Here is a 107929-nt window from a genome sequence, read left to right as displayed (position 1 = left end):
CACCTCCGCTTCACGCAGCTTGCCGATAATCTCTTCCGGGCGATGCTTCTTGCTCGGCATTCCTCGTCTCCTTCGTCATCCAAATATCATCAATTTTGGACCACTCAGAAGGGGGCAGATCACGGACGTCGAGCCGACATGCTGCCACCAGTGAACAGTCTCATGCAGGTAGGTCGAATAGGCCTGCAATGCATCAGGCGATATCGTTCGCACGTCATACACGCCGTTCTCAATGCCCTCGATCAGTTCGTGATTGCGAGGGCTGAGGCTCAGAACGAAACGCATGGTCTCGTATTTGCCGTGGACGTTCAAAGCAGCATTGAACGCGGGTTCGATGTACATGACGTCACGCGACGGGTCGATCAACGAAGGGTCAAGGCGCGATTCCAGACCTTCTCCCGTTCCGCGCGTCATATCGATTCCTCAGCCGCCGTTGCCCGAGAGCCTCGGACGCTAATTGGACGCCAGCCTTTCGACGTCCAGCATGTATCAGGCGTCGTCAGTGGTGGCCACCACAGCATCATCAACCGTGATAGGCTTGCTTCGACCGGCAGGCGGAGTGCGCGCATAATGCTCCAACATCGCACGCGCGAGCGGTGCCAAACGAACCAGCCGATCTATAACTTGCTCGACTGCCGCAGCGCGCAAACATAGACCTCGCCCCGCGTTTGCGCGGCGCGTATCTTAAAATCGAGCATCGCTTCCAGGCTGATGCGTTGCTCGAGGACGTACGACAAATCCTCACCATCCATCAGGATGGTCTGGATGTGCTTGCCGTGCACGATCCCTCTTATCCCTTCGGCCGAGAAGCCGTTGACCGATACGAACAGGCCGCGACCATGCATCTTGCCGTCGACCTTGTGCGCGAATGTGTAGAGTTGAGCCGTGCTGACGCTCGGATCCTGCCACTTGGCCTCGACGATGTAATTTTCGCCCTCAAACTTGAACGTACCGTCGATCTGCTCGCTTTTGAGCCGGAAGGCATCGCCCATCTTGATCGATTGACGGTTGAAGAGTTCCTGCAGGAAGGTCTCGAACAGGCGGCCACGTCCTTGCGGAGTCATGCCGGTGCCAAACATCTTGGCGAACGCTGTCGTCAGTGCAGATAGATCGGCGGCCTTGGCCTGCTTCTTACCGGCTTCCGCCGATGCCGTGCGGCGGTTCTGCGTCGCGGAGTTGCGCGTATCGACTGCGGTCTTGAGGCGCGCGATCTTGGCCTGAGCGTCCGCCTTGTCGAGCTTGGCCATCTTGTCGAAATAATAGGGATCGAAATAGCTCCAGTTTGCCAACCGGTCGATCATCGTCTGGAATATAGCGTAACCGCGATCGGACCGTGCAGACAGGCGCGAGAAGGTGTCGACCACGATTAGATGTCGCGACAGTTCGGTGTCGAGCGGCGGAAGGATGGACGGCGGGCAATCAACGCTTTGCAGGAATTCGATGATCTTCTTGCGCGGCCAGAAGACTGCAAGGATGCAGTCGTGCATCGCATCGCGAATATCGAGCGGGATCTCAGGGGCTCCGGACATGCGTTGCATATGCGGCGCGCCTGAGAATCAGACAAGCGCGAGCCCCAGCCACGCCGGCACAGAGCGACGCGCTCGCGCAAGGCCGGCGACGCGGGCGCTAAGCGCGGGGCCGGTGAATGTCCGAGATGGGGGCGCATTGCCGACCGGCAGCTTGCGACTAAGGCTGCCTGACCGCTCGTGGGCCTATTCTGTTGAAAAAGTCGACCTCTCGGAACGCTGTGAAATATTAGAACTTTGAATACTTGCGGCGGGCACAAACAATTCAAATGATGCTCGATCCTGATGCCATCCCTGCGCCACTACGCACGAAAATTTCGCTTCCGGAGTTTTTCAACAGAATAGGGCCGGCTGCGGACTGTCAGCTTTTAACCGGGTATGGCGAAAGCGGACGTTGCCGCTATTCTAAAGGCTCAAGTTGACCTGTGTCGATCGCAGGCAGCCCCATCTCAGAGGCACGGCTAGTGCCACTCGGGGTGAATTGACCGTCAGTGGTCGCGCAGCTTCGGTCGCCCGCGCAAAACGCTTTCGGCCGCTCTGCTTGCTCCGTCCTGCGCGCGCGGTAGATGGTCCGCGCTCAGCCGGGGACCGGTGCCGGAGCGGCGGCGCCCATTTCGCGAATGAACCTCGAGGTAATCATATGGGCATCGCCATAGTTCACCTGCGCGGGTGCAATGCCCGCGCCCATTGCCGTTGCCAGGGGCATCATCCGCGAGTTCGTCAGGATCAGCGTGCCGGGCTTACCGGCTGCCGGTGAGGATTTGACGCGGGAGATCCCGACATAGAAAAGTCGGCGCTGCTCCTCGATTTCGGCCAGAGTCTCCGCAGCGGACAAGCCATCCCGCGGCTGCTTGGGGAGTAGGCCTTCGATACAGCCGGCAATGATAGTGACCGGTGCCGACAGGCCTTTGCTCTTATGCAAGCTCATGATTCGCACGTCCTCGATTTCGGAGGGAATCTCGGGCTTGGTGATTGCGTCCGAAAGCCTGGTCAGGAAATCTTCCGGCATCATTCCAGCGTCATTCTCGAGCAGGCTCAGCGACAATGCGCGAAGATCTCGCACGCCATCGTCACCTTCCGGGAATAGGTCGTCGACGACGCCCAAGACTCCAACGTCGGCATGGAGCGTGCCCAGCCGGTCAAGCTCGGCGCGGATGACGCGGAAGCGTTCAACTAGCGCGCCGGTGTGCGCGACCTGCGCCTGCCCGTCGGCGATCGCGCATAGCGCCTGCCAGGGCGAGATAGCTTGGCCATCGGCGTAGCCGCGCAGTCGCCGATAGCCGCGGCACCGCCAGTTGGCGCTGTTCAGACCGACAAGCCAGCGAAGGGCTACGCGGTCTTCGCGGTCGACCAGCAGCTTGAGATAAGCGAAGCGCTCTTGCGCGTTCTGTGCGTTGAGCTCGGCCTCTGCATAATAAGAGCGTACCGGGATGTTACGCGCGTGCAGCGCTTCGTAGATTGGCGTTCCGATCACGCCACGCTGGGCCAGCACGAGGATGTCGCCGGGCGGTATGCCGCCCGCCACCATGCCGGAAATGAGATTGGTAACACCCACGACCTCATCGTCGAGAGTCGCATATTGCAGGATGCGCACATCGCCCCCGCCATTGGCGGCGAGGGGCGTGAGCGCCCGCGGGATCGGCCGGTTGACGTTGCTGGCAATGAGCGCGTTCGCCATGGCGACCACTTGGGTCGGGCACCGACGGCAGTCGTCCAGAGTGAGATCATCGGCACCGGCATTCGTGGCAAGCCACGAGCGAATCCCCTCTGGGTGGGCATGCTTGAAGCTATAGATCGACTGGTCGTCATCACCGACGATGCACACGTCGGCTGCGTCTGACAGCAACGCGATGACGCCTTGTTCGGCCCGGTTGAGATCCTGGAACTCGTCGACGAGGATGTGCCTGAATTCGGAACGTTCCTGCGCGAGCGGATTCGCGTGGAGATAGGAATAGAGCTGCGGGATGACCTCGCCGATCAACATCGCTCGGTGGAAAATCAGCCAACCGTAGAGATCGCGCTCGAAGGCAAGATCATCGGGGTGCTGAACATAGCCCGGTTCGTCCTGCTGGAGCCGCGCCCACGCCGCTTCGAATGCCTTGATCTTCTTGCGCAGCTCGCGGACGCCGCCATGCGCATCTGCGAGATCGGCTTCCAGAGGCTTCAGTTCGAAATCATTGAGTGGCCGCGGAATGCGCCCAGTGGCGCCGAGCACGTGGTTGCGCATGAGGATGCGCAAGGCGAGACTATGGATCGTGACGCCGTTTAGCGCCTCGCAGCCCGGCACGCCCATGCCGACGAGCTCGCGGTGAAGATCCTCGGCGGCAACTCGAGTGAAGGTGACGGCAAGAATCGAAGCGGGCTCGACACCCTCTTCAAGCAGCCGCGCGACACGCCGCTTCATGGCAAAGGACTTACCGGTGCCAGGGCCGGCGATAACGCGAACGCGGGCATTGGCGCTTGCGGCGATGCCAAAGGCAGGCGACTGCGGATCGAGGGCGTCTGACCAAGCCATTCCATACTCCCATCATTCATTAGGGCTTGGCTAACATGATGCTGTGGCCTGCACGATGGGCTAAGTGAAGTATTCCTGTCCCGATGGCTGTTTGACAGTCACCGCGGGCACTAGGCTTGTGCGTGCTGGAGACGTTCCGGCCGAAGAACGGCCAGATTACGTGTCAGTGAGTAGACGAAAATGGCGATCATACACGACTACGCCGAGGAAAGTACCGACATTGAAGTAGCGGATCTGCCCGTCGAAGCATTGCTTTGCGTTGGGCGCATCATCCGAGCAGTGGCCGAGATCGAAAACATTGTAACGATGTATTTGTCGACGCTGGCGAAGCTTTCGGATGGTCACGCCGTCATCCTATTCGGTCGGGAGGGGTACGCAAAAAAGGTCGAATTGGCGCGGAAGTTTGCCTCTGCGCACGGGCAGGAAAAGCTCGACGAGTTCAAACTGCACCTTGAGAACGACGCCATAAAGAATGTCATAGAGATGCGAAATGTGCTTGCGCACGGGTCGTATCTTGGGCGCACGGGGGATGGCCGCTGGGCGTTCCAAACGGTTCGGCAGTTGGAGTTGCGATCGACTGAGGTTGTTGTTGAAGCAATAAGTTTTGGCGACCAGGACTTCGAGCACTGCGCGGCCACTTCTGAGGAGTTGGTGGAGATCCTGGAAACCGAATTGCGCGTGAAAGGCGCGCGACAGCAAAGACGAAGCGGCGCGTTGGGCCGGCACACGAAAGCGCGGACGCCTCGAAAGGTAAAGCCCTCGGTGCCCTTGGCCTAGCCGGTCGCCGGTCGGCGGCAGCTTTCAAAAGGACCTCGACCCAAGTCGAGAGATCAGCAGCGCGCAAGCATGCGGCTTCCACGCAGAATTCCGGCAGGCGCACGCCGGGCTTGATTTCGCCAGCGCAGCTGGCGCGAATGGCGGACAATCAGCGGCACTCAGAACCATTGGCCGCTTTTGCAGGTCAATTTAGCGGCCCGGAACGACTGCTTATAGGGCGGGCTTCCGTGCGAGTCGGCCGTCGACGTCCTCTACCGCGCTAACCGCCATTCCGGGCGCCCCACGCAGCCTGCGGGTGACAATGTCATCTAGCGCGTCCGAAATCCGCCGGCCGCCCACGCTGACTGCCCTTACGTGCCCACGATGATGTTCCACCACGCCGCGCTCAAGGCCGTCCCACCCAGCCTAGCGAACCACGCTGAGTTACCCCAGTGTTACCCCAGGCTTTGCTCCACCAAAGGGCGGAGCGGCTAAGTACCTCTGCGGAATCAGCAATTTGGCGCGCCCGGTTGGATTCGAACCAACGACCACAGGCTTAGAAGGCATGTGCTCTATCCAGCTGAGCTACGGGCGCGCGCCGGCCCGCGTTAGCGCGGATTGCGCGGGCGGGAAACCGCGATCATAGTCCGCCGCGCGAGCAGGGGGACGGGCGATGAGCGACGAAGCGGCACCGGTGCGGATCGATGCGGGCCAGGTCGCTGGCGGGCATTTTCGCTATTATGATTTCGTGATGGCGGCGTTCTGCGTCGTGCTGGTGCTGTCGAACGTGGTCGGCGCGGCGAAGGTGGCGACGCTGGGCGGACTGACCTTCGGCGCGGGCATCTTGTTCTTTCCGCTTTCCTATGTGCTCGGCGACGTGCTGACCGAGATTTACGGCTATGCCCGCGCGCGCCGCGTGATCTGGGCCGGGTTCGGCGCCACCGTGTTCGCCGCGGTAATGTGCTGGGTGATCGTAATCATGCCGCCCGCCGACGGCTGGACGGGGCAGGAGGTCTATGAGGCCGCGTTCGGTCAGGTATGGCGGATCGTCGGCGCCTCGGTCATCGCCTTCTGGGCGGGCGAGTTCGTCAACAGCTACGTCCTCGCCCGGATGAAGATCTGGACCGGCGGCAGGCATTTGTGGAGCCGCACGATCGGCTCGACCGTCTTCGGGCAGGGGATAGACAGCCTGATCTTCTATCCGCTCGCTTTTCTCGGCGTATGGACCACGCAGCAGGTGCTGACGGTGATGCTCACCAACTGGGGACTCAAGGTGCTGTGGGAAGTCGTGCTGACGCCGGTGACCTATGCCGTGGTCGGCTTCCTCAAGCGCCGCGAGGGCGTCGACGTGTTCGACCAGAACACCAACTTCACCCCGTTCCGCACCCGGGTCTAAGTGGAGGAGAGCGCGCTTCAGACGGCCAAGCTATGGCTGATGGGCGGCACCGGGCTCGCCAAGGATGCGCTGCATGTCCATATCGGGCTGATCGTCTATCTCGGCAGCGCGCTCGTCATGCGCTGGCCGCTGCGCAGCTGGAAGCCGTGGCTGGCGGCGCTCGGCGCGGCGGTGCTGGGCGAGGCGTGGGACGTTTATGACCGCTGGGCGATCGGCTGGCGGGCGGCCCCGATGGGGCATTGGCACGACGTCTGGAACACGATGCTGTGGCCGAGCGCGATGCTGTTGCTCGCGCGCTACTCGGGACTGTTCGCGCGCAGATAGCCGGTCAGGCCACCGCTTCGAGCAGCCCTTCGAACAGCCGCCGCCCGTCGTCGCCGCCATGCGCGGCTTCGATCTTGCGTTCGGGATGCGGCATCATGCCGAGCACGTTGCCCGCTGCGTTCATCACGCCGGCGATCTGGCGCGCGCTGCCATTGACGTTGCCGGCATAGCGGAAGGCGACGCGGCCCTCGCCCTCGAGCCGGTCGAGCGTCTGCGCATCGGCGAAATAATTGCCGTCGTGATGCGCCACGGGGATCGTGATGCTCTCACCTGCCTCATAGCGGTTGGTGAAGATCGACTGGCTGTTGTCGACGGTCAGTTCGACATCGCGGCACACGAAATCGAGCGCTTCGTTGCGCATCAGCGCGCCGGGCAGCAGGCCGGTCTCGGTCAGGATCTGGAAGCCGTTGCAGATGCCGATCACCGGCGTGCCGCGCTCAGCGGCCGCGACGATCGCCTTGACCACCGGCGAGCGCGCCGCGATCGCGCCGCAGCGCAGATAATCGCCATAGGAGAAGCCGCCCGGCACCGCGATCAGGCCGAGGCCTTGCGGAAGCTCGCTCTCGCCATGCCACACCATTTGCGGCTTGCTGCCCGTCACATTCTCGATCGCCACCGCGAGGTCGCGGTCGCAGTTGGAGCCGGGGAAGACGATGACCGCGGACTTCATTGCCGTTCGACCCGGTAATTCTCGATCACCGTGTTCGCGAGCAGCTTCTGGCACATCGCGTCGATATCGGCATCGCTGGTGCCGTCGGCCACGTCGAGCTCGATCAGCTTGCCGACGCGAACCTCGCCCACGCCCGAAAAGCCGAGCGACCCCAGCGCATGCTCGATCGCCTTGCCCTGCGGGTCGAGCACGCCGTTCTTGAGGGTGACGACGATGCGCAGCTTCATGGATAGTCCTCCGGAGATGCCGCGCCCTATGGCCCCGGCGGAGGCGCATCGCAAGACTTCATAGCCCGTTTACCCTCTCGTGCGACGCTACGCAGTCCGAGTCGCGCCAGCGGGGGCGTGCGGGGCGGGAGTGCGTATCATGGGGCTTTTGGCAATCAGCCTGTTCGTATTGATGGTGGCGTTCGGCCGCGGCTATTTCGGCTGGACCGATCCGCACGGCTGGACGACGATTTCGCTGATCTGCGCGTTCATCTTCGGCATCATCGCGGGGATGAAAGCCAAGGGTTAGAAATACCGCGCGAAACCGAAGCGCACGCGCACGCGGTCCATCGCGAAATAGGGGATGGACGAGTCGTTGAGCGTGTAGGCGACGCTAACTTCGGGCGAGAACCCCATCCATGCGAACTTGCGGTTCCCCAGCGTCGCGCGCGCGGTGTAGCGCATGTCCTGCCGCGCATCCCATGAGAAGATCGGCAGCGGCGCATCGAAGGTCGCGCGCGACACGGTGCCGCTGACAGCGGCATTGAACCCCATCGGCAATTCGCCGCCGACGCCGACGCTCGCACCATATTCCTTGCTCGAATAGGCTTGCGCCGCGAGCAGATCGCGGCGCCCGAACACGCCGACCGAGGCGACGATGCTGCGCGAGAGCGCGCGTTCGTAGCTGGCATAGGCGCCGAGCTGCCAGCCGTCATAATTGCTGTCGAACAGCGCCTGGGTGCGGCGCGCGTCGAGCTGCATGCCGACACGCTGGCGGTCGCCGATGCCGAGTTGCAAGCCCGCCTTGGCGCCGGCCTGGCGGCTGGCGAGGGTGCCGGCATACCAGCGCTGCGCGCCGAGCGCCTGCACCGTGACACGCAGATCGTCGGATAGGCGGACTTCGCCGCCGGCGGCCAGCTGCACCTGATAATCGTCGTAGAGCGAACCGACATAGTTGGTGCCGGTTGTGTCGAGATCGGCGATCATCGCCAGCCCTTCGCCCACCGGCAGCCGCATGCCGGCCGAAACGCTCGCCGTCTGGCCGATGCCCGACGTCGCCTTGGCCCGCTCGTCGAGCGTCATGTCGAGCGGGATGATCCCGCCCCACAGGATCGTGATGCTGTCGGCCGAGGTCGCGCCGTTGATGTTGCTGTCGGGCGCGAAGCCGACATTGACGTCGACTCGCCACATCCGGTTGGCGCGGATGATGTCGCGCACGGTGCGGATCGTGCGCGCGATCTCGGACGGCAGCTCGGCATCCTGCTGCGCCATTTTGAACTGGCGGTCGGCGCTTTGCGGCCGGCCGAGCGCCAGCATCGAGCGGCCGAGCTCGAGCCGGACGCGAGTCTGGTTGGGGTCGTCGGACAGGATCGCCTGATATTGCGCGATCGCGGTCTTGTGGTCGCCGGTCGCGGCCGCGACCATGCCGGTCAGATAGCGCGTCTCGAACCGGTATTGCGGCAGCGTGGCGAGCGCGGCGAGCATCGGCCGCGCCTCGTCATAGCGTTTCGCCTGGATCAGCAGCTGGACTTCGCCGAGCAGCTCGTCGGGGGTCAGCTTGGCCTTGCACGTCGCCGCGACGCACTGGTCGAGGATAAGCTGTGCCTGGGCCGTGCCCGGCGCCAGCAGCGCCGTGCCGAGGGCTAACGCTGCGAGCCGCATTACTTCTTTCCGGTGAAGGTGCCGAGGATGTCGATCCGCTCGTCGGGCGTGCCGCCGACGATGCGGAAGCCGCCGCCGATTTCCTCGGCCGCCGGGCCGAAGAAGGCGCCGTCGATGCTCGACCCCGCAATGTTGATCGTGAAGTCGCTCATTCCCGGACGCGTGAAGCGCGCGCTGGTGAACTGACCGGCAAAGCCGCCCTTGTTGACCAGATCGATCAGCGAGGTCGCCGATGCGAAGAAGCGCGACCCGGCCGGCATCACCGACGCCCAGCTCGTATAGGCGTCGAAGGTCGGCGCGGTGACGGTGCCGGTGAAATCGGTCTTCACCGACAGATCGGCGAAGTTGATCACGCTGCTCTGGCTGCCGACGATCCATTGCAGGAAGGTCGGATAGCCCGCGACATTGTCGATCTCGGGATTGAACACCATCGTCGCCAGCATGTCGCCGCTGAAGGTCGCCGTGCCGGTGCGCGGCACCGCGCTGTTGCCGGTGCGCTCGCCGAACGCGAAGGCGGCGCGGTCGAACGAATAGAGCTGCTGCAGATAGGCCGGCTGAGTCGGATCGGGGCGGAGCTGGGTCGCGCTGATCCGGTTCACGACATAGCCGCCATAGGTGACATATTTCGTGGTCGTGCCGGGCTTCTGATAGAAGAAGGTGCGGCCTTCATAGGTGTAGAGATTGTCTCCGGCCTGATAGGTCTCGCCGGTCGGCGAATAGGCGCCCGGTGCGTAAGGGCTGCCGGCGCCGAGGACGTTGCCGGTGCTCGCGCCAGTCTGGAGATACTGGATCTGCCGCGACGGCGAACCGGCGCCCATCGTCGCGTCGATATCGGGCACGCCGGCCTGCGGCTCGCGGGTGCCACCATGGTCGGTGCGGTGCACCGGGTCCTGGAAGCGGAAGGCAGGCGCGCTGACGATGCCCTTGGGCCGGTTGATCGTCATGTCGAAGATCGCGTCGCGCGGATTGTAGGTGATCGAGATGCCGCTGTCGCGCGCGGTGTTGGCGTCGCCGGCGTAGAGCTGGCCGTACTGGCTGCGCGTCTGCCGCGAATCGGTCCAATATTCATAATGCTGGACCGCGCCGATGCCCTCATAGGTCTTGACCTCGGTCGGGTTGACGAAGCTGTGCACCGCGGTCGGCGTCGGTGTGGGTGCGGCCGCCGGCGGCGCGCTGCCGCCGACCGATTGCGGTGCGGTGCTGCCACCACAGGCTGCGAGCGTCGTCGCCGCCGAAAGCATCAACCAAACTCGCATCGAAACCCCCTGAACGCGTCAATTGCGCACAAGGGGTATCGGTTGATGGTTAAGAAGCGCTTTAAGCCCGGCGGTTTTTGCGACGAAAAGCGGGGAAGCTCCGCGCTTTACTTTCCGCGGCGCTTGCGGTGCGATTCAAGGTCGAGAACCGCCGAATCCGCGCCCTCGGGCAGCAGGCCCAGCCGCCGTGCGACTTCCTGATAGGCCTCGACCTCGCCGCCAAGGTCGCGGCGGAAGCGGTCCTTGTCGAGCTTTTCGCCCGAGACCATGTCCCACAAACGGCAGCCATCCGGGCTGATCTCGTCGGCCAGGATGATGCGGGCGTAGTCATTGTCCCAGATGCGGCCGAACTCGAGCTTGAAGTCGACCAGCCGGATGCCGATCCCGGCGAACAGCCCCGACATGAAGTCGTTCACGCGGATCGCCATGTCGGCCATGTCGTGGAGCTCTTCCTGGCTCGCCCAGCCGAAGCACAGGATATGTTCGTCGGTGACCATCGGATCGCCGAGCGCGTCGTCCTTGAAATAATATTCGACGATCGTGCGCGGGAGCTGAGTCCCCTCCTCGATGCCGAGCTTCTTGGCGAGGCTGCCGGCGACGACGTTGCGCACCACTACCTCGATCGGGACGATCTCGACCTGGCGGATCAGCTGCTCGCGCATGTTGAGGCGGCGGATGAAATGCGTCGGGATGCCGATATTGCCGAGCAGCGTGAAGATATGCTCGCTGATGCGGTTGTTGAGCACGCCCTTGCCGTTGATCGTGCCCTTCTTCTGGGCATTGAACGCGGTGGCGTCGTCCTTGAAATACTGGATCAGCGTGCCGGGTTCGGGACCCTCGTAGAGGATCTTGGCCTTGCCCTCGTAGATCTGGCGGCGGCGTGCCATGGCGCGTGTCCTTCAGAAACGATGCGCCCCGGCGGCACGGTCGCGCGACGCCGGGGCTTTCGAGCGGGCCTATATCGAAAGGCGCTTGCGCGCGCAATCAGTCGCTGGCCGGCGTTGCTGCCGCTTTGGCAGGACGAAAGCGCGGCCGGATGCGGCGCCAGGCCAGCAAGCCGAGCAGCAGGATCAGTGCGGGCGGACCGAGCAAGGCGAGCGCGCCGAGCACGAAGGCGAGCGTTGCCTGCGCCGAGCTCGACAGCAGGTCGAGCGCGCTGGCGAACGGCGCGCCGGCATCGAAGCCGCGGATCGCCCGGCCCGACCGATAGTCGAACACCATCGGCGTGTTGGCGAGCGATTCGCGCTGTGCGCTGGTCCCACTCTGCACCGCCTCGACCCGCCCGGCGAGTTCGGCGCGCTGGCGCTGGAGTTCGGCGCGTTCGCTCGCCGGCAGGTTGGTGCGCGCGAGCTCCTTGTCGATCCGCGCCAGCTCCTCCTGCACCCGCGCACGCTCGGCGGCGAGGCGCTGGATCTCGGCGCCGGCATCGGTGCCGGTGATCTCGGCATCGGTCAGCGTGCCTTCTGCCTTTTCGATCGCGGCGATGCCCTGCTTGCCGAAGGCCCGGGCGATGGCCGGATCGAGCTTGAACGCCAGCATCGCCTCGACGCGGTTCTCGCCGAGCAGCTGGTAACGCATGCCGGTGATGCGGCAGCGCGCGATGCCGAGCTGCTCGCAGGCGGCGGCATGCGCTTCCTGCGCGGCAGCGATCTGCACGCCGGGCAGACTGAACGCATAGCGGTAGTTGAACGCGACGCCCGGCGCAGCAGTGACGGCGACGCCCCCGGGTGCACTCGCCCGGTCCGACGCCTCCACCATCTGCGGCGATGATTCCGTCTGGCGCTCCTGCGGTGCCTCCGAACATCCGGCTAAAGCGATGGCGAGGACGAAAAGCGCCGAACCCGATTTCCACGTCATTGGCATCCTCCACATGTTTGGCGGTTCGTCGTCAGGAATGCACGACTCACCGCATGATGATACTCCATCACATTTGCATGAATAGCGCAATGCCACTTTTCCGCCATAATTGAATTTGCTCGGAAATCGCGATAATCGAGTAGCTTAACCGCGCTCAGCCGACGCGATCGGCCCGCGCAACGTCCAAAACTGCCCAAGAGCGGCTCAGCGCTGCGCGAGCGCCCATGCGACCGCGACCGAACGCCGCATCGCCGGCCGCGCGGCGGCGAGCCGCGCCTGCGCGACGGGGTCGAAACCGGGCCGTTCGGCTGCCTGAATCATCGTTCCGGCGACCGCTTCGCGCAGCAGCGTTCGCGCACCCGGCCGGCGCGCGGGCAGCCATGACCAGATCATCCCCAATTGCTGCGCCGCCTCGATCCGCACCGGATCGTCGCGCTCGCGCCCGCTCGCCGCAGCGAGCGGCGCGATGGCGAGCGCCTCCGCCTCGCCGAACCGTCGCTGGTCATAGAGGTTCGCCGCCAGATTGAGCCGCGCGCGCTGGAGGCCGTCCGCCTCGCCCGCTTCCTCGCGAATCGCCAGCGCCCGGCGATGCAGCGCTTCGGCCTCGCCCAGCCGCCCGAGCCGTTCGAGATTGACCGCGAGATTGGCGATATGCCGCGCGGTGCCGGCAGCGCCCTCGCCATATTCGGCGACCGCCAGCGCCAGCGCCTCGCGGAACAGCGGCTCGGCCTCGGCGCTGCGGCCGGTGCGGTCGAGACTGGTGCCAAGGCTCGACAGCGCCGCGAGCAGGCCCGCCGCATCCGCCGGCGTCTGCCGGCGCAAGGTCGCCAGCACCTCGCGATAGAGCGGCGTCGCGTCCGCTTCGCGCCCCTGCGCGGCAACCGCATGCGCGACATTGTTGAGCGCCGAGGCGATCGCCTGCACGTCCGGCTGGCGCACGCGCAGATAGGCGGCATAGGCGGCACGGAACGCATCCTCGGCCTCGGCATGGCGCCATTGCACCAGCCGCAGCCGGCCGAGCATCTGATTGACCAGCCCGATGCTGTCGGGGTCGTCCGCCGCATGGATGCCGAAATAGTGATGCGCGCGCGGCACCGTCCGCCCCGCCTCGCCGTCGCGCCCGCCGACCTGCTCGGCCAGCGACAGATCGACCAGCGCCGCACCGAGATAGAGATTGATGCAGCGGTCGTCGGCCGGCCGCTGCGCCTCGCACGCATCGGCCCTGGGCCGGACGATCGCGGCGGCGATGACCAGGTCGCGCGCACCGAACGCGGCGAGAAAGCCATCGGGATAGGGCAGCGGCTCCGCCCGTGCCGCAGCCGGGGCAGCGAGCAAGGCCAGCGCGAACGGGAGAAGCAACCGCATCGCGCCTTTGTGGTCAGCCCGGCCGCGCCGGACAACGGTCAAAGCGTGACATGCGAACAAAACACGTCCGGCGCGATTGTCACGAGGGGCCGCGCGTTGCTATCGCCTCGCCATGGCCACCGACCTCACCGATCCCTTCGACCAGATCGTCGACGCTCCGTTCGATAGCGCACTGTCCGAGCGCTATCTCGTCTATGCGATGTCGACGATCACCGCGCGCTCGCTGCCCGACGTCCGCGATGGCCTGAAGCCGGTGCACCGCCGCCTGCTCTGGGCGATGCGGCTGCTGCGGCTCGACCCCTCGCAAGGCTACAAGAAATGCGCGCGCGTCGTCGGCGATGTGATCGGCAAATATCATCCGCATGGCGACCAGTCGGTCTATGATGCGATGGTCCGCCTCGCGCAGACTTTCGCGCTACGCTACCCGCTGGTCGACGGTCAGGGCAATTTCGGTAATATCGACGGCGACAACGCCGCCGCCTACCGCTATACCGAGGCACGGCTGACTCAGGTCGCGATCGACCTGATGGACGGGCTCGACGAGGACGCGACCGACTTCAAGCCGACCTATAATGGCGAGGAGCTCGAACCCGAGCTGTTCCCCGGCCTGTTCCCCAATCTGCTCGCCAATGGCGCGAGCGGCATCGCGGTCGGCATGGCGACCAGCATCCCGCCGCACAACGCCGCCGAGATCATCGACGCCGCGATCCTGCTGATCGACCAGCCCAACGCCGACGACGCGGCGATCCTCGAACGCGTCAAAGGCCCCGATTTTCCGACCGGCGGGATCGTCATCGACAGCCCGGCGGCGATCGCCGAATCCTATGCCACCGGCCGCGGCTCGTTCCGCGTGCGCGCCAAATGGGCGCTGGAGGATCAGGGGCGCGGCACCTGGCAGATCGTCGTCAGCGAAATCCCCTATGGTGTGCAGAAGGGCAAGCTGATCGAGCAGATCGCGGCGCTGGTGACCGAGAAGAAGCTGCCGATCCTCGCCGATGTCCGCGACGAATCCGATGCCGAGATCCGCATCGTGCTCGAACCGCGCGCGCGCACCGTCGATCCGGAGACGCTGATCGAGAGCCTGTTCCGCCTCTCCGATCTCGAAGTGCGCGTGCCGCTCAACCTCAACGTGCTCGACCACACGCGTACCCCCCGCGTGATGAGCCTGCGCACGGCGATCGCGGCCTGGGTCGATCACCAGTTCATCGTGCTGCGGCGGCGCTCGGAGCATCGGCTGGCCAAGATCGCCGACCGGATGGAATTGCTCGAAGGCTATATCATCGCCTTCCTCAATCTCGATCGCGTGATCCAGATCATCCGCACCGAGGACGAGCCCAAGCCGGTGATGATGGCCGAATTCGAGCTCAGCGACCGCCAGGCCGAGGCGATCCTCAACATGCGGCTGCGCGCATTGCGCAAGCTGGAGGAAATGGAGCTGCGCAAGGAGCGCGAGGCGCTGGCGAAGGAAAAGGCCGACCTCGAAGCGCTGCTCTCCAGCGACGGGCGCCAGCGCACGCGGATGAAGCGCGATCTGACGAAGATTCGCGACCGCTACGGCCCCGAGACCGCGCTCGGTGCGCGCCGCACCCTGGTCGCCGAAGCTGCGCCGGCGCGCGAGATTCCGTTGGAGGCGATGATCGAGCGCGAGCCGATCACCGTCATCCTCTCGCAACGCGGCTGGATTCGCGCGATGCGCGGGCATAACGACCTGACCTCGCCGGAAGCGCTCAAGTTCAAGGAAGGCGACGGCCCGTTCCTCGCCTTCCACGCGCAGACCACCGACAAATTGCTGCTCGCGGCGGAAAATGGCCGCTTCTACACGCTGGCGGGCGACAAATTGCCCGGCGGGCGCGGCTTTGGCGAGCCGGTCCGGCTGATGATCGATCTCGACGGCGGCACCGGCATCGTCGCACTGCTGCCGGCGGGCAAGGCCGCGAAACTGCTGGTCGCGGCGAGCGACGGGCGCGGTTTCCTGGTCAAGGCCGAGGACGTGATCGCCGAGACGCGCAAGGGCAAGCAGGTGGTGACGCCACGCCCCGGCGCGCGGCTCAAGCTGGTCAAGCCCGTGAAGCCCGACCATGATTATGTCGCGGCGATCGGCGACAACCGCAAATTGCTGGTCTTCCCGATGAGCGAACTCGCCGAGCTCGCGCGCGGTCAGGGCGTCCAGCTCCAGCGCTATCGCGACGGCGGGCTGAGCGATGCGATCAGCTTCGTCTTTGCCGAGGGCCTCAGCTGGACGATGGGCGGCGAGCAGGGCCGCACCCGCACCGAAACCGACCTGATGCGCTGGCGCGCCGCGCGCGGCGCCGCCGGGCAGCTGCCCCCGACCGGCTTTCCGCGCGACAACAAGTTCTAGCGAACGCGCCTTTTTTCGGCCCGCCTTTAGCGCGCGTTAACCAACCACCGTTAGCGCTGCCAGGCGATGTTGCTGTCAAGGCGAGCCCGAGACAAGACCGACGCGCCGCCGGCCCCCGCCAGCGGCGACTCCTCGCGCATCTTCGGCCCGGGCACCGCGGCACAGGTGCTCAACATGCTGCCGATCCCCGCCGCGGTGGTCGAATGGCAGGGCGGCCGTTTCGTATTCGAGACGGTCAACCGCCCCTTCCGGCTGAGTGGTCTCGGCACGCTCGCCGACCAGTCGCCGCTGATCGCCGGGCTCGGCCCGCAAATCATCGAATTTCTCGAATCGGACGGCACCGAGGCTGAGTTCGACTGGGAGCTGGGCGAAGCGGTCGACTGCCGCCACTTCCGCGTGCGCATGGCGCGGCGCGCGGCGCAGCGGGAGTCGGGCCGCTGCCTGATCACGCTGATCGACCGCACCGCCGAACTTCGCACCCAGCGCAGCCTGCGCCGCGAGATGCTCACCGACAGCCTCACCGGCCTGCCCAACCGGGCGGGATTCGGCGAGCAGCTGGAGGCGCAGGTCGAGCAGGACGGCATGAGCCGCTATGCCGTGCTGGTCATCAACCTCGACCGCTTCAACCGCATCAACGCCTGTCTCGGTGGCCTGTCGGGCGACGAACTGCTGATCTCGGTCGCGCGCCGGATCAAGGGGGCGTTGCGCGCCCATGACATACTTGCGCGCACCGGCGGCGACGAATTCGCGATCCAGCTGACGCTCGACGAGGGGCCGAGCGATGCGCTGCACGTCGCCAAGCGCATCCACAACGCGCTGACCACGCCGTTCCGCCTGTCCGACTTCGAGATTCGCGTCGATTGCTCGATCGGCATTTCGGTCGGCGACGAGACGGTCACCGACGCCGAGGAACTGATCCGCCACGCGCAGTTCGCGATGAAACGCGCCAAGAAGAGCGGCCGCACCGAAGTCTATCAGACGCGCGCCTTCGACCTCGCGCGCCAGCAATTCAGCATCGAGACCGAGCTGCGCCGCGCGATCGACGGCGGCGACCTGACGCTGTGCTTCCAGCCGATCTGCGATCTCGCCACCGGCCGTATCACCTCGTTCGAGGCGTTGACTCGCTGGACCACCGAACATGGCGTGCCGATCTCGCCCGCCGAATTCATCCCCGTCGCCGAGGAATCGGGCCTGATCGTGCCGCTCGGCCGCTGGGCGATGGACTGCGCGGCGCGCACGCTGGCCGCATGGGACCGCGCCGCCGGGGACGATTGCGGCGTCAGCATCGCGGTCAACCTCTCGGCGATCCAGCTCCACCGCGACCAGATCGCACCGATGGTCGAGGCCGCGCTCGCCGCGCATGGCGTCGAGGGTCGGCGAATCACGCTCGAGCTGACTGAAAGCGCGCTCGTCACCGATCCCGACCGCATCGCGCGCACCATGCATGCCCTGAAGGGTCTCGGCACGACGCTGGCGATGGACGATTTCGGCACCGGCTATTCCAACCTCGCCTATCTCCAGAAGCTGCCGATCGACGTGCTCAAGATCGACCGCAGCTTCGTCACCGGCATGCTCGCCGACCGCGACAAGATCGCGATCGTCCGCGCGATCCTCAGCCTGGCGCAGGCGCTCGGCATGCGCACCACGGCGGAGGGGATCGAGACCAACGAACTGGCCCAGACGCTGGCGGCGCTGGGCTGCAGCTACGGCCAGGGCTTCCTCTATGCGCGGCCGCTGCCGGCCGAGGCGGCCTATTCGCTGCTCGCCGACCGCAACGACTGAGCGACCACCGCATCGGCGATCGCGTTCGCACGCGCGGCGTCCGGAAACCCCTCGGCGATCCACTGGTCGCGGACCTGATGCAGCGCCTTCGCCACCTCCGGCCCCTTGCGCAGCCCGCGCGCGATCAGCGCACCACCGTTGACCGCCAGCACCGGCGGTGCCCAGTCCGCCACGGCACGCGCCGCATCCGCCTCCCCCGCCAACAACAGTCGGTCGACCGCACGCTCGGGCGTGATGCGATAGGCGAGCCCATGCGGCCCTTCGGCCAGATCGTCGAGAATCGCGCTCGCCAGCGCCTGCCGCTCGGCATTGGACAGCTTGAGCCGCGCGCCGACCGCCTCGTTGGCCGCAGCGTCACGCGGGAGCAGCGCGGCGAGGCGGCGAACCGGATGCGGCGCGATGCCCGCCGCCGCTTCCGCGTCGGCCAGCGCCGCGAGCCGCTCGACCCCCGCCGCGTCGATCTCCGGTATCACCGGCTTGAGCACCCCGCGCTCGATCATCAGCCCGGTCACGCGCACCGCGTCCTTGGCCACCAGCAATTTTAGCAGTTCGTCGCGGATTCGCTCGCGCGACAGCGCCATCAAATCATTGGCGCGCGCGACGCATGCCGCCAGCCCCGCCGGATCGGGCGTATCGCCGAACCGCGCCAGGAAGCGGAAGAAGCGCAGGATGCGCAGATGATCCTCGGCGATGCGCTGCAACGGATCGCCGATGAAGCGGATGTGTCGCGCGTCGAGATCGGCGAGACCGCCGAAATAATCGAACAGCGCGCCGGTCACAGGATCGGCGTAGAGCGCATTGATCGTGAAGTCGCGCCGCGCGGCATCCGCCTGCCAGTCGTCGGTGAACGCCACCGTCGCCCGCCGCCCGTCGGTGGTCACGTCGTGGCGCAGCGTCGTCACCTCGATCACCGTGCCGCTCGCCACCGCGGTGATCGTGCCGTGCGCGATGCCGGTCGGCACCGCCTTGATTCCGGCAGCTTCGAGCAGGTCGACCACGCGCGCGGGCGGGTGAATGGTGGCGATGTCGAGATCGGTGACCGGCAGGCCGAGCAGCGTATCGCGCACCGCGCCGCCGACGAAGCGCGCCGTGCCCTCGCCGAGCGCGGCGGTCAGCCGGTCGAGCCCCGGCCAGTGCCGCCAATCGGCATCGGGCAGCGTGCCGCGGTTCATTGGGCCGTCCATTTCAGCCGTCGCGACAAATTGACCAGCATCGCCGCGGTCGCACCCCAGATGCGGTGGCCGCTCCAGCCGATCTCGTAATAATGCCGGTCGCGCCCCTGCCATTCGACCGTCGCCTCGATGTGATTGGCGGGATCGAGCACGAAGCCGAGCGGCACCTCGAACACCGCCGCCACCTCGCCCGGCTCTGGGGTGAAGACGAGGTCGGGCGGAATCACCGCGACTACCGGCTGCACCTCGAACCCGGTGATCGTGCGGTAGAGATCGGCTGGTCCCACCACCTCCACAACGGCCGGGTCGAGCCCGATCTCTTCCTGCGCCTCGCGCAACGCCGCGGCGATCGCGCCATGGTCCTCGGGATCGATCCGCCCGCCGGGGAACGCGACTTGCCCGGCATGGCGGCGCATCGAATCGGTGCGGCGCGTCAGGATCAGGCCGGGCTCGGGCCGGTCGGTCACCGCCACCAGCACCGCCGCCGGCATCGGTACGGCATCGCCGTCCGGCAGGTCTCGCGTATCGCTGGCGAGCAGGACCGGCGCCTCGTCATGCGGCGCATCGAGCGCGGCACGCAGGCGGGCGGCAAGGGTCATGCCGGCTCGACCGGGAAGAAAGCGCACCGGCTCCAGATGCCCGCGGGATCGGAGCCGTTGTTCAGCGCCAGCGCGGCAAGTTCGTAATAGACCGGCCGCGCGATCAGCGCCTCCAGCCCGCCGCGAACCGCGAGATAGGGATGCGGACCATCGTCATGCTCCTCGAAGCGGATCGCATGATCCGGCCCGGCCGGGATCAGGTCGCCGGTGTTGAGCCGGAAGGCGATTTCCGTCGCCTCGCCTTCGCCCTCTAGCTTCATCTCGACCGCGACGAACGGCGCATCCTCGACGTCGATGTCGAGCTTCTCGACCGGCGTCACCAGCACATGCCGCCCATCGGGCTCGCGCCGCAGGATCGACGCGAACAGCCGCACCATCGCCGGGCGGCCGATCGGCGAGCCCTGATGGTACCATGTGCCGTCGCGCGCGATGCGCATGTCGCTATGCCCGCAATGCTCGGGATTCCAGCTCGCCACGGGCGGCAGACGCTGCTCGCTGGCCAGCTTCGCGATCTCGGCGAGCGACAGGCTGGCGAGGTCGGGAGGCGGCGGCATCGGCATGGGATGCCGTTAGGCGCAATTGCCGCGCCCGGTAAAGGGTCAGCTGCGCGGCCCGACCACGCCTTTGCCCGCCGGGGCGTTTCCGCGCGCCAGCAACCGGCGCGGCTCGAACGGCCCCGGCAGCCGCCAGCGGCCCGTGGCCGCCGCATCGAAGCCGAACTGCGCATAATATTCCGGGTCACCGATCAGCATCAGCGCACCGCCGCCGCTGACACCGCCGGCATCGGCGATCCCCAGGGCCTTCCACATCAGCGCGCGGCCGATCCCGACATTCTGCCGTTCCGGGGAGACCGCGACCGGCCCGACCATCACCATCGGCACTTGCCCGCCCGCGTCGCCATGCAGCGCGACCGGCCAGCACTGGATGCTGCCGACCAGCTGGCCATCCTCCAGCGCGGCGAAGCTCATCGCCGGCTCGGCCGCCACGCCGTCGCGCACGCGATAGGCGGTGCGGCCATGCCGGTCCGCGCCGAACGCCGCGTCGAGCAGCGACTCGACCGCGTCCGCGGGCACTTGCGCGAGGGGCACCAGATCGAACAACCGCAAAACTCCAGTCCGCCGGGGGATGGACGCCCGGGGCGCGCGCGTTTAGCCCCCGATGGTGCCGAGGCAAAGCTGAATCGGGAGGACGTCCCTTGAAGCTCTATGACGCGCCCTGGGCGCCGAGCCCGCGCCGCGTGCGCATCTTCCTCGCGGAAAAGGGGATCGAGGTCCCGCGCGAGGTGATCGACCTGCGCACCGGCGCGCATCTGACCGACGACTATCTGCGCATCAACCCGCGCGGCGCGGTTCCGGCGCTCGAGCTCGATGACGGCGAGGTGCTATGCGAATCGGCGGCGATCTGCCGTTATTTCGACGCGCTGCACCCCGATCCGCCGCTGTTCGGCGCGACTCCGCTCGAGATCGGCCGGATCGAAAGCTGGACCCGCCGGATCGAGGGCGATGGCTATGCCGCCGCGGTCTATGTGCTGCGCAACACCGCGCCGGCGTTCAAGGACCGCGCGATTCCCGACGCGGCGCTCACCATCACGCAGATACCCGAGCTCGCCGCACGTGGCGCGATCATGTGGGAGGGGTTCACCCAGGCGCTCGACCGGCGGCTGGCCGACCGCGAATGGATCGCGGGCGGCGGCTATAGTTTCGCGGATATCACCGCGCTGGTGACGCTCGATTTCGCGCGCGCGGCGAAGCTCGTGCCGCCGGAGGGGCTGACCCAGCTCGCACGCTGGCATGAAGCGGCAGCGGCGCGGCCCAGCGCCACGGCCTGACAGGCTTTCCGTGGCGCTGCGTTCTGCTATGGGCGCGGCTTCACTCCCGCGGGGTTTTCCGTTGCACGATCTTCTCCAGCTTCAGGTTCGCGATTTCGAGGTCCAGGTCCTTACCGGCGTCTATTCGGAAGAGACTCACCTGCCCCAGCCGCTGCGCATCTCGATCACCGTCGACATGATCCCGCCCGAGCGTTTCGCACCGGACACGCTGCTCAGCGAATCGAAAAGCTATCTCGACCTCAAGCACGCCGCGAGCAGCGCGCTGCCCCAGGGCGTGCATTTCACGCTGATCGAAGGCGTCGCCGACCATATTGCCGAGACGCTGTTCCTCGGCGATCCGCGCGTGCGGCGCGTGCAGGTCGAGATCGTCAAGCTCGCCATCGCCGAGGCCGACGAGAAGATCGGCATCACGATGGTGCGTCACCGGAAGTAGATTACCGGTTGCAGCTTCCCAGCTGCGCCAGCACGAACGCATAGTCCTCGCGCGCGATCGCCGCGGTGGCGGGATCCTGCTCGGCGAGGCTCGACGCGGGCAACGCGCGCGGCAGACCGCAGGCGAGGCGATACCACAATAACGTGTCGCGCGGCGGCGGGGCGGCGGCATCGTCGACGATCTCGCCCAGCGCCACCGCCCAGCGGCGCTGCTCGCCCGGCCGGCGCAGGATCGACAGCGAGATCGGTGCGCCGGTCGCGGTCTGCACGAAAATCTGCGTCTCGCCTTCGCCGGGCAGCGTGCCGGGGACATGGAAGGCGTTGCCCAGCCCCGCCACCGCGGGCGGCGCGGCCGGATCGACCACCTCGCGCACGATCCGCCGGACCAGCGCATCGAGCTCCGGTGTCCAGGTCCGTTGGGCATCGAGCCGCGGCAGCTGGACCATCGCCGGCTGCCCTGCCACCGGCCGGACGAACAGCAGCACACGCTGCTTGTTCAATTTGGGGACACGGCCGCGCGCATCGAGCGGCACGTCGACGACATAGCCGACCCGCGCCGGCATCGGCGCCGCGGCTCGAATCAGCGCCAGCACATCCGCCTCGATATAGAAGCGCGCATGGCCGGGCGCGGCGTTCGCTGCCTCAGGCCCCTTGATTCGCGCGCTGCTGCGAATCCGCGCGTCGAGCACCACCGGCGCCGCCAGGATGAGGTCGGCGACCGAGACATAGGATGGCACGACCACCCCGGTTTCGGCAACGATCTGTGCCTGCGCTGGCATCAACATCGCTGGGGAAATCGCGGCAAATACAACACAAAGCGCCAAGGACGGGCGCGCAACCGGATGATTGAACATGCGCCGCAGGGTATTCGAAGCAGCATGAACCATACAGAAATATTTCTGCCATGCGCCGATTATACGTTTATTGCGTCCGACAAAGCGTTTGCGTCACGCAAGTCGCCGCGATAGGACTCGCCGCCTCTGCCGGATTCTGGGTGTTCCCCCCGCCCGCCCGGTCGAGCCACGCCGATAAAGATGCCAGAGTGCCGGGCAACGGCGCGGCCGAATGAAGGAGTTAAGTTGCTGAATGGCCTACGCAGATCGTGATGTAGGTGGCAGTCGCGTCGTTGCGATCGTTATCGTCGCGGTGATTCTCGCCGTAACGGGTTACGCATTCGTGACCGGTCTCGCTTACCAATATATCAAGAAGCAAGCGGAGAAGATGGACGTCTTCGACATCGAAGAGCCGCCGCCCCCGCCCGAGGAAGTCCCGCCGCCGCCGCCCGACACGCCGGTTCCTCCGCCGCCCACCACCGTGGTCGTGCAGAAGCCGCTCGTGCAGGTCCCGTCGCCGCCGGTGAACATTCCGACCACCACGGTGATCCCGCCGAGCCAGCCGCCTGCGCCTCCTGCGCCTCCCGCGCCGCCGCCGCCGCCGCCGGCCCCGCCCAAGATAGCCAAGAAGCTCACCCCGCGCGGCTCGCCGCAGAGCTGGGTGACCGACGATGACTATCCGCCTGCCGCACTGCGCTCGGGTGATGCGGGCACGACGGGCTTCCGTCTCGACGTCGGACCCGATGGACGCGTGACCGCCTGTTCGGTCACCTCCTCGTCCGGCTCCTCACTGCTCGACCAGACCGCCTGCCGCCTGCTTCAGCGGCGCGCACGGTTCAATCCGGCCGAGGACGAGAACGGGAACAAGATCGCCGCGGTGTTCGCGAGCCGATTCACCTGGAAGATCCCGCAATAACGATCAGCGCCGGTGCCCCGCCCCCGGGGCCGGCAGACCATGACGATTTAGATAGAGGAAAGACCGAAACATGCTCACCACCCTTCTCGCCGCAGCGGCGGCCGCTCCAGCCGGCGAAAACCCCTACGGCCTCGGCCCGGCACTCAAGGAAGGCGGCATCATCGCGCAGTCGACCTTCGCGATCCTGACCCTGTTCCTGTTCTTCTCGCTCTACATCCTGTTCACCAAGCTGTTCGAGCAGCAGAAGATCATCAACCAGGGCAAGCGCGTCCGCGCGACCTTCTGGAATTCGAACAGCCTGCGCGAAGGCGCTGCGAAGCTCGAGAAGAACTCGGCCTATCGCCAGATCGTCGACGACGGCATCGCGGCGCAGGAGCAGTATGCCCTGCTGAAGGATCCGGTCGAGGCGCATGACTGGCTGCACGGTTCGCTCGCACGCTCGGAAGCGTCGATCAACTCGTCGCTCAACGGCGGCCTGGCGTTCCTCGCGACCTGCGGTGCGACCGCGCCGTTCATCGGCCTGTTCGGTACCGTGGTCGGCATCTATCGCGCACTGATCAAGATCGGTGCGGCAGGTCAGGCGTCGATCGACGCGGTCGCCGGTCCGGTCGGTGAGGCGCTCATCATGACCGCGCTCGGCCTCGTCGTCGCCGTGCCGGCCGTGCTCGCCTACAACTTCCTGCAGCGCCGCAACAAGGCGATCGCCGAGCATCTCAGCGCGTTCTCGACCGACGTGCTCGGCTTCCTCGCTTCGGACGGCCGCGTGCGTCCCGAAGTGAAGGGTGCGAAGGCACCGGCCAAGCCGCCGGTGACCGGCACCACGACCGCCGGCCAGACCGGTGGCGTGCCGACCGCGCCGAAGGCCTGAAGATGATTGGCCGGGCGCTCGTCAGGGCGCCCGGCCATCCCACCCCAGACAGGGGTGGAGGATGCTTGAATAGGAATAACCGATGGCGATTAGCACGGGCGGCGGCGGCGCAGACACCCCGCTTTCGGACATCAACACCACGCCCCTCGTGGACGTGATGCTGGTGCTCCTCATCATCTTTCTGATCGCGATTCCCGTCGTGATTCAGACGGTCGACCTGGAGCTGCCCAAGGTACGCTTCGAGCCGACCACGACCAAGCCCGAGAACATCGCGCTCTCGGTCACCGGCGCGGACGGCAAGTGCCAGGTCTATTGGAACACGGCACCGATCGCGAGTCAGGACCTGCTGCAGCGCGGCGCGGACAAGCTCAAGGCGGTGGTCGACCGGCTGGGCACCAACATCACCCCGGACGACATTCCCGAAGTCCATATCCGCGGCGACGTCAACACGCCTTACCGGTGCATCGGCGCTGTCATCTACACGATGCAGACCGCCGGCTTCGTGAAGGTCGGGTTCATCTCCGAGCCGCCCCCCGGCACGGCATCCGCGCAATAAGCCCGCAGTTCAGGAGTAACACATCATGGCAATGAGCGGCGGCAAGGACGATGGCGAGCCGATGATGGAAATGAACACGACGCCGTTGATCGACGTCATGCTCGTTCTCCTCATCATGTTCATCATCACCATTCCGATCCAGTCCCACGCGGTGAAGGTCGATCTTCCCCAGAATGCAAATCCGCAGGCCCCGCCGCCGGTGGAGCCGCAGAAGAACAAGATCACGATCGACCCGGCGGGCCGCATCTATTGGAACGGCAGCCAGGTCAATCAGGTGACGTTGCGCCAGTATCTGGACGCCAGCGTCCAGATCAGCCCGGAACCGGAGCTGCACTTCCAGCCCGATCCGCAGGCACGCTACGAAGTCGTCGACAACGTGCTCGCGACGATCAAGCGGTCGGCGGTGACGAAGCTCGGCTTCGTCGGCAACGAGCAGTATCGCGCCGACTTCTGATCCCGGTCTTTCCAGGCCAGTCTTTTCAGGATTTGCGCGACAAAGGGGCGGCTTCGGCCGCCCCTTTTTTGTTGCCTGAACGCAGCCCGAGCGAGCGCCCACAACTCAAGACATGCACGCGGCGCACTCGGCCGCTGCGTTTTACGATGTCATCAAAGTGCAACATTCGCATTTGCGTGCATGAAACATAAGTGACACTCTGCTGTCATCGAATTGTAATAAACGGGAGAAGATGTCGTGCGTGTCGCTATCGCTTCACTGGTTCTCGCCGCGCCGCTGGCGCTGATCCCGGCGGCGCAGGCCGAGCGCGTCGAGGGACCTTACGCGCATGCGACGATCCAGCGCGGCGACTATGCCGCCGCCGAGCGCAAGCTGCTGGCCGAGGCGCGGGTGTTCCCGAACAAGCCCGAGATCCTGCTCAACCTCGCCGCGATCTACGCCAAGACCGGCCGCGTCAGCGAGGCGCGCGCGCTCTACAACCGCGTGCTCGCGCTCCAGCCGGTGGCGATGGACGTGGTCGATGGCCAGATCGCGCCGTCTCACCTGATCGCAGGGCGCGGCATCCGCCAGCTCGACGCCGCGCAGATGGCGGCGCGTTAAAGCTGGTCTGCGGGCGGCTGGGGCCGCCCGTGCCGCACTGACAACCTCGGTCCTCACAACCTCGGCAGCGTGACCCCGCGCTGCCCCATATATTTGCCGGCCCGGTCGGCATAGCTGACTTCGCAGGGTTCGTTCCCCTTGAGGAACAGGAACTGGCACGCCCCCTCATTGGCATAGATTTTCGCGGGCAGCGGCGTCGTGTTCGAGAATTCGAGCGTCACATGCCCCTCCCATTCGGGTTCGAGCGGCGTGACGTTGACGATGATCCCGCAGCGCGCATAGGTCGATTTGCCCAAGCAGATCACCAGCACATCGCGCGGCACCCGGAAATATTCGACCGTCCGCGCCAGCGCGAAGCTGTTGGGCGGGATGATGCACACGTCGGTCTGCCGGTCGACGAAGCTGTTCGCGGCGAAGTCCTTGGGATCGACCACCGCGCTGTCGATATTGGTGAAGATCTTGAACTCGTCCGACACGCGCGCGTCATAGCCATAGGAGGACAGGCCGTAGCTGATGCACCCCTCGCGCCGCTGCGCTTCGACGAACGGCTCGATCATGCCGTGATTCTGGGCCTGCTCGCGAATCCAGCGGTCGGAAAGAATGCTCATCGCGACGGTCTAGGCGAGGGCTGACCCCAGCCGCAAGTCATGCGCCGATCCCGAGATCGCCCGGCCCGAACGCATGCGGTAGCAGTTCGGACAGGCGATGCGTCTCATACGCCTCGCCCTCCGCCCCGGCGCAATAGACGGTGAGGTCGCGGCCGCCCATCTGTGCCGCCTCGTTGAGCACTTGCCGGCAGCGGCCGCACGGCCGGATCGGGTCGCTGCCCTGCGCCACGCCGCCCGCCATCATCCCGCCGATGATGCCGACCGCCACCACGTCGCGCAGCCGTCCCTCGGCACTGGCGCGCGCCGTCGCCACCGTCTCGGCGCAGAGCGACAGGCCGTAGCTCGCATTCTCGAAATTGGCGCCGGTCACCACGCTGCCATCCGTCAGCAGCAGCGCCGCGCCAACCGCGAAGTTGGAATAGGGCGCATGCGCATTCCGCGCCGCCTCGCGCGCAGCGGCGATCAGCTTGCGGGCGGTCTCGTCGGTTTCGATGCTCATGGCGCCACCACATTCCAGTTGACCGGCCGGTCGATCCCGTCGACGCGGCGCAGGTTGCTGCTCCGCCACATCCGCCACGGCCGCGTGGCATAGTCGGGGGCGAAGAAATTACCCACGCTCCACAGCGGACGCGGGATCGCCTCGCTCACGCGATATTCCGCCTCGAATTCGGGTGAGACGCGCAGCACCACTGGCTTGCCGCTATGCGTCTCGATCGTCGCGGCGAGCTGGCGCACCTCGTCCAGCACGACCTGCCGATCAGGCCGCGCCGGGCAATCATCATGGAAATCGAGGTCGATCGCGGCGGGCAGCGCGTCGGGATCGCGCGGCACCGTCGCGACGAACGCGCCGGCCTGGTCGGCCGCGACCGCGCACAGCGAGAAGACATGGATCGCGCCGCGCCGAATCCCGGCCTCGGCGATCGCCGCCCAATGGCCCGGGAAGCGCGCGTCGCGCGTGGCCGCCGCCGCAGTGGCGCGGGCATAGGCGAAATCGACGTCGCGCGCCTTGACCATCGCCCAGTCGACCGCGCCATTGGCATCCGACACATCGATCCCCTGCACCGCATAGTCGGCGCGCGATGGCGCCCAGCGGCCCGCGAACCACCACACGCCGCCCGCGGCGATGCCGGCGGCGAGCGCCAGCCAAGCGATGGTCCGCACCACCCTCATGCCTTGATGTGCAGCACGCAGATCAGCGTGAACAGCCGCCGCGCCGTGGCGAAATCGATCGCGATCTTGCCCTCCAGCCGCTCCATCAGCAGCCGCGCAGCCTCGTCATGAATGCCGCGCCGCGCCATGTCGATCGTCTCGATCGCTTGCGGGGTCGCGTTGCGGATCGCCTGGAAATAGCTGTCGCAGATCGCGAAATAGTCCTTGATCGGCCGCCGGAAGCGCGCGAGCCCGAGGATCAGCGTTTCGAGATGACTGTCGTCCTCGCGCTTGATCTCCAGCCCGAGCCGCCCCTCCTGCACCGTCAGCGCGATGCGATATGGCCCGGCATAGCCGTCGGGATAGTCGCGAGCAGGTGCGAAGCTGTTCTCTTCGATCAGGTCGAAGATCGCGATTCGCCGTTCCTGCTCGATATCCGCCGAGCGCCAGATGATCGTGCGCTCGTCCAGCGTGACGTCGATGATCCGGGGATCGGCCATGGCGTTGCATTACGGGGCATAGGCTGCGCTCGTCCACATTATAAACAGCGCCGCATGGGTTGAGCGCGAGGGCCGGGAGTGGGACAAGGCGCGCATGGCCACGCTTGCATCGATGAACCCGGTCTCTCTGGCCGCCCCGGCGGACGCCGCCCCACGCCTGCCGCAGAATGTCGAGGCGGAGGCCGCGCTGCTCGGCGCGATGATGATCGACAACCGGCTCGCCGACGACATGGTCGAGGTGATTCAGGACCAGCATTTCTTCGAGCCGGTCCATGGCCGCATCTTCAAGGCGATCAAGACGCTGCGCAAGAGCGACATGCTGGCGACGCCGGTGACGCTCAAGCCGCTGTTCGAGAAGGACGAGGGCATGGCGAGCCTCGGCGGCCCCGCCTATCTCGCCCAGCTCACCGGATCGGGCGCCGGGCTGATCGGCGCGCGCCAGTTCGCGCGGCAGATTTATGACCTCGCGCTGCTGCGCGAGCTCGTCGTGGTCGGCCGCGACATGGTCGAAAAGGCGCTCGACACCAGCGAGGACGTCAATCCGCGCGAACAGATCGACCGCGCGGAAGAGGCGCTGTTCAAGGTCGCAGCGGACGGCGGCACCGCCAACACCGTCAAGTCGTTCAATGAAGCGACCAAGATCGCACTCGAAATGGCCAAGCGCGCGCAGAGCGCGGGCGGCGGCGTCGCGGGCGTCACCACCGGCTTCGATTCGGTCAATGGCCGGATCGGTGGCCTGCATCACAGCGACCTCATCATCCTCGCCGGCCGTCCGGGCATGGGCAAGACCTCGCTCGCCACCAACATCGCCTACAATGCCGCGCGGCGGCTGATGGACGATATCCGGCTCGGCATCAGCCCCAAGGAATCGATCGGCGCCAAGGTCGCCTTCTTCAGCCTCGAAATGTCGGCCGACCAGCTGGCGATGCGTATCCTGTCGGAGCAGTCGAAGATCGCATCCGAAGCGTTGCGCATGGGCAATATCAGCAAGGCCGAGTTCGGCCAGCTCGCCGCCGCCGCCGCCGATCTCGAACAATTGCCGCTCTATATCGACGATACCGCCGGCCTGACGATCAGCGCGCTGCACAGCCGCGTGCGCCGGCTCCAGTCGAAGCAGGATGGCGAACTCGGCCTCGTCGTCGTCGATTATCTCCAGCTGTTGCAGGGCAGCGGCAACAACCGCGACGGCAATCGCGTGCAGGAAATTTCGGAGATCAGCCGCGGCCTCAAGACGCTCGCCAAGGACATCAACGTCCCCGTCATCGCGCTCTCGCAGCTCAGCCGCGCCGTCGAATCGCGCGAAGACAAAAGACCGATGCTGTCGGACCTGCGCGAATCGGGCTCGATCGAGCAGGACGCCGACATGGTGTGGTTCGTGTTCCGCGAGGATTATTATGTCGCCGCGCGCGAACCCAAGCGGCCGCGCGAGGGCGACGATCCCAAGACGTTCGAGGATCATGCGAAATGGGCGCTCGACATGGAGCGCGTGTTCGGTCTCGCCGAACTGATCATCGCCAAGCAGCGTCACGGCGCGACGGGCAAGGTGACGCTCAAGTTCGAGCCCAACATCACCCGCTTCAGCGACTATGCCGGCGACGTGTCCGGCCCTTATGGCGACTGAAAAAGAGGGGGCCGAAGCCCCCTCCTAACCGAATCACCGGTCCTGCTGGCCGCTGTCGTCGTCGCGGTCGCTCGCGCGGTTGCCCTGATCGGCATTCTCGCCGAGCTGGTCGTCATCCTCGCGGCGCTGGTTCTGGTTCTGCTGACCCTGCTGACGCTCCATTTCCTGGTTGCGCTGCTGGTTCTGCTGGCCACCCGGACTGCGGTCCTGCTGTTGGTTTTGCTGGCCCTGCTGGCGCTCCATGCCCTGGTTGCGCTGCTGGTTCTGCTGCTTCCCGGGATTACGGTCCCGATCGCGCTCGTTCATGGCTTCTCTCCTGTCGAAGCCCCGCCCGCTCGCTCAACGGACCTCCCGAATGTTCGATCCTCGGCCCGTCGCATCCAGCGACCCGAACTGCGCCAAACGAAAAAACCCGCCAACTCGTTGAGCTGGCGGGTTTTCGAAGATGGTGGGCGTGGCAAGGATTGAACTTGCGACCCCTGCGATGTCAACACAGAGCCTACTCACCGAATGCACGGATTTCCGCCATTTTCTTCCGTCTAGGTTCTAGAACTAACTCAGAACGAACACAGAATATGAGGCAATTTCACCGGAGTTACACCGGACCATATCTGGACAATGCAGTGATCTTGCAAAGAGTCCGCACGGGTCCAACACCTCAACCGAACATCATTGCGGCCGCCGAGTATGGGGGGCCGTACGCCGCGCGCCGCTCTTGCTCGAAATGTCAGCTTAAGCACTGTCCGCATAAGGCCAGTGGCGATTCCCATCGCGCACTACCAGATGCACAGGTCGAGGGCGGCAAGCTGCCCGGTCGGTCGAGCCTGCCCCGACATAGGCTACGGGGTCGGCCACCTGGGACGCCGCTCCGATCCGGAAGGACGGACTATTCTCAGCAGCAACGATGCGTCCGCTGGACAACACGCTGATTGACTGATGGACGCAGCGGATCGGATGGCCTTTCAAGGTCGCGCCGTGAAGCACGCCGTTGCTCATAACGATGCCCGAATGAACCGTGCATTCCGCATCGGCTTTCCGACCGATCTCGCCGAAAGAATGTGGAGTTGCCCGTCGAGCTGTCTGCTCGCCTTGCAAATATGGTCCTAGCTGCTCTGCATCTTGTGCACGGGCACGAAGAGGACCCGGTCACGTCAGGCATTCTGCCTAGATCGAGCGGATCACTTTTACCTTGCGCCGTGGGCTAATAGTTTCTCAGCAGCGAGTTGCCGAACAACGCAAAGGCAATGCCGTTGTTGCTTCATGTTCATCCGAAAGCGGCAAAGCTACTCTGGGCAGAAGCACCAGACCTGCCGATCTCGGTTACCACAATCGAAATGCAGGAGCTGCGGGTGCGCGCGATATTGTGCCAGGAACATTGATGCTCATTGATTCGGAACGCCGAACGGATGCAGCGGGCGCATTGCAAGGTCTGCCAGCCCGACTCGGCGGTTCGTCTGGATCGGTAGACTGAACGAGTCTTGACGATGACGGGGCCCGATGTCGTGATCTTGGTGCATGGATGTGATCTCAACCTGGTCCAATTTGGCGAAGCCGGAGGCATGGCCATGATCCGGAGCGGAGCCTCCGGTAGCCTCCCAGCTACGGCACGTTGATGAAGGCATGCAGTGCCTCGCGAACAAGTGGATAACAAACTGGCTAGCCAACCAGTTTCTGTGGCGATATATCCGGGCGGACAGACGGCGCGAACGCGACCGCAGGCGAACAAACGCCACTATCGAGAGGAGACACTGATGGCTCGGGCTGCTTCCATTCCTTCGTTGACCGCGATCGCACTGATTCTCGCGGCAGCATCGGCCCACGCACAGGACAGGCCTGGCACGGCACCTCCATCAGGCGGTCAAGCGCCTGGAACCGACGCCGCAGGTCCGGCCGACGGCACGACTGACATTATCGTAACCGCACAGCGCCGCAGCGAGTCCCTACTGCAGGTGCCGGCATCGGTCGGCGTGCTGACCGGCGCTCAGTTGGAAGCCGCCAAGATCACCAGCCTGGCGAGCGTGCAGGACCTCAGCCCCAGCCTGCTGGTCACCCAGTCGTCCAATCCCAGCGCCGGCGTCTTCACGGTCCGCGGAATCGGCACGGCAGTCACCGATCGCGGGTTCGAGCAATCGGTCGGCGTCTACATCGATGGTGTGTTCCGCGGACGCCCCGGCGCCGCGCTGCAAGACCTCCTCGACATCGAACGCGTCGAGATACTGCGGGGACCCCAAAGCACCCTGTTCGGACGCAACAACGCCGCGGGCGCCATCAACATCTCAACGGCCCTACCGGACCTCAACGAGCTCAGGGTCGGAGCTGAGGCTACCTACGGCAATTACGACACAGTGCAGGCGCGACTGTCCGCCAGTATCCCGATCGTCTCCGATACGCTAGCGCTGCGGGTATCGGCCGCCGAGAATTATCGCGACGGTTTCATCAAGGCTCCCAACCTCCCGCGCGGCAACGTCAACGGTCGCGATCGCCAGAGCTTTCGCGCACAGTTGTACTGGACTCCCGGCGACACCACGCGCATTCGCCTGATCGGCGACTATTCGCAGATTAATGACCGCTGCTGTGCATATCAGCAGCTCTTCGTGGCGGATGAGGCTGCGACACCCCCGTTCCAGTTCAACGTGCGTGGAGGTCTGCTCGGATCCACGCCGCCCACGCCGGGAACCCGGGGCACCTCACCCAGCAGCGCCGCCATTACCGGAACTTTCTATCGCCCGTTCGACCGGGTGACGACACAGGATAACCGTTCGGTCGAGAAGGCGACGGACAAGGGAGTTTCGGCACAGATCGACCAGGATGCGGGTGCCTTGACGTTCACGTTGATCGGCGCGACCCGCCGGTTCGAATCCAACATCGACCTCGACGTGGACGGAAGCAACTCCGCGGTAGTCAACCTACAGTCAAAGCCGTCAACGGACATCAAAGAGAACTCCGTCGAACTGCGGGTACAGAACCGGCCGGGCGGCGCAATCGAGTTCATCGCCGGCGCCTATTACTTCGACCAGGTGATAGAGGATCGGAACCTGCTGCTAGCCACGATCAAGCCGATCGCAACGACGATCACCTTCTTCAACTCCATCGGCCGCGGGAAGACAAGGAGTGGTGCCGCATTCGGTCAGATGACCGCCAACATTACCGACCAGCTGCGTGTGACCGGCGGCCTTCGCTACCTCAAGGAAAGCAAAGATACCGTTGTCACAGTGGCACCCGGTACCTTCTCGTTCGCCGGGTCCGACAGCCGCGACGACGATGCGCTGATGGGAACCGGCATCGTCGCATATCAGCCGAGCAGCAACGTGAATCTCTATTTGCGTTACGCGCGGGGCTTCAAGTCGGGCGGGACCAACCTGCTCCTCACGCTGCCGACGACCATCGCCAGCCCTTCAGTCGAACCCGAGACCACCGATGCATATGAGGCAGGCCTGAAGCTGCGGGCGCTCGACGGACGGCTGTCCACGAACCTTGCCGTTTATTCACAGACCGTGCGGGATCAGCAAGTCCAGTCGTTCAACACGGCGACCGCTTCGTTCGTCACGCTGAATGCCGCGAAGGTGCGTTCGCGGGGCTTCGAGGCGGATGTCACGTTCCGTCCGGTCCGGCCGATCACGTTCACCGGCAACGTCAGCTACCTGGATGCCGAGTATCTAAGCTTTCCCGGCGCGCCCGCGCCGGCCGGCGGTACCGGCACGCAGAACCTGACGGGTCGAACGCCCGCCAACGCCCCGCGCTGGACACTGGTTGCAGGCATTGGGCTTGATCAGCCGCTCAACGACGGAGTGCGACTCATCGGCAACGTAAACCTGCGCCATGCGACCGGCTATTATACCGACGTCCAACTTAGCGAAGCCTTCCGAAATCCGACTACCAACGTGCTTAACGCAAGTGTGGAACTTGCCCTCAGCAGCGGTCTTGGCCTTCAGGTCTGGGGCCGGAACCTCACCAAGGAAAACTATTATCTAACGGGCATCGGCACAGCCGGGGGCAATGGCAGTCTGTCGGTATTCGTCAACGAGCCGCGCGTGTATGGCTTGACGCTGCGCTACCGGCACTGATTGGCGGACGGATCCGGACAATGGCTGGAGCGAGAACGACAACGGCACGGCGCCGGCCCAGCCTCGGAGGGTGGTTGGCAGCGCGCGTCATCGTGCCGCTGCTCGTCCGGAAGAGGTCGGGCCGCGAAACGTTCAGGCAACGGATCGCCGCCGACCGCGCCACCGGTCCTGCCCTTCCATCCGCGAAGCTGCAGAAGCGCTACGCCTATGCGGATACCTGGCAGGGCGGCGACAGAAGGTTGCGTTTGGCAACGCGGCAGGGCGGCAGGCGCACCCGCATTCTGTACATTCATGGCGGCGCGTATGTCTTTGATCTGATGGCACTGCAGTGGACGATCATCGCGGGCGTGATCGAGCGAACTGGTGCTGAGGCCGTGCTCCCGATCTATCCGCTGGCTCCCGAAGCCAATGTCACGGCCGGACTGGCCTGCGTAGAACGCGCGTGGTTGGCCCTGGTCGAGGAGGCGGGTGCCGACGATGCGATTATCATGGGCGATTCAGCTGGCGCAGGGCTGGCACTCGCGCTGGTTCACCGGCTGCGGGATACCGGGCTGCCGATGCCGCGCGCGCTCGTTCTGCTGTTCCCGTGGCTCGACGCGACACTGAAGGATCCGTCGCAGCCTGCGCTCGAGCGCCGCGACCCGGTGCTATCGATAGCCCAGTTGCGCGACGCCGGACAGATGTGGGCCGCGACGCAGCCGCCTAGCATACCCTCGGTCAGCCCGTTGTTCGGCGATCAGGCCGGCCTGCCGCCGACCCTGGCCATCGTTGGCACCCGCGATGTGCTGCTGCCGGATGCGCGCCGCCTTGTCGCCATGACGGAAGCCGCAGAACTGATCGAATATCCTGGGATGTTCCACGGCTTTGTGGCGGCCCCAATCGCCGAGGGTCGCGACGCTATGGACCGCATCGCCGCCTTTCTGCAACGGAATCTGGCGCACTCGATGTGACCCGCCCCGGCGGCACTGAAGCGTTCGACGCGCCGGATGGGCTTGCGGGGTACCGCTGGCGCGCGACGCGTCCGCGCGCGAGCCTGTTGCTGCAACACGGCTACGCCGAGCATGCTGGCCGCTATGTCGATCATGCAAACGGACTAATCCCGAACCTGACGTCGCTGGGGATCGAGGTATTCGCGTTCGATCTGGCAGGACATGGGCGGTCCCCGGGACGTCGGGGCGACACGAACGTCTTTCGGATGATCCAGGTTCACATGTCGATGCGTCACGCCATCGCGTCGGCTGCTCGACCGATCTTCCTGCTTGGCCATTCGCTGGGCGGTCTTGTGACCGCAGCGAGTGCAGCAGCCGCACCGGGGGGAATTGCTGGGGTGCTACTGAGCGCTCCGGCGCTCCCCTTTGACGTCCCGACCAGGCAGCGACTCCTCGTCCGGACGATCGCCGCAATCTTGCCGATGGCGGGGGTCACGCCACCTGGCGACGGCGGCGAACTTTCGCGCATCGAGGCCGAAGTGCGCGCCTATCAGGCCGACCCCCTCATATTCCGTCGTAAATTGCCGGCCCGGATCGCCGACAGCGCCGTTCGCGCTGCCGACCGGATGTGGCGCGCCCTACCCGATTGGCGTGCGCCGACACTCGTCGTCCACGGGACCGCCGACTGCGCGACCGACCCGGATGGAAGCCGTCGTCTCACCAACATGATTTCATCAAGCGACAAGGAACTGCTGATGGTTGCCGACGGGCGCCACGAACTTTTGAACGACGTTGCGCGCGACGCGACGCTGGCGCACATGCTTGACTGGCTGGACCGGCGCATCGGCGGGGCAATGGTGGCGTGAAACTATTCGCACCCCCATTCATCTGGACCCCCCGTCAACCAATCGCTGCCAATTGGATCGTTGCGCTGCGCGATCTTCCGCACCGCGATGACGGCCGCAACCGCTGGTTCCTGTTCCGGTACGAGTTCGATCTGGACGAGCTACCACGCTCTGCGCCGACCGACGTAACCGTGGATGGTCGATACATATTGTACGTCAATGGTGCCGAGACAGGCCGCGGTCCGGTGCGATGCAGCCCCCTGGCACAGCGATACGACACGCACGAACTGACGCCCCACCTGCGCCTGGGGCGCAACGTGGTGGCTGTGCTGATCCACACCTACGGCGTCGATACCGCATTCCACGAAGAGGTTCGCGGCCTTTGGCGACCCGTATTCGGCGATGGCGGACTCTGGATGCGTGGTCCGCTGGTGGATACGCGCGCGGATTGGAAATGCATTCAGAGCGATGCCTGGGTACAAGACGTGCCACAGGCAAATCACAGTCTTGGGTTTATCGAGGCATTCGACGCTCGCCGCCTGCCCGAAGGATGGGCCGAGACAGGCTTCGATGACGCGGAATGGGACATGGCGCGGCCCCTCCTGACCGGTGGGGGTGGGCCGGAATCAATTTATCAGGGGACCATCGTCCGCCCCTTTCCGATCCTTGTCCCGCGCGGGATTCCGGCGCTGTGCGAACGACCGGTGCGCGCGCGCGCGCTTCGCTGGGTGGCCGGACAGGAAGCACAGCCGGACCTCCCCATTCACACCCGCCTCTACGACGAACCGCTGGTGCCCGCCGGCCCGGATGTCGCGAAGGACGTCGAAACTCTGCTAGAGGGCGGCGAGGGCGTCGCGGTCATCCGCACTAAACCCGGCATCGATACCGCCTTCACGCTCGACTTTGGGCGCATCCTCTCCGGCTATCCGGCGTTCACCATCGAGGCGTCGGGCGGCGAGATGATCGAGATCGCCTGCTCCGAGCGGCTGCCAGGCGAATGGTTCGGGGAGGTTCAGCAGGACGCCCGAATCGAACGGCGTCCCTTCATCGGCACCGACGCGCATCTCTGCCGGTATATCGCGAGGGCCGGGTTGCAGAGCTTCCAGCGCTTCGAATGGTGCGCGATCCGCTACATGCATGTCGTCGTCCGCGACGCCGTCGATGAGGTGACGCTGCGCTGGCTGGGCGCCGTGGAAACGCACTATCCGGTCGAGGAGCAGGGGCGCTTCTCCTGCTCCGATCCGCTGCTGACTCAGTTGTGGGCGGCCGGCGCCTACACGCTGAAGCAATGCATGCATGACGCATGGGAGGATTGCCCGAGCCGAGAGCAGCGCCAATGGCTGGGTGATGCCACCGTCGAGAACCTCGCCGGTTGGGCAGCCTTCGGCGCATCGGCCGCAGCGCTGAATTCCAAGTATCTGATCCAGGCGGCGGAAAGCCAACGCGCTGACGGACTGACCCAGATGTTCGCCCCTGGCGACCATGGCCACGACGCGCGGACCATCCCCGACTGGACGCTGCAATGGGTGCTGTGTGCAGCCGACCACTGGGAACTGACCGCGGACCTCGATACGATCGAGACGATCTGGCCGGCGATCGAAAAGGCGCTCGACTGGTTCGATCGCGTCGCCGGTCCGTATGGACTGATCGTTGACATGCCATACTGGCACTTCATGGACTGGGCCGGGCTGGGCCGCGATCATCAGGCCCTGGCGCTCAACGCGCAGTATGCCGGCGCGTGCTCTGCAGCCGCCGGACTGGCGGAAGCGCTGGAGAATCACCGCGCCGCCCGCCGCTATCGCGAAAGAGCGACGGCAATCTGCGCGCGTCTGGACACCGAACATTGGGACGCGGCCCGGGGAACCTGGGTCGACATGGTCGATCCGGCCACCGGTGATCGCCTGCCGCGGATTTCGCAGCACGGAGTCGCCGCCTTGGCGCTTTGGGGCAATGCCGATGCATCGCGCCTGGCGACCGCCTTCGACTGGATCACCGATCCCGGTCGAGTGACGCAGACGCCTGCACCGCCAGTCGTTCCAATGGGCACGCCGCTGGACGAGGCGGAGGGGGCCGTGATGGCCAACACCTTTTACAGCCATTTCGTTTCCGCCGCGCTGGCGCGACACGGGCGCGGAGCGACTGCGCTGGCGAACATCCGGAAACGCTTCGGACCGATCATCGAAGCAGGATCGACGACGTTGTGGGAGGCTACGACCCCCTGGGCCAGCCTATGCCATGGCTTTTCGGCGTCGCCGACCTGGTTCCTGTCACGGTACGTGCTGGGCGTCTCGCCGGCAACGCCCGGCTTTGGGCGGATCGCCTTTGCGCCCGACCTATTCGATCTCGACAATGCTGAAGGCGTCGTGCCCACCGGCGCGGATCAGGTCACGGTGTCCCTGACCCGAGTCGCGGATGGATTCCGCGCGGAAATCAGCGGCCGCATCGATGACATCGACGTGGCCGCCGCGCCCGGGTGGAGCGTTCACGACCAGGATCGCCACGATGGTCGCCTCGCGATCCGCTACACACGCTGCGAAGCGGACGGGCGACCATGAAAGTCCAGTTAGATCGGAACGCGCGTCTCAGCGCCCTGCCGTTCGGCCAAAAGTTGGGCTATGCGGCCGGTGGCCTCGTCGATGGTACCGCGCTGCACCCGCTCAACATTTTCCTGCTGTTCTATGTTACCAGCGTCTGCGGCCTGTCAGGGGGGCTTGCCGGGCTGGCCATCGCCGCCGGTCTGGTTGTCGATGCCATCGCCGATCCGCTGATCGGATCTGCCTCCGACCGTCTGCATTCGAGGCTCGGCAGGCGGCTGCCGTTCATGCTGGCCGCGACGCCGCTCGTCGCACTCATGCTCACGTTCATCTTCTCGCTGCCCGATACGCTTGGCACGATGGGGCTTTTCGTCTGGTTCGCGACCCTTTCCATTGGGCTGCGCGTCTCGGTAGCGCTCTTCCTGCTGCCGCACCAAGCGCTGGGTGCCGAATTGAGCGACGACTATCGGGAGCGATCACAGATCATGGCGGTTCGCTGGAGCCTGTTCATGGCCGGCGGGATAGCCGGTGTTGCCCTGGGGTTCGGTGTATTCTTCAGCGGCCCGAAGGGCCTATCTGACCGGGAGGCCTATGCAGGCTTTGCACTGGCGCTCTCCGCCATCGTGATCCTCGGCGGTTCCATCGCTTCGCGTGCGGCATGGTTGACGCGCGCGCGGGAACATGCCCCGCCCATCAATCCGGTAGCAGGCAGGTTCAACGTGTTCGCCGATATGGCCGAGGTGTTCCGTAGCGGATCCTTCCGGGTGCTTTTCACAGGGACCCTGCTCTTCTTCGTTGGGTTTGGGATAAACAGTGTGCTCGGCCTCCACGTAAACACCTTTTTCTGGCGGTTGAGCACGGGTCAGGTGCAGGCCGTGACGATCGCATTATTCCTAGGTCTGTTTCTGGGCGCGCCGCTCGCAGGGCCACTTCTGGCGCGGGGCGAAAAGCGCACCGTCATTCGGGGTGCCATCGCAGCATTGCTGGTGCTGCAGGGCGCCCCAATCCTGTTGCGGCTAGCGGGGCTGCTTCCGCTCGAAGGCGCTGCGCTGGCCATCACCCTGACGGTTATTTCGTTGACGATAGGCGCCCTCATGGGCGTGGCGGGCATCTCGTCGGCCTCCGCGCTCGCCGACGCGGCCGATGAGCACGAACTGCTGTTTGGAAGCCGCCGGGAGGGACTGTATTTCGCCGGCTTCGCATTCGCGAACAAGGCTGCGTCGGCCGCGGGCACACTGCTAGCCGGGCTTGTCCTCCAAGCCGTCGCCTTCCCGATAGGCACCGGTGGGCATGGACCGGCGATCGCGCAGGTGACCGATCACATGTCCATAGTCCTAGCCTTGGCTTACGGCCCTGGGGCGGCAATCGTCTCGCTGGCCGCCGTGGCCATCAATGGACTCTATCGCATCGACCGCGCTCGTCATTCCTCCATCATCGCTCAGCTCGCGGCGCGGAGGACAGGCACCGCGGAACGCATGCCACCAACCAACAAAGGCGAGAGGAGCCCTGGCGCATGACCAGCTCTCAGGCGCTCCTGACACGGCCGTTTGCCACGATCGCCGACCTCCTTTCAGCGCACGCATCGGTACCTCCCTACCGCACCGCGCTGGCTTCGGACCGAGAGGCCATCGACTATCGGTCGCTCGATTTTCCTGATGGGCTGCATAGCCGCAGGGCTTCAACGCGATGGAGTCTCGCAGGGCACGCCTATGGCGATCGTCGCGTCCACCACGATCCGGTCGATCGCCATCTTCCTCGGCATCCTGCAGGCCGAATGCATCGTGGTATCGCGAGACTTCCGCGGAGCATTATTGGCAAGGTGCTGAAGCAGGACCCGCGAACCCGATACCATGCCTCGACCCAGGCTCTGTCGGCTCAAGTTGAAAGGATTTCGAGATGATGCTGTCGGGACGGGTAGCGATCGTCACGGGCGCAGGCGGCGGACTTGGCCGCGCGCATGCACTGTATCTTGCCCGGGAGGGCGCGCGCGTCCTCGTCAACGACCTAGGAAACGGCGCTGCCGCAGTGGCGGCTGAAATAGAAGCACTCGGTGGCGAGGCACTCGCATTTGAGGGATCGGTCACGAGCGAAACCGACATGGCCGAGATGGTGCACGTAGCGCTGATGCGTTGGGACCGCATCGACATTCTCGTCGCCAACGCGGGCATTCTGCGCGATGCCTCGTTCGCAAAGATGTCGATCGAGGATTTCAGGGCAGTCGTCGATGTCCATCTAATCGGATCCGCGATCTGCGCGAAGGCCGTGTGGCCCACAATGCGGGAGCGTGGCTACGGCAGGATCGTCCTCACGACGTCCTCGTCCGGCCTGTTCGGAAACTTTGGCCAATCGAACTACGGCGCGGCCAAGATGGCGCTGGTCGGGCTCATGCAGACGCTCTCCATCGAAGGCATGAAAAATGACATCCGGGTGAACTGCCTCGCCCCGACCGCCGCCACAGCGATGACCGAAGGTCTCCTGCCCGAGCCGGTCAAGGCACTGCTCGTGCCGGAGCGGGTCAGTCCCGGCCTGTTGCCTCTGGTGACCGAATACGCACCAACCCGCGCTATCCTCTGCGCCGGCGCTGGTCACTTTGAACGGGCCTACGTCACCCTGACGAAAGGGCTTTTCATCGGCGGCGGCGATCACGCGGGCGCGCTGGTCGCTGCTGCGTGGGACACGATCAGCGACCGCACGGGCGAAACTGTGCCGTCGGCCGGCGGCGCCCAGGTTCAGCAGGAGGTTGCCGCGGCAATGGACGGCGGCGTCCGGCGCAATCCCAACACTAGCCAACCCCCCATTACCTAAGGAGTAAAGCATGAGCGATGTATCCGGCCTCTATGAGGTCACCGCCACCACACCAATGGGCAACCAAACCATGACCCTCTCGATTGAGGCAGATGGCAATCGTTTCACCGGCCGCAGCAGCGGTCAGATGGGCGCGTCCGAAATCGATGGCACGATTGATGGCGACACGATCAAGTGGAAGCAGCCCATCACCGTTCCGATGCCACTGACGCTGGAATGCAGCGCGACCATCAGTGGCGACTCCATCTCCGGTGCAATCGACACCGGTTCGTTCGGCAGCTTCCCGATTATCGGCAAGCGCGTAGGGTGAGTAAGCGATCCGAGCGCCGCCTGTTGATGCGGCGGTGCTCAGATCCATTAGCCGCACGTCCCCAGCTTGGAGGGCACGTGTCAGGTGTGATCGGCAGAAGCCACGTTAATCTGTGGGGTCGCTAGCAGCAGCCGGTGGCCTCCCCACCACGACGTTCCCCAACGGTGCAGCGCCGTACCACCGAGGCGGGCTGTTCGGCGATGGAAATTCTGCGCGATCAGAGCTCCGATGAGCTGCTCGCGCTCTGCGGTGGCTGCCATTCGTGCGCCGCCTGCGACGTCCATGCAACCCCTCCTGGCTCGATCGCCTTTCGCCAATGAGCGCGGACGAGGACGATTTGCTCCACAGCGCATCCAACAGGGAAGGCAGCTTGCGCCGATCGTGTCAAATCAAGTTCATGGACAAACTCGATGGCGTCCTGTGAGCATCGCCGCAGAGGACTGACACTGCGTCGTGGCGCCGAGCGGCCCATTTTCGTATTCAGCTCTGCCTTGGTGGCCGGCTATAAATGGCGCGAGCCATGCAAGCGACCCGCGCCTGATCACGAGGTTCAGCCCGTCTCGATCACTCGGACACCATGTTCGGTGCAGGCCGCGCGCAGGCTCGGATCGAGCAGTCGATCCATCACAAGGTAGTTTACCATGTCGAGCCGACCGATGCGAACCGGGGCGGGCCGCCCCACCTTCGAAGCATCCGCGACCAGGATGACCTCGCGTGCATTGCGAACGATCGTCTGAGTAACCTGGACCTCGTCGACCGAGAAGTCGAGTAGACTGCCGTCGGAGTCGAGCGCCGAGGCGCCGATCAGGGCATAGTCCACCTTGAACGTCCGGATAAAATCCATGGCCAGGGGACCGACGACCGCGCGATCCCCCCGCCTGACGCGGCCGCCGACCACCACCAACTCAATTGTCTCGTGGCCATCGAGAATGTCGACGATATTGAGGTTGTTGGAGATCACAAGAAGGTCCCGGTGCCCGGTCAGCTGGATGGCGACCGCCTCGGTGGTGGTGCCGATATTTACGAACAGCGATGCGCCATTCGGGATCAAGGCCGCCGCCGCCCTGCCAATCGCGGCCTTCGCGCCAGTGGCCACGGCACGTCGCTCAGTGTAGGATATGTTGTCCACGCCCGACGTGACGATTGCCCCGCCATGAACTCGGGAAAGCATCGACCGACCCGCAAGGGCGTTCAGGTCCTTGCGGATGGTCTGAGGAGTGACCCCCAGCTCCGTGGCGAGTTCCTCCACTGAGACGCTGCCGGTGCCACGCGCCAGCTCCAGGATGCGGGCATGACGCGCCGCAACCACGTCGCCACCGGTGTCATCCATCTCTCGCTCAGCCTTCCTCAAACTCCACGCCCGTCGCCGACCATGCCGGACCAGACCGCGCCCCGCAACGATCGGATAGATACGCGTCGATCGATGCCGCCGCGCCCTTTGGCGCATGCAGGCCGCACTTAGTACGGCGGAAAAGGATGTCCTCGCCGGACTGGGCCCATTCATGATCAGATAGATAGTCCACCTCGCGAGCATAAACCCCGCCCCCGAAGTCCTGACCGAGGTCGGATACGTATTCCGTTTCGCCGAGCAGTAAAGGCGCGCGAGTGCCGTGTGACCGAGTCATCCTTCGCAACAATCCGGCATCGAGGTGAGGGTAGCGCAGGACGAGAGAACGCAGATAGGCGTCAAAATCGCCCTCGGGAATATCGCCGCCGGGCAATGCCACACCCCGCGTCCACGCCGGTCTGGCACCGGGAAAAAAAGGAGCGAGCGCGGCCAGAGCCTGCTCTGCAAGTAGGCGATAAGTGGTAATCTTACCTCCGAAAACACTGAGCATTGGCGCGCCGGGCACGCTTGCTCGGCCCGTGTCCAGATCGAGTACGTAGTCGCGGGTCACTGCCGACGCGTTCGCCGCCTGATCATCGAAAAGAGGACGAATGCCCGCGTACGTCCAGGCAACCTCTTCGCAGCTAGTGTGCCTCTGGAAATAGCGATTTATGGTCTTCAGCAGGTAGTCGATCTCGTCATTGCTGATCTTGGCGCGCCCCGGGGGCTCATCCCAAGCCTCGTCGGTGGTGCCGACCAGCGTGAATTCGCCCTCATAGGGAATGGCGAACACGATGCGGCGATCCGGGTTCTGAAGCATGAACGCATGGTCGCCGTCGTAAAGGCGTGGCACGACGATGTGGCTGCCCTTTACCAAACGGACCCCGCGCCGCGGTGACAGCTGATCCCCGCCCGTCGTCCGGGCTAGTACGTCCGATACCCACGGGCCCCCGGCATTGACCAAAGCACGCGAGGTGATGACCCGAACGCCGTCGGCGTCTTCGATCCTGGCCGTCCAGCTCGAATGATCACGGCTCGCCTCGATCAAGCGGGTTCGCGTCATCACCTGCGCGCCGCGATCCGCGGCGTCGCGAGCATTCAGAACGACCAGGCGGCTGTCATCGACCCAACAGTCGGAATACACATAGGCTCGATCGCCGCGGGACGGCTTCAGCCCCTTCCCTCGTGGGTCATCTCCGAGCCTGATCGTCTCAGTGCCGGGAAGCCTCTTGCGGCCTCCGAGATTGTCGTAGAGCAACAGTCCCAGCCTCACCATCCAAGCTGGCCTCGGGGAGTTCGTCTGGGGCAGCACAAATCGAAGCGGCCAGATGATATGCGGGGCCATGCTCCACAGCACCTCCCTTTCGATCAGCGCCTTACGGACAAGGCGAACCTCCCCATACTCCAGATAGCGCAATCCGCCGTGAATGAGCTTCGTCGAGGCCGACGAGGTGTGGTTCGCAAGATCGTCTTGCTCAACCAAAGCCACGGAAAGACCGCGGCCCGCCGCGTCGCGGGCAATTCCGGCTCCATTTATGCCGCCACCCACGATTAGAAGGTCGACGTCGCACTGCATTCGATTCCGCATGATAGTCTCGCGTTCAAACGCATTCGCGATTAGCAAACCGAAAGCGAAAGCGAAAGTCATTAGGTTCGATTGAAAGCGGTAGCGAGAACTGTTAGCGCTTTGCACTGACAACGGCTTCATCAGCGGGAGAGGGTAATTGGGAGCGCCGAGGCACATTCTCGCCATCGATCAGGGCACAACCTCTACGCGGGCCGTCGTCTTCGATGCGCTGGGCATACCCGTGGCCATGTCACAGAGAGAATTCGCCCAGCATTACCCCCAGTCGGGCTGGGTAGAGCATGATCCGGAAGACATATGGCGCGACGTGCTTGCTACTGCGCGGGAAGCCGTCGGGAAAAGCGGCATTGGTGCGGAGGGGATCGCCGCGATCGGTATTGCAAATCAGCGCGAAACCGCACTGCTGTGGGATCGCACTACCGGCGAGCCGATCTACCGGGCCGTCGTCTGGCAGGATCGACGCACGTCGCAGCTTTGCGCCAAGCTGCGCAGCGAGGGCAATGAGGGTCTCGTGATGAGGCGGACGGGGCTTCTGCTGGAACCATACTTCTCCGCGACCAAGATCGCCTGGATCCTGGACCACGTGCCCGATGCGCGTTCCCGCGCCGCGGATGGAATGCTGGCGTTCGGTACGATCGACAGTTTCCTCCTGTGGCGGCTGACAGGTGGTGAGGTTCATGCGACCGACGTTACCAATGCCTCACGCACCTCGCTTTTCGACATTCACGCAGGTTGTTGGGACCAAGAGCTGTGCGATCTGTTCGGTGTGCCGATGTCGGTGCTTCCCGAAGTCCACGACAACAGCTTCCTCTACGGAAAAACCGCGCCCGGCCTGTTCGATGCGGAAATCCCCATCACGGGCATTGCCGGTGACCAACAGGCCGCGCTGTTCGGCCAGGCGTGTTTCTCGCCGGGAATGGCGAAATCCACTTACGGCACAGGCTGCTTCATGCTTCTCAATACGGGCGAGGAGCCCGTCATTTCGCGGCATCGCTTGCTCACAACCCCGGCATATAGGCTCAACGGGCGCACCACCTACGCTCTGGAAGGCTCGATCTTCGTCGCGGGAGCCGCGATCAAGTGGCTGCGAGACGGCATCGGCGTCATTTCGAACGCGAGCGACACGTGCGACATGGCGACGCAGGTTCCGGACAGCCACAACGTCTACATGGTGCCTGCCTTCGTCGGCCTTGGGGCACCTCACTGGGACGCCGACGCGCGTGGCGCCATATTCGGGCTTTCGTTGGACACGACGCAGGCTCACCTCGCGCGCGCCGCCCTCGAGGCGGTGGGCTATCAGACGAGAGCTCTCGTATTCGCCATGACGGCAGACGGTGGTTCATCCCCTGACACTCTCCGCCTGGACGGCGGAATGGCCGCAAATGAATGGCTATGCCAATTCCTTGCTGACCTCCTCGATGTGGCTGTCGAGCGGCCGGTACATCTGGAGACCACGGCACTTGGCGCCGCCTTCCACGCTGGCCTAGCGGTCGGTCTCTGGTCTGATCTGGATGCGCTGAAATCCATCTGGGCTGCGCGTGATCGCTTCATGCCGTCGATGGACGAAGAGCGGCGTAGCAAGTTGTGGCAGGGGTGGCAGGAAGCCGTCGGCAAGACCCTCACGTCTACCGCGCGAGCCTGAACCTTAGGGGGCAGGAGGCAGCCGCAATGCTCGGGAACATCCCGTCCACCTGTGAGGCGGGACGCGGCACTCGCCAGCACCGGCCGATCCGAAGCATGACTCGTACAGGCGACCTTGTCGAGTGCCGCGATCGGTCACGATAAGCGGGTGCCCCGCCCCGCCATTGCATTAGGCCCCGCCCCACGCGGCCCATCGCGACCGCCATGGTGCTGAGCAATACTACTCACGCGAAATAGAAGGGGGACAGAGATGGCCGACACGATCACAATCAAGGCGCTGGCACAGCAAGGCAATGCGGAGCGTGTATCCGAATGGGTCAATGTCACTCAGGCGATGATCGACAAGTTCGCCGAGGCGACCGGCGATCATCAGTTCATTCACATCGATTCGCAAGCCGCCGCGCTGACGCCATTCGGCGGCACGATCGCTCACGGCTTCCTCATGCTGTCGCTGATGCCCCTCCTCCGCTCGCGGGTTGCCGGGCCAGCGATCGAGGGAGTTAAGATGGCAGTCAACTACGGCGGCAACAGAGTCCGGTTCATGATGCCCGTCCGGTCTGGCAAACGAGTACGTGGCCTATTCAGAACGATCGAACTACTGGAGAAGCATCCCGGCCAGTGGCAGCAGACAGTCGAGTTCACGGTCGAGATCGAAGGCGAGGTCAAGCCGGCGCTGATCGCCGAATGGATCACCCTGATCTTTGTCTAGCGCCAAGGTGGAGTGACCGTGCGGGCGTTCCTCGAACAGAACAGCGGTAGTTACCTCGGCGAGGTCGAGATGGTGCGCGAGGTGTCAAGGAACACCGTCAATATCGACGAACAAAGTCACAATCCCAGCGCCAAATTGATCCGAAAGATCATTCAGAGTGGATCAACCGGCCGGCCTCTACAAAGAATCCTAACATTCGTTTTGCATCTCCGGGCTTCGCCCCGCTCCTGCGTCAGTGTCGGTCGAAGGATTGGATCGCGCTTGCCGTCGCGCGTGGAGCAGGTGCCGCCGCAGGCGCTGCCCATGAGATCACATTCAGCTAGCGGATGACGGGGCCGGCGCCCTGGCCTTCTCGAAGAGCTGGATGACGTACTCGACGCACGCGTCAATTTCGGCATCCTCGCCCTGGACGAGTTCCGCGATAGCTAACCCGCGGAACGTCGCCACGGCGACACGCGACATCACTGCGAGGTTAGCCGGCGGCGCCACGCCCAGTTCCGCATAATTGTCACGTTGCGACGCGAGCGTGTGACGCTCGATCTCCTGCTCCTCCTGACGCAACTTCGCGCTGAGCTCCGGATCGGCACGTGCCGCCAGCAGTATCTCGTTAACAGCGATCGCAGGCTCGCGCCGCATACCGGCCATCACGATGCGGGGCAGTTCCTGGAGATATTTTTCGGTGCCAAGCTTGGCTCGTACCTCGTCAACCTGCCGACGCTCCTCCAGATAGACCGCGTCGCGCACCGCGACCATCAGATCCGCTTTCGTCAGGAAGTGATAACTGATGATCCCGCGACTTACGTCGGCCGCCTCTGCTACGAGCGCGAAGGTGGTCGAGCTATATCCCAACCGGTACAGGCAGCGAATGGTCGCGTCGATGATCCGGCGACGGGTATCTGCACGGCGATCCGCCTGCTTGCGGCGTTGAGGCTTATTCATGGATGCGGGACGGGCGCTCATAACACGCTGTGTATCGCGGTTGTAGATGTAACCATAGCCACGATATTCGATGCATGATCGCACCGTCTTCAGTGCACCTAAACTCAACGAGCGGCAGCGAACGGTATGACTGGAGTCTCGAAGCCCACGGCCCAATGGTTAGCGGTCCCCACCGTGACATACCATGTCACAAGGAGCGCGCAAATCGCAGCGCCTGGAATCGGCGATCCAGTCCAGCGATAGGCCAAGGCGCAGATCGCTCCCAGCCCAGCTAGGATCACACTGAACTGGAGGGTGAGGATGCTGAGCAAGGGCACGGACGAGGTAACAAGGGTGCCTGTTATCGCCATATGCGCGTAGTTGATCGCAGCGAGCAGAACGAAACCTCCGGCCATCACGCAAGCCCAGACCGCGATGTCTCGGGCGACACCAGCACCTCGTCCCAAGTGGCCGGCCAGCGGCTGCGCAAGCAATACGAAGAAAGCGAACCAGACGGTCAGATAAGGGATTGCGATGCCAGCACGTGACGATTCCAATGGCTTGAACGACCACATCCATAGACGCGCGTCGGTACCGAAGGATGTGTAGGTCACTTGAAGCGCGAAATACGCCACGGCAACCGCCAGAACGGCCGCAGCGACCTGGCGAACGAACTGGGGCCCAAGCAGGAGGCTGGCACCTGGACCAAAAAGTCGCAGCGGGAGCGTAAGCACCGCAGTGCCCATCGCCCAGACCAGCAGCTGGTTGTGAACGAGCTGCGGGAACATTGGCCCTGCGCCGACGGCCTGTCCCAAGCTCATCAACGGAATGAATGCCGCCGCCGGAAGCAGCGTATGAAGAACCGTCCGCAGCCACCAGTCGCGATTTCTGCCTGGAGCAGAGGCCGCGTTCGCCACCGCTGCCGCCTTGGCGCCAAGCAGTTCCAGAAACAGCGTAAGAGCGGACATGAGCAGAACGAACATGCCCAGCAGGGTCAGCGCCGTGCCTAGTTCCTTCAACTGCCAGCGCTGGTCCTCCGGGGCAAGCGCATTGGCCTCACCCTCGAGCGTCTGCTGAAACCAATCGACGACGGCAGCGACGCTGTCGCGCTGGTGGTGCTCGTAGGAGTGGATGGACGGCACCATGTACAGCCGCCGCGCGGTTCCTGTCCGAAGGTCTCCGTAGAGCCGTTCCGCCTCGACCGGCCCTGCCGCGCCGAAGGCCGCCTGCAGAGCGGGTGAGCGCCCCACGTCACCACCTCGAGGAACCTGCCACATCAAGGCAGCGAGTTCCTCGTAGCGACCGAACACGATTGCAAGGTTGCGAGGCTGCACCGGCTTGCCGTCATACTTGGGCACGGAGCCCACCAGCATGACGGAACGATAGTCGCTCGGCGCGCGAACGCTGGCAGCCATCGCCGGGCGACCGCCCATCGAGTGTCCGGCCAGGCCGATGTTGCCCCTATCGACGAATGGCAGCGAGCGCAGGTAGCGCAAGGCTGCAGGGCCGCCGTAATCAGCCGCACCGACTATGCCGCCAGAGTATCCATGCCCCGGCATGTCCGGGAGGAGGACCACGAACCCGCGACGCGAAAGCTCGATCGCGAAAGGCGCGATTATCTCGCGACTGTTTATGAATCCGTGGTTGAAGATGACGGCGGGACGACGGCGCGCTGTCGTCGCCGAGCGCGGCACGTAGAGTAGCCCACGCAGATCGAAGCCAGCCCCCGTGTTGATCGCCACATCAGTGACACGCACACCGTCCGCTGACTGTATGCTTCGGGCAAGCAGCGCCCCACCGAGCATTAGCAAAAGGCCCGCAACGAACAGGATCCATTTGCGCGTCATGCCCATCCCGCATCTGTCTAATACGTGCATAAATATGGCGCCGCCGGGCCGACCCTGGAAAGCCGGCCCGACGACGCCGCCACATCAGTATCGATACCGAAGAGTCACACCGTAGGTGCGAGGCTCGTTAGTGTAGGCCGTCAGGCTACCTAGGCCACGAGGCGTGCCGATACCGCCAAGGTAGATGTTCTCTTTAGTCAGGTTCCGTCCCCAGATCTGAAGACCAAAGCCGTTGCTGAAGGCCAGCTCGAGATTGGCGTTGACGAAGTTCGTCACGCCGTTCTTGAAGGCCTCAGTGTGCGGAAGGTCGCTGTAGTAGCTGGTAGCGTGACGGATGTTCACGCCACCCTGGAGCGACACCGTGTCGTTCAGCGGCTGATCGAAGTTCACGCCCCCGGTGATCGTCCAGCGCGGCGCATTGGTAGGCGTCGCCCCTGTAAGATCCTGACGCGGCAGCGGGCTGCCCGCCGCTGGCGGTGCGCCGGGGAAGCTCAGATAGGTTGCGTCCAGATAGTTAATTCCGCTCGAGAGCGTGATGCCCTTGACGGGGCGGAAGGTCAGTTCCGCTTCAACGCCGCGCGACCGGACCTTGGCCGCATTCAGCGTGGAGAACGTGGCCGTGGCGCTGTTATAAGCCTGGACCTGCTGATCGTTGATCGTCTGCGTATAGACGGCGATATTCGCGTTGACCCGACCGTCCGCAAGCCGCAGCTTGGCACCCGCCTCAAAGGCGTCGGTCGTCTCCGGATTGACGACCGGACTGGAGATGGCTGGATTCTGCGAGAAGAGCAGATTGATCGCCGCAGACTTGTAGCCACGTGCGTACCGGAGGTAGAAGTTCGCCGCCGCCGACGGCTGGTATGCGATTACCGCCGTTCCCATCAGCGCGTCGTTTTCGACCCGACGGTCGCCCGGGAAGGTCGCCGTGCCCGGCTGCACCGTGACATGAGCGGTCTTGGTTTCCGTCAAGTAGCGCAGACCACCTGTAACTCGCAACGTGTCCGTGACGTTGTAGGTCGCCTGCCCGAACACGGCGCCGCTCTCGGCGGTACCCACGCCCGTCGAGTTGAAGCGCGGAATAAGCACGCCGTCGAGAATGATCGGCAGATAGTTCACGTCGGTGATCTTCTGATCAAAATAGTACGCTCCAACCACGAACTCGAGCGGACCGCCCGAAGCGTTCTGCAGGCGCACCTCGGCGGAGTTCTCGCTGATCCATGTCGTCGGATATGACATGTAGATCAGACGGGGAGGATCGATGCCGTCGAGGTCTACGCGCACGTCGGACTTGAACCGGCGCATGGCGCCAATCGCGGTAAGGGTCAGGTTACCGAAATCCTGATCCACCTGCAGCGAAACACCCTTGTCCCACGTCTTCTCGTTCGTCAGATTGCCTTGCGTGGTCACGCGATTGAACGGATTGTAGAAGGTTCCCGGAACCGCAGGATTCGATGGCGACACACCGCGCGTACCCGGTCCCGGAGGCGTATATCCAGCAAACTCGCCGGCAGCCACAGCATCCGAGATGAACAACGGCGTGTAGGAGCAGCAGTTGTCGTCAAGCTGCGAGTAGTCGCCGATCAGCCGCACCCGCGTCGTCTCCGTTGGCGTCCAGTACAACTGTACTCTGAAGCTCTGGCGGTCGCGCGAGTTCATCGACCCTTCCGGCAGACGCAGCGCCTTGAGCACGCCGTCACGCTTGCTTTCCGACGCGGCGACGCGGATCGCGAGCTTGTCGGCCACGATCGGGACATTGACCGACAACTTTGCCTCAATCGCATTGTAGTTGCCGTACGTACCCTCAGCGTAGACGGCGAGCTTGGTGGCATCAGGGAGCGTGGTCGCAATGTTGAGCGCACCGGCGGCATTATTGCGGCCGAACAAGGTAGTCTGAGGACCACGCAGTACCTCGACCCGCTCAATGTCTAGAAGATCCTGGAGCGCAGATCCGGGACGACCGCGGAACACGCCATCTATGTAGACGCCAACCGACTGTTCGAAGCCGCGGTCTGTCACCGTTGTGCCTATGCCGCGAACAGTGAAGCTGCCATTGCTTGGATTCGACGTCTGATTCACGATCAAGCTGGGCGAAACTTCCTGCAGGCTCGACAGATTGCTGATGTGAGCCGAGCGCAACTGATCACCGCTGACAACTTCGACCGACGCGGGCACCTTCTGAAGAGTTTCCGAGCGACGCTGAGCCGTGACGATGATCTCACCACTGTCGACGGTCTGCGTTTGCTCCTCTTGGACAGCTCCATCCGTGAGCACAGCATCGTTAGCGTGCGCAGGCAGGCACGCACCTAGGCTGAGCGCGAATACGGAACAGAATGTCGTGAACTTCATCAAGTCCTCCCCTTGTGTGATCATCGCAACCGGACGCTGCTTCTCTATGATCGAATTTTTCTCATATCGCGTCTTATTCGATCATGCAAGCACTTGCTGGACGCTTAGTTAGTAAGATCGACCCTGCGAGAGGCATGCGAGCGCTCCTGCGAGAGGCATGCGAGCGCTATCGGAAGCGCCGCATTGCGTGAAACTGCGGCGGCAGCCCCGGACCTGGATAAGCGACTGCAGCTATTCGATTGGACTTGATCGCTGAGACGGGACCAATTAGTCAGTTTCAATCAAAGAAGTTCAGGTGAGGATGGCAATGGCGGAGACCAACAAGTCGTCGGTGGCAGAGGCTCCGGCAGTAGGCGAGCCTGCGCAGCGGAACCGATACGTTCTGGGCATCCTACTGCTCATCTACATCCTGAACTACCTTGACCGGCAGATCATCAACATCCTGGCCGAACCCATCAAAGCCGACCTGTTGCTATCCGACTGGGAGCTGGGGCTCATCAGCGGCTTGGCATTCGCGCTGTTCTACACCTCGCTGGGCATCCCTCTAGCGAGATGGGCGGACGGACCCCGGAACAATCGAGTGTCGCTGATCTCGCTGTCGCTGCTGGCGTGGAGCGGCATGACCATGGTCTGCGCGGCAACGCAGAACTTCTGGCAAATGATGCTGGCGAGAATCGGCGTCGGCGTCGGCGAGGCGGGCTGCTCGCCGGCTGCACACTCCCTGATTTCGGACGTCGTTCCCGCCGAGCGCCGTGCGACAGCGCTTGGCATATACTCGCTCGGTATTCCCATCGGCAAGATGCTTGGCATGGCGGCCGGCGGATGGATCGCCCAACACTATGGCTGGCGGGCGGCGTTGCTGGTCGTCGGTGCCCCCGGGATTGCTCTGGCATTGCTGACCTGGCTCACGGTCAAGGACCCCCGGCTCGGCCGCGACCGCAAGACCGACTACGGGAAGTCTTCCGGCGGGGATGCTTGGCGCCTTCTCCGGCGAGCGCCGCTATTCTGGTACGCGACGGTCGCCTGCAGCCTTACCTCGTTCGTGAGCCTAGGAAGTGCAGCCTTCCTCGGATCGTTCCTGATCCGGGTTCACGAACTGACGGTGGCGGAGGCGGGGCTGTGGCTCGGCCTGTCAATGGGCGCTGGTGGCATGTTCGGCTCCTGGTTTGGGGGATTTAGCTGTGACCGGCTGGGCCGACGCACGCCGCGCGCCCACATGCTCCTGCCAGGCATCGCGTCGCTAGGGGGTGGGATCCTCATTTTCCTCGCAGTATTCGCGCAGCATACCTCGCTCGCAATCGCCCTTTTGGGGGTCTCAGCAGCGCTCACTTCCTTCTGGTACGGCCCAGTGTTCTCGGCAGTGCAGGGGGTCGCGCCACCTTCAACTCGGGCGACCGCGGCTGCGGTCCACCTCTTCGTCGTCAACGCACTTGGCTTCGGCCTCGGGCCGACCGTTATTGGCGCCCTGAGCGACGGCTTCAACACCGGGGTGCTGGGCGGTACGCCGATGGGTCTCGCGGACGGCCTGCGTTGGGCAATCGCGGTTGCAGCATCATCGACGATCGTCTCGGCCGGCCTCTTTATCAAGGCCTCCACCTTCCTGCCCACTCGGCGCACCAATCCGGAGTTCGCATGAATACGACATCTAGGCTTGAACTGGCCGAAAGTGAGTTCATCACCCTTCCCGATCTCCTGCATGTCCGGGCAACAGAACAGCCGGACAAGCTGGCCTTCATCGACGCCCGTCGCGAGACCAGCTACGAAGCCCTGGACCGACGCATGTCGCGAGTGGCCGGCTCCCTGCAGCGGGATGGCCTGCGAAAGGGCGACCACGTTGCCATCTGCGCCAGCGGTAACAGCATCGAGTATATCGAGGCTTTCTTCGGTGCGCTGCGCCTAGGCGTCGTCGTGGCGCCTCTCGCTCCCTCTGGCACACCCGACTCGCTCCGGGCGCAGATCAAGGACAGCTCTGCTCGCGTGCTTTTCCTCGATGCGGACACCGCCGAGCACCTTGGCGACGCCCTCTTCGAAACCGCGGTAGCCCGCGTGGCGCTTGATGGATCGAGCATAGGCATCCCATTCGAGACGTGGCTCAACGATGCCGACGCGGCAAACCTGCCCGCCATAGTGGCAGAGGATCCTTTTAATCTTATCTACTCTTCCGGGACCACCGGAGCGCCGAAGGGCATCGTGCAGCCTCATGCGATGCGCTGGGGTCACATGCGCCGCGCGATCTATCCGCCCGACGCGGTCACCCTGATTTCGACGCCGCTATACTCGAATACCACGCTGGTATCGCTCATCCCGACGATCGCGAACGGCGGCACGGTCGTGCTGATGAAGAAGTTTGACGCCGCCGAATTCCTCTCGCTATCGGAGCGTCACCGCGCGACGCACGCGATGCTGGTGCCTGTGCAGTACCGCCGCATCCTCGACCATCCGAGCTTCGCGACGCGGGATCTTTCAAGCTACCGCCTGAAGTTCGCCACGTCCGCGCCGTTCGATCCGGCTTTAAAGCGTGAGGTTATCGACCGCTGGCCCGGCGGCCTCATCGAATTCTATGGGATGACCGAGGGTGGCGGCACGTGCGTCCTTCTGGCGCATGCGCACCCCGACAAGCTGCACAGCGTGGGCCAGCCTCTGCCCGACCACGACATCCGCACCATCGACGAGGAGGGCCGCACCACCAAGCCCGGCGTTCCAGGCGAGGTCGTAGGACGATCAGCCGCGATGATGACAGGTTACCATAATCTCCCCGGCAAGACGTCGGAGGCGGAATGGTACAGCCCTGATGGTAAGCGCTTCATCCGGACCGGTGATCTCGGGATGTTCGATCCGGAAGGCTTTCTCGTCCTTATCGGCCGAAAGAAGGACATGATCATCTCCGGCGGCTTCAACATATATCCGGGCGACCTCGAGGCCGTGCTCTTGGCCGATCCCACGGTAGCCGAGGCTGCCGTGGTCGGAATCCCGTCCGCAAGTTGGGGCGAAACGCCCGTTGGCTTCGTAACGCTGCGCGAGGGGGCGGACGCAGACGACACACTGGTCGAGGACATCCGCGCCGCAGCTAACGCAAAACTCGGGAAGACCCAGCGGTTGAGCGACTTGCGCATCGTCCCGGAACTTCCGCGCAGCGCAATCGGAAAGATCCTGAAGCGCGAATTGCGGGACATGTACGTCGCCAGTACCGGCAGCGCCGGCAGAACGTCCATCGAGGAGACGAAATGAGCCACATCTCCGCGCGCGGCGTCCTGCTTTCCAGCGTGCCGCTGCTGCTGCTCACGGCTGCCGCAGCCGGGCAGACCTCGGCTGCTCCAGATGCGCCAGAGCAATCGTCTGAGCGATTATCAGTGCCATCGCTCGAAACCGGCTTCCGCGACCCGCCCAACGCTGCTCGACCGCGGGTATGGTGGCACTGGATGAACGGCAACATCACCAAGGAGGGTATCCGAAAGGACCTCGAATGGATGAAGCGCGCCGGCATCGGCGGCCTGCAGAACTTCGACGCGGCGCTTAACACCCCGCAGGTCGTGGACAAGCGGATCAGCTACATGACGCCGGAATGGAAGGCCGCGTTCAAATATTCCGCGGAATTGGCACAGAAGCTCGATCTCGAGCTGGCGATCGCCGCCTCTCCTGGTTGGAGCGAGACAGGGGGACCCTGGGTTCCCCCGGAAGACGGCATCAAGAAGCTGGTCTGGAGCCAAACCGACGTCCAAGGCGGCCGGATCCGGGTCAAGCTGCCAGCGCCGCCGACCACAACCGGTCCCTACATGGATATTCGGGCGGCATCAAAGATGGCGAGCGGCGGCGATGCGCCACGGCCCGAGTTGTACCGCGACGTTGCGGTCTTTGCCTACCCGCTATCCCCCGATCCCGCTCGCGCGATCGCAACGGTAAGCAACCTGGGCCGCCCGCTCGACGCGGCAGCGCTGTCCGATGGCCGCTTTGGCACTTCGGTAGCGGTGCAGCGAGACGGCCTTGGCGGCGAGGGTACGGTCGAGTTCGACTACGGCGCGCCGGCCACCATCCGCTCCGCGACCGTAGCGCTCGAAGGCACCGGTCGGACGGCGTTCACCCCGATCGACCTGCTTCCCGTGCTGGAGGCGCAGACGTCCGCAGGCAGCTGGACGAAGGTTGCCGAGCTGGCGTTTACGGCCGACATACCCACCACCGCCAGCTTCGCGCCGGTGACCGCCAGCCGGTTCCGCATCCGCTTCCAGCCGGTCAGGGTGCAACTGACCAGTGAGCGTCTTAACGCCTATCCCGGTGCCATCACCTCCACTTATCGACCGCCCGCCCCCCCGTCCCGCACCATCAACCTCGCCGAAGCGAGCCTGTCGACCGCCCCGCGCGTCGACCGCTTCGAAGCGAAGGCCGGGTTCTCAGTGGCGCGGGACTATTATGCACTCGAAGGCGCAGCCCCGGGGAGAGAGCCTGGCGTTCCTAGGGATCGCGTTATCGAGTTGACCGATCGGATGAGGCCGGACGGCTCGCTGGACTGGACGGCACCGGCAGGCCGATGGCGCATCACGCGGCTCGGATGGTCGCTGACCGGCACGCTCAACCACCCTGCGACCGCCGAGGCAACGGGTCTGGAGGTAGACAAGCTGGATGGCGCGGCGGTCACCCGCTATCTCGACACCTATCTGGCGATGTTCCGGGAGACCGTCGGTCCCGATTTATTCGGAGACAAGGGCCTTCGCGCGATCCTTACCGACAGCCTAGAAGCGGGCGCATTCAACTGGACGCCGGAATTCCGGGCCAGGTTCAAGGCGATGCGCGGATATGACCTCGGCCCGTTCCTTCCCGCACTGACCGGGACGATCGTCGGGTCGAGAGCAGAAACCGACTTGTTCCTCTACGACTATCGCCGGACGATCGCCGAACTGCTCACGAGCCAGCATTATGGCACGATCGCACGGATCGCCCGCCGCAATGGCCTGACCGTCTATGGCGAGGCACTCGAGGTGGCGAGGCCGTCGCTGGGTGACGACATGGCGATGCGGAGCCATACCGACGTGCCGATGGCAGCGATGTGGACATACAAGGGCGGCGGCCCGCGCTCGACGTTCCTTGCCGACATGAAGGGTGCCGCATCGGTTGCACATATCTATGGCCAGAATCTGGTCGGCGCGGAGTCGCTGACCTCGGGGATGAACTACTGGGCGCACGCCCCGGGCGATCTTAAGCCAGTGATCGACCTGGAATTTGCCTATGGCGTCAACCGGCCGGTCATCCACACGTCGGTGCATCAGCCTGTTGAGCGCAAGCCCGGCCTGTCGCTGCTCGTCTTCGGCCAGTTCTTCAATCGACACGAGACATGGGCCGAGATGGCGCGTCCCTGGATGGACTATGTGGCGCGGTCGAGCTTTCTACTTCAACGCGGCAGGTATCATGCCGATCTCGCCTACTTCTTCGGCGAGGAGGCACCGCTCACCGCTTTGTATGCGGAGCGGCAGCCAAAGGACGCACCAAAGCGCTACCCTTACGACTTTATAAATGGCGCCGCGCTTCGTGATCAGGTGCATGTCCAGGATGGAGAACTGGTCGCGAGGGGCGGAACGCGGTATCGCGCAATCTATCTTGGCGGCTCCAGCTACCGGCTGACATTGGCAACCCTGCTTCGCCTTGAGGAATTGGTCGCGGCAGGCGCGACGCTGATCGGCATGCCGCCAGTCTCTTCACCAAGCCTTTCCGACGATCCCTCCTCGTGGCGATCGGCACGCGACCGACTTTGGGGAGAAAGGGCTGGGACCATCGATCGGGGCCGGGTCATAGCCTCGAGCGACGCCGAAAATGGTCTCGAGGCGATCGGGCTGCGGCCGGACGTCGAGTTCTTGAACCCTCAGGCAAATGTGCTGTTCCTTCACCGCACGTCCAGGACCGACGACGCCGAGATCTACTTCCTGACCAACCGCCAGGACGCGCGCCTGAACAGCAGGGCCCGCTTCCGCGTCGCCGGCAAGCAGCCCGAGCTTTGGCGGGCGGACACCGGCGCGATCGAGCCACTCAAGCATCGCTCCGACGGCGATTCCACCATCGTGGACCTCGATATGGCACCGAAGGACGCATTCTTCGTGGTGTTCCGCGGCGAGGGTCAGGCTAGGGTAAGCTCGCAATCGGCGGTTCCGGGGCGCGTCCTGCGGCAGCTCCAGACGCCTTGGACAGTGAATTTTGAGCCTGGCCGCGGCGCGCCTACCTCCATGCGGATGCACAGGCTGGCATCGCTCACGCAGAGCCGGGATCCCGGCGTCCGCTACTTTTCCGGCGTGGCGACTTACACCTCCTCGTTCGACCTCCCGGCGAGCTATCGCGCCGGCGACCCGTTGTGGCTGGACATGGGCCAGGTGGGTGAGGTGGCCGAGGTCCGGATCAACGGCCGGCCCGCGGGCATCGCGTGGAAGGCTCCCTATCGCCTCGCAATCGGCGACGCAGTCCGCGCCGGCCGCAACGAGGTGGAGATCCATGTGGCGAACCTCTGGCTCAACCGCCTGATCGGAGACGCGCAACCGGGTGCCAACAAGGTCGGGTTCACTTCACTGCCAACGTTCGGTCCTGACGCTCCGTTGCGGGAATCGGGACTGATGGGGCCGGTAACCGTTCTCGCCCCGGCCAGGTAGCCTCCGGAAGAGTTCAGGGCGCGGACTGGCGATCCAACAGGCCGCGCCCCCTAAGCCACTCCTGCAGCAGCTCGGGCCATTTCGACAGCGCAGGGTCGGCGCCGCCGAGCCCCGACCCGTGGCTGCCACGCTCGAAGAGGTGAAGCTCTGCGGGAACGCCCTGCCGCTTGAGCGCAAGGTAAAAGCGCAAGCTGCCCTCAGACGGTACGAGCTGGTCCGCCGTGGTATGGTAGAGGAACGCCGGTGGCGTCCTCGCGCTCACATCACGCGTCGGGAGATATTGTGTGTAGCGTCGGGGATCGCACGCTGCGGGGGCCTTGCGGCGGGCGAACTCGCAATACTGGGAGTTGCCGTCAGAACTGAGCTGCATGCCTTCGAGCCAGGGATAGCCAAGTATGAGGAAGTCGGGTCGGCTGCTCGCCCTCTCCACCGGGTCGGTGGCCCCGGGCCTTCCGCCCTCCGCAGACGTCGCGATCGTAGCCGCGAGGTGCCCGCCGGCTGAGAACCCCATCATGCCGATCCGGTCGGCGTCCAGACCGAATTCGGCGGCGCGACTGCGCACCAACCTCATCGCCCGAGCACCGTCGATCAGCGGCAGGGGCAAGCGAGCCCTGCCGCCCACACGGTACGTCAGGACGAACGCCGTGACGCCGCGGCTGGCGAACCATGTCGCAGGCTCCGTCCCCTCCAGAGAATGTGCGAGCGCGACGTAGGCACCGCCCGGGGCGATGACCACGGCCGCTCCGTTCTTGTACCGCGAGGGTGGATGTACGACGGTGATCTTCGGCGTCTCGTCGGCGTCATCCGAGGTCGCGCCCGGCGCGCGGCCAGGCCAGAGCCGGAACGTATCGATCTCTGGATCGGGCATGGCGGGCCGACCCGAGGCCCTCGCCGGCCCGTCATTCGCTGGACTTCCCAGCATGGCCAATGCCGCCACCGCGAGCCCGAATAAGCGGAGGTTAGGCCCGCCGCTCATTGCGCAACGATCAGCCGGATGCCGGCGCCTTCGACCATCTTGGCATCCCGATCGCTGATGCCGTCGTCCGTTATCAGCACATCAACTTCGTCGAGTTCGCAAACGACATTCCCCGATGAGCTTACGAACTTGGAGCTGTCGACGAGAATGATCACCTCGTCGGCACGGTCGACGAGCCTGCGCTCGGCCGCAACGAGGATGACGTCAGCCTGCATCAGACCCTGGGATCCGATCGCCGCCGCGCCCATGAAGAGCTTTGGGGCATGGAAGCGCGGCATGCTCTCCTCTCCAGCAGGTGCGAGAATAATGTTCTGCTCGCGGAATACCGACCCAGCTGGAACGAGGATCCGCGTCGTGGCCTGCGGCAGCAACGCTGACACGATATGAAGCGAATTGGTGAGAACCTGCAGCCCAAGCCCGTCGAGATGCGAGCACATCTGAAGCGTGGTCGTGCCGCCATCGATCATTACGCCTTCCCCAGGACGGCAAAGCGCCGCCGCCGCCCGGCCGATCTTTTCCTTCTGCCCCAGCCGCTGTTCTATTGCCTCATCGAACGGCGTGCCGACAAGCGATGGACCGGGGGCCTCCGCGACGGCAGCCTCCGCCTCCCCGATGAGCTTTGCACCGCCGCGCACGCGCTCGATGCGGCCCGTTTCCTCAAGCCGGGCGAGGTCGCGCCGGATGGTGGCCGGGGACGCGGACATGCTGGATTCGAGTGCCCGATACGAGACGAAGCCCCGCTCCCTCATGGCACCCAAAATCAGACGCTCTCGTTCTTCCGCATGCATATTCGTCGCGCTCATCCTTGCACCTTGCGGCGCGTTGTTGATCGATATTGAGCGCCGATCAACCCTTGCGCGGCGATAATCATCCTGCAAGCATGTTGCCTAGACCGATGACTACCGTCGATCCGACGAGCACCGCGATGCCGGTCCACACCTGTGAGCGTGTGCGCGACGATGCGGGTGCCCACTCCTTCAGCGCGAACCCCCACAGGGTCGAGAAAAGGATGATCGACGCCATGTGAAGCGTCCAACTGGAAAAACCGAAGCGACCCATCTGGCTTTCGCCCATCGTGTAGAAGAAGAACTGGAAGTACCAGAGCGTGCCGCCCAGCGCCGCGAGCCCGTAGTTGACCGCAAGCGGCGTTCGACCCGGCGCGGCTGGTGACGCGCCATCAGCGTGCAGCCTCTGACGCCCGACCAGTTCGCCCGCGCTGCGGTTCCTTAGAATCAGAAAGCCGCACCAGATCAGGTTGGTGGTGAGACCACCTGCAAGTACGACGCAAAGTACCGGCAGCCCCTGCCAGAGCGGACTGGTACCAGCCTGCAGTGTCAGCTGACGGATCGGCTCTCCCGCCGCCAGGCCCCAGGCGAAGCATCCTGACATCACACCGGAGAAGACGGCGATCACTACCCCCTTGCGCAGGTCGAACTCGGCCACCGCCTCATCCCGGCCCCCCCCGAGAACCTCGCGCTCCTTCGCGCGGCCGGCGAGCGCCACCAGCACTATCCCGACGAGCGTGATGGCGATACCCGCCAAGGTCACCTGCCCGCTGGTCTGCCGAGCGAGTTCGGCGAGCGTGCCATTGAAGATCGGCGGCCCGAGCGTGCCGATGACCGTGGTCAAACCAAGCGCGATCGCCATTCCGAGGGAAAGACCCAGATAGCGCATTGTCAGCCCGAAGGTGAGTCCACCCAAGCCCCACATCGCGCCCCAGAAGTAGCACCAAAACAGGGTGTCCGACGGCGTACGCGCTAGAACGCCGACGAGATCGCTCGTCTGAATGGACGCGAAGAGCCATGGTGCCACGACCCATGAGAATACCCCCCCCACGATCCAGAAGATCTCCCAGGACCAGCCGCGGATCCGCTTGTAGGGCACGTAGAAACTCGCGGACGCGAGCCCGCCAAGCCAGTGGAAGAACACTCCCAACAACGGGTTGCCCATTATCTGCTCTCCTGCTCGGCATCCCTGAACAGGATGTCCGATGTGATCTTGTCGATGCTGGTCGTGCCGGTGAGCGCCATCGCCACCTTCATTTCGGCCTCGATCAGCTGCAGCATGTGGCTCACGCCCGCCTGCCCTCCGCCTGCGAGGGCGTAGGCCCAAGCGCGACCAAGCAGGACACCCTGTGCGCCGAGCGCAAGCATGCGCACCACGTCCAGGCCGGAGCGAACGCCGCCGTCGGCGAGGATCGTGAGCCGGCCGGCGACCGCATCGGCAATCGGCGGCAGCGCACGCGCGGTCGAGGGCACGCCATCGAGCTGACGGCCGCCGTGGTTGGACACAACAATCCCGTCGGCGCCCAGCTCAGCCGCCTTAAGTCCGTCCTTCGCATCGAGTATGCCCTTGATGATCAGCGGCCCGCTCCATTCCGCACGGATGAAGTCGAGATCCCGCCACGCGACGGTGGGGTCGAAGTTGTTGCGCATCCAGGCGAAGAAGTCCTCGAGACCTGTGTTATCTCCAAGAACCGGGGCGACGTTGCCGAGCTGGTGCGGACGGCCGCGGATGCCTACGTCCCATGCCCAGCCCGGCCTGAGAACACCCTGAGTCGCTCGGCGGATCGCACCTCGCACCCCCGATGCCCCAGCCAGCCCCGACCGGTAGTCGCGGTATCGCGATCCCGGCACCGGCATGTCCACGGTGAACACGAGCGTTGAGCAGCCGACTTCCCGAGCCTTGGCGAGCAGTTCGCGCATAAAGCCGCGGTCGCGGATCATGTAGAGCTGAAACCAGAACGGCCCCACTCCCGCCGCCGCCACCTCGTCGAGCGGGCACGCGGACACGGTGGAGAGGCAGAACGGGACGCCTGCCGAATGCGCAGCGCGCGCCGCCTGCACCTCGCCTCGGCGGGCGTTCATGCCCGCCAAACCGATAGGCGCCAGTATGACCGGCATGGCCAGCTTTTGACCGAAGAGCTCGATAGACAGATCAAGCCGCGACACGTCGTTGAGTACCCGCTGACGCAAAGCGACGCGCTCGAGGTCGGCCACATTGTGGCGCAACGTCACCTCGGCGTAGCTGCCGCCGTCGATGTATTCGAACAGGAACTTAGGCAGCCGTCGTCGGGCCAGCGAGCGATAGTCTAGGACGGACGCGGCTTTCACGCAGCGAGTCCCAATCGTGCGACGTCACGCTGCCATTGTGCCCGATAAGCCTCGAAGTCGCCCTCCAGAGGTTCGATCCGCTCCAACGCAACGTCCGGCTTCAGGTCGGGATCGAGCAGGCGCAGGGCGCCGAAGGAAACATCGTTATGCGCGTTGGCGCGGTAGATCACGTCACCAGGGCGCAGTGCCGCCAGCGAGCGTATAAAGACCTCGGCCTCGGCGAAGCGCCCTTCAACCAGGATACGCTTCTTCGCCCCGATCAGGTCAAGCGACACATCTGCGACGAGAGCGGCATAGATCGAGACTGCCGCGCGCCGTTCCGCCTCATCGACAGGCATGTCGATCCAGCGCCCGCGATGCTGGGGAAACGGCCCAAACCCCGGAGCGAAGCTCGGCAGGACGCGCGCGCCGCTCGCCAGCACCGCAGCGACACCCGCGATCAGAGCGGGCTGGTCCGGCTTGATATCGATGCGGCGAGTGTCAAGCCCCGTCAGGAGTTCGATCTCCCGCCCGCCCATGAACCGCGACGACGGCACCGGCCTTCCGTAGGCGTCGACGTTGACCAGGCAGTCGCGCGCCTCGGAAAGCGTCCCCGGATCCACAATCGATCCGCTCTGGGGGGTACGCATCGCGACGAACCAGGTGCCGGTCGACAGCACCGTAGATTCGCGGTCAGCGATCTCGGCGAAGCCGCGCGCAGCCAGCAGTGCCGCGTTGGAATCGTGCAGGCCGCAATGCACCTGGGTCGACGCGGAAAGGCCCGACCGCTCCTGCCACTCTGGGGTCACGGTACCAAGGACGGAAGCTGCGGGCATGAGGGGCGGGAGCGCCTCGGCCCAGCCGCGCTTGCTGGCCAGACGCGACGGCTCAGCCTTCACCGGGTTCCACAGGTCGGTGTGACATCCCAGACTGGTGACCTCGGATGCCGCCACACCGCTGAGGCGCCAAGCCCAGTATTGCGGCCAGGGCAGGATCTGCGCGCCGTGCGCGAGCACGTCCGGGAACCGCAGGCTCGCCACATGCAGCTGTGCACCGAGGTTCAACCCGTCGGGAAGCGAGGGGGATCCTGTGACCGAGAAAGGATCGCGCTCCGCATCGTAGGTGGCGCGTTCCGCGTCGCCGATCGGCTCCTCGTAGTCGATAGGGGGGGCTGCCAGCTTTCCATCACGCACGATCGCGGCGGCGGCGCCATGACCGACCGGGATTATTGCCTTGATCGGTCCGAGCTTGGTAAAGCCACGCAGAGTGTCCGCCATCCACGCCTCGACGCCCGCCGCGTCGAGCGCGACGTGTCCGGCCGCCTCGGCGCGTTCGTTGGGCCGCGTCTCGCGAGCGACCAGTTCGCCGGACGCCGACCAAAGCGTGAGCTTCGCCATCGTCTTCCCGACGTCCAAGACCACCGTCAACGCTTCAGCCATACCGCCCCCCGCTTTGATCGCTAATAATCGAATTTGATTGATTATTACCAGTACTTTCGATACGAATCGAGCAAATCTTGTCGGATAGGATACCATGGAAGATCTGCTCGCTAAGCCGCGCTCGGGCCCGGACGCCCTGCAATTCGCCGTCCCAACCAGCCGCTGGGACGACGCCGCCACGGTAGGGCTTTCGCCTGAGAGTCTGCTGCTCTATCGTTCGAACCTGCTCGGCTCGGACCTGACGGTCACTAACTTCGGCGGCGGCAACACGTCGGCCAAGATTGACGGCGTTGACCCGCTGACCGGCGAGACCGTTAAAGTGCTGTGGGTGAAGGGCTCCGGCGGTGATATCGGCTCGATGAAGCTCGACGGCTTCGCCACGCTCTACCTCGACAAGTTCCTCGCGATCGAAAAGCTCTATCGCGGCATCGCGTTCGAAGACGAGATGGTCAATTATCTTCCGCATTGCACCTTCAACCTCAACAGTCGCGCGGCGTCGATCGACACGCCGCTGCATGGCCTGCTGCACTTTGCGCATATCGACCACGTCCATCCCGACGCGCTGATCGCGCTGGCCGCAGCGGCCGGTGGCGAACAGGCGACGAACGAGATTTGGGGCGGCAAGGTCGGCTGGCTGCCGTGGAAGCGCCCGGGCTTCGAACTCGGCGTGTGGATCCGCGACTACGTTGCCGCAAACCCCGGCCTGCGCGGCGTGATGCTCGCGGGACATGGCATCATTTGCTGGGCCGAGGACAGCAAGGCGTGCTACGAGAACACAGTGGAGCTGATCGCCGACGCGGCGCGCTATCTGAACGCCAAACTGGCGGGCAAGCCGGCGTTCGGCGGCCAGAAAGTCGCGCCGCTCGAGGCGGAAGCGCGCGCCGCCGCCGCCGCTAGGCTGATGCCGCGCCTGCGCGGCCTTATGCAGGGCGAGCGTGGCAAGCTCGGCCACTTCGACGACAGCGCCGAGACGCTGGAATTCGTCGGCAGTAATGACTTTCCTCGCCTCGCCGCGATCGGCACGTCCTGCCCAGACCACTTCCTTCGCACCAAGATCGCGCCGCTCACGCTCGATCCCGCCACGCTGCAGGACGATGCCTATCTCGCCGAGGCGTTGGAGAGCTACCGCCAAGGCTACGCCGCGTATTACGGCCGTTGCGCCAGCGAGAGCGATCCCAAGATGCGCGACGCAAATCCGGTAGTCGTGCTTGTGCCGGGCGTCGGTCGCATCACCTTTGCCGCCGACAAGACCACCGCGCGCCTCGCCGGCGAGTTTTACGGCAACGCGATCAACGTGATGCGTGGCGCCGAAGTCATCGGTGGCTACGCCGGCCTGCCCGAGCAGGAGGCGTTCGACATCGAATACTGGGCGCTTGAGGAGGCCAAGCTGCAGCGCATGCCCAAGCCCAAGCCGATGGTCGGCAAGATCGCGATCGTCACGGGCGGTGCCGGCGGCATCGGCGCGGCGACGGCAGAGAGGATGCTGGCGGACGGCGCATGCGTCGTGCTGCTCGACCGCTCGCAGGACGTGCTCGACCAGCGCACCAGCGAACTGGTGCGGCGCTACGGCAAGGACGTGGTCCGCTCGGCCGTGTGCGACGTTACGGACGAGGCGCAAATCGCTGCGGCCTTCGCCTATGCCGCCAAGGAATTCGGCGGTCTCGATATCCTGGTCGCCAACGCCGGCATCGCCTCCTCGGCTCCGCTGGAAGAGACCACGGTCGAGCTTTGGCGCAAAAACTACGACGTGCTGGCCGAGGGATACTTCCTCACCAGCAAGGCGGCGTTCCCGCTGATGAAGCAGCAGAAGGCCGGCTCGATCGTATTCATTGGATCGAAGAACGGCATTGCGGCCGCGACCAACGCGTCGGCCTACGCGTCGGCCAAGGCAGCCTCGCTCCATCTCGCCCGCTGTCTGGCGCTCGAAGGCGCGCCGGACGGCATCCGCGTCAACACCGTGAACCCTGACGCGGTAATCCGCGGGTCGCGCATCTGGGACGGCGAATGGCGTCAGGAGCGCGCAGGCGCGCACGGCATCGATGCGGGTTCGGAGCTCGAGGAGCACTACCGCCTGCGTTCCATGCTGAAGCGCGACGTTCTGCCGCAGGACGTAGCTGAGGCGGTGTACTTCCTGGCCTCGGACGCATCGGCCAAGTCGACTGGAAATATGATCAACGTCGATGCAGGAAACGCGCAAGCCTTCACCCGCTAGCGCAAACGGCATGCTTCAGTTCCTCTCGCCAAGGCGAGAGGAATGTGCTTGAAAAAAACTTGGTCGGTCAACCAGCAAATAACATAGGGGATGGAGATGAAGGGTCAGCGGCCGCTCGCGGCAGAACAAATCGGCGAGGGGAACATCCCTCACTTGAAGAACCTTCAGAGCGATTACGACCACCTAGCGGAACAGCTCGACCGCCGCGGCGTCGATGCAGCCGCGGTGCTTAAGAAGGTCTCGGGTTTCACCGTCGCCATTCCAAGCTGGGGCACCGGACGCGGTGGTACGCGGTTCGCCAAGTTCCCGATTGCCGGCGAGCCGACCAATATTCACGAAAAGCTCCAAGACTGCGCTGTGATCCAGCAGCTTTGCGCCATCACGCCCCGCGTCAGCCCCCACTTCCCATGGGATAAGGTCAGCGACTACGTGGCCCTGCGGGAGGAAGCGGACGACCTGGGACTGGGCTTCGATGCGGTGAATTCGAATACCTTCCAGGATCAGCCAGGCCAGGCGCACACCTATGCCAACGGGTCGCTGAGTTCCACCGACGCAGGTGCCCGCGCGCTCGCAGTCGAGCATAACATCGAGTGCATCGAGATTGGCCGGCAGATCGGCAGCCGGGATCTGACTGTCTGGGTCGGCGACGGCACCAACTTCCCCGGCCAGCAGGATCTCGGCAAGCAACTCGACCGCTATCTGGATTCCGCTGCCCAAATCTACTCCGCGCTTCCCGACGGCTGGCGTATGCTGCTCGAGCACAAAATGTTCGAGCCAGCCTTCTACTCGACTGTCATCTCCGACTGGGGCTCCTCGATCCTTGCCGCGCAGGAGCTGGGTCCGAAGGCCAAGTGCTTAGTCGATCTTGGCCATCATGCGCCTAACGTGAACATCGAGCAGATCGTTGCCCGCCTGCACCGCTTCGGGAAGCTGGGCGGCTTCCACTTCAACGACAGCAAGTACGGTGACGACGACCTCGACTCCGGTTCGATCAACCCGCATCAGTTGTTCCTTGTGTTCAACGAGCTGATCGAGGCGGAGCTTGAACCTCGCAACGGGTTCGACCCCGCCTACATGATTGACCAGTCCCACAACGTTACAGACCCCATCGAGAGCATCCTCTCCTCGGCCGAGGCGATCGCGCAATGCTACACGAAGGCGCTGCTCGTCGATCGCGGAGCGCTCCACGAGGCTCAGCGCACAAACGACACGATGATGGCGTTCCAAGTGCTGCGGCGGGCGTATAGCGTCGACGTGGGCCCAATCATCGCGATGGCCCGGGTCAATGCCGGCGGCGCGTATGATCCGATCGGCGCCTACCGCCAATCGGAATGGCGCCTCCGCAAGGCGCAGGAGCGGCGGTCGGTCGGCCTTGGCGCGGGCATCGTCTAGCCTCGGCCGGTAGGCGGCAGGCAGCAGGCTCGCCAGCATCTTCCACATACATACATAGCACGACTGGAGCATCAATGCGCGAGGCAGCGATCGTCGCAACTGCGCGAACGGCCATCGGGAAGGCCTATCGCGGTGCCTTCAACGTTACCGAGGCGCCTGTCCTCGCGGCACATGCGATGAATGCCGCTGTCGAACGGGCGGGCATCGATCCAGCACGGATCGACGACATCTTCTGGGGCGTGGGCAACCAGTGGGGCACGCAGGGCGGCAATGCCGGGCGCATGGCTGTGTTCGCGGCCGGACTGCCCCAGTCCGTCCCAGCGTTCACGCTCGACCGCAAGTGCGGCTCGGGTCTGACGGCAATGGCCCTGGCGGCGCGGTCGATCATGGCCGGCGACATCGACGTGGCCCTCTCCGGAGGCATGGAGTCGATCAGCCTGACCGTGAATAAGGATGCTCCACGCTTCCGGAATGAGTCGGTGTTGGTCAATGAACCCAACGCCAACATGGCGATGATCGAGACCGCCGAGATTGTAGCGGAGCGTTACGGAATCACTCGCGAGGCGCAGGACGAATACGCTGCGCAAAGCCAGCAGCGCGCTGAGGCGGGTTTGGCAAACGGTGCGTTTTTCGAGGAGATCGTGCCGATAACCGTCGAGAAGGCAATCTTCGACAAGGAAGGAAACCGCACCGGCAGCGAAACCGTCGTCGTCAAGCAAGACGAGGGCATCCGACTCGGCACCACCACAGAAGCGCTTTCCGGCCTGAAAACGGTCTGGAAGGGCGGGCAAGTGGTTGAAACGGGACGTTTCATCACGGCCGGCAACGCCAGCCAGCTATCCGATGGCGCCGCCGCGCAGATCGTGATGGACCGGGCAACCGCGGAATCAGAGGGCCGCGACGTCCTCGGCATCTACCGTGGCTTTCAGGCGGCGGGTTGCGGGCCGGAGGAAATGGGGATCGGCCCTGTCTTCGCCATTCCCAAGCTGCTCGAGCGGGCCGGCTTGAAAATCGAGGACATCGGCCTGTGGGAGCTTAACGAGGCGTTCGCGAGCCAGTGTCTCTACTGCCGCGACAAGCTGGGAATTGATCCGGAGCGCTACAACGTTAATGGGGGCGCGATCGCGGTAGGCCACCCCTTCGGCATGACCGGCGCGCGACTGATCGGCCACGCACTGATCGAGGGCCGCAAACGCGGTGCGCGCTACACGGTCGTGTCGATGTGTACAGCGGGCGGCATGGGCGCGGCCGGACTGTTCGAAATAGTCCAATGAGCATCGACGCCGAGACCTTCGCCGCCCTGATCGAGACGATCCGGCGCTTCGTCAGCGACCGGCTCCGCCCGCTCGAGGCCGACGTCGAAGCAGCCGACACCATTCCCGACGCCCTGCTCGAGGAGATGAAGGCTCTCGGCCTGTTCGGCCTGTCGATCGCCGAGGAATACGGTGGGCTGGGACTGACGATGCTGGAGGAGGCAAGGGTCGCGATCGAGATGGGCCGCACCACCCCCGCCTTCCGCTCGAGCTTCGGCACCAATGTCGGCATCGGCAGCCAGGGCCTAGTCATGGCAGGCAGCCCTGAGCAGAAGGCGCAGTGGCTGCCTCGCATCGCCAGCGGAGAGGTCATTACCAGCTTCGCGCTCACAGAGCCCGACGTCGGCAGCGACAGCGGCGCGGTGAAGGCGCGCGCCGTTCGCAACGGCGACGTCTACCACCTATCCGGCACCAAGCGATATATCACCAACGCCGACAAAGCGTCGCTATTCACTGTGATGGCAAGGACGTCGGACGAGCCCGGCGCGCGCGGGGTCTCGGCCTTCCTCGTCCCCCGCGACCTGCCGGGCGTATCGGTCGGCGAGCCGGAGAAGAAGATGGGGCAGCGAGGCGCGAAGGTCGCTGACGTGATCTTCGACGATGTTCCGGTCCCCGCCGCCAACCGGCTCGGCGCGGAAGGTGAGGGCTTCAAAATCGCGATGCGCGTGCTCGATCGCGGCCGGCTGCATATCGGCGCCGTCAGCGTGGGTGTGGCGGAACGGTTGATCGCCGACTGCGTCGCCTATGCCAACGAACGCAAGCAGTTCGGGAAGGCCATCGCCGAGCATCAATTGATTCAGGCAATGCTTGCCGACAGCAAGACCGAGGCGCTCGCCGCGCGCGCGCTGGTGCTCGAAACCGCTGCGGCAAAGGACGCCGGCAAGGACGTCGTGCTCGAATCCGCCGCCGCCAAGCTGTTCGCGACTGAAATGGTCGGCCGTGTCGCCGACCGAGCGGTGCAGATTTTCGGCGGCGCCGGCTACATCGCGGACTATGGCATCGAACGGCTGTACCGCGACGTCCGCCTTTTCCGCATCTATGAGGGCACCAGCCAAATTCAGCAGCTTATCATCGCGCGCGAAACGCTGAAGCGCGGCAGCTGAAGGGGAGGAAATAAGTTTCCGTGTTCGACTGGCAGGACCCGTTCGCGCTCGATGCGCAGCTGACTGATGTGGAGCGAATGGTGCGCGACACCGCGCGCGACTATGCGCAGGAACGCCTGATCCCGCGCGTCACCCGTGCGTTTCTCGACGAGGATTTCGACCGCGAAATCATGTCGGAGATGGGTCAGCTTGGCCTGCTCGGCGCGACGGTCCCCGAGGAATATGGCGGCGCTGGCCTCGGCTATGTCGCTTACGGCCTGGTTGCGCGCGAGGTCGAGCGAGTCCACTCGGGCTATCGCTCGGCAATGAGCGTGCAGTCGAGCCTGGTGATGTATCCGATCCATGCCTATGGCACCGAGGAGCAGAAGCGAAAGTATCTCCCAAAGCTTGCCAGCGGGGAATGGGTCGGGTGTTTTGGCCTGACGGAGCCTGATGCCGGCAGTGACCCCGGCGGCATGCGGACGCGCGCCGAAAAGATCGATAGCGGCTATCGCCTGACCGGCAGCAAGATGTGGATTACCAACTCGCCCATCGCCGATGTCATGGTGGTTTGGGCCAAGAGCGATGCGCATGGCGGCGGGATCAAGGGGTTTGTGCTCGAGCGCGGCATGAAGGGGCTGTCGACCCCCAAGATCGAGGGCAAGCTGTCGCTGCGCGCGTCGGTCACCGGTGAGATCGTGATGGATAGCGTGGAAGTCGGCGAAGACGCGCTGCTTCCCGAGGTACAGGGCCTGAAAGGGCCATTCGGCTGCCTCAACCGCGCGCGCTATGGCATCGCTTGGGGCAGTATGGGCGCGGCCGAAGCCTGTTTCAGTGCGGCGCGCCAATATACGCTCGACCGGCAGCAGTTCGGTGTGCCGCTGGCGTCCAAGCAGTTGGTCCAGCTCAAATTGGCGAACATGGAGACCGAAATCGCGCTCGGCCTTCAGGCAGCGTTGCGGGCGGGACGCATGTTCGACGAGGGCAGCCTGGCGCCGGAGACGATCAGCATCATCAAGCGCAACAATTGCGGCAAGGCGCTGGATATTGCCCGCGTCGCGCGCGACATGCATGGTGGTAACGGCATTTCAGCCGAATTTCACGTCATGCGCCACGCGATCAACCTCGAGACGGTCAATACCTATGAGGGGACGCAAGACGTCCATGGCTTGATCCTGGGCCGCGCGATTACCGGGATCGCGGCGTTCTGAAATCCTACAAGTCGCATTTGAGCAGCCTGCCCAGTTCGCTCCGTGCGCTACCCTGTGCACTACCGGCCCTTGTTGGAACGAGTGACGATCATAGGATGGATGCCTCCCAAGCATCGACGGAATCTTAAGCGCACTTGGATAGCTCAGCGCTTTTAAGGCAGGGCTGCAATGAAGCGGGGCATACCAAGCGAAGTCGATCTTGCCGCAGGCCAGCCCTGGAGCATCTATTCGGTCGCGGCCGACCGCCTGCCGACCTCGCCGGGCCGTGTGTTATTGACCGTCGCCGTTGAGGACATCGTGCGCCGCGTTCGTGCTGCCAGGGCGCCGTCAATGCGTCCGCCGGAGAGCTATGGGCTAGTTGCCGATGCCATCCCGTGGGCCATGGACCGTACCAAGATCGCGTCGGATCTCGCAGACCTGCTCCGCCACCATCACGTGTCGTCGACCGGCCGCCGGGTTGGCGGTGGATCGCCTATGACCCTGACGCGAACGCACTGGGATGGCGACGGTCACCACGACGTTGTCGCCACAGGAGTGATCCATATCGAGGTCAATCCAGGTGGCTGGATCCCGCACTGGGTATTCGTGGAGGCCGCCGAGGTCGAGCTGGTGGCATCTACACTCGAGAGCGTGGCAAGGCCCAATAGCCCATTCATCAATGCCGAATACCAGTGGCCGCTGCGGATCGAACAGATGGCCGACGGCCTGCTGCGCAACGTCAGGGCGATCATCGGCGTCGAGACCGTTATTCCCCCAAGCCAGACGCTCGCGACGAGCGAACTGAACAGTTTGATCTCGCTGCTCGCGACCGAACGCATGTCCCCTGTGCAGCGGGATGCGGTGGTGGATCAGGCGGCAACGTGGTTGGCCGGCATCTTCGCTACGGAGACACAACGCGAAGGGAAAAATAGCTACAGGCAGAAAGCTGTAGCGAAGTTCGGTGAAGCAGTCGCCGGGGGCGTGTTCGACGATGTCTGGAAGGCCGCGACCAGACAGGCCCCGGGCCGCCGTAAAGGAGGTAGGATACCAAGGGCTTCTAAGGCACCGGCATAGCCGATCCGAATCAGACCCAGCTGCGCCCTAGAAGATTCGCCTCTGCGAATCCCAGCTCGATTCGACGATTAGAGACGGCACGATCACCTCGCCTCTCCCGCGCGACTGAGCACGAAGACAATTAATTGCGCCGACTATTAGCCGATTAGAAGACATGGCGAGACCGCTCCCAACAACAAGGGAGTATCTCATGCCACGTAGCGCAACGCTAAAACCCACCCTGCTGACCACGAAGGAAGCAGCCATCTATCTGTCCCTGAAGCCGGGGACTCTCGAGAAAATGCGTCTGTACGACGAGGACGGACCTGCCTTCGTGACGCTTTGCTGCTCGGCTGTCCGATACAGACCCTGCGACCTGGACGCGTACGCCGCGTCGCGCGTCGATCGCTCCATCAGCGCCAGACAGAAGCGCCTCCGCCAGCAGCGTGTCGAGGACTGACAGTACGCTCAGCACGTCGGCATTCCGAGAAACTGATATACCGAAAGGAAAAGTATATGGAAAACATTGACGCGCACCGTGCAGCCACGCACGCGATGCAGGGACCCGCGGAGGGTGGATCCGGCACGCCGTCCCGCAACGCGGAGCCTGCAAAGCTTAGGGACGCCAAGTCGACGAAGCGGCCAAGCTACCCCCGTCACGCCACCGCGGAGCTCATCCGCGAACTCAGCCTCGTCGAGACGCTTCCGCATTTCGCCAATAGCACCTTGGCCGGGCCAAGCGTCGATCCGGCGTTGCTGCTCCGCAAAGTAGAGGTCTACTCCGACTGGATGAGCCGCCATGACGCCCACCCACCGTCCCTCGGAGGCGGGCGTTGGGTCTCGACCAATGCCGTGATGGGCCGCATCGGACATGCCGGGATCAAGCCGACGCCTGAAGTCAGATCTGCCATCGTGGCCCTCGGTCAAAAGCACGGCTTCAGCGCGATCAACGGCCGCCACAATCCGGAATGCCAGATCGACCGAGATCTTGACCAATATGCCGCTGTCATCAGCGCACGCAGGAAGGGCCCCCCGCGGTCTGCCGCAAACACCCAGGCCCCCTGTCGCATCGGTTGTGCCCACGAATTGGGTTGTGCCCCGATCGACATAGACGGTACCGCAATGAAGCGGCTCCGCATGATCATGGCCGAGGAGGAGTCGCCGGGCGACGTCTATTATCCGACGCCCGATGACATGCTCCCTACTGTCAACCAGTACCGCAACCCCGCAGTGCCCCAACTGCTGGCGCTAGGACTCTCAAAGTACGTCGACGGTCTGCCGGCCGATCCACTGGATCCAGCCAAGATCGACATCGCGGCCGTCGCGTACCACTGTCGTGTCAGCGTGGCCGACATTACGCGCTTCTCCGAGCACATGGCGCAGGTGGAGGCTGCACGCGGGGACCGCCCGCTGATCCCGCACCCAGCGATTGCAGAACGCCGTTACACCTATAGGGAATTGGTGGGATACGGCCGCGCGGAACGCCGTGCCGATTGTGGAAAAAACGCCTCCCCGGGCCAGGCGAGCCGCACTTCCGTCAGCGCGCTGAAGCTGTTCCTGGCCACACGACATGCCGGTGGCGACCTCTCGTCCATAGTTCCACACGACCTCGAGGCGCGCGTGCAGCGTGCGATCCTAGACCGACCGGAGGGGGCGGGTTCCGGCTGGATGGCGGAGATGCGGCGTTGGATAGGGTGGAACGCGGAAGTGCGCGCCAGCAAGCCGCTACCACAGCCGTTCGCCACCGCCCTGCGAGTGCTCTGCTTGGAAGCGGGCGCTTCTGCTGTGGATCTCATCAAGGCGACCAGCGTCACTGGAGCGGTGCGTCATTGGCTGGCCGGCGAGACGGCTCCATCGCTTCCGATGGGGCCAGTGCTCGAAAAGATCGATCTGTTCCTAGGAGTCCCGCCGGGAACGCTCGCCGGCGAGCTTTCCGACGAATGGCGGACGCGCCGGTTCGATGCCTCCCTGTTCGAACTCGATGAGGATGGCGGCGATGCCATTAAAATCGGGAAGCGGCGGAGTCGGCACACGCGCCACCTGCCGCTCGCCTTCGGCCAAATGTCCGACGATGAGCGCAGGGCCATTCTGGAAGACCAGCACTGGTCAATCGTCAATCAGGACACCGACTTCGCCAAGCGGCAAGCCGTCCTCTCACGCGATCGCTATCGTCTCAAGAAGAAGCAATGGCCCGATGTTATCAAGACCACTTGGGAGGGGATGATCCCGAAGCAGCGGACATCGGTCCTGCGGCGACCCGGCGAGGTAATCCCCCCGCCGGTAGTAGATGCGAACGGGAAGCGCAACACGATGCGCAAGGACAAGTGGCGCAAGAAAACTATCGAACACCGAGAGGAACTGCTGAGTTCATTGTTTGGTTACTGGACGCGCAAGCGCAAGCTCGCCGAGGACTACGTGGCCGGATTTCAAAGCCGGAAGATCGACTTCACGCCTGAAGCGGGGCTTGGTATCGAGATGGACCGCCTGCATCCCGTGCTTTTCGTCTTTCCGGATCTCATATCCGTTTTCTGCCACTGGCGGGCGCGCAGATCAGGCATGGAAACTCGTGGCTTCGTCAACATTCTGCAGCTAGCGGCGGAATTCGTGCGGCCGGAGACGGGTCCTATCTGGAAGGAGGACATGTCTGAACAACTCATAGAGTTCAAGAAGTGGTGGGACGCCAATCCCCACGACACGCCGGAGGGCCCGGTCGTCTTGGACATCGAGCCATTTCTGAAGAATTGGCAGGTCGCCGTAGAAGCTGCGTACAAAGTGCTGCGAGAGGACCTCTATCGCGTGATCAACGGTAAGCTCCCGAAGTCGCGCGACCCCTTCATGACGGTCGATGAGTTCGTGCAGCACAAGCGCCCGCTGGAGCACTACATGAAAGGCGTGCGCTGCCTCCTCGATTCTAAGCCGCACGTCGCAGTCTCAAGGCACGTGCATAACAGGCGCAAGCTGATGACGCTCATATTGGTCCAGACTGGACTGAGGACCGGTACGATGATGCTGACCATGTCGGGCCGAGATCCCGAATTGCGCGAAGTCGAAGACGAGGATGGCAATGTCTCATGGGAGATCCTGATCAAACCCGAGCGCTTCAAGAACTTCGATTCCCCCTTCTTCGCGGAGGGTCGTCCTTACCAATTCACCTTAGAGGACGAGGATGATCTGTACGATCTTCTAAGAGAGTATCTCACTTACTCCCGCCCCTACCTACTGAAAGGAAAAAAGTCGGATTCCTTGTTCGTCACCCAGTACGGTGACCCCATGGACGAAGAAAACATGCGTCAAGATTATCACACCATCACTCGCCTCTACTTCGTCAAGAACGAGCAGACCGGAACCGGTGCCATCAAGGGTGCTGTTTCACACGGGATGCACGCTGTACGGCATGTGATCGCCACCCATATCATGAAGGTGACGGGGGATCCGCGACTGGCCGCGCACGCCATTCAGGACATGCCGCGGACCGCTGAAAAGCATTATGCGCGGTTCTGGCCATTGGACAAGCTGCGGCATGTAGTCCCAGTGATGAAGCGCGCACGGATGGCGGGACTGAAAAAGCTAGCCGATTGAGGGAGATGATACCCAGCGATTCCCGTTGCGATACGTCAATTTGCAGCGAAACCGCAACCGCAAGATAATTTGCGCAAGTTTAGCGCATTTAAGCATCAGACCGTATGACTGATGAAAATCTAAGTCACTGTTTTCAGGCAATAAAGTCCTCAAGCACGCTGAGATGCCCATGGGGATTACGCACCTGGAACCCAATGTCTAATCTTACTAACGTTGAGAAGTTTGTTATGGGTTATCAATGGTTTAGCTAAATAGCTATCCGCACTGCCCCGCTAGGTTTTGTTCCTTACGCGTATGACAAGTGATCACGGCATTCAAAAACCGATAGCTGGCCCGACGACTGCGGCATGTCTGCTACCAATCTTTAATTGAGAAACCTGACCCTAACTGACGTGACGCGCACGTGCCGAGGCGATCGCGTTGATGAACTCCGTCGACCCAAGCACTTCGGCGATTGCGACCAACGGAGCCCAAATCTCGTCAGCTCGGTCCTCGCCCCGCGAGGCGATCTCCTCGTAGCGATCGGATACAGACGCCGCCCTCGTCATTCCGAGCGCATGCAGCTCGCCCAGCAGCGATGCCAGGTCCAGATCGTATGCACATCGCTGGACGGCGGCAGGAGCGGTCAAGATGCTGATGCAACGAGATCGCAGAATGGGCTCAACTCCCCGGGTGCACGTCAGTACGCGCGGCCCGAAGAAATCGAATGTCTCAACCCGCCCTGAGCCCAGCGCGATCGGCTTTCGTGCGGTCGACGAACGGTAGCCAACCTTGAGGCACTGAGAGAGCTCTCCAAATCCAGAACCGCCAGAACTAAGTCCCTCGACGTCGTCCAGCACCACCAAGCCGCCACACTCCTGCGCAATTCGCACCAAAGCTGCAGCCGACCCTTGCCCCATCGTCACCGCGTTGAAACTCAATGCGGCAATGGCTGACGCGATCTCGCTCTTTCCGCTGCCACGCGGACCCTCAACCAATAGAAGCGGTATGGACGGAAACACCCTGAACATGTGCGTCATGACCACGAATGCGGTAATCACCCACGTGTCAGAAGGTTCCGGCAGCGTGATCCGCGATTCAAACAGGGCCTTAACGTCCATTAAAATGTCGAGCACGGGCCGCGCCACCGGGTCGCGACCTGCGGCACGGTCAGCCACGAAGGCCTGAATGCCGTCGAACGACCAGGTGGCGTGGGCACTGGTCTGCGGTGGCGAAGCGATGCGCGTTCCATCCGCCAGGCAATGGACACGCTGGTGTAAAGCACGCCCGGGTGGGGCCGGTAGCGTCCTTGCCTCCAGCACAGCCCCGTCGCTACGCAAAGTCAGCGTCTCATAGCTACACATGAGCGTCCCTGCTCCGCTCGCCGTCCTTCGCCGCTCGATCGTGAAAGGATAGTACATGAGGCCATCAATAACGCCGCCGTGCAACGACACTGGGGCCGCCGCATAGTCTCCGGAGCCGCGGCCGTAGAGATCGCAGTCCGTTGCAGACGCCAATTGGAAAGGCCGGGCTTCGCTCAGCATCTGCCCAATCCATTCTTCCAGCACCTCGGAGATCGGCCGCGACGGGTCCGTTTCGATCCGAACGCCCTTCGCCACCTCGACCGGCCGCATTGCCGCCTTGGCTACTGCGGCCTGAATGGTGGCTGGAAGCGCGTCGTCCAGCACAATCCTGTCCCAGCCAGCCCAGCGATCCGGCTGCATCCATTCACGCGGAATGCTATCGGGCTGGGACGAGCCAAGGAGAGCGATATCGAGCCGCTTGGCCTCGATAACCGAACGAGCTTGAAGGCAGGCCACCGGGGTGGCGAGTACGGCGAGGGTGGACCCGTCGCCGAAGGCGATAGTGCGGGCCTCGCCCGGACTCCATGCAACCGAATGATCGGGGTTCTGCGTGATGTCGTCGATGGCGAAATAGCCGTACCGACAGCGTCCACCACTAAAGTCCAGCGGATAGGTGAGCACGCCACTGACCTCAATGCCTGCGGCGGTGACGTAGGGCTCCTTCACGCCGAGGCCTGCCTGTTCGACCAAAGCCTTGTCGAGCCCCAGGGCGCTCAGCGCGGCCATCGCCGGAGCATTGCGCGCTAAGTTCGCACGTAGCCGCCGCGCGTTGAACCCCAGGTCTAGGCCGGCCGCGTCGAACGCAGCCGATTTCCACACGCTGCCCGTTTTCGCAGCCGATTTCGCATCAGTCGCCATTAGCCAACGTCCAATTAAGTGTCTGTTGAATCTTATGTTTTTAGAAAAGCGCGCGCGTATCTGTGAAAATGCGAAAATTCTGCAGCGACCTCAGGCATGAAACCGCCCACCGTCAAAGATTAGATGCTGCCGCGAGCCACTGGGATAGGTCACCACGTGGCCAGTGGCCCAGGCTGTGATAGTTCCACGGGCGTAAGCAAGTTCGGTGTTGCAGACGCCCGAACAGTATATGCCGTCCCGGGTGGTCGGCCGGTGCGTGTGGCCGAGCGTAGCCCGGATCCCAAGCCGCTCGAAGAACCGGACATCGCCGGGACGTCCGTCGGCTCCGAGATGACCGTGGATCGAGGCCTCGACGCCGGCCAGTTTGAGGCTTTCGTTGGGGCGGAGGAAGCGCACACCGCGCAAGCCGTCACAGGTAAGCGAGCGGAGCGTATGTTCGAAGAGCCCATCTGCCGGCCGACCCTCTGCGAGCCAACGGTGCAGGCGTAACGACGTCTCGAGGTAAAAGATCGCGTTCCGGTGATCCTCGCGGAAGTCCTGCTCGCGGAGCCACCGGAGCAGAGCCATATCGTGATTACTGCCGACGACCACGCTCCGCGACCAGCTACGTCGCGTGTCAGCGAGAAACGCCGCAGTGGCCGCCAGCTCGGCACGGACATCACCACCACCCGCGATCATCTGCGCGAAGCGCTTGTGATGGTCGCGCGCATCATACGCGCTCCGCGCCTCGAAGTCGCAGACATCATGGAACACCATATTGCGTGGCCGCAGCATGTCGACGAGCGCCTTCGGCGCGTCGGTGCGTGCTCCAATGCCCCAGGTCGACGCGGCAACATGGGGATCGAGATGCGCGTGGTGGACATCGCCAAAGGTGAGTGCCTCCACCCGGCCCCCGGACCTGACCACTCCGTTTGCGATACGCACGTGCAAGTCATGAAAGGCACCATCGCCGTCGAGGTCCGAGAGGAGGTGTCGGCAGTAAACCCCTCCCGAAGCCGAAACTTCGGCGATCACGGCCCCCACCTCCCGCCGATGCGATCGCGTGCCATCGACGGGAAGCGTCATCACCCCGGTTGTCAACTGCGCCTTGAGCCCATCGGCACGGATCCTCGGCAGCGTCTCGAGCTGGATCGCACGGTGTGGCACCAGGGTCCATTTCGCCTTGTTGTTGTGTCGCGCCGCTTCCAGAGGGCGCGAGAGCCGCTGAGGCGGAATGTCGTCGACGACGACGTCTAGGCATTCACCGATCGTGATCCTTTCGTTGACGACCAAGTCGCGATAGTCGGCCATCATATCGTGCTTGGTGGCGACGCTGCCGGTACGGACAACTGCAACAGTCGCGTTAATCGACGACGCATACGCGCGAAGGTTCGTCCAGAATCCTTGATGAACGGGTGCATCCGCGTCGACGGCAGTAATGATAAATCGCGTCGTCCCCGAAGCCGGAACCGGGTAGGTCCGCGTGCTGCGGATCGCGCGCCCCTCGATCCGTCCGCCCTTCGATGCGTAAACACTCTCGAGCTGAACATGCTTCGCCGGCCTGCCGCCGGATTCACTCCGAGGCACACCAAATCTGGTGACAACATCGCCCCGCAGCATCTCCTTCAATGGGGGCGGACGCATCCCGGCGTCCCGCATGGTGTTTCGCTCATGCTGGACCAGGGCCTCGCGTACCCTGATTTGACACAGACCAAGTTGCCGCGCGACGATCGACATCGAGCGATGCTTTCGAAACAGCGCGTGGATGACGGCCTGCTGTTCGGTCACGTACGTATGCCTGGGCGATCCGTCGGTCATCGCTTGATGCCCTGCTCCAGACGCAGGACATCGCGCAGCGCACGGAGCGCTCCGGGATCCGACTTTAGAAAGCCCAGCGGCGTGATGCCCGATCCACCGCTCGGTCGGCGGAGCCACAGCACGGCCTCGGCGCCGAACACCCCTGCCAGCATCCTGCAAATCTCCAGCAGATCGCGCAGCCTACCTTCCTGACCCTTCTCCATCACCGCCCACTGATCGACTAACGGCATCGGCCATGCGTCGGTCCGTCCAAAGAGGATGGCGGCCACCTCCGCGTTCGCCAAACCAAGATCGGCTGCCGCCGTCTCCAACTTGGCAATCACCAACCGAGCGTCGAGCGCACCTCCATCAATCATAATTTCTTACTCCATCCGTTCCCTGCGTTGCTTTGCGACCCCGTCACCTCGGTCGGCGCGGCTAGGACGATGGTGGCCAGGGCAGCGGTGCTCGCACCGGCAGCTTGAGAAGCCCGTCGAAGACCACCATCGAGGCAGTGCAGTCATCCCGGTTGTACGCGAGGATGCGCTTTAGCATCGCCGGATCCCGCGAGCGCACGTACTCCACGAACCAGCTGATGCTCGCGGCACCGCTGGCATCGTCGTCCTGCCATTGAAATCCCAAGTGCCGCGCGATCGGCTTGAGCCCGAGCGAATGGAGCGGCCACACGGTCGACGGCAGCACCGCTCCGAAATAGAGGTCGAGCCCCCGGGGCGGCGTGAATAGCGCATCTACCTCCTCAACCGTGGCAACATCGGGGTAGCGCCGCTGCAGCATGCGGTAAGTCGATCGCTCGAAGCCGCTGTAGGTGGTGATCAGCGCATCAGGATCCGCTGAAAGGAATGCCATGGCGTCCGCGAACGCGGCACGCTCCCGAGACTTGTCAACGGCGAGAAAGTGGACATACCGTTCCTCGGTTTCCGTCCCTCGTCGCAAACGCTCGCATACCCCGTGAAGGTAGACCAAATTGCCGTCGGTCGGATCGGTTTCCAGATCGAGGTGAAGTTCACGTGCGCGCGGCGCGATGTTCAGGGCGCGCACCGCGTAGGCCTCGGTGCCAGGCGTCCCGAGCGCACGCGCACGCTCCACGAACTTCTCGAGACGGGATTCTCCGATCCCGACGATCGCCGGCGCGGCGGGGCCGATGGGAAGCGCGGCGAGTTCGGCCACGGTCGTCGCCGATCCCGCGAGGGTCGTGCGCAGCGATCGGCCTATGCCCGCGACGAGGGTCACATCGTCCGTTTCGACCAGCTCCGACTTGCAAGCTGAATTCCATATGCACAGCCCGCACATCGCGCATGCCGCCGGTACGGTCTGGACAAGTCCTTCCCGGATGTCGCGAGCAAGCCCCGTCAGCCGTGCGACCTCATCGGCGATCGTAGTCTTTCCCCCGCGCATGGGCTTGCGGGTCTCGAACCAGACGGTGGCACCGTTGCCTCCAATTACGAAACATCGTTCACCGTTGCCCCAGCCACCATCCTCAAGCATGCGGGCATAGAACCCGACCTGCGCAGCGTAGGCCGGGCGGGGGTCGACGCCGTTTGGGGCGTAGGGAGAACCCGATTTGATGTCGCCGGCGTGGTACTTGCCGTCTACGAGCATCAGCACGTCCGGCATTCCCACTCGGTCGCCGATCTCCAGGCGGCCCCCGATGATCACAGGCGCCAAGGCCGCGAATGCGGCCAAGGTGGCATCGGGGCGATCTTCCGTCGGCACCTCCCTCAAATCGACCAAGCTATGGCCGATCCGGCCCACGACCTCGTCCTCATGGCGGCTGCCCTCGCGCCAGAGCATCTCGACGAAGCCATTCACGGGGTCGCGCGCTTCAGGATTACCGAGCAGGTCGTTCTGGAATCGACGCTCGCATGTCACTAGGTTCGCAAGACCTGACCCGGTAATGGCCCAGCGCACCGGCTTCGTATCGTTGAGGCGCGTCAGCACTGTCCGGCCTCTCGGAGCAGCAGGTCATGCATCTCCGCCAATCCGTTTGCGCGGCTGAGCAGGAACCCGATGGGCGACTGTCCCAGCCCGACGTTGCGGCGTCGAAGCCATTTGGCAGCGTCATGCCCCATCATAGCGACGGCTCCAGCGCAGACCTCGACCAGCGCGCGGATCCTCTGCGCCTGCACCTCGGTTGGCCACCACATCTCGCAGCGCGACGCGGAGAGGGGCCACACCCCGTGGCGCACGGAGATCAACGTCTCGACTTCCCAGGACTTGAACCCGACGCGTTCCGCCAGTTCGGCGAGCCGGTTGACGAGGCAGATGACCTCCGAGCGGTGGTACTGATCAATCACGCGTTCGCCCCCCCATATCGAGGTTGCCGTAGACCGACCACGGCATCGACCACGGGTCCCGGCCGGTCTCGAATATTATGGACGTACGGTTCTCGCCTTCGTCGATGCGGAGCACCGGCCAGCGGGTTCGCGCGAGCCAGCGATGATCGATCAACGAGTCGATAGGACGACCGATTGCAGCGTTCGCAATCGTCGCCGGAACGGCGTGGTCCAGCAAGACGCGGCCCAGGCCGTGATATGTTTCGATCCTCAGCGCGCCGTCGATGACCGTGAGTTCCATGCCGTCGGACAGGACGCGCATCCCAATCATGTCATCGGACCGCAGGGTCGTGCGAACCACGGTTCCAGCGAGCCGGTGACGCCGCCAGACCTGCGACCGCGAGAACGAGAAGTCGCGCTCGATGCCGTGAGACGTAATACGGGCATCAGTGGCGAGTGGCCGCTCCGGCCAGCCGCGCGGAAGTGCGATGAACCACGCAGCTTCGGCGAAGTCGATGCCCTCCATGCGCGAAACGATCCCCAGCAGCGGCGTCGCGTAGGATACGTTGAGCATGAGATGCTGCCGGAACAGCGCCCGGCGCAGCAGGTTCACCGCCACTGGGAACCTTTCGAGCTGGACGGCGAGATCAGTTCGCGCGCGTTCGTGCGCACCCTCGTCCGGATTCCCGTTCATGCCTCGGCCTCCGGCAGGAGCCAGTCGATCGTAGCAGGACCGGCCAGCGGCAACGTGACGCGGAAGGTCGTGCCGTGCCGACTCGTGTCGCATTCGATCCTGCCATCGCCCTTCCGGACGAGCTCGGCGACGATGCCGGAACCGAGACCGGTCCCGCTCGTGCAGGAGGGGCCAGCGAGTCCGGGTCCGTCGTCGCTTACCACGAGCGTGACGAAGTCCTCGTCCCGGTCCACGTCGATCCACAGGCTGCCACGCCTGCCCGAAAGCGCGTGCCGTATGCCATTATACATTAGTTCGGCCGCGACGAGCAGCAGTCGCCGGGCAGGACCACCGGGCAGCACGGCGCCACGTGCGGTGAGCCGCACGGTCGCGCCATCCAGGCCATCCCGGCCCTTCACGATCCCACTCGTCAGGCGCTGCAGCTCGGCGCCGAAGTCGATGGTCCGCGCCGATCGCGCGGCGAGGACCTCGTGCACCTGACCAAACCCCTCCAGACGTTCGATCGCACGGTCGAACAGGGTGATACGGGGACCAGTTAGACCGGCGCCCTGCGCAAGGCGCATCGCGGCGATGGCACTCGCGATCTCGTTCGCCACCCGATGGTGCATCTCGCTCAACAGCAGCGGCGCCTCGCCAGCGATGGGCCTTGTAGCATCAAGTTCTTCGCGCTCTTTCATGACTAGCTCGATCCCCTTTCAATCCGTACAGCAACCATTTAAGTTGCGTAATGCGAAACTTAAATGGTTGTTGCAGGAGATTGATGGTTAACGACGAGCGTTGTCACACGAGGCGACGGCAAACGACCGACGCTCATGCGACATGGCAGCGCGTTCGCGGCGATCAGCACGCGCGCGGCAGTTTACCGCTAGGATCCACTGATGGTTATGGGCTGGCTGCTCGTCGATGCCGTGACGAAGCGACTGTCGATCGCCCTGCAGAGTGCCAATTGGTTCTACACGTCCCGAATTACCCACTCGTCCTATCGCAAGCATCTGCGGCCTTGCGTCCGCATCCCCTCATTGCGAATACACGTTTCAGGATGGACGAGCACAAGGGGACCGAGACGCGCAAGGCGCGCGCGACGAGCGTGCAATCGGTGACGCGCGCGCTGGACATCATCGATGCAATCGCCGATCGGCCCATGATGTTGCCGGAACTCGCGGCGCGCGTAGGGATCAGCAGACCTCAGTGCTACCGTCTCGCCGCTGCACTAACCGAGCGCGGTCTATTATCGACCTCTGGACGTAGCGGCTATTCACTCGGTCCGCGCATCGGAGAGTTGGCAGCAATCATGGAGCGGAGCGCGACCAAGTAGCGGAACCGGTCTTCCGGCAAATTGACCGCTGGTCAAGTTACACCGGGATAGAACCATCGTAGTGGGCGATCGACGCGCAGCCGCAATGCCGCCCTAACGTGCCGCCCGCCGAACCGGGGCAACTGCCCGTACGATCGTTTACCGACCAGCGTAGCGACAGGCTTCATGCGCTATCCACACATGCATAGAAGCATGGGCGCGCTGCATTTTACGCCCACGATGCAATGCGACAGCAAACGTGATTGGTGGAGCAAGGCACGGCCGATCTCGTCGGCACGATGGTCAGTCGCGCATCGGAATGGGTTACGGTCGGGTAATGCTGCTCTGCAGTCTCACCGGCGTTGGCTCGCACGGCGGTGGTGCAGCGCCCACGGCTGCGAATGCCTGCAATTCTGCTTCTGTACGATCGTAGGAAGGGAAAAACGATGGTCGCTGCAATACTCTTGCTCTCCGACGAGCCGATCCGGGTCACCGATGGGGGCTATCGCCCTGACGGGATAACATCGGTTTGCTGCCACGCGGGTCCAAGCCAGGATCGAAGCGTGCCAAGCGACTTCTTCATCGCCGGCGACGCTTCGCGCCCTATGCTGCAGTTTGGACACGCCTCCATACTGCCGTCGGCAGCCGGGCGGGCGACAGTGCTGCGCCAACCGTTCGGAACTGCAGAACGGCGATCCGCCAGTGTTTCGGCCGTCCCGCTGTCAGAGCCGCGCCTCTGCAACCTATCGCGCAAGGTGGACACGAGGTCGATTTCGGACGATGCGCCACGCGCCGAGGAGCAGAGGGCAGCGCCAGCGGGCGCACAATCGGTCACGCGCGCGCTCGACATCCTGGACGCGATCGCAGAACGGCCGATGCTTCTGCCAGAACTCGCCGATCGCGTCGGTCTCAGCAAACCAACCTGCTATCGGCTGGCCACGGCTCTTTCGGAACGCGGATTGCTCGCCACCACCGGTCGGCGGGGTTACCATCTAGGCCCAAGGCTGGAGGAGCTGGCCATCGCGTGGCAGGAGCAGACTTCCGCCCCGAAAAACCCGTCATCGCGCCCCCACCGTGCGGGTGGCCGATAGCTCAAATCAATGTCCAACCCTTCCCGGCAACGCGCTTCAGCACAGGATGTGTGAATTGCAGCCGCCGCATGTGACGGGGCACGTCGCGATCCGCGGGATGTTCTGCGAGTACACGGCTGACATCACACTCCCCACGTTCCAGTCTCGACAGCTGCGAATACGACACGCCTGTGCAGGTCGCGAGGTCACGTAGGGTAAGACCCTCGGCGCGCCGTCCTGCGCGGAGCGCCGAACCAAGCGCAATTCGCAGCTCATCCCGCCATGTGTCCGGAAAGGCACGTGGCCTGCGTTTGGATCTGCCGACGATCGCTAACTGGGGCCAGTCGAGATCGAACAACCGCATTAGTCCCTCGATCGAGGCCTCGCTTGGCAAAGCTCGAGCGCCCTCGATTCGGCACACGCTCTCTCGCGTGAGACCGAGGGCGATCGCCAAGTCCATCTGCGTCATGCCTTCGCCGCGACGATGGCGACGGACAACTCGGCCAAGATCGTGCCGGAGCCGAACAAAACCTTCAGGCAGCCGCATCCGGCTCATCATGCACTCCACCCAAATGTGACGTTGTTGCATAGAGGAAAACGCAAAATCCTACAAGGCCGGCATGAAGATGCCAGTTGATGCAAGAATGAACCCACAGTGGCTCGCGGCTCGGCTTCCGCCCGAACCGCAGCTTCACCCAAGGAGACAGCACCATGGCTGACGACTTGGCCGACCTCGCGCGGCGGTGGTCGCGTGCGCTTCACCGCGGCCGCGGGATCCGGCTGGAGGCAGCCGACCTCGATCAGCTGGCCGCCATCGGCGTCAACGACATCATCCAAGCGGCTGCGGCCGAGTTTCTAAAGGAGAAGGCCAAATGCCGCGACGGCCAAAGACGCGGGGATTATACGCACGCGGTGACTACTGGCTCGACTGGGACCGGCGGACCGACGGTAGTCTTCGATCCCCCTATCTCACCATATTCTGGTACGACGCAGAGCGAGGACGCACATGCTCTATTAGCACACGCACAGACGATCTCGCAGCCGCGCGCACGACGCTCGACCGGCACTACCTGACGAATTCTGAAGGCGAGCTAATCTGCCCGACCTGCGGACAGCGCCGCAATGTCGCTACCGACATGCTCGTACTGCGAGCCATAACGGACTACCTCGTCTCGAACGAGAATTTGCCGTCGATAAAGTCGGTGCGTCCCCGGCTCAATCACGTCGTGCGCTATATCGCGACACTGGAAACGCCGGATATACGTTGTTCGCGGGTCGACGAGCCGTGGATCGAGCGTTTCCGCGCGTGGATGCGTAGGCAGCCCGTGATCAGCAGCGCAGGCAACACCCGCGATGCCCCCAGAAGTGAAAGCTCGATCGAGAACTCCGTCATCCAGCTTGCCGCCGCGATCAATGCGGCGAAAGAGCGCGGGGACATCTCCCGGCCCCCCGGCTTCAAGCCGATACCAACCAAGGAACTCAACCGCACTCCTCAACGCCGGCTTTCGGTGGCGGAGCTCGCCACCGCATTCCGCTACGCAACCGACCCCCGCTACCCGACCAAACGGTTGGGACTCCACCGCTTCCTCATGCTCTCGGTTGGAACAGCGGCCCGCCCCGACGCGGTTCACGACTTCTCTACCGCAGCCGATCGGCGTCAGTGGCACGAGGAGCGCAGCGTGATCGCGCTGAACCCGTACGGCCGGCGCCAGACGCGCAAGCGACGAGCGATCGTAGTCGCGCCGCCCCAGCTGGCCGAGCGGATATCCGAAACCGAAGGGTTCTTCATTCCCTTCGTCTCGGTCAAATCGGCTTGGGAGACGATGGTAGCCAAGCTCGGCTGGCCCACGGATGGAGAGGGCGGCATGAAGCTCATACGTCGCTCGGTGGCCCAGCTTCTGCGCGACGCTGGGACACCTAGGGCGTGGTCCGCCGAATGGCGCGATCCTGCCCGAAAGGTACCAGCCGAGCAGATCGAGGTTCAGCTCGGGCATCGCGTCATCGACAGCGTAACCGACCTCTACTCCGCGTTCGATCCTGCATATCAGTACGCTGCCACAGCAGCACTCGCAGCCATCATCGACGCCATAATCGATCTGTGCCCGTCAGCTTACATCTCCCTGGCCGAGAGCAAGCACGACGGACAGGCATTTCCAACGGCGCCGGCCGCATCCCATTCAAAGTAGGAGAAGCAGACATGACGATTGTTTACGAGGTCAAAGCATTCAAGTTCGAACACGACCCCGAACTGGAACGTCTTGTGCGGGATCTGACGAGGGCAGGCGTGCTTACGGTGCAAGAGGTCATCGATGCCGCCTACAAAGCTGGATACGACGGGCGCGCTGCGGCGATGGAAATCGGCATTCTCCTGATGGACAAGGAGTTGAAGCCAATCATTCCCACCCAGCGTACATCCGGCACCACGGTGATCGGCCCGGCTGACATTGCTTGACCAAACCATGCTCTCGCCATGGGTGGAATTTTGGGCTTCGGGGATTAGACGTGGTGCGCCGAAGATAGTGCCCGTTACCTTGCATGAAGCGTAGGTGGCCTCGCACTGATCCGCTCGTTCGGTCAGTGGTACGACATACGATCCGCGTAGCATTGTCGAGAATCCATTTACGGCTGGATTTGGGCCGACAGCGGACTGGCGGCTATGCGTTGAGCAGGGTGCAGAAGTCGACATTGGCTCAGCAGAAGCCCCGAAGCGCGAAGATTAAATTATGGATCGGGCAGCCGATGTCGCCGAAAGTCATCTGCTCTTTTGGCGCGGCGCCCCACTTATGCCTGCTGGAAAGTGCCGCAGCCAAAAGATACCTGGGGAGTAGCAAACTCCTAACCGGTCATAGTTTCACGGATCTGCCGGTCGATGTCAGCCAACTCCATCTGGTCGTGCTCGTAGAGCCGTATCTCCGCGGTGCCCGGGATGCGGCATCGGATGAGCAGTGCATGCCGTCGGTTCCCGAGTTCCGTCATTCTCAGTGCCCGCTCCGAGCCGCCGTCCGGCGCCGTGACGTTTTGCCTGATCGCGAACGGGTCGTAGACGGCACCGTCGTCGGGGAGGAACAGTAGCCGCCTCCGCCCGCCCATCTGTGGGCTCACGTCAATCAGGTTGCCGAGCTTGTTGCGCCACACCGCATGGTGCTCGGCCTCGAAGTAGAGGCCTGGCAGGTGCCAGATTGCCCACCCATAGGCGATTGAGCCGCCCCTATCACGGACGCGCCGCGCGACGTTCTCAAAGCAGAAAGACGTCGGCGCGCGCTTGGGCGGGATCGACGCGACGAAGACCGGGTCGGAACTCGAGATCGACGCGCAGAATTCCAGCAGCGCCGGGGTGAGCGACCGCGGCACCGTGTCGGGCGTGCTGGCCGCGCTCAAGCCGCCCGCCTCAGCGATGCGACCGGATGCCAATTTGCTTTTTCTCGCTCGTCCATCGTCACGGGTTCACGCTAGCGTTATCCGGTTGCCGTCGACGTGGCGGAAAGCCTTGGTCCGGCACGTGAGCAGGATAACCTGCATGCGCTGCGCCGCCTCCTGTAGGATCTCGGTCATCGTCTCAAGCCGCGCGTCGTCCGAATAGACCAGGGGATCGTCGAGGATCAGCGAGATCGGCGCCCCGTCCTCGAGCAGCAGATCCGCGAAGGCGAGGCGGGTCAGAATGGCGAGTTGCTCCTGCGTTCCCCTGCTGAGGTCTCCGCAGGATTCGTCCACGCCCGCGCGGGTAACGCCGGTCAGCCCGAGGCCTTCGTCAAACGACAGGCCGCAGCCGGGCAAGAGCCGCTCGACGTAGCGGGCCGCTCGGCGCGTGACTGGGGCAAGGAACGTCCGCGAGGCGCCGTCGGCGGCTTCGCCGAGAGTCCTGCGCAGCAGCTCGAGCGTATCGGCCTCCTGGCGGAGCCGGTCGCGGGCGGCGGTCGCGGCGATCTCCTCCTCTCGCGCCTCGGCGACCTGGCCTGCTGGACCCGCCTTGCCTTCGCGCTGGACCGTCGCCTCGAGTGACGCGATGCGTCCGGTCAGGTCGAGCCGCTCCTGCCCCGCTCTGGTCGCGGCGCGGTCCATATTGTCGAGGCGGCGCTTGATGGCGTCGAGGTCGAAGGCCTTCGCTCCTTCGCGCGCCTGATCGCGCAGGTCGAGCTTTGCCGCACGGTCTCGCTGGAGTTCGAGAGCCGCCGACTCGAGGTCGGCCCGATCTGAGTCGCCGAGCACGGTGAGCAGGTTGGACTTCGCCGCCTCGTCCTCGCGCGTCGCGGCGCTCAGGTCGGCCGTTGCCGCGGCGAGCACGCTCTCCGCCTTCGCTAACGCTGTCCTACCATCGTCGTGCGTGGCCGATGCGGCGACCTCCGCGAGCTTCGCCTTGGTGACTGCGTCCTCCTTCGCATTGAGGTCGTCGTCCGGTGGCTCCGAGATGTCGACCGACTCGCCTACGTCGGCGGCGAACGCACGCAGTGCGTCGGCTCCTGGCGCCAACCCGATAGTCGGGTCGCCGGGACAGGCGGCGGCGATCTGAGCTCGCAGCGTGACGAGTTCACGCTTGGCGGAAGACGCGCGCTCGTCGCGCGCGATTGCGGCGGCGTGGGACGTGACGCCCAGCGCCTCCAGCCTGCCCTTCAGCTCTTCCCGCGCGGCGGCGAGGTCGGCCTCCATCGAGCGGCCGGATCCCTGCGGCGGCCGGACGGTGACGCTGCCCGCGTCCCCGATCTGGAAACGGGTGGCGGTGAGGACATCAACGCTGGTGGCGTCGCTGGGTTGGCCGTCGACGCGCAGCTCGGCCGCGCCCGCAAGCTCCACCTCGACCTTGACGCTGCCTGCCTCGAATCTGGCGAGCGCGGCCAGCTCATTCCGCTCCAGGCGCAAGAGTTCGTCCAGCGTGCCGTCTGGCAGGGCCAGCGCGGACTCGTCTTTAAGCAGGTGTTCGCGAGCCTCGAGCTCGCTCAGCGTCTGGCGGGCGTCGATGGCGCGGCGCGCGCCGGCCGCCGCGGCGAACCTGCGCGCGCGGTCGCGTGCCTCGCTGAGGGCCTTCTCTTTGGCCCGGAGCTCCGTCCGAGCCACATCGAGCGCCGAGCGCTGCAGCCCCTCCCCGGCGGCTGCCGCGTCGACGGCTACCTGAGCCTCGGACTTAGCGGCGCGGGCGGTCTCTACCGTCTGGGCGGCCGTCGCCTTGCGGGTCTCCGCGACGTCGAGGCGTTCGAGCCTTGAGGCGGCCGCCTTCGCGAGTTCCTCCGCCCGTCCGTGCTGCGCCTCGGCGGTCGCGACGCGGAGGGAGGCCGTCTCGGCGAGCTTCTGGTCGGCTTCGAGTCTGCGTCGCTCCTCGACCGTCTCGGGGTCGGCCAGGTCGCGCTCGACGATCCGAAGTCTGGCCCTCGCGTTCTCGAGGTCGCCGAGCGCCTGCTCGTATTCCCGGAAGACCGCTTCGGCCCGCTGGCGGGCGTCGGTCGCCGACGCGAGCCTGGCCTCGGCCGCGGCCAGCTCGCCACGCGACTTGCCGGTCGCTGGAGTGCGCAGGGCGCCGTAGGCGGCTTCGACGTTGCTGCGGATCGCGTCGAAGCGTCGTCCGCCGGTCACCGCCCCCACCTCGGCCTCGAGCACGCCCCGCACGGTGTCGCGGACGATGCGGTTGGGGCTCTCCACCGCGAGTGCGCTCATCTGCTCCACCCAGAGCATCCCGAGCGGACCGCGCGTCTCCGGGTCGCTACCTCGGTTGTTGCCCCGCTCGAAGCCCAGCAGCTCCTGCAGCGCCTCCTCGGCGGCGTCGCTCTCCTTGCGGCTGCCGTTGCCCGTCAGGCGGACGGAGGTGGACTTCATGAACTGCTTCTCGACGGACCACGGCTGCCCGCGCAGGGTGAACTCGACGGCGACGCGCGGCGCCACGTCGTCACCGATCGGAACATAGGAGCGCACGAGCTCGGTCTTCGCGGAATGACGGATGAAGAAGGCCGCGCGTAGTGCCTCCAGCAACGTTGACTTGCCCGTCTCGTTTGGCTCGACGACGACGTTCAACCCATCGGTGAACCCGTCGATGCGCAGCGGCTCGCGGAACTTGCGGAAGTTCGCGAGCTCGAGGGACCTGATGATCATGCAGTTGCCTCCGCGCCGTGGCGCATGACCTCGACATAGAGGCGCTCCAGCGCCGCCGCCGCCATCGGTGCTTCGGACCCGCCGCCTTCGGCGCTCGCCTGGAGTGTGGCGGCCGCGCCCGCGAGCGCGCCCTGCACGTCGATCCGGGCCACGTCCTCCGGGGTCGGTCGGGCGATCAGTCCGCCGGAGTCGATGTCGAGGTGGCGAAGCTCGTGCGCGACCCTGTCTTCCAGTTCGGATACGACCGCCACCCGGTCCGACAGGCTCGCGACGCCCGCGATCTTCAGGTCCAGAAGAACGTCCGCGAGGCGCGCCTGCTCACGCAGTGCGTCCAGCTCCCGTTGCAGGTCGCCGGGTCCTGAGACCTCCCAGCGGCGCGAGAGCCAGCGGTAGCGGCCCGACTGCACTCGTTCCATCGCGGGAATGTCGCCCTGCCGCGCCTCGACGGCGATGCATCCGCCAGGCTCGTCGCGCCCGAAGCGGTCAACCTCCGGCGTTCCGCTGTAGGCCGTGCGGTCGCCGACCGGCAGGTGGCCGTGCCAGTCGCCCAGCGCCAGGTAGTCCAGCCCCGCCGAACGCGCGCGGTCCGGCGGGATCAGGTTGGAGCTCTCGCCGACGGAACCGAACTCGGTGATGGAGCCATGTGCGAGGCCGATGCGGAGCGCGCCCGGCGGCGTCGCCATGTCTACCATCGACGCAGTGGGGTCTGAGGCCGTCTTGCGGTGTTCTAGGGGGGCCGGGAGAAGCCAAGCGCCCTCCTCCATCTCGACGGCTTGCGGGGTGTCCACGATGCGGATCTTGCCGGGTGCGAGGCGTCGCACACGGCTCCAGAGCCCTCCCGGCCGGGCATGGTCGTGGTTGCCCGGCATAAGCCACCAGGTGGCGTCCGCCCGCTCCATGCGAGAGAGCGCCTGAAGGACGACGCGGTCGCCGGGATCGACGTTGTCGAACACGTCGCCCGCGACGACGACGTGCGACGCACCCCGCTCGGCCGCCACGGCTGCGAGCCGGTCGATCGCGTCGAGCCGGGCCTCGGAAAGCGCGGCCGAGACCTCCGTCGGAAACCGCCCGAACGGCTTGCCGAGCTGCCAGTCGGCAGAGTGGATGAACTTCATCTTCGCCACTGCGGACTCCTAGTTTGGATCACGTTGCCTCCGCGACCCTGATCGAACGTTGGCGGCTCATGCTGGCTGCGCCGCTCCGGCGACTCCGGCCGCCGCCGCCTGAGGCCCTTCACCCAGGATGTGCAGCCAGATGGCGTCCACCATGGCGCTCAGCGTCGGGAACTCTGCCCCGTCTGCCTGCGCGGTCGCCATCATCCGGTAGACGACCTCAGGAATTTTCTGCGTGTCCCTCGACGGGGTGATCCCGAAGGGCTCGCACGCTGCGGCAAGGCAGGCCGCGTGCCGCCCGTTCCCGACCTCGTCCCTCAAGGTGCGCTCGAGGTTTACCTCGAAGTGGGCGTAGCAGTCCTCGATCCGGGTGCCGGCCGGCTGCGCCAGTCCATTCGCGCCTGGTCGGCACAGCCTGGCCAGCGCGAGGTCGGTCTGGGGCTTGGCGTTGTTCGTCCCGGCGTCGCAGTCCCACACGACATAGGTGGGGATGCCAAGCGAACGGAATATCACGAGCGGCCGGTCGAGGTTCTCCTTGCCCTCCGCCGACAGCAGCGCGATCCCGGCCGCTTCGAAGCTGCGGCCCATGAGCCGGGCGACGGCAGACAGGGCCGCCTTGTCGCTGCGGCCCTCGACCAGCACCACGCCGTTGGCGAAGAAGCCCTCCGCCAGCTCGGTGCCCAGGATGTGGAGGCGCGGCACCAGGGTCGCGGCCGAGAAGGTGCCCGCCGGATGGCCCCAGCCATTTTCAAGGGACTGCGCCACCTCCGTGAGATTCAGCGCTCTGAGCTCGCACTGCTTGAACTCGGTGTCCTCGCAGTCCGTCCGGCGGACCAGCCGGATCTCGTCCGCCCGGCCCAGCGACACGAACATCGGCGAGTGGCAGGCGAAGGCGACCTGCGTCACGCCTTCCACGCCGGGGAGCGCACCGCCGCTGAGGCTGCGGAGGACCTCCGCGAAGTGCCGTTGTTTGGTCGGATGCTGGTAGAGTTCGGGCTCCTCGATCGCGAGGATCAGGTTGGGCGCCGGCGCGGGTGCGGGTTCGGCCCCGCCGTCCCCTTCGGCAGGTTGCTCGGTCACCTCCCCTGACGACCTCGCGAGATATTGCAGCAGCGTGAAGATGAAGGCGCGCTGTAGGCCGTGGCCCTGCCTGTCCACCGGTCCACCGAAGCCATCGTCGCTGAGCAGGACGTCGGCGACGGGCAGCGGGACGGGGAACTCGGCGACCTCTCGCCACGCGAGGCCGACCGCGGCGTCGCGGTAGAGGCCTTTCAGGTCGACCGTGAGCCGGTCGGCGAGGACGCCGAGCTCCGGCATGTTCTCGGGCGCGACCAGTTCCTGATACCGCTCCGACATCTCCGCCCTGAAGGCCTGCACGTCCGCGCGCTGGAGGATCGCGCCCCGCACGATCAATTCGAGCAGGCGACCGATCGCGCTGCCCTTGCCGTCTGCGGCGTCGGCGGAGGCCTCGCGGACTGCGGGGATGAAGACGAAGGCGGTGTGACGCTGCAACGCGCCCCGGCTGGCGTTCTGGAAGCCGAAGAACTGACCATCGTCGCGCTGGAGCGTGAGCTGCGCGCCGTTCTGCGCCTCCCAGGCCAGCAGGTGCTCGTCGACCTGCGGGGCGCTAGTCGCGTTCGGCAGATCGGCGTAGGCGGCGTTCGATTCCTTCAGCGACCTGTAGGCGGCTCGCTTGGCGGTCGCCGTGGTCTGCGCGCGGATCTCAACGAAGTCGGCGTTCTGGAGGACCGACCCGTAGTAGCGGCCGCTGGACGCGGTGTCGTCGAAAACGCGAGTGACGACGAGCCTTCCGTCGCGCACCCTGCTCTCGAACGTCTCCAACTCCTGCGCGCTGAGATCGCCGAACGTGAGTTCGATCTCAACTGGCTGCGACTGGTCGCGTCCGAAGAAGTCGTCGGCATCGAGATGCCTTGCGGTGGAGTAGAACCGCTCGACCGCCTTCAGGATGCTCGATTTGCCCGCGCCATTGCTGCCGATCAGCGCCGTGTGGGGACCGAACTCGACGGAGACGTCGCGCAGGGAACGGAAGTTGCGTATTCGGGCGTGGACCAGCTGCATCTATCGGAAATTCCCCCTGACCCCTATGATCGTGCATGATGAACATGCTGATCAGCAAGGCAATTGCGGAACGGAGGTTGATCCGGTTCGGCTACAAGGGCGCGGTTCGCACCGTCGAGCCCCACACCTATGGGCGGCAGGCGAACGGCGCCGACGCGCTCTGCGGCTGGCAGCTTTCCGGCGGTAGCGGGCAGGAGTTCCGGCTTTTCAGGTGTGACGAGATCGAAATGCTCCATCTGATGGACGAAAACTTCCACGATGCGCGGCCAGGATACCGGCGCGGGGACTCCCGGTTCGTAGTGACCTACGCTGAGCTCTGACCCGCGCTGGGCGGCTTAGCGGAATAGGATAATAGTCGACCGGGACCGAGCCTGAGCCATTCCCCCGGTCGGCCATCAGCCCGAGCGCTCTAGATCTATCAGGCCGACCGGGACGTAGCGGTGGAGATCCGCGTGACCCCTCTTCAGGGGACATCGCCATTCGCCGACGGGATAGCGCGGATCGTGCCAGCATGTGTCCCCCGCCGAGCGCCGGGGGTAGCTGGGGAATGGAAACGGCTCGACCGTGCCGATCAGCGCCGCCCGCTCCGTCCGGCCACGGGGAGTGAGGTCGACGCGCCACAACGCATAGCAGTCGGCCGGCGCGTCCAGCTTGGTCGTCGTGATGAGGCCGCGACGCTTGAGCGCGTCGTAGGTCGTGCGTGCCCAGCGGCCGAACCGCTGCGTGGTCCCAGCACCTTCGACGATCGATACCAGCACGCGCTGCTGCTCCGTGGTCAGCTTCACACGGCCGCCTGGTTGCCGATGAGGAGCCGGCGGGAGTGTTTTCTTTTACACCCCATACCGCTTATTCCCCCCGCTGGTGATGCAGTAGCGGCCACCTCGCGGTCCGATGCAGACTTGCGAGCCCGAGCATGGGCAGCCTGATCCCTGGAACCCCCCGCCAGACCCACGCCGCCCGCGTGACGCGCCTCGCCGCCTAGGCCCGGCGTGGCTGCGGCTGGACCTGACCGCCTTCCCGGCCACGTAGCCCGCTCCGGCGGCCACGGCCGTCGAGGCGGTGCCTTGCGACATGAGTCCGCGCGCGCCCGACGGCGTGGATGCCTCCACCGCCGCCCCGCCGCCCGGCGCATCCACCAGGAACGAGCTGGACACCCAGCAGTCGCCGCCGGCGCGGCTCAACCGCGCCCAATCGCCCCGGCGCTCGGCGACGGTGACCTGCTCGTCGCGGCTCAGTCCCTCGGATACGGCCGACGATGAGTCCGGTTCGCGACGACAGTTCAGGCTGCGGGCGGCGACATAGGCTGGCGACGATACCGCAGCCTCGGTAGAATTGGCCGGAGTCTCAGTTCGGTCCGACGAGCACTTCCCGATCAGGAAGAGGCCGAGGAGGATGGCGAGCACCACGCCGCAGCCCTGTCCCAGCGCCGAGTTCTGCTGCGCGGGCCTTGCGGTTCCCGCCGGTGCTGCGCCCGGCCGCGCTGACGTCGGCTGGCGAACGGTTCCCCGATCGATCCTGACGGGCTTCCTCAATGCGATACCTCCCCCCGAGGCCGTTGTTCCCCGCCGACCTTTCAGCACAGACTGCCCAAGTGTCCCGGATAGGGTAACAAGTCGCTGAGCGGATTGAAATAAGCGGCCGAACCGATAGTCTGTGATGCGACGCACCTGGAAAGAAGGGAGTCGTCTCAGCGGGGGGATCGCGAAGTTGACGGAAGATGACGTGCGGCCGCGCTGGGTCCGCGACCTGACCCGCTTCCTGCCACTGAAGAGCCAGTTCGTGCTGACCGGCAACGTCCGGGACCTGCAGATCCGCGACGTCGGCGGGGCGGCGGTTGCGGCCCCGCTCTCCGACGTCCTGGCAGCCACGCTCTGCGAGGCCGGCTACGCCGACGTCGCTCGCTACGATCCAGTGGCGGGCTTCAGCGTCCTTCCGCGACCCGACGGGTCTACCGGCGACGCTGACGCGGTCCTGACGCGGCTTGGGCTCACACCTTCTAACGGCCGGGCGCCAGCCGGCACCGATCTCTTTGGCAAGACGCTCGAGTGGCTGGTCGGGCTCGACGGCCCGCCGATCGCGCTGGTCGCCGACTTCGCCTCGCGCCTGATTGTCCGCAACGACGCGCTGTCACCGCAAGAGCAGGCGCTGTTCACAAGCGCGCTCGTCCTCAGCCAGTCCGCCGAGGCGCGACCGACCGGGCCCGGCCGCGCTCCCCGCTACAACTGCGTGGTCTGGATCGCGGAGCGCGAGGGCGACCTCCCCGACTGGCTGACGATCGACAACCCGCGGCTCCGCCACATCCCGGTCGCCCCGCCCGATCGTGCGGCCAGGGGCGCCGTCGCGCCTTCGCTGGTTCGCGGCTTCCCGGGAGCCCGGGAAGCCGGACAGGACGTGGTCGACGCGGCTGTGGCCGACCTGGTCGACGCGACCGAGGGCATGCTCCTGGTCGACCTGAGCGCGGTCGCGCAGCTCGCGCGCACCGAGGGCGTGCCTGTCCGGGACGTCGGCGAGGCGGTCCGGCGCTACAAGGTCGGCGTGACGGAGGACGCCTGGCGCAAGATCGAGCGCGGAAGGATCCGCGACGGCGCGGACATAATCAAGCGGCGCGTCGTCGGGCAGGACCACGCGGTCGTGCACATGCTCGACATCGTGAAGCGCGCCGCCACCGGGATCGGCGGCGGACGCCGCGGAGGGCGCCCACGCGGCATCGCTTTCCTCGCGGGGCCGACCGGCGTCGGCAAGACCGAACTCGCAAAGACCGTGACCGAGCTGCTGTTCGGCGACGAGAGCGCCTACATCCGCTTCGACATGTCGGAGTTCAGCGCCGAGCACGCGGATCAGCGGCTCATCGGCGCCCCGCCGGGCTACGTCGGCTACGACGCGGGCGGCGAACTCACGAACGCGGTGCGCGAGCGCCCGTTCTCCGTCGTCCTCTTCGACGAGATTGAGAAGGCGCATCCCCGCATCCTCGACAAGTTCCTGCAGATCCTCGACGATGGCGTGCTGACGTCCGGTCGCGGCGACAGGGTCTACTTCTCCGAGGCCCTGATCATCTTCACGTCCAACCTCGGCATCTACTCGACCTCGCCGGACGGAGGCCGGAAGGCGAACGTCACGCCCGACCAACCCTTCGAGGAGGTCCGGTCACGCGTCCGCACCGAGATCGGCAACCACTTCAAGCTGGTCCTCAACCGTCCCGAGATTCTCAACCGGTTCGGCGAGAACGTCATCGTCTTCGACTTCATCCGTCCGGCGGTCGCAGAGGAGATCTTCGCGTCGATGGTCCGCTCGGTTCTGGCCGACGCCGAGGCTTCGGGTCACATCGTTTCGTTGTCGGCGGAAGCCTGGGACGCGCTCCGGCACCTGTGCACCGCGGATCTGTCGAACGGCGGTCGCGGCATACGCAATCAGATCGAGGCGCACCTGATCAACCCGCTCGCCCGCGCCCTGTTCGACCGCGAGGCCGACGCGCCCGCGACTGTCCGCAGCGTCGAGACGGGCGCGGTAACGACGCTCGTGTTGGAATGAGCGTGACCACCGTCTTCGTCTCCCGGCTTCACTTTCCGGTCACCGCCCTCGGACCCGGCCGGAGGGTCGGGCTGTGGCTGCAGGGGTGCTCGATACGGTGCCCCGGCTGCATATCTGCGGACACTTGGGAGCCGGCGGTGGGAGCGGTGCCGCTCGAACACTTGCTGGATCGGATGTCGGAGATGGCGGACGGGGCGGAGGGCCTGACGGTGTCGGGCGGCGAGCCCTTCGACCAGCCCGAGGCGCTCGCCGCGGTCCTTGCCCGTTGGCGCGAGCTCTCGACGAAATCGACGCTGGTGTTCACGGGACGGGAGCTGGAGGACGTGGCCGGCTGGACCGCTCGGCACCCCGGCCTGATCGATGCGCTGATCACGGGGCCGTTCCGCTCCGACCTCCCCCAGACTCTCGCGATGCGCGGGAGCGACAACCAGCGGATCCACGCGATGACTGACGCGGGTGCGGGCATGCTGGCCTACGACAGACCGGCCACCGACGCGGACCGGCGGCTCGACGTAGCCTTCGACGAGCTCGGCCACGCCTGGCTGGCCGGCATCCCGGCGCGGGGCGAGATGGGCAGGCTGAGGCGAACGCTCGCAAAGGCGGGGCACCGGGCGGCCACTTCGGACATGGTGGGAGCGCATTCTTGATCAGGTTCTGCCCCAACTGCCGGACCGAACGCGCGCCGAGCGAGACATTCTGCGAGGGCGAGGTCGACGGGGTCCCGTGCGACTGGCCACTGTCGTCGCAGCCACTTCGGCCCGAAGGCTGGCGGCCCGAGCAGGCGGCCCGGACCACTTCCGCCGTGCCGACGGCGCAGCTGTGCGTGAACGGTCATGCGGTGGAAATCGGCGACATAATGTGCGCCGAGTGCGGTGGCGACATCGCCGATGGCGCGGAGGCCGACGCACCGGCTGGAGCGACGACGCGGGCCGATCCCGCTTCGGGCGCAGCGGTGGACGACGCGGATAGCGCTGCGGACGCCGCTTCCGAGACGGTCGTCGCGGGCTGGCGGCTGATCCGGCGCCTACCGACCACGAGCCAGGTGCGCGAACGATACGAGGTCGTGCATGGCGAGGACGGGCGCGAAGCGGTGCTCACGCTCTACGCGAACGGAAGCGAGCCGGACACGGAGGTGTATGACGCGCTTCGCGCGCTCGACCGTGACCACGTGCCCGAGATCTTCGAGACGGGTCGCTGGGAGGAGCGGGCCTACGAGGTCTCCGAGGATTTGCGGGGCGGCACGTTCGCCGACCTCGGACTGCTCGCCGACGACCACGCCACGATGTCGAGCATCCTGCGCGAGGTGGGCGGTGCGCTCGCCGCCTTGGGCGAATGCGGGCTGCGCCACCGAGACCTGCGGCCAGGGGCAATTCTGGTCCGTCGGCGTGAGCCGCTAGATCTGGTGCTCGGCGGGTTCGGCTCGGCCCGCCTGTCGGAATACGACCTCGACGTCGTCTCGCCGCTCGAGATAACGCGCTACACCGCTCCGGAAGCCGTCGCCGGCGGCGTCGCCGCCGCCAGCGACTGGTGGAGCCTGGGCATGCTCATCCTCGAGCAGGTCACGCGCGGCGAGTGTTTCGCCGGCGCGGACGACCAGACCTTCCTCATCTCCGTGCTCACGAACGGTGCACCGATACCGGACGGGCTCGCACCACCGGTGGACACGCTCCTGCGGGGCCTGCTGTCGCTCGACCGCCACGAACGCTGGCAGTGGGGCGAGGTCCAACGCTGGCTCGTCGGCGAGATGCCGGACGCGCCGCCGACGCTCCGGCAGGCCGGGGACCACGAGGGAAGGAGGTCGATCCGGCTTGCCGGCGCCCGCCACGCCAGCCCAGAGCGTTTCGCCCTGGCTGGCGCGGAGGCGGGTGCCTGGGACGAGGCGCGCTCGATGCTTCTCGGTGGTGAGGTCGCCACCTGGCTCGAGGAGGCTGGACAGCATGCCGGCCTCCGAGCCGAGATACGGTCGATCGCGACGCTCGAAGGCGTCTCCGAGGACATGCGACTTGCGCTGGCGCTGAAGGCGCTCAACCCGTCCATGCCGCTCGTCGTGCGCGGCGAGATCGTGACCCCCGGCTGGCTCCTCGACCATCCTGAGGAGGGTCACGCGCTGATCACCGGTCCCGTGCCGGATCGGCTGGAGCGCGAGGACGACGAGGTCTGGCTTGCGCGCCTCAAGCGCCGCGAGGCCCGGGTGCGCGAGCGCGCGCGTCAGCTCGACGTCGAGCTAGACGAGGCGCAGCTGCGTGTGACGGCACTTTCGACGTCCAAGAGCCGTCTGGCCGCCGTCTGGGACGAGCGCCGCCGGATCCTGCCCGACACGGACCATCCCGGCCTCCTAGCCATCGTCGAGCGGCGGGTGACCGAGGAGGAGGACCTGATTCTCCTCCTGAGCGCTGCGTCCACGCAGTTCCGCGCCGCCGATGCGATCGTCGAGGAGGCGGCGGAGGCCGCGCGCCGCGCCGGGGTCGACGCCTTCGATCGGGATGCCGCCCTCGCTTGGACCGCGACGTCCCGTCGCGAACTGCACGCCGAGATCGAGAGGCGCCTCGAGGGCTTCGCCAGATGCGGCCGGGACCGGATCGACGAGTGGGGCGACCAGTTCAGGCTCGAGCGTCGGCTGCCGCTCGCGCGGGCGTTGGCGCTGCTGGCGGTGCCGACGGACGAGTGGCGCCGGCCGCCGCGTCAGGCCTACGTCGCCACGCTGCTCGACTTCTACGCGCGGCGCATCACCGGCGCCATCATGCGCGGCCCCCTGACCAGGCTCATCGTTGGGAAGACGACGGCGCGCGTCGACCTCGCCGAACTCGACAGTCCACGCCGGACCGCCGCCTCGCTGCTCGATCACCTGCTCCTGCGGAACGAGCAGGTCATCGACGTCGATCCGCATGCCTTCGTCGAGGACCCGCGCATAGAGCGACGCCTCCGCACCCTGCACGGACACGCTACGCTCTACCGCCGCGACACCGGTATCGACGGGCTTTACCTCGGCTTCCCGTTCCTGGTGATGCAGGAGGCGAACCGGTCGACGCGCCCGCGGATCGCGCCGGTGCTGCTGTGGCCGATCAGGATCCATCCGGAGACGGGCTCGCGCGGACGGGTGACGCTCGCGTTCGACCGGGATCGCGAGGAGGTCCGCCTCAATCCCGCGTTCGAGACGCTCCTCGGGATCGATGCGGCACGACGGTGGCGCGAGGTGGCGGACGAGGTGCTGGGTCGCTCTTCGGCGACCGCTGCCGAGGTGGTTGAGGCGTTCGGCGAGTTGGCCGATGCGCAGGGGCACTCACTTGTGCCGCTCCCCTCGAAGGATCTGAGGGTTGCGCCTGGCGAGGACCGGATATTCTGCTCCGCCGCGCTCTTCCATCTCGGCTTCATGGGTCAGGCCGTCATGGAGGACCTGCGCCAGTTGAAGGCCATGCCGCCCGCCGGCAGCAGCCTGGAGACCGCGTTCAGGGTGGGCGAGGAGATCCGCCGCGCGGAGGTCCCACACGTTCCCGAGCGAGAGCGCTACTTCACGGCGGACAGCGATCCTTCTCAGGAAACCGCCGTGCTGGAGGCGAGGTCCGGCCGGGGTCTGCTCGTCGAGGGGCCGCCGGGGACGGGCAAGAGCCAGACGATCGTCAACATGGTCGCCGACGCGATCGGGACCGGCCGCAGTCTGCTGGTCGTTTGCCAGAAACAGGCGGCGCTGGAGGTGGTGCACAAGCGTCTCGAGGCCGCGGGCCTCGGCAACCGCATCGTGATGGTGAACGACGTCAACAAGGATCGCGAACCAGTTATCCGCGCGGTCCGCGAGCAGCTGGAAGAGCTGTTCCAGCGCCCGCAGGGCGCATCGGGGTGGCGTCAGCAGCGCGAGCAGACTGCGGCTCGCATCGAGTCACTGGAGCGCGACCTCGACGGCCAGCACCGCGCGCTCCATGCGGTGGACGAACAGACGGGGCTCTCCTACCGTCTAGTGCTCGGCGATCTCGTCGGGCTCGCCCGCGACGGGATAACGCCGGCGCTCCCGTCCTTGCGCCACACCCTGGCCGCGCTCGATCCCGGCAGGCTGGCCGTGCTGCAGGAGGTCTGCGCGCCGACGGCGCGGCTCTGGCTCCCGGCCCGATACGAGGGCAGCCCGCTGTCCGACACACGGGCGTTCGGAACCGACGACGGGAGCGTGGAGACCTTCGGCGACGATCTACGCGCCTTCCACGTCGCGGAGGCGTCGCGGGGCGAGATCCTTGAAAGGACGCCTGACGCACTGGCGATCGAGGATCCCGAACCCTATCGCGCCTGGTCGACGGCGAACGGCAGGACCCTGCTGGAACTCGACGAGGCGCAGCGCGAGCGCCTCGCGCGCTGGCTCGACCGGTTCGCCGGCACGGCGGATCGCCAACCCGGCTCGACGCCCGCGCAGGCGGAGCTCTCGGACCTCGAGCGGGCGATGCTCGCCCTGCCTGCGGACGACGCTCCGACAGATGCCGTCGAGGTCGCGCGGGCGATGGACGACGCGGAATTGGAGGAATGGCTCGCGATCTCGGACCGACTGCTCCGGCACCCGACAGTGCTACAGCGGCTGTCGCCGGGGCGCTGGATGGCGGCCTGGCGGCGTCGCGGCCTCATGAAGCGGGAGGGGCTCGCGGACCGGTCGGCGTTCGGTGCCGCGCTTCACCGCGAGACCGGGTTGCGGCCACTGCGTTCGCGCCTGGTCGCGGTGACCGTGGACGTCGGGGAGCCGGCAGGTCACCTCCCTCCGGTGAGGGTTCCTGAACTGCTCGTGCATGCGCGGGCGGTCCAGGCCGAGTTGGCCGCCGCCGAGGCGCTCGTGGCGCGGCACGAATCCTATCCCGAGCCGCGCATCGCCGTCGCGATGGCGCGCGCCGCCACACGCGGAGCGGTCGAGGATCTGATGGAGGGCATCGACCAGGGTCTCGCGCGCCACGCCGCACGGACGGCCTCGCGTGCCGCGCTCGCCGGCTTGCAGCCCTGGATGCTGGATGCCTGGTCGGAAGCGCGGGAGACCGCCATCGCCGCGAACGCGCCCGGCGTCGCGGCCGTCGCGCCGCTGGTCGATGAGCTGTCCCACGTCGCGGCCTATCAGCGTTTCCGGGCGCGGGTGCCGCAGCTCGGCGAGGACGCGATGGAAGTGTTCGCCCAGCTCGCCAGGATACGCGGTCGGCTGGAGGAGCTGCCGCGGACGGAGCTTGAGCCGACGGTTCGCCGCATCATGGGCGTCGAGGCCCGGCTCGCCTGGAAGTCGCGCATGGAGACGTCGGATCCCACCCTGATGCTCGAGGCGGACGAACTCGAGGCGAAGGCAACTTCGCTCAAGTCGGCGGAGCGGGAGATGCGCGGCCTCAACCGGCGGCTCCTCGTCGATGGACTGGACGCCAGTCGGCTGAGGCCGTTCCGCGAATGGGAGGACATCACCAGGCTGCGCGGCGTGCGCGCGCGCCGGCTGCGCGAGTTCGTCGAGCGCGGGGCAGACCTCGGCCTGATGCGCCTCCGCCCGGTCTGGCTCGTCAACCCCGATGTCGCGAGCCGCCTGCTTCCGCTGCGCAAGGCGCTCTTCGATACGGTCATCTTCGACGAGGCCTCGCAGATGCCGGTCGAGTATGCGCTTCCGACGCTCTACCGCAGCGGCGCGATGATAGTGAGCGGCGACGAGAAGCAGATGCCGCCGACCGCCTTCTTTTCCAGCCGCGTCGAGAGCGACGAGGCGGAGGTGTTCGAGGGGCAGGCGGCCGAGGAGGACGTGCCGGAGGAGGAGCGGGAGGCGGTCGAGGAGACGTGGAACCGGCGCGAGATCAAGGACTGCCCCGACCTCCTCCAGCTGGCGAAGACGGTGCTGCCCTCGACGACCCTTCAGATCCACTACCGGTCCGCCTATCGCGAGCTCATCCAGTTCTCGAACGCCTCGTTCTACGTCAACCGGCTGAGCGTCCCTGCCCGGCATCCGGCCGACGAGGTCCGGCGCAAGCGGCCGGTCGAGATGATCCGCGTCGACGGCACCTACGTCGATCAGACGAACCCAGAGGAGGCGGAGCGCGTGGCGGACGTGCTGCGCGACATCTGGACGGCGGGCGGCGGCAACCCGCCCACGGTCGGCGTGGTGACCTTCAACCGCAAGCAGGCCGATCTGATCGAGGAGGTGCTCGAGGACCGCGCCGAGCGGGATTCCGCATTCCGCACGGCGCTCACCCGCGAACGCGAGCGCGTGGAGGGTGGCGAGGACATGGGCCTGTTCGTCAAGAACGTCGAGAACGTGCAGGGGGACGAGCGCGACGTGATCATCTTCTCGTCGACGTTCGGCCGCAACGCGCAGGGGACGTTCCGCCGCTCGTTCGGCGTGCTGGGCCAGACCGGCGGCGAGCGGCGCCTGAACGTCGCCGTCACACGGGCCCGCCAGAAGGTGGTGCTGGTCACCTCGATGCCGATCCCGCTCATCTCGGACCTGCTCTCGACCCGCCGACAGGCGGCCAGCCCGCGCGACTTCCTCCAGGCCTACTTCGAGTATGCCCGCGCGCTGTCCGACGGCGACCTGGACGCCGCGGAGGCGCTGCTCTCCCGCCTCACGCCGGAACAGCGTCGCCCGCGATATCACGAAGGGAGCGGCGACGGGCTCGAGGCGGCCGTGGCCGACGAGATTCGCTCGCTTGGCTGGGAGCCCGCGTCGGTCGGCGACGACGGTGCGTTCGGTCTCGACTTCGCGATCGAGGATCCGCGCACGGGCCTCTACGGAATCGGGATCGAGTGCGACGCGCCGAGGCATCCGCTGCTCGAGAGGGCGCGCGCGCGCGAGATGTGGCGGCCCGACGTGCTCCGGCGCTCGATACCGGCGATCCACCGGGTGTCTTCGCACCGCTGGTTCCACGAGCCGGAGCAGGAGCGCGAGCGGCTGCGCAGGGCGGTCATATCGGCGATGGGGGTGTTGGCGTGAGCGGTCCGAAGGTCGTGCGCATCGTGACGCGCGAGGAGATCCTGGAGATCTGCCAGGGCCAACTGGCCCGCGTCGACGCGGCGTTGGCGGAGTGGACGCGTATCGGGCGCCGGAACGACTGCATCGACGAGGATGCGCTGGCGGCCGCGAACAGGCGGCGCGAAGCGCTGGCCGCCCTTATCGCGGCGGACCGCTTCATGGACCTGCAGAAGCAGGCTCCTGTCGAGGAGGACTTCCTGCGCGCCGACATGCAGCGACGACTGACGGCGGTCGCGGCCGAGCAGGCCGCCGCGCGCTCGAAGGAGCGTCGCGGCCGCGAGGCCGCGGCAGCTCTGCTTCGCCGTTTGCGGGAGCTTCAGGCTCCGCTTGATCCCGGTGTGGCCACGGCCTTGGAGCGGGGCGACGCCCAGGCGCTCGCCGCCGGCTTCGAGCTTCTCGCCGACGCGGTAGCGGAGAAGGGCAATGACGTTACCCGAGACCTTGCGGCGACCCTCAGGGACGGCTCGCCTGCCTCGACCTTCGCAGACTACCTCGCCGCGCAGCCGGCCGCCCCCGTGGACCCGGCGGTCGAGCGGATCGCCGCGCGGTTGGACGAGCTCGACGTGATCGGAGGAGCGGATACGGCAGGGCCGCGAGCGCGGCTCGAGGAGGCCGCCTCGGCGGCTCCGGCCCGACGGCGGCTTCTGGTCGACGGGTTGGAGGTGGAGACCGGTCGCAGCATCGCCGAGGCGCGCATGCGCGCTTCGCTCCGTGCGGACCTGCTGCTCGTCCGCGCCGAACTAAGGGCGGTCGGTGGAGCCGTTCCGGAAGCCGACATCGTGGCATTCGACGTGGCGGCGCTGGAGACGGCGATCGCCGCGGACCGTGCCGCCATCGATGCGCTACGTGCCTCGCGTGCCGCAGCCGCGCGTCGCGCGGCGGTGCTCGAGGGCCTTGCCGGCCTTGGCTACGAGGTGACCGAGGGGATGTCGACCGGGCTTGCTGACGATGGTCGTCTGGTGCTGCGGAGCGCCGCGCGGCCGGACTACGGCGTCGAGGTCAGCGCGGTCGCGGGTGCCGAGCGCATGCAGATGCGTCCGGTGGCGTTCGAGGCGGGCGGTGTCGGTCCCGACCCCGGGCGGGACAGGGACGCGGAGACGATCTGGTGCGGCGACGTCTCGACCCTTCAGGACGCGCTTGCGTCGGCGGGAGGCGGCCTCGTGATCGAGCGGTCGCTTCCTGTCGGCGCGACGCCGCTCAAGCGCATCGCCGTCGAGCGGAAGGCGGGCGCGATTTCCGCCGCCGACGCCCCGGCCCTGCGGGAGCGGACGCTCCGCTGACCGTCAGCGCGCCGAGCGCCAGCCGGCGGCGGTCGCCCCGGAAGCGCTGCAGAACCACCGCTCCCCTCTGTTTGGGTCGATCCGGACCGCTGGATAGTCCCGTGAACCCGGGAGGTGGTAGATGCGCGCGCCTTTGGAGCTCACGTTGCCCTTCACCAGGCAGGTCGGGTCGGGAGGAACCTGCGGAGCGACGCTCGCGCTCTTCGCGCGCCGGTATGCCTCCGGCCGCTCGAAGCCGAACGCCCAGATGCCGCGCCTCGCCGTTCGGGCGCGCTGCTCCGCATCGACGTATTGGAGTGAGTATTTCCGATAGGCGGTGGCCCACCCCGCATCGACGATTATCTGCCCGAGGTCGGCGCCGTTGATACTGCAGCGTGCGACGATCCGTCCGTATCGATCCGTATCGACGGCGGAGCACTGCACGGTACGCCCCTGAACGCGAGCCCTCAGCCACCGCGCCGCGAGTTGGCCGCAGGCCGTCTTCGACGTTCCGGCGTCGCAACTCTGGGACAGCTCCGGGGCGTCGATCCCGAACAGCCGCACGCGCTCGGTCCCGACATGCAGCGTGTCGCCGTCGACGACGGTCGCCGACCCCGCGAACGACGCCTGCGCGGCTAGCGCGATGATGATCCAGGACAAGTGCGATCCCCCCTCTGGCCGCCAGGGGCCGACGCCGTATAAGTGGCGGAACGGGAACGGAAGTCCAAGGCGTGATGATGGTAACGTCGCGTCAGTTCACGCGCGGGATGGTGCGCACGATGCGCGCGATGGATCGAGCAGCCAAGCAGGCTGAGCGGCAGCGGGTGGCGCGCCAGAACGCGTTGCATCGCGAGGCGATGCTGGATGCGTCCGCGCAGGCGGCCGCGGAATACGAGGAGATCGTCGAGGCGCTCACTGGCGCCCATCGCGTTTCATTCTCGAAGCGTGACTGGCTGACCACGGCGACGGCACCCGACGAGGCGGCGCCCATGCGTCGCGACGACGAGGAACTCGCCGCGCGGTCGCGGCTCGATGCCTACGAGCCAGGCTGGCTGGACAGGGTGCTCAGGCGAGGGGACAAGGTAAGAGGCGGGTTGGCCGATGGTGTCGTCGCCGCGCGGGCGCGCGACGACGGCAATCATTCGGCGGCAGTCGAGGCCGCCGCCGCCCGGACTGCGAAGGCTGCCGCGGCGCGGCGCGTCGTGGCGCGCGAGCCCGACGCCCTGGTCGCCGCCCTCGAGGAGCATAGCGGGCTGGGCCGGCTGCCATTCTCGGTCGAGGGCATCGACACAATGTTCATCGACGGTCGGGTCATCGCCATCGTGGATGGGCTAGACCTCGAGGACATGCCCGAGGAGACTGTGACGCTGCTGAAGTCGGGCAAGGCGTCGTTCAAGACGCTGGCGATGGGCAAGCGGCTCGAGATGCACCGCGACGCCATCTGCTCCGCCGCGCTCCGCGTCGCGATCGAGTTCCTGGCCACGCTGCCGCTCGACGAGATCGAGGTGCTGATGCTGACGGACGTTCTGGACGCGGCCACCGGCCACATCGATGGATCGCCCGTCCTCCACGTCAGGGTTGCGGAGCAGGCGCTAAGGGCGGTGAACCTTGGCCGCACCGATGCGTGCGCCCTAGTCGAGCGGCTCGGCGGCCACATGTCCTGGAGCCGCCGCGACGGCTTCCGGCCGATAAATGCCGCGGCGTTCTGCATCGACCTTAGCCAATAGTTGTGGCCATCAATTCGAACGGATGACCTCGACTGACGAGCCTGGGGCTCTACGCCATGCAGAAAATTTACAAATGGCGGCTTTGGGAGCAGGTTGAGATTAGCTGAACGACCGATACTGTGAAGGGTTTCGGGGCGCCGAAGGCGTACGAAAGCCTCTAATGCAGGAACCCGCGGGCCGCACGCGGTGCATTATGGGGATTTCGGTTTTCCGCTGATCTTGGTGAAGTGAAGCGCGGCTT

91 protein-coding genes, 1 tRNA gene and 1 pseudogene are annotated in these 107929 nt (G+C 65.2%); 47 read left to right on the top strand and 46 right to left on the bottom strand.

Translation table 11 applies throughout. The features are described 5' to 3' along the window. Positions 1 to 75: 75 nt before the first annotated feature. The 3 genes from M9978_RS17875 to M9978_RS17865 all read right to left on the bottom strand — a co-directional run bounded on the left by M9978_RS17875 (position 76) and on the right by M9978_RS17865 (position 4041). Positions 76 to 414, bottom strand: a complete 339-nt coding sequence (locus M9978_RS17875) for a hypothetical protein (RefSeq protein ID WP_254295588.1) — start codon at positions 412 to 414, stop codon at positions 76 to 78. A gap of 203 nt (positions 415 to 617) precedes the next feature. Further along, the gene (locus M9978_RS17870) at positions 618 to 1529 is read right to left on the bottom strand and encodes a restriction endonuclease (RefSeq protein WP_254295586.1); all 912 of its coding nucleotides are present in this window, start codon (positions 1527 to 1529) and stop codon (positions 618 to 620) included. A gap of 574 nt (positions 1530 to 2103) precedes the next feature. Further along, positions 2104 to 4041 carry an ATP-dependent helicase gene (locus M9978_RS17865; protein ID WP_254295584.1) on the bottom strand — a complete coding sequence of 646 codons (1938 nt, stop codon included), beginning with the start codon at positions 4039 to 4041 and terminating at the stop codon, positions 2104 to 2106. A 180-nt stretch (positions 4042 to 4221) separates the two neighbouring features. Between M9978_RS17865 and M9978_RS17860 the strand changes: the two genes are divergently transcribed. Then, a complete protein-coding gene (locus tag M9978_RS17860; RefSeq protein ID WP_254295583.1) occupies positions 4222 to 4818 on the top strand; it encodes a hypothetical protein in 597 nt (198 codons plus the stop codon). Positions 4819 to 5315: 497 nt separating this feature from the next. Here M9978_RS17860 and M9978_RS17855 read toward each other — a convergent pair. Continuing rightward, positions 5316 to 5392: transfer RNA gene (locus M9978_RS17855), tRNA-Arg, on the bottom strand. Between the two features lie 78 nt (positions 5393 to 5470). Between M9978_RS17855 and M9978_RS17850 the strand changes: the two genes are divergently transcribed. Further along, positions 5471 to 6193 (top strand): queuosine precursor transporter, encoded by a 723-nt coding sequence (locus M9978_RS17850; RefSeq protein ID WP_254295580.1) that lies wholly within the window; start codon positions 5471 to 5473, stop codon positions 6191 to 6193. Positions 6194 to 6232: 39 nt separating this feature from the next. Further along, on the top strand, positions 6233 to 6517 hold the full coding sequence (locus tag M9978_RS17845) for a hypothetical protein (RefSeq protein ID WP_254295578.1): 285 nt from the start codon (positions 6233 to 6235) through the stop codon (positions 6515 to 6517). Between the two features lie 4 nt (positions 6518 to 6521). Here the strand turns inward: M9978_RS17845 and purQ are convergent, their stop codons facing one another. Both purQ and purS read right to left on the bottom strand, forming a co-directional pair. Next, a complete protein-coding gene (gene purQ / locus M9978_RS17840) occupies positions 6522 to 7187 on the bottom strand; it encodes a phosphoribosylformylglycinamidine synthase subunit PurQ (RefSeq protein ID WP_254295575.1) in 666 nt (221 codons plus the stop codon). Beyond that, positions 7184 to 7414 carry a phosphoribosylformylglycinamidine synthase subunit PurS gene (gene purS, locus M9978_RS17835; protein WP_254295573.1) on the bottom strand — a complete coding sequence of 77 codons (231 nt, stop codon included), beginning with the start codon at positions 7412 to 7414 and terminating at the stop codon, positions 7184 to 7186. The genes purQ and purS overlap by 4 nt, the downstream gene beginning before the upstream one ends. A gap of 139 nt (positions 7415 to 7553) precedes the next feature. Here purS and M9978_RS17830 point away from each other — a divergent pair, with 139 nt between their 5' ends. Then, positions 7554 to 7703 (top strand): hypothetical protein, encoded by a 150-nt coding sequence (locus tag M9978_RS17830; RefSeq protein WP_254295571.1) that lies wholly within the window; start codon positions 7554 to 7556, stop codon positions 7701 to 7703. Here the strand turns inward: M9978_RS17830 and M9978_RS17825 are convergent. The 5 genes from M9978_RS17825 to M9978_RS17805 form a co-directional block, all read right to left on the bottom strand. Further along, the gene (locus tag M9978_RS17825; protein WP_254295569.1) at positions 7700 to 9055 is read right to left on the bottom strand and encodes a surface lipoprotein assembly modifier; all 1356 of its coding nucleotides are present in this window, start codon (positions 9053 to 9055) and stop codon (positions 7700 to 7702) included. The genes M9978_RS17830 and M9978_RS17825 overlap by 4 nt on opposite strands. Then, positions 9055 to 10311, bottom strand: coding sequence for a HupA family protein (locus tag M9978_RS17820; protein ID WP_254295567.1), 1257 nt, complete (start codon positions 10309 to 10311; stop codon positions 9055 to 9057). Before M9978_RS17820 ends, M9978_RS17825 begins: the two co-directional genes overlap by 1 nt. Positions 10312 to 10418: 107 nt before the next feature. Beyond that, a complete protein-coding gene (purC, locus tag M9978_RS17815; RefSeq protein ID WP_254295565.1) occupies positions 10419 to 11198 on the bottom strand; it encodes a phosphoribosylaminoimidazolesuccinocarboxamide synthase in 780 nt (259 codons plus the stop codon). A gap of 97 nt (positions 11199 to 11295) precedes the next feature. Then, positions 11296 to 12168, bottom strand: a complete 873-nt coding sequence (locus M9978_RS17810) for a hypothetical protein (RefSeq protein WP_254295563.1) — start codon at positions 12166 to 12168, stop codon at positions 11296 to 11298. Between the two features lie 204 nt (positions 12169 to 12372). After that, the gene (locus M9978_RS17805) at positions 12373 to 13533 is read right to left on the bottom strand and encodes a tetratricopeptide repeat protein (RefSeq protein ID WP_254295561.1); all 1161 of its coding nucleotides are present in this window, start codon (positions 13531 to 13533) and stop codon (positions 12373 to 12375) included. Between the two features lie 112 nt (positions 13534 to 13645). Here M9978_RS17805 and parC point away from each other — a divergent pair, with 112 nt between their 5' ends. Both parC and M9978_RS17795 read left to right on the top strand, forming a co-directional pair. After that, positions 13646 to 15892, top strand: coding sequence for a DNA topoisomerase IV subunit A (parC, locus tag M9978_RS17800; protein ID WP_254295559.1), 2247 nt, complete (start codon positions 13646 to 13648; stop codon positions 15890 to 15892). 174 nt (positions 15893 to 16066) lie between these two features. After that, positions 16067 to 17674 carry a putative bifunctional diguanylate cyclase/phosphodiesterase gene (locus M9978_RS17795; RefSeq protein ID WP_254295601.1) on the top strand — a complete coding sequence of 536 codons (1608 nt, stop codon included), beginning with the start codon at positions 16067 to 16069 and terminating at the stop codon, positions 17672 to 17674. Here the strand turns inward: M9978_RS17795 and M9978_RS17790 are convergent. The 4 genes from M9978_RS17790 to M9978_RS17775 are packed head-to-tail and all read right to left on the bottom strand — an operon-like array spanning position 17644 to position 20545. Then, positions 17644 to 18846 carry a CCA tRNA nucleotidyltransferase gene (locus M9978_RS17790; RefSeq protein WP_254295557.1) on the bottom strand — a complete coding sequence of 401 codons (1203 nt, stop codon included), beginning with the start codon at positions 18844 to 18846 and terminating at the stop codon, positions 17644 to 17646. The genes M9978_RS17795 and M9978_RS17790 overlap by 31 nt on opposite strands. Next, entirely contained in the window at positions 18843 to 19445 is a 603-nt protein-coding gene (locus M9978_RS17785; protein ID WP_254295555.1) for a CoA pyrophosphatase, read from the bottom strand. The genes M9978_RS17790 and M9978_RS17785 overlap by 4 nt, the downstream gene beginning before the upstream one ends. Then, complete coding sequence (locus tag M9978_RS17780) at positions 19442 to 20005, bottom strand: DUF1285 domain-containing protein (protein WP_254295553.1); 564 nt, start codon at positions 20003 to 20005, stop codon at positions 19442 to 19444. Before M9978_RS17780 ends, M9978_RS17785 begins: the two co-directional genes overlap by 4 nt. Positions 20006 to 20044: 39 nt before the next feature. Next, complete coding sequence (locus tag M9978_RS17775) at positions 20045 to 20545, bottom strand: GNAT family N-acetyltransferase (RefSeq protein WP_254295551.1); 501 nt, start codon at positions 20543 to 20545, stop codon at positions 20045 to 20047. Between the two features lie 95 nt (positions 20546 to 20640). Here M9978_RS17775 and M9978_RS17770 point away from each other — a divergent pair, with 95 nt between their 5' ends. Beyond that, complete coding sequence (locus tag M9978_RS17770; RefSeq protein WP_254295550.1) at positions 20641 to 21273, top strand: glutathione S-transferase family protein; 633 nt, start codon at positions 20641 to 20643, stop codon at positions 21271 to 21273. A gap of 61 nt (positions 21274 to 21334) precedes the next feature. Continuing rightward, positions 21335 to 21706 (top strand): dihydroneopterin aldolase, encoded by a 372-nt coding sequence (locus M9978_RS17765; protein WP_254295548.1) that lies wholly within the window; start codon positions 21335 to 21337, stop codon positions 21704 to 21706. 1 nt (position 21707) lies between these two features. Here M9978_RS17765 and M9978_RS17760 read toward each other — a convergent pair whose 3' ends face one another. After that, positions 21708 to 22490, bottom strand: a complete 783-nt coding sequence (locus M9978_RS17760) for a hypothetical protein (RefSeq protein ID WP_367305128.1) — start codon at positions 22488 to 22490, stop codon at positions 21708 to 21710. 301 nt (positions 22491 to 22791) lie between these two features. Here M9978_RS17760 and M9978_RS17755 point away from each other — a divergent pair, with 301 nt between their 5' ends. The 5 genes from M9978_RS17755 (at position 22792) to M9978_RS17735 (ending at position 25932) form a co-directional block, all read left to right on the top strand. Next, a complete protein-coding gene (locus M9978_RS17755) occupies positions 22792 to 23454 on the top strand; it encodes a TonB family protein (protein ID WP_254295546.1) in 663 nt (220 codons plus the stop codon). 70 nt (positions 23455 to 23524) lie between these two features. Beyond that, complete coding sequence (locus M9978_RS17750) at positions 23525 to 24322, top strand: MotA/TolQ/ExbB proton channel family protein (protein WP_254295544.1); 798 nt, start codon at positions 23525 to 23527, stop codon at positions 24320 to 24322. Positions 24323 to 24404: 82 nt separating this feature from the next. After that, on the top strand, positions 24405 to 24878 hold the full coding sequence (locus tag M9978_RS17745) for an ExbD/TolR family protein (protein ID WP_254295542.1): 474 nt from the start codon (positions 24405 to 24407) through the stop codon (positions 24876 to 24878). A gap of 25 nt (positions 24879 to 24903) precedes the next feature. Continuing rightward, positions 24904 to 25332 carry an ExbD/TolR family protein gene (locus M9978_RS17740; protein ID WP_254295540.1) on the top strand — a complete coding sequence of 143 codons (429 nt, stop codon included), beginning with the start codon at positions 24904 to 24906 and terminating at the stop codon, positions 25330 to 25332. A gap of 237 nt (positions 25333 to 25569) precedes the next feature. Next, positions 25570 to 25932: a tetratricopeptide repeat protein gene (locus M9978_RS17735; protein ID WP_254295538.1), complete on the top strand. Its 363-nt coding sequence runs from the start codon at positions 25570 to 25572 to the stop codon at positions 25930 to 25932. A 53-nt stretch (positions 25933 to 25985) separates the two neighbouring features. Here M9978_RS17735 and dcd read toward each other — a convergent pair whose 3' ends face one another. Genes dcd through M9978_RS17715 form a run of 4 tightly spaced genes read right to left on the bottom strand, consistent with a single transcriptional unit; the run spans position 25986 to position 28189 of the window. Further along, positions 25986 to 26540 (bottom strand): dCTP deaminase, encoded by a 555-nt coding sequence (gene dcd / locus M9978_RS17730; RefSeq protein WP_254295536.1) that lies wholly within the window; start codon positions 26538 to 26540, stop codon positions 25986 to 25988. Positions 26541 to 26577: 37 nt separating this feature from the next. Then, positions 26578 to 27039: a cytidine deaminase gene (locus M9978_RS17725; RefSeq protein WP_367305127.1), complete on the bottom strand. Its 462-nt coding sequence runs from the start codon at positions 27037 to 27039 to the stop codon at positions 26578 to 26580. Next, positions 27036 to 27701 (bottom strand): GH25 family lysozyme, encoded by a 666-nt coding sequence (locus tag M9978_RS17720; RefSeq protein ID WP_254295534.1) that lies wholly within the window; start codon positions 27699 to 27701, stop codon positions 27036 to 27038. Before M9978_RS17720 ends, M9978_RS17725 begins: the two co-directional genes overlap by 4 nt. Positions 27702 to 27706: 5 nt before the next feature. Beyond that, positions 27707 to 28189 carry a UPF0262 family protein gene (locus tag M9978_RS17715; RefSeq protein ID WP_254295532.1) on the bottom strand — a complete coding sequence of 161 codons (483 nt, stop codon included), beginning with the start codon at positions 28187 to 28189 and terminating at the stop codon, positions 27707 to 27709. Between the two features lie 94 nt (positions 28190 to 28283). Here M9978_RS17715 and M9978_RS17710 point away from each other — a divergent pair, with 94 nt between their 5' ends. Then, the gene (locus M9978_RS17710) at positions 28284 to 29810 is read left to right on the top strand and encodes a replicative DNA helicase (protein ID WP_254295530.1); all 1527 of its coding nucleotides are present in this window, start codon (positions 28284 to 28286) and stop codon (positions 29808 to 29810) included. A gap of 33 nt (positions 29811 to 29843) precedes the next feature. On the opposite strand, the gene M9978_RS17705 is transcribed toward M9978_RS17710, so the two are convergent. Next, on the bottom strand, positions 29844 to 30116 hold the full coding sequence (locus M9978_RS17705) for a hypothetical protein (protein ID WP_254295528.1): 273 nt from the start codon (positions 30114 to 30116) through the stop codon (positions 29844 to 29846). A gap of 1445 nt (positions 30117 to 31561) precedes the next feature. On the opposite strand from M9978_RS17705, the gene M9978_RS17700 reads away from it, so the two are divergent. The 8 genes and pseudogenes from M9978_RS17700 to M9978_RS23560 all read left to right on the top strand — a co-directional run bounded on the left by M9978_RS17700 (position 31562) and on the right by M9978_RS23560 (position 41741). Further along, positions 31562 to 33874 carry a TonB-dependent receptor gene (locus M9978_RS17700; RefSeq protein ID WP_254295526.1) on the top strand — a complete coding sequence of 771 codons (2313 nt, stop codon included), beginning with the start codon at positions 31562 to 31564 and terminating at the stop codon, positions 33872 to 33874. Positions 33875 to 33948: 74 nt separating this feature from the next. Continuing rightward, on the top strand, positions 33949 to 34824 hold the full coding sequence (locus tag M9978_RS17695; RefSeq protein ID WP_254295524.1) for an alpha/beta hydrolase: 876 nt from the start codon (positions 33949 to 33951) through the stop codon (positions 34822 to 34824). Beyond that, entirely contained in the window at positions 34821 to 35669 is an 849-nt protein-coding gene (locus M9978_RS17690; RefSeq protein ID WP_254295522.1) for an alpha/beta fold hydrolase, read from the top strand. Before M9978_RS17695 ends, M9978_RS17690 begins: the two co-directional genes overlap by 4 nt. Further along, a complete protein-coding gene (locus M9978_RS23455) occupies positions 35666 to 38203 on the top strand; it encodes an alpha-L-rhamnosidase-related protein (protein ID WP_254295521.1) in 2538 nt (845 codons plus the stop codon). The genes M9978_RS17690 and M9978_RS23455 overlap by 4 nt, the downstream gene beginning before the upstream one ends. After that, a complete protein-coding gene (locus M9978_RS17680; RefSeq protein ID WP_254295520.1) occupies positions 38200 to 39699 on the top strand; it encodes an MFS transporter in 1500 nt (499 codons plus the stop codon). Before M9978_RS23455 ends, M9978_RS17680 begins: the two co-directional genes overlap by 4 nt. 379 nt (positions 39700 to 40078) lie before the next feature. Next, complete coding sequence (locus M9978_RS17675) at positions 40079 to 40987, top strand: SDR family NAD(P)-dependent oxidoreductase (RefSeq protein WP_254295519.1); 909 nt, start codon at positions 40079 to 40081, stop codon at positions 40985 to 40987. A gap of 10 nt (positions 40988 to 40997) precedes the next feature. Continuing rightward, entirely contained in the window at positions 40998 to 41297 is a 300-nt protein-coding gene (locus M9978_RS17670; protein ID WP_254295518.1) for a hypothetical protein, read from the top strand. 134 nt (positions 41298 to 41431) lie between these two features. After that, positions 41432 to 41741: pseudogene (locus tag M9978_RS23560) on the top strand (2Fe-2S iron-sulfur cluster-binding family protein). A 106-nt stretch (positions 41742 to 41847) separates the two neighbouring features. Here M9978_RS23560 and M9978_RS17660 read toward each other — a convergent pair. Together M9978_RS17660 and M9978_RS17655 are read right to left on the bottom strand one after the other, a co-directional pair. Then, positions 41848 to 42627, bottom strand: coding sequence for a DeoR/GlpR family DNA-binding transcription regulator (locus tag M9978_RS17660; RefSeq protein ID WP_254295516.1), 780 nt, complete (start codon positions 42625 to 42627; stop codon positions 41848 to 41850). A 7-nt stretch (positions 42628 to 42634) separates the two neighbouring features. Then, complete coding sequence (locus tag M9978_RS17655; RefSeq protein ID WP_254295514.1) at positions 42635 to 44200, bottom strand: glycerol-3-phosphate dehydrogenase; 1566 nt, start codon at positions 44198 to 44200, stop codon at positions 42635 to 42637. Positions 44201 to 44348: 148 nt separating this feature from the next. On the opposite strand from M9978_RS17655, the gene glpK reads away from it, so the two are divergent. Next, positions 44349 to 45851, top strand: coding sequence for a glycerol kinase GlpK (gene glpK, locus M9978_RS17650; protein ID WP_254295512.1), 1503 nt, complete (start codon positions 44349 to 44351; stop codon positions 45849 to 45851). Between the two features lie 249 nt (positions 45852 to 46100). Continuing rightward, positions 46101 to 46559, top strand: a complete 459-nt coding sequence (locus tag M9978_RS17645; protein ID WP_254295510.1) for a MaoC family dehydratase — start codon at positions 46101 to 46103, stop codon at positions 46557 to 46559. Between the two features lie 315 nt (positions 46560 to 46874). Here the strand turns inward: M9978_RS17645 and M9978_RS17640 are convergent, their stop codons facing one another. The 3 genes from M9978_RS17640 to M9978_RS17630 all read right to left on the bottom strand — a co-directional run bounded on the left by M9978_RS17640 (position 46875) and on the right by M9978_RS17630 (position 51670). Further along, positions 46875 to 47519 (bottom strand): TetR/AcrR family transcriptional regulator, encoded by a 645-nt coding sequence (locus M9978_RS17640; protein ID WP_254295509.1) that lies wholly within the window; start codon positions 47517 to 47519, stop codon positions 46875 to 46877. Positions 47520 to 47602: 83 nt separating this feature from the next. Continuing rightward, a complete protein-coding gene (locus M9978_RS17635) occupies positions 47603 to 49330 on the bottom strand; it encodes an alpha/beta fold hydrolase (protein WP_254295507.1) in 1728 nt (575 codons plus the stop codon). 78 nt (positions 49331 to 49408) lie between these two features. Then, entirely contained in the window at positions 49409 to 51670 is a 2262-nt protein-coding gene (locus tag M9978_RS17630) for a TonB-dependent receptor (RefSeq protein WP_254295505.1), read from the bottom strand. Positions 51671 to 51971: 301 nt separating this feature from the next. On the opposite strand from M9978_RS17630, the gene M9978_RS17625 reads away from it, so the two are divergent. Genes M9978_RS17625 through M9978_RS17615 form a run of 3 tightly spaced genes read left to right on the top strand, consistent with a single transcriptional unit; the run spans position 51972 to position 58293 of the window. Then, positions 51972 to 53306, top strand: coding sequence for a spinster family MFS transporter (locus tag M9978_RS17625; protein ID WP_254295503.1), 1335 nt, complete (start codon positions 51972 to 51974; stop codon positions 53304 to 53306). After that, the gene (locus M9978_RS17620) at positions 53303 to 54898 is read left to right on the top strand and encodes a class I adenylate-forming enzyme family protein (RefSeq protein ID WP_254295501.1); all 1596 of its coding nucleotides are present in this window, start codon (positions 53303 to 53305) and stop codon (positions 54896 to 54898) included. Before M9978_RS17625 ends, M9978_RS17620 begins: the two co-directional genes overlap by 4 nt. Further along, the gene (locus tag M9978_RS17615; RefSeq protein ID WP_254295498.1) at positions 54895 to 58293 is read left to right on the top strand and encodes a glycosyl hydrolase; all 3399 of its coding nucleotides are present in this window, start codon (positions 54895 to 54897) and stop codon (positions 58291 to 58293) included. The genes M9978_RS17620 and M9978_RS17615 overlap by 4 nt, the downstream gene beginning before the upstream one ends. A gap of 13 nt (positions 58294 to 58306) precedes the next feature. Here M9978_RS17615 and M9978_RS17610 read toward each other — a convergent pair whose 3' ends face one another. The 5 genes from M9978_RS17610 to M9978_RS17590 form a co-directional block, all read right to left on the bottom strand. After that, positions 58307 to 59161 carry an alpha/beta hydrolase gene (locus tag M9978_RS17610; protein ID WP_254295496.1) on the bottom strand — a complete coding sequence of 285 codons (855 nt, stop codon included), beginning with the start codon at positions 59159 to 59161 and terminating at the stop codon, positions 58307 to 58309. Between the two features lie 104 nt (positions 59162 to 59265). Continuing rightward, the gene (locus M9978_RS17605; RefSeq protein ID WP_367305125.1) at positions 59266 to 60147 is read right to left on the bottom strand and encodes a DeoR/GlpR family DNA-binding transcription regulator; all 882 of its coding nucleotides are present in this window, start codon (positions 60145 to 60147) and stop codon (positions 59266 to 59268) included. After that, positions 60137 to 61222 carry an L-rhamnose/proton symporter RhaT gene (rhaT, locus tag M9978_RS17600; protein ID WP_254295594.1) on the bottom strand — a complete coding sequence of 362 codons (1086 nt, stop codon included), beginning with the start codon at positions 61220 to 61222 and terminating at the stop codon, positions 60137 to 60139. Before rhaT ends, M9978_RS17605 begins: the two co-directional genes overlap by 11 nt. Continuing rightward, positions 61219 to 62382: an FMN-dependent L-lactate dehydrogenase LldD gene (gene lldD, locus M9978_RS17595; RefSeq protein WP_254295494.1), complete on the bottom strand. Its 1164-nt coding sequence runs from the start codon at positions 62380 to 62382 to the stop codon at positions 61219 to 61221. Before lldD ends, rhaT begins: the two co-directional genes overlap by 4 nt. Next, positions 62379 to 63896, bottom strand: coding sequence for an FGGY-family carbohydrate kinase (locus tag M9978_RS17590; RefSeq protein WP_254295493.1), 1518 nt, complete (start codon positions 63894 to 63896; stop codon positions 62379 to 62381). Before M9978_RS17590 ends, lldD begins: the two co-directional genes overlap by 4 nt. Between M9978_RS17590 and M9978_RS17585 the strand changes: the two genes are divergently transcribed. The 8 genes from M9978_RS17585 to M9978_RS17550 all read left to right on the top strand — a co-directional run bounded on the left by M9978_RS17585 (position 63895) and on the right by M9978_RS17550 (position 75621). Beyond that, entirely contained in the window at positions 63895 to 66012 is a 2118-nt protein-coding gene (locus M9978_RS17585) for a bifunctional rhamnulose-1-phosphate aldolase/short-chain dehydrogenase (RefSeq protein ID WP_254295492.1), read from the top strand. The genes M9978_RS17590 and M9978_RS17585 overlap by 2 nt on opposite strands. A 96-nt stretch (positions 66013 to 66108) precedes the next feature. Beyond that, on the top strand, positions 66109 to 67404 hold the full coding sequence (locus tag M9978_RS17580; RefSeq protein WP_254295491.1) for a sugar isomerase: 1296 nt from the start codon (positions 66109 to 66111) through the stop codon (positions 67402 to 67404). Positions 67405 to 67478: 74 nt separating this feature from the next. Further along, positions 67479 to 68678 (top strand): acetyl-CoA C-acyltransferase, encoded by a 1200-nt coding sequence (locus M9978_RS17575; RefSeq protein WP_254295490.1) that lies wholly within the window; start codon positions 67479 to 67481, stop codon positions 68676 to 68678. After that, on the top strand, positions 68675 to 69820 hold the full coding sequence (locus tag M9978_RS17570; RefSeq protein ID WP_254295489.1) for an acyl-CoA dehydrogenase family protein: 1146 nt from the start codon (positions 68675 to 68677) through the stop codon (positions 69818 to 69820). The genes M9978_RS17575 and M9978_RS17570 overlap by 4 nt, the downstream gene beginning before the upstream one ends. Before the next feature lie 20 nt (positions 69821 to 69840). Beyond that, positions 69841 to 71010 carry an acyl-CoA dehydrogenase gene (locus tag M9978_RS17565; protein WP_367305124.1) on the top strand — a complete coding sequence of 390 codons (1170 nt, stop codon included), beginning with the start codon at positions 69841 to 69843 and terminating at the stop codon, positions 71008 to 71010. A 168-nt stretch (positions 71011 to 71178) separates the two neighbouring features. Then, positions 71179 to 72063 (top strand): hypothetical protein, encoded by an 885-nt coding sequence (locus tag M9978_RS17560; protein ID WP_254295488.1) that lies wholly within the window; start codon positions 71179 to 71181, stop codon positions 72061 to 72063. Between the two features lie 190 nt (positions 72064 to 72253). Next, a complete protein-coding gene (locus M9978_RS17555) occupies positions 72254 to 72502 on the top strand; it encodes a hypothetical protein (protein ID WP_254295486.1) in 249 nt (82 codons plus the stop codon). A gap of 56 nt (positions 72503 to 72558) precedes the next feature. Further along, positions 72559 to 75621 (top strand): site-specific integrase, encoded by a 3063-nt coding sequence (locus tag M9978_RS17550; RefSeq protein ID WP_254295484.1) that lies wholly within the window; start codon positions 72559 to 72561, stop codon positions 75619 to 75621. A gap of 383 nt (positions 75622 to 76004) precedes the next feature. Here M9978_RS17550 and M9978_RS17545 read toward each other — a convergent pair whose 3' ends face one another. From M9978_RS17545 to M9978_RS17515, 7 genes are all read right to left on the bottom strand, one after another. Next, on the bottom strand, positions 76005 to 77822 hold the full coding sequence (locus M9978_RS17545; RefSeq protein WP_254295482.1) for a hypothetical protein: 1818 nt from the start codon (positions 77820 to 77822) through the stop codon (positions 76005 to 76007). 90 nt (positions 77823 to 77912) lie between these two features. Beyond that, positions 77913 to 79619, bottom strand: a complete 1707-nt coding sequence (locus M9978_RS17540) for a hypothetical protein (protein WP_254295480.1) — start codon at positions 79617 to 79619, stop codon at positions 77913 to 77915. Further along, the gene (locus tag M9978_RS17535; RefSeq protein WP_254295478.1) at positions 79616 to 79975 is read right to left on the bottom strand and encodes a hypothetical protein; all 360 of its coding nucleotides are present in this window, start codon (positions 79973 to 79975) and stop codon (positions 79616 to 79618) included. Before M9978_RS17535 ends, M9978_RS17540 begins: the two co-directional genes overlap by 4 nt. A gap of 61 nt (positions 79976 to 80036) precedes the next feature. After that, positions 80037 to 81557, bottom strand: coding sequence for a TM0106 family RecB-like putative nuclease (locus M9978_RS17530; RefSeq protein ID WP_254295476.1), 1521 nt, complete (start codon positions 81555 to 81557; stop codon positions 80037 to 80039). Next, complete coding sequence (locus M9978_RS23445; protein WP_254295474.1) at positions 81551 to 81913, bottom strand: antitoxin Xre/MbcA/ParS toxin-binding domain-containing protein; 363 nt, start codon at positions 81911 to 81913, stop codon at positions 81551 to 81553. Before M9978_RS23445 ends, M9978_RS17530 begins: the two co-directional genes overlap by 7 nt. Further along, positions 81906 to 82586, bottom strand: a complete 681-nt coding sequence (locus M9978_RS17520; protein WP_254295472.1) for a hypothetical protein — start codon at positions 82584 to 82586, stop codon at positions 81906 to 81908. The genes M9978_RS23445 and M9978_RS17520 overlap by 8 nt, the downstream gene beginning before the upstream one ends. Continuing rightward, positions 82583 to 83263, bottom strand: coding sequence for an ATP-binding protein (locus M9978_RS17515; RefSeq protein ID WP_254295469.1), 681 nt, complete (start codon positions 83261 to 83263; stop codon positions 82583 to 82585). Before M9978_RS17515 ends, M9978_RS17520 begins: the two co-directional genes overlap by 4 nt. Before the next feature lie 362 nt (positions 83264 to 83625). Between M9978_RS17515 and M9978_RS17510 the strand changes: the two genes are divergently transcribed. Continuing rightward, complete coding sequence (locus M9978_RS17510) at positions 83626 to 83901, top strand: helix-turn-helix domain-containing protein (protein ID WP_254295467.1); 276 nt, start codon at positions 83626 to 83628, stop codon at positions 83899 to 83901. Positions 83902 to 84281: 380 nt separating this feature from the next. Then, positions 84282 to 84971: a helix-turn-helix domain-containing protein gene (locus M9978_RS23440; protein ID WP_367305123.1), complete on the top strand. Its 690-nt coding sequence runs from the start codon at positions 84282 to 84284 to the stop codon at positions 84969 to 84971. 1 nt (position 84972) lies between these two features. Here M9978_RS23440 and M9978_RS23435 read toward each other — a convergent pair whose 3' ends face one another. After that, on the bottom strand, positions 84973 to 85410 hold the full coding sequence (locus M9978_RS23435) for a helix-turn-helix domain-containing protein (protein WP_367305130.1): 438 nt from the start codon (positions 85408 to 85410) through the stop codon (positions 84973 to 84975). Between the two features lie 24 nt (positions 85411 to 85434). On the opposite strand from M9978_RS23435, the gene M9978_RS17505 reads away from it, so the two are divergent. The 4 genes from M9978_RS17505 to M9978_RS17490 all read left to right on the top strand — a co-directional run bounded on the left by M9978_RS17505 (position 85435) and on the right by M9978_RS17490 (position 87402). After that, positions 85435 to 85587, top strand: a complete 153-nt coding sequence (locus M9978_RS17505; RefSeq protein ID WP_254295465.1) for a hypothetical protein — start codon at positions 85435 to 85437, stop codon at positions 85585 to 85587. A 74-nt stretch (positions 85588 to 85661) separates the two neighbouring features. Continuing rightward, on the top strand, positions 85662 to 86024 hold the full coding sequence (locus M9978_RS17500; protein ID WP_254295464.1) for a hypothetical protein: 363 nt from the start codon (positions 85662 to 85664) through the stop codon (positions 86022 to 86024). A 62-nt stretch (positions 86025 to 86086) separates the two neighbouring features. After that, complete coding sequence (locus M9978_RS17495; RefSeq protein WP_254295463.1) at positions 86087 to 87136, top strand: phage integrase SAM-like domain-containing protein; 1050 nt, start codon at positions 86087 to 86089, stop codon at positions 87134 to 87136. Between the two features lie 11 nt (positions 87137 to 87147). After that, positions 87148 to 87402 (top strand): hypothetical protein, encoded by a 255-nt coding sequence (locus M9978_RS17490; protein WP_254295462.1) that lies wholly within the window; start codon positions 87148 to 87150, stop codon positions 87400 to 87402. Between the two features lie 383 nt (positions 87403 to 87785). Here the strand turns inward: M9978_RS17490 and M9978_RS17485 are convergent, their stop codons facing one another. The 4 genes from M9978_RS17485 to M9978_RS17470 form a co-directional block, all read right to left on the bottom strand. Then, complete coding sequence (locus M9978_RS17485) at positions 87786 to 88328, bottom strand: hypothetical protein (protein WP_254295461.1); 543 nt, start codon at positions 88326 to 88328, stop codon at positions 87786 to 87788. 66 nt (positions 88329 to 88394) lie between these two features. Next, positions 88395 to 91025: an AAA family ATPase gene (locus tag M9978_RS17480; RefSeq protein ID WP_254295460.1), complete on the bottom strand. Its 2631-nt coding sequence runs from the start codon at positions 91023 to 91025 to the stop codon at positions 88395 to 88397. Beyond that, positions 91022 to 92140 (bottom strand): metallophosphoesterase family protein, encoded by a 1119-nt coding sequence (locus M9978_RS17475; protein ID WP_254295590.1) that lies wholly within the window; start codon positions 92138 to 92140, stop codon positions 91022 to 91024. The genes M9978_RS17480 and M9978_RS17475 overlap by 4 nt, the downstream gene beginning before the upstream one ends. A 66-nt stretch (positions 92141 to 92206) precedes the next feature. Beyond that, the gene (locus M9978_RS17470) at positions 92207 to 94216 is read right to left on the bottom strand and encodes an ATP-dependent nuclease (RefSeq protein WP_254295459.1); all 2010 of its coding nucleotides are present in this window, start codon (positions 94214 to 94216) and stop codon (positions 92207 to 92209) included. A gap of 38 nt (positions 94217 to 94254) precedes the next feature. Here M9978_RS17470 and M9978_RS17465 point away from each other — a divergent pair, with 38 nt between their 5' ends. Then, entirely contained in the window at positions 94255 to 94536 is a 282-nt protein-coding gene (locus tag M9978_RS17465) for a WYL domain-containing protein (RefSeq protein ID WP_254295457.1), read from the top strand. 75 nt (positions 94537 to 94611) lie between these two features. On the opposite strand, the gene M9978_RS17460 is transcribed toward M9978_RS17465, so the two are convergent. Both M9978_RS17460 and M9978_RS23430 read right to left on the bottom strand, forming a co-directional pair. Then, positions 94612 to 95001 carry a hypothetical protein gene (locus tag M9978_RS17460; RefSeq protein WP_254295456.1) on the bottom strand — a complete coding sequence of 130 codons (390 nt, stop codon included), beginning with the start codon at positions 94999 to 95001 and terminating at the stop codon, positions 94612 to 94614. Positions 95002 to 95046: 45 nt separating this feature from the next. After that, positions 95047 to 95619: an SH3 domain-containing protein gene (locus M9978_RS23430; RefSeq protein WP_367305129.1), complete on the bottom strand. Its 573-nt coding sequence runs from the start codon at positions 95617 to 95619 to the stop codon at positions 95047 to 95049. 304 nt (positions 95620 to 95923) lie between these two features. Between M9978_RS23430 and M9978_RS17455 the strand changes: the two genes are divergently transcribed. Genes M9978_RS17455 through M9978_RS17440 form a run of 4 tightly spaced genes read left to right on the top strand, consistent with a single transcriptional unit; the run spans position 95924 to position 105982 of the window. Then, the gene (locus M9978_RS17455; protein ID WP_254295455.1) at positions 95924 to 97744 is read left to right on the top strand and encodes an AAA family ATPase; all 1821 of its coding nucleotides are present in this window, start codon (positions 95924 to 95926) and stop codon (positions 97742 to 97744) included. Then, on the top strand, positions 97741 to 98391 hold the full coding sequence (locus M9978_RS17450) for a 4Fe-4S single cluster domain-containing protein (protein WP_254295454.1): 651 nt from the start codon (positions 97741 to 97743) through the stop codon (positions 98389 to 98391). Before M9978_RS17455 ends, M9978_RS17450 begins: the two co-directional genes overlap by 4 nt. Further along, entirely contained in the window at positions 98388 to 104663 is a 6276-nt protein-coding gene (locus tag M9978_RS17445; RefSeq protein ID WP_254295453.1) for an AAA domain-containing protein, read from the top strand. The genes M9978_RS17450 and M9978_RS17445 overlap by 4 nt, the downstream gene beginning before the upstream one ends. Further along, entirely contained in the window at positions 104660 to 105982 is a 1323-nt protein-coding gene (locus M9978_RS17440; protein WP_254295452.1) for a hypothetical protein, read from the top strand. Before M9978_RS17445 ends, M9978_RS17440 begins: the two co-directional genes overlap by 4 nt. Before the next feature lie 3 nt (positions 105983 to 105985). On the opposite strand, the gene M9978_RS17435 is transcribed toward M9978_RS17440, so the two are convergent. Further along, complete coding sequence (locus M9978_RS17435; protein ID WP_254295450.1) at positions 105986 to 106621, bottom strand: thermonuclease family protein; 636 nt, start codon at positions 106619 to 106621, stop codon at positions 105986 to 105988. A gap of 77 nt (positions 106622 to 106698) precedes the next feature. Here M9978_RS17435 and M9978_RS17430 point away from each other — a divergent pair, with 77 nt between their 5' ends. Next, positions 106699 to 107688 (top strand): hypothetical protein, encoded by a 990-nt coding sequence (locus M9978_RS17430; RefSeq protein ID WP_254295448.1) that lies wholly within the window; start codon positions 106699 to 106701, stop codon positions 107686 to 107688. Positions 107689 to 107929: the final 241 nt, after the last annotated feature.

The sequence above is a fragment of the Sphingomonas tagetis genome (genome assembly GCF_024211275.1).
GTDB classification, from domain to species: Bacteria; Pseudomonadota; Alphaproteobacteria; order Sphingomonadales; family Sphingomonadaceae; genus Sphingomonas; species Sphingomonas tagetis.
Note: the sequence above shows the minus strand (reverse complement) of the source record. Positions and strands in the feature narration are given on the sequence as shown.

What these genes read in the sequence shown, in the direction of transcription:
- M9978_RS17875 (WP_254295588.1), bottom strand. Translation starts at nt 414, where the DNA reads ATGACGCGCGGAACGGGAGAAGGTCTGGAATCGCGCCTTGACCCTTCG.
- M9978_RS17870 (WP_254295586.1), bottom strand. Translation starts at nt 1,529, where the DNA reads ATGTCCGGAGCCCCTGAGATCCCGCTCGATATTCGCGATGCGATGCAC.
- M9978_RS17865 (WP_254295584.1), bottom strand. Translation starts at nt 4,041, where the DNA reads ATGGCTTGGTCAGACGCCCTCGATCCGCAGTCGCCTGCCTTTGGCATC.
- M9978_RS17860 (WP_254295583.1), top strand. Translation starts at nt 4,222, where the DNA reads ATGGCGATCATACACGACTACGCCGAGGAAAGTACCGACATTGAAGTA.
- M9978_RS17850 (WP_254295580.1), top strand. Translation starts at nt 5,471, where the DNA reads ATGAGCGACGAAGCGGCACCGGTGCGGATCGATGCGGGCCAGGTCGCT.
- M9978_RS17845 (WP_254295578.1), top strand. Translation starts at nt 6,233, where the DNA reads ATGGGCGGCACCGGGCTCGCCAAGGATGCGCTGCATGTCCATATCGGG.
- purQ (WP_254295575.1), bottom strand. Translation starts at nt 7,187, where the DNA reads ATGAAGTCCGCGGTCATCGTCTTCCCCGGCTCCAACTGCGACCGCGAC.
- purS (WP_254295573.1), bottom strand. Translation starts at nt 7,414, where the DNA reads ATGAAGCTGCGCATCGTCGTCACCCTCAAGAACGGCGTGCTCGACCCG.
- M9978_RS17830 (WP_254295571.1), top strand. Translation starts at nt 7,554, where the DNA reads ATGGGGCTTTTGGCAATCAGCCTGTTCGTATTGATGGTGGCGTTCGGC.
- M9978_RS17825 (WP_254295569.1), bottom strand. Translation starts at nt 9,055, where the DNA reads ATGCGGCTCGCAGCGTTAGCCCTCGGCACGGCGCTGCTGGCGCCGGGC.
- M9978_RS17820 (WP_254295567.1), bottom strand. Translation starts at nt 10,311, where the DNA reads ATGCGAGTTTGGTTGATGCTTTCGGCGGCGACGACGCTCGCAGCCTGT.
- purC (WP_254295565.1), bottom strand. Translation starts at nt 11,198, where the DNA reads ATGGCACGCCGCCGCCAGATCTACGAGGGCAAGGCCAAGATCCTCTAC.
- M9978_RS17810 (WP_254295563.1), bottom strand. Translation starts at nt 12,168, where the DNA reads ATGACGTGGAAATCGGGTTCGGCGCTTTTCGTCCTCGCCATCGCTTTA.
- M9978_RS17805 (WP_254295561.1), bottom strand. Translation starts at nt 13,533, where the DNA reads ATGCGGTTGCTTCTCCCGTTCGCGCTGGCCTTGCTCGCTGCCCCGGCT.
- parC (WP_254295559.1), top strand. Translation starts at nt 13,646, where the DNA reads ATGGCCACCGACCTCACCGATCCCTTCGACCAGATCGTCGACGCTCCG.
- M9978_RS17795 (WP_254295601.1), top strand. Translation starts at nt 16,067, where the DNA reads ATGCTGCCGATCCCCGCCGCGGTGGTCGAATGGCAGGGCGGCCGTTTC.
- M9978_RS17790 (WP_254295557.1), bottom strand. Translation starts at nt 18,846, where the DNA reads ATGAACCGCGGCACGCTGCCCGATGCCGATTGGCGGCACTGGCCGGGG.
- M9978_RS17785 (WP_254295555.1), bottom strand. Translation starts at nt 19,445, where the DNA reads ATGACCCTTGCCGCCCGCCTGCGTGCCGCGCTCGATGCGCCGCATGAC.
- M9978_RS17780 (WP_254295553.1), bottom strand. Translation starts at nt 20,005, where the DNA reads ATGCCGATGCCGCCGCCTCCCGACCTCGCCAGCCTGTCGCTCGCCGAG.
- M9978_RS17760 (WP_367305128.1), bottom strand. Translation starts at nt 22,490, where the DNA reads ATGTTGATGCCAGCGCAGGCACAGATCGTTGCCGAAACCGGGGTGGTC.
- M9978_RS17755 (WP_254295546.1), top strand. Translation starts at nt 22,792, where the DNA reads ATGGCCTACGCAGATCGTGATGTAGGTGGCAGTCGCGTCGTTGCGATC.
- M9978_RS17750 (WP_254295544.1), top strand. Translation starts at nt 23,525, where the DNA reads ATGCTCACCACCCTTCTCGCCGCAGCGGCGGCCGCTCCAGCCGGCGAA.
- M9978_RS17745 (WP_254295542.1), top strand. Translation starts at nt 24,405, where the DNA reads ATGGCGATTAGCACGGGCGGCGGCGGCGCAGACACCCCGCTTTCGGAC.
- M9978_RS17740 (WP_254295540.1), top strand. Translation starts at nt 24,904, where the DNA reads ATGGCAATGAGCGGCGGCAAGGACGATGGCGAGCCGATGATGGAAATG.
- dcd (WP_254295536.1), bottom strand. Translation starts at nt 26,540, where the DNA reads ATGAGCATTCTTTCCGACCGCTGGATTCGCGAGCAGGCCCAGAATCAC.
- M9978_RS17725 (WP_367305127.1), bottom strand. Translation starts at nt 27,039, where the DNA reads ATGAGCATCGAAACCGACGAGACCGCCCGCAAGCTGATCGCCGCTGCG.
- M9978_RS17715 (WP_254295532.1), bottom strand. Translation starts at nt 28,189, where the DNA reads ATGGCCGATCCCCGGATCATCGACGTCACGCTGGACGAGCGCACGATC.
- M9978_RS17710 (WP_254295530.1), top strand. Translation starts at nt 28,284, where the DNA reads ATGGCCACGCTTGCATCGATGAACCCGGTCTCTCTGGCCGCCCCGGCG.
- M9978_RS17705 (WP_254295528.1), bottom strand. Translation starts at nt 30,116, where the DNA reads ATGAACGAGCGCGATCGGGACCGTAATCCCGGGAAGCAGCAGAACCAG.
- M9978_RS17700 (WP_254295526.1), top strand. Translation starts at nt 31,562, where the DNA reads ATGGCTCGGGCTGCTTCCATTCCTTCGTTGACCGCGATCGCACTGATT.
- M9978_RS17680 (WP_254295520.1), top strand. Translation starts at nt 38,200, where the DNA reads ATGAAAGTCCAGTTAGATCGGAACGCGCGTCTCAGCGCCCTGCCGTTC.
- M9978_RS17675 (WP_254295519.1), top strand. Translation starts at nt 40,079, where the DNA reads ATGATGCTGTCGGGACGGGTAGCGATCGTCACGGGCGCAGGCGGCGGA.
- M9978_RS17670 (WP_254295518.1), top strand. Translation starts at nt 40,998, where the DNA reads ATGAGCGATGTATCCGGCCTCTATGAGGTCACCGCCACCACACCAATG.
- M9978_RS17660 (WP_254295516.1), bottom strand. Translation starts at nt 42,627, where the DNA reads ATGGATGACACCGGTGGCGACGTGGTTGCGGCGCGTCATGCCCGCATC.
- M9978_RS17655 (WP_254295514.1), bottom strand. Translation starts at nt 44,200, where the DNA reads ATGCAGTGCGACGTCGACCTTCTAATCGTGGGTGGCGGCATAAATGGA.
- M9978_RS17645 (WP_254295510.1), top strand. Translation starts at nt 46,101, where the DNA reads ATGGCCGACACGATCACAATCAAGGCGCTGGCACAGCAAGGCAATGCG.
- M9978_RS17640 (WP_254295509.1), bottom strand. Translation starts at nt 47,519, where the DNA reads ATGAGCGCCCGTCCCGCATCCATGAATAAGCCTCAACGCCGCAAGCAG.
- M9978_RS17635 (WP_254295507.1), bottom strand. Translation starts at nt 49,330, where the DNA reads ATGGGCATGACGCGCAAATGGATCCTGTTCGTTGCGGGCCTTTTGCTA.
- M9978_RS17630 (WP_254295505.1), bottom strand. Translation starts at nt 51,670, where the DNA reads ATGAAGTTCACGACATTCTGTTCCGTATTCGCGCTCAGCCTAGGTGCG.
- M9978_RS17625 (WP_254295503.1), top strand. Translation starts at nt 51,972, where the DNA reads ATGGCAATGGCGGAGACCAACAAGTCGTCGGTGGCAGAGGCTCCGGCA.
- M9978_RS17620 (WP_254295501.1), top strand. Translation starts at nt 53,303, where the DNA reads ATGAATACGACATCTAGGCTTGAACTGGCCGAAAGTGAGTTCATCACC.
- M9978_RS17615 (WP_254295498.1), top strand. Translation starts at nt 54,895, where the DNA reads ATGAGCCACATCTCCGCGCGCGGCGTCCTGCTTTCCAGCGTGCCGCTG.
- M9978_RS17610 (WP_254295496.1), bottom strand. Translation starts at nt 59,161, where the DNA reads ATGCCCGATCCAGAGATCGATACGTTCCGGCTCTGGCCTGGCCGCGCG.
- M9978_RS17585 (WP_254295492.1), top strand. Translation starts at nt 63,895, where the DNA reads ATGGAAGATCTGCTCGCTAAGCCGCGCTCGGGCCCGGACGCCCTGCAA.
- M9978_RS17590 (WP_254295493.1), bottom strand. Translation starts at nt 63,896, where the DNA reads ATGGTATCCTATCCGACAAGATTTGCTCGATTCGTATCGAAAGTACTG.
- M9978_RS17580 (WP_254295491.1), top strand. Translation starts at nt 66,109, where the DNA reads ATGAAGGGTCAGCGGCCGCTCGCGGCAGAACAAATCGGCGAGGGGAAC.
- M9978_RS17575 (WP_254295490.1), top strand. Translation starts at nt 67,479, where the DNA reads ATGCGCGAGGCAGCGATCGTCGCAACTGCGCGAACGGCCATCGGGAAG.
- M9978_RS17570 (WP_254295489.1), top strand. Translation starts at nt 68,675, where the DNA reads ATGAGCATCGACGCCGAGACCTTCGCCGCCCTGATCGAGACGATCCGG.
- M9978_RS17560 (WP_254295488.1), top strand. Translation starts at nt 71,179, where the DNA reads ATGAAGCGGGGCATACCAAGCGAAGTCGATCTTGCCGCAGGCCAGCCC.
- M9978_RS17555 (WP_254295486.1), top strand. Translation starts at nt 72,254, where the DNA reads ATGCCACGTAGCGCAACGCTAAAACCCACCCTGCTGACCACGAAGGAA.
- M9978_RS17550 (WP_254295484.1), top strand. Translation starts at nt 72,559, where the DNA reads ATGGAAAACATTGACGCGCACCGTGCAGCCACGCACGCGATGCAGGGA.
- M9978_RS17545 (WP_254295482.1), bottom strand. Translation starts at nt 77,822, where the DNA reads ATGGCGACTGATGCGAAATCGGCTGCGAAAACGGGCAGCGTGTGGAAA.
- M9978_RS17540 (WP_254295480.1), bottom strand. Translation starts at nt 79,619, where the DNA reads ATGACCGACGGATCGCCCAGGCATACGTACGTGACCGAACAGCAGGCC.
- M9978_RS17535 (WP_254295478.1), bottom strand. Translation starts at nt 79,975, where the DNA reads ATGATTGATGGAGGTGCGCTCGACGCTCGGTTGGTGATTGCCAAGTTG.
- M9978_RS17520 (WP_254295472.1), bottom strand. Translation starts at nt 82,586, where the DNA reads ATGAACGGGAATCCGGACGAGGGTGCGCACGAACGCGCGCGAACTGAT.
- M9978_RS17515 (WP_254295469.1), bottom strand. Translation starts at nt 83,263, where the DNA reads ATGAAAGAGCGCGAAGAACTTGATGCTACAAGGCCCATCGCTGGCGAG.
- M9978_RS17510 (WP_254295467.1), top strand. Translation starts at nt 83,626, where the DNA reads ATGGACGAGCACAAGGGGACCGAGACGCGCAAGGCGCGCGCGACGAGC.
- M9978_RS23440 (WP_367305123.1), top strand. Translation starts at nt 84,282, where the DNA reads ATGCCTGCAATTCTGCTTCTGTACGATCGTAGGAAGGGAAAAACGATG.
- M9978_RS23435 (WP_367305130.1), bottom strand. Translation starts at nt 85,410, where the DNA reads ATGGACTTGGCGATCGCCCTCGGTCTCACGCGAGAGAGCGTGTGCCGA.
- M9978_RS17505 (WP_254295465.1), top strand. Translation starts at nt 85,435, where the DNA reads ATGGCGACGGACAACTCGGCCAAGATCGTGCCGGAGCCGAACAAAACC.
- M9978_RS17500 (WP_254295464.1), top strand. Translation starts at nt 85,662, where the DNA reads ATGGCTGACGACTTGGCCGACCTCGCGCGGCGGTGGTCGCGTGCGCTT.
- M9978_RS17495 (WP_254295463.1), top strand. Translation starts at nt 86,087, where the DNA reads ATGCTCGTACTGCGAGCCATAACGGACTACCTCGTCTCGAACGAGAAT.
- M9978_RS17490 (WP_254295462.1), top strand. Translation starts at nt 87,148, where the DNA reads ATGACGATTGTTTACGAGGTCAAAGCATTCAAGTTCGAACACGACCCC.
- M9978_RS17480 (WP_254295460.1), bottom strand. Translation starts at nt 91,025, where the DNA reads ATGATCATCAGGTCCCTCGAGCTCGCGAACTTCCGCAAGTTCCGCGAG.
- M9978_RS17475 (WP_254295590.1), bottom strand. Translation starts at nt 92,140, where the DNA reads ATGAAGTTCATCCACTCTGCCGACTGGCAGCTCGGCAAGCCGTTCGGG.
- M9978_RS17470 (WP_254295459.1), bottom strand. Translation starts at nt 94,216, where the DNA reads ATGCAGCTGGTCCACGCCCGAATACGCAACTTCCGTTCCCTGCGCGAC.
- M9978_RS17465 (WP_254295457.1), top strand. Translation starts at nt 94,255, where the DNA reads ATGAACATGCTGATCAGCAAGGCAATTGCGGAACGGAGGTTGATCCGG.
- M9978_RS17450 (WP_254295454.1), top strand. Translation starts at nt 97,741, where the DNA reads ATGAGCGTGACCACCGTCTTCGTCTCCCGGCTTCACTTTCCGGTCACC.
- M9978_RS17430 (WP_254295448.1), top strand. Translation starts at nt 106,699, where the DNA reads ATGGTAACGTCGCGTCAGTTCACGCGCGGGATGGTGCGCACGATGCGC.